We start from the raw sequence: 115,343 nt of genomic DNA, 5'->3' as shown, positions 1-115,343 counted from the left end.
AAGTACGCTGAAGCTTCAACCCATAATCGCCACAAACTGTGAGTCAGAAAAACTTAAAACATCGGTATCGCCAAAGGGTAATATTGTTCCAGTAACCTGCAACTCTGGGGTTGGTGTAGATGTATGATTTGACGAATCGTCGCTGCTACAGTAACATAAGGTTAGTACAAGCACTAGCATAGATAGTGCATTGATTTTTGAGGTTAATTTAATTTGGTTTTTGATTAGTTTGGTTATGGCAACAAGATGTAAATTATTAGTATTTTATTCCTTAAACTTGTAATTTAGATTTAGATTTACCAAATAAAAAAAAATCATTTTTAGCGAGTCATGCTACAAACTCCCATAGATTATTTGAAAGGTGTCGGTCCAAATCGCGCAGATTTACTCAGGACGGAATTAGGCGTTCACACCTACCAAGACTTAATTAATCTATTCCCAAACAGGTATTTGGATCGCACTCAGTATTACAAAATACATCAGTTACAACGAAACAATGCCGAAGTGCAGGTCGTGGGTGAAATTATTAGCCTAAAGGAAGTTGCACAAAAAAGGGGAAAACGCTTGGTTGCCACATTTAGAGATGATACAGGCACTATGGAGATGGTTTGGTTTCGAGGACAAAAATGGATTCGCGAAAGCATCAAGCTCAAAAAGCCTTATGTTATTTTCGGTAAAGTAAATTGGTTCAATGGTGTATTTAGCATGCCACATCCAGATATGGAACTTTTGGAAGAGCACGAAAAGAATATTCGTTCTGCCATGCAACCCATTTATCCTTCAACAGAAAAACTAAGTAATAAAGGAATTACAAATCGTGTGATTACCAAAATCATGCAGCAATTATTCATTGAAACCAAAGGTAGATTTCAAGAATCTTTATCTGAAAACATCCTTTCAGAATTAAAATTACTATCAAAATCTGAAGCTGTATTTAACATCCATTTTCCTAAAAATCAAGAGCTGTTATCACGAGCGCAATTCCGATTAAAATTTGAAGAATTATTCTATATTCAACTGCAATTAATACTAAAAAATTTAATCCATAAATCAAAAATAAAAGGCTTACCTTTTACCCAGGTTGGAACCTATTTCAATACATTTTACAAAAACCATTTACCCTTCGAATTAACCAATGCACAGAAACGGGTTTTAAAAGAAATTAGACACGATTTAGGCAGTAACGCCCAAATGAATCGACTTTTACAAGGCGATGTGGGTTCCGGGAAGACCATAGTCGCATTCATGTCTATGTTAATGGCACTTGACAACGGTTATCAAGCATGTCTAATGGCTCCAACTGAAATTTTGTCAGTCCAACACTATAACGGATTACTTGAACTAGCTAATAAATTGAATATCAGAATTAAACTGCTTACAGGTTCAAGTAACACTTCAGAAAGAAAAGAGATTCATGAATCGCTAGAAAGCGGTGAATTAGACATCCTAATCGGCACACATGCCTTGCTAGAAGACAAGGTTAAATTTAAAAATTTAGGTCTTGCAATAATCGATGAACAACACCGATTTGGAGTTGAACAAAGAAGCAAATTATGGAAGAAAGGTCCTAAGGAAATTCAACAAAAAAACGACGGGGATTTTGAGGAGATAAAACGAGTCATTCCTCCACACATTTTAGTGATGACAGCAACCCCAATTCCAAGAACTTTAGCCATGTCTGTTTATGGTGATTTAGACATTTCCGTTATCGACGAATTACCCCCAGGAAGACAAGCTATAAAAACAGTTCATCGCTATGACAAAAATAGATTAAAAGTATTCGGGTTTATAAGAGATGAAATTAAAAAAGGGCGACAGGTTTATATCGTGTACCCATTAATCCAAGAAAGTGAAAAAATGGATTATAAAGATTTAATGGATGGCTACGAAAGTGTTTCTAGAGACTTTCCTCCTCCTAATTTTCAAATTTCCATTGTTCATGGAAAAATGAAACCTGCGGACAAGGATTACGAAATGCAACGTTTTATTAAAGGTGAAACCAACATCATGGTTGCAACCACTGTTATTGAAGTTGGGGTAAACGTACCGAATGCTTCAGTTATGATTATAGAAAGTGCTGAGCGCTTTGGATTATCACAATTACACCAATTACGAGGACGTGTTGGTCGTGGTGCCGAACAAAGTTATTGCATCCTCATGACCAGCCATAAATTAAGTAGTGACAGTAAAAAACGCATCGAAACCATGACCAGAACAAACGATGGTTTTGAAATTGCTGAGGTAGATTTAAACTTACGCGGTCCTGGCGACCTTATGGGAACCCAACAAAGCGGGGTTTTAAACCTTAAGATTGCCGATTTAATAAAAGATAAGGATATTTTACAATCCGCTAGATACTACGCTAAAAAGGTGCTTAGTAGCGATCCTACTTTAAAAGCTGTAGAAAACAAAACCATTCTTTACACCTACCAACAAGTAAGCAAATACAAGAACATCTGGAATTATATAAGCTAAGAATATATTTCCACTCCATTAAGTTTTCAACTATAAATGTTTTAAATTAGGTTCAATTCAGATATAATAATTGCTATTAATTCCTTATTATTATGTCATCATATTATTCATATAAAATATTTATAAATCGTGAACATCCTAATCAAAAACGGTCTCTTTTTTTCAGGAGATCGAAACACTTCAGCAACCATACAAGATATTTTAATTGATAGCCATGGTAGGATTATGGAAATTGGTTCCATCGCTCCTTCACAATATGATCCTGTAGAAATAATTGACGCTGAAGGCTTGTGGGTTGTTCCTGGGTTTATAGATTCACATACCCATTATGACGCAGAAGTCATTGCTTCCCCAGGACTTAAAGAATCTGCACGACATGGTGTGACTTCCATTGTCCTTGGAAGTTGTTCTGTTTCCTCTGTCTACAATTCTCCAGAAGACACTTCAGACTCTTTTACGCGTGTTGAAGCCATTCCTAGAGAGGTAATGTTACCGTTATTAGAAAAAGAAAAAACATGGACCACGCCAAAAGAATGGAAAGCTTATATTAATAAATTACCCTTAGGGATTAATGTCGCTTCCTTTATTGGCCATTCGGATATTCGAATGAAAGTTATGGGAATAAACAGATCCTTAACCGAAGGAGAATCGGCTTCAAAAGAAGAGGAACACATAATGGCACACATGTTAAACGATGCCTTAGACGAAGGTTTTATAGGCTTATCTACGATGGATAACCCTTGGGATAAAATGGATGGCGACAGGTATTGGTCGCATAAAACACCTTCCTTCTACTCCTCTTGGAAGGAACGAAAAAGTCTTATTGACATTTTACGAAAAAGAGATGCCATTTTACAAGGAGCTCCAAATCTAGTAACGCGCTATAATGCCTTAAACTATATGTTTGCGAGCACTGGAATTTTTAGAAAACCTTTAAAAACCACTATGATTGCCATGATGGATTTAATTGGCGACAGATACATTTATCCCATACTAGCCTTTGCTACAAGATCTATTAATCTATTGGGAAACGCCAATTTTAGAATGCAATCGCCACCTTGTCCATTTACCGTGTACTACGATGGCGTAGATTCGGTGATGTTTGAAGAGTTTCCTAGTGGTGAAGCTCTTAGGCACCTTGCAAAAGAATTAGATACAAGAGATGAGCTTATAAAAAACCAAGAGTTTCGAGATAATTTTAAGAAGGAAATCAAGAATAAATTTGCTCCAAAGGTATGGCATAAGGATTTAAGCAAAACAACCATTATAGCTTGCCCCGATGAAAGTATGATTGGGAAAAACTTCTATCAATTAGCTGAAGAAAAAAGAATGCATCCAGTTGATTTATTTTTAGACACGATTATCCAATACGATAAACAGATAAGATGGACCACGACCATAGCCAACGATAGGCCAAATAAATACAAAAGGCTATATAATTTCCCGTACAACTTAATTAGTTTTTCAGATGCAGGAGCACACTTAAACAATATGGCTTTTTATAATTTCCCTTTAAAAATGATGAAAATAGTTCAGGAATCTATTGAAAAAGGCCAACCCATCATGACCATGGAGCAATGTGTTTGGCGACTTACAAAAGAACAAGGAGACTGGTTTCATATAGATTGCGGGCATCTTGCAGTAGGCAAACTTGCTGACTTAGTCCTTATCAATCCTAAAAATTTTCATAACATTACAGAAGATGTTGAAATTGGCATTATTAAAGAGTTTGGAAATCACGAAAGACTTGTCAACAGGAATAAAGGTGTCGTTTCACGAGTAATGGTTGGAGGCAAAACTATTTTTGAAAATGATGAGTTTGTTGAAGGTTATGGCAGCACTAACAAATATGGACGTTTTTTAGAAAAAATGGTTTAAAGACTATTCTTTCAACAACCCATTAACAAATTCTTCAAACTCACTCGTAAACTCTGTATACTTCTCACCTGTAGCGGGTCCATTAAATCCGGTATGTATTTTACGCACTGCACCGTTTTTATCAATAAAAATAGTTGTTGGATAGCTCAATACCTGATTTAACATTGGGAGTTTTTCTTGCGCAGACACTTTGCTAGAACTACCGTATTGCGCTAATAATATAGGATATTCAATATTCAACCTATCTTTTAATCTTTTTATGTTTGCAAAGGCCTTTTCTTCGGTTTTCGTGTATTCGAAAGCCAGACCGATAATTTCAAAATCTTTGTCTTTGTTATTTTTATAAAACTCAGTAAAATACTTACTCTCATCCAAGCAATTTGGACACCAAGTACCCATAATTTGTACTAATACTACTTTGTTTTTAAACCGTTCGTCTTCCAATGAAACCATTTTTCCACTTTCGTCTGGGAAAGAAAAAGCCAATTTGTCAAAACCCTCCTTTAGAAAGGTTAAATTGTTCGCGTCAGGTAATTCGAAGTCATCGTTACGTTTCGCCACAAAAGGCTCCTTATAATGGTTCCCTGAGTAGAACATCCCTTGCATACTACTATCTGTAAGCGTTGTCATAAACAAATAGGCATGAGCTCCATCGAAAGTGGAAAGTTTTAATTGATTACCATCAACAACTCCTTCCAAATATCTGTAATCGCCAGTCTTCGTTCTAAAAGTTCCTGTTACTTTATTTTCCACCTGCTCAAAAACACCTTTAGCTATATAATTATCAGATTCTGAATCTGGACTAAACATGGTTTCCCAATTTCCTGAGATATTTACTTCTGGTTGTTTGTTCACTTCAAAACGGTTGAGTTTTCCAAAAACAGCTTTAAACGGAACGGTACGATTTAAATCGTCCTTAATATAATTTCCTTCCAAACCTGTTTCAGTCATTTTTGCTGCTATATAGCTTTCAAAAACTGGTGGCTTTATAAAAACAGAGTCCTTTCTATAAATAATCTCATCCACTTCAATCACTTCATCAGCATTAAAAATTTGAAGCCTCTCTTTACTTAAAACTTCAAAAACAAAAGGCATGTCTAAGCTATCGTTTACTTTTAAAAGCGCTTGATAGGTTCCCGGTTTTAAAGTTTTTAATTGTTCTGTTTCAGATTTACAAGAAACCAAAGAAATTAAGATTAGTATTAAGCTTATTTGTCGCATGTGGTTTGGGATGTTTATTAAAACAAAAAAAGCGACCATTTGGTCGCTTCATTTCTATTTATTTTATCTTCGGAGTAAATATGGGAAGCAACTGAGTTGAGACTTCACCAAAACCAATTCTGGTGCCATCTTTTTCGCAGTGTCCACGCATAATAACCGTATCGTAGTCGTTTATAAATTTACGCTCTGTTCCGTCATTTAAAGTAATTGGTTTTTCGCCTCTCCACGTTAACTCCAACATAGAACCGTAAGAATCTGGTGTTGGTCCTGAAATAGTTCCGGACCCCATCATATCACCTGAATTTACCGGACAACCATTAACCGTATGATGCGCCAATTGTTGCGCCATATTCCAATACATATATTTAAAATTAGACTTACTTACAACCGTTTCTTTGGCTGTTTTTGGCTTAATGGCTACTTCTAATTTAATATCGTAACTTTTATCTCCCTTATATTGTAAATAAGGTAATTGTGGCTTTAATGGTTTTGGACCTGCAACGCGGTAAGGTTCCAAAGCATCTAAAGTAACAATCCATGGTGAAATAGACGATGCAAAACTTTTCGCTAAAAATGGACCTAATGGCACATATTCCCATTTTTGGATATCTCTAGCCGACCAGTCGTTAAACAACACCAAACCAAAAATATACTCTTCTGCTTCATCAATAGGAATAGGTTCTCCTAAATCGTTTGCCGCAGTTGTAATAAAAGCCATTTCAAGTTCGAAATCTACTAATCTTGAAGGTCCAAAAACTGGTGTCTCGCTACCTGCAGGCAGGGTTTGACCTTGAGGTCTATGAATAGGAATTCCTGAAGGAATAATAGAGCTACTTCTTCCATGATATCCTACAGGAATATGCAACCAGTTTGGCATTAAGGCATTTTCCGGATCACGAAACATTGTCCCCACGTTAGTAGCATGTTCTATACTTGAGTAAAAATCGGTATAATCTCCAATATGAACCGGTAATTGCATTTCTATTTCGTCTAAGCGAAACAGAACAATTTCCTTATGCTTCAGGTTATTTTTTAATTCATCATTTTCAGCGTCAAAAATATCTGCAATCCTATTTCTTACTAAGCGCCAGGTTTTTCTACCATCTGCGATAAAATCGTTTAAGGTGTCTTGTAAGAAGATATCATCAGTCAAAGGAATTCCCTCAAAATAACCTAATTGATGTAAAGCTCCTAAGTCGATAGCCGTATCCCCAATTCGCGTTCCGATGGTAATAATATCGTCTCGTGTTAGGAATACACCAAAAGGAATGTTCTGTATTGGAAAATCCGAGTTTTTATCTACATGTAACCACGATTTTCTATCTGGATCGTTAGCTGATAATGACATAACCATTGTGTATATTTTTATATTATTAAAAATCTATTCAAACCTACATAACTTTTTATTTTTATACTAATAATAAAGAAAAAATGTAGTTTCTCTCGATTCTCTAAAGAAATCTTAAAAGCGAAGTAAATATATGTTTTTTGATGAATTAAACTAATCTATTTGTTATTTTTGACATGATTTTAACGATAACAAGATTTTCATCAAAACCCATTGGGGATTTATTGAAATAAAAAACTATTAAAATGATGCAACGCGACGAACAAATCTTCGAATTAATCGAAGCTGAAAAACACAGACAACTGGAAGGTCTTGAATTGATTGCTTCCGAGAACTTTGTAAGCAACCAAGTAATGGAAGCTGCTGGCTCTGTTTTAACCAACAAGTATGCCGAAGGGTATCCTGGAAAACGTTATTATGGTGGTTGTGAAGTTGTGGATGAAGTAGAACAACTTGCCATAGACAGAGCAAAAACCTTATTTAATGCTGAGTATGTTAACGTACAACCTCATTCTGGAAGCCAAGCAAATACAGCTGTTTTTGCTGCTTGTTTAAAACCTGGAGATAAAATTCTTGGTTTCGACTTATCTCATGGCGGACATTTAACCCATGGGTCTCCCGTGAATTTTTCAGGAAAATTATACAATCCTGTATTTTACGGTGTTAATAAAGAAACAGGCTTAATTGATTACGATCATGTGGCTGAAATGGCTTTAAAAGAAAAGCCAAAATTAATTATTGCAGGAGCTTCTGCCTACTCGAGAGATATGGATTTCAAACGCTTTAGAGAAATTGCTGATAGCGTGGGTGCTTTGCTAATGGCAGATATTGCTCATCCTGCTGGATTTATTGCTAAAGGTATTTTAAGCGATCCGCTACCTCATTGTCATGTTGTAACTACTACTACCCACAAAACTTTACGTGGTCCAAGAGGAGGAATGATTATGATGGGACAGGATTTTGATAATCCGTTTGGTTTGAAACTTAAAAACGGAAGTTTACGTAAAATGTCATCTTTATTGGATTCTGCCGTATTCCCTGGTAACCAAGGTGGACCATTAGAGCATATTATTGCTGCTAAGGCTATTGCTTTTGGTGAAGCTTTAACGGATGAGTATTTACATTATATGCTGCAAGTGAAAAAGAATGCCGAAGCTATGGCTCAAGCTTTCGTAAAAAGAGATTACCATATTATTTCTGGCGGTACAGACAATCACATGATGTTAATTGACTTAAGAAATAAAAATATTACAGGTAAAGATGCTGAGCAAGCTTTAGTTAAAGCCGATATTACTGTAAACAAAAACATGGTTCCATTTGACGATAAATCGCCGTTTGTAACTTCTGGAATTAGAATTGGAACTCCAGCGATTACAACTAGAGGTTTAAAAGAAAAAGACATGGAGGGCATTGTAGCTTTAATTGACGAAGCGCTTATGAATTATCAAAATGAGGAAAAACTAGAAGCTATTGCCGGAAAGGTTAATGCTATGATGAGTGACTTTCCTTTATTCGCATAAGTTTAAAAACTTCATATAAAATAAAAAACCTGCTAATAAAGCAGGTTTTTTTTATGTTTAATTTTTAGAGTGTTATTAAAATGTAATATGCTGATAAGCTCCAGCATCCGGAGAATTGGTTCTACTTACATTTAAAATATCGTTTGGTACTTGATTGGCATAAACTGGATTTCCTAAACCATTTGCGTTAGACTCCTCACCTATTATCATTTGGTTCTTATCGCTGTCTTTAAAATCAGGATTTTGATTTAAAATATTCCCTTCATACAATGCCGAATCGTTGAAATTGTAGTTAGGGCCAGTAAAATTATTGTTATTATCCTGAAACCTCATCAAGTTGTTTGTAAACTTAAAATTGAAAACCACGCCAGGATCAGCTATTTCATCCAAAATAAACTCTATACTATCGTTTCCATATATAATGCAATTACTAAAATTTGCTTCAGTTAAATCGGCTAAATAGGCTACGTTATCTGCGTCTAACAGAAAATTATTAACCAATAAGGTTGGAAACTGTCTAAAGCTATTTCTCCAATAGTTGGCAAGCGTACTATGAGTTACATTGTATTTCCCTCCAAAAGTAGCAGCGAAACTACTTTGTCCGGAGTTATTAATTACTAAGTTTTCAGCTAAAATTGAAGTTCTTCTTCCTAATATTCCGAAGTTACTAGAATTATAAATTTTTGAATTAGTGATGGTCAATTTGTTGTTTACTTCATTTGGATTTCCTTCACATAAAATACCAACAGCTCCATTTTTAATAGTTGCATAATTGATGTTGTTATTTATACTACCATCAAGCAACCAAATGGTTCCCCATTGTCCTGGAATATCAGAAAACCCAGGTTCTAGTCTGTCACCTTCAAAAATCACTTCATTTTCCAACAAGTCCTGATCGGAACTTAAGGCGCCATTTACCTGTAGACTAGCACCTTCAGCCACTAAAATTCCTGAATTGGCATGAAAATGTACTCGTGCTCCAGCATCAATAGTCAAGGTTTCATTATTTGGAACGGCCGCATAACCGTAAATTACATAAGGTTTTTGATTTGTAAAGTTCAATTCGGTTGGTAACAAATAACGTCCTTGAATATCTGTTTCAATTAGCTCTCCTCCTATATTTATGGTCAAGGTTTCAACAACTCCAGTCGTATTATCTTTATCCGGATAAATAAAAATAGCATCTTTTACCAGGGTTACTAATTCCACAGATTGCAGGTTCGAGCCTGAATCGAATTCTATTTTATCGGTATATAAAAATTCACCATTAGTATTTGGTAAATTATTAATGTCAATCGTAGATTCTATAAAAACGTACATGCTATCTTTTGCCAGAATTTCGACATTTTCGAACACTTTTCCAGGCATGCCATCTACATTTAACCGATAGTTTGAATTTTCTCCTAGAGCCAATTTAAGTGAAGGAATACTAATATCGTTACTGCTTCTATTATATACCTTAAGGTTGTAGGTACTTGATCCTATATTAGTAAATACTGTATCTAAATACACTGTATCCTTTGAAAACTCCAAGTTTCCTGAACTTGGTCCGAAATCCAAATCCTTTCTACAAGAACTGCTAAAAACTAAAATGCTTAAACAAAGAATAAGATAAAAGGTTTGCTTCATTTTTTAATGATCATTTATTAATAGTGCATCACGTACTTGGTAAAAATATAACTTTTGAATTGATGATTTTGTATGAAAACGTGATTTTAGCAAAATATTTTAAAAACCTCATCCGTAATTCTTGCTGGTTTTAAAGTCTTTGAACTTATAAAACACCAAGTTGTTTCAGATTTAGCTAGAAGTTTATTGGTCGTATTATTAATAATTTCAACCACTCGTTTACATGTTACACCTTCAGATTTTGTAATATAGGTTTTCAGTTTAATAGCATCCCCAAATACGGCTGGACGCTTATACTCTATAAAATGAGTTAGCATTACCCAAAAATAGGCGTCTCTTATTTCTTCGGGAGCAAAAGTAACCCAATGTTCTTTAGCAACATCCTGAACCCATTGCACATAACGCACATTATTTACATGGTTTAGGTCGTCTAAATCATCATGTTTAACCGTTAAAAAGCTCTCGTAAGTTTTCAAAATTAATTTTCTATTATTTCTACTTCAAACAGTTTGTCCCAACGTTTACCTGTTATAAAGAAGGTTTTAGTATCTGGATTATAAGCAATTCCATTTAACACATCAAGTTTAGGATGTTGAGTAACTTTTTTTCTTAAAGGTGTAAAATCGATTACCCCTTCAACCGCTCCATTTTTAGGATTTATTATAGCTACGCCATTTTTGTTGTAACGGTTGGCATAAATTTTACCATTAACCCATTCTAGCTCGTTTAACTCAACTACTTTTCCTTTATTGTGATACGCCTGAATAAAACTTACTTCGGTTAAGGTTTCTGGATCAAGAGTCCATATTTTTTCAGTTCCATCCGTTTTATAGAGCATTTTACCATCATTACATATTCCCCAACCTTCTTTACTGTTGCCATATTTAAAACTCCCTGTTCTTTCAAAGGTATTTAGGTCGTAAACCAGTCCCGTTCCGCTTCTCCATGTTAGCTGATAAATTTTATCATTTAAAATGGTTAAACCTTCGCCAAAATACTCATCGATTAAATTGATGTTTTTTAAAACTTCTCCCGTTTTATAATCTACTTTTCTAAGTTTAGATTCTCCATATTGCCCCGTACTTTCATACAATTGGCCATTAAAAAACTCTAAGCCTTGCGTATATGAAGTAATATCGTGTGGGTATTCGTTTATAATTTTATATGAATACACTTTTGGAGTTTGATTGTTTAGAATCGTTATTTTTTGTGAGATAGTTTCAACAGTCCCACCAATATTAAGATTGGCCTCAACCAAATGTTCACCTAACCTAAATTCATTTAAGTCTACCTGATCGGTAACTGGTTTTCCATCAATTTTGAATTCTACAGAAGCAACCTCGTGGTTTTTTGGATTAGAAATCCCCAATTTAAGGGTTTCATTTACGGTTATAGCCTGCCCTTCTGCATTCGTTTTAATAGAAATATCATTTTTTTTCTGTGCAGAATTAGTTCCACATGAGAGCAAAAAACCTCCTAAAAATATGATTATAAGATATTTGAATGTTTTCATGATTACATTATAATTTTGAGCCAAGTTATTTATTAAATTTCAGTTTAAAAAATCCTTGCAATAAAATTAAAAGATTGTATCTTTGCACGAGGCAAGTCCTACACAACTAGCTCCTGTTGAATCCTCCAGGGCGGGAACGCAGCAAAGGTAAATGGTCGTAGCAGTGTGATGTAGGTAACTTGCCTTTTTTTTGTGACTTTCCGTAAGCCTATTTTAAGAAAAGGAATTAAAATAATAAAGATTTGAAAGCTCCGGTTTTCAAATCTTTTTCTTTTTACCGCTACTATTTGCAATTCATTCTTAATTTTACAATTTTAATACACTTTTATCTATATGTCTAAAATTGTTTTGATTACTGGCGGGTCTTCAGGAATAGGAAAATCTGTTGGCGAATTTCTAATCCAAAAGGGATTTATTGTATACGGAACGAGTAGATCTCCGGAAAAATATTCTGACAGTAAATTTCCTATCGTTGCTCTAGACGTTACTAAAAAAGACTCTATTTCAGGTGCTATCTCTTATGTTCTTTCTAAAGAAGGCCATATAGATGTTTTGATTAATAATGCAGGAGTTGGTATTACCGGGCCTATTGAAGAAATTCCGGAATCTGAAATTAAAAACAACTTCGAAACTAACTTATTTGGTCCTATTAACGTCATTAAGGCAGTATTACCTAGCATGCGTTCCCATGGGTCCGGACTAATTATCAATGTTACTTCCATTGCTGGCTATATGGGTTTACCTTATCGAGGAATTTATAGCGCTAGTAAAGGCGCCCTTGAATTAGTTACTGAAGCTTTTAGAATGGAGTTAAAGGACTTCAATATACAGATGACTAATGTAGCCCCAGGAGATTTTGCCACTAATATTGCATCAGGTCGATACCATGCTCCTATTTTAGAGGCTTCACCTTATAAAACGCCCTATGGCAACACCCTAAAGCTCATGGATACGCATGTTGATGAAGGAAAAGACCCATTATTAATGGCTAAGGCAATCTTTAATATAATTAATACGCCTAAGCCTAAGATTCATTATAAAATAGGTGAATTCATGCAAAAGTTTTCTATTGTTCTAAAAAGAATTCTACCTGACAAGACTTACGAGAGGCTTTTATTAAAGCATTATAAGTTATAAAATAAAATTCGAGCAATTAACCTAGTTAAAGAATAAACTAGCTCTTGATTTAGCAACAGATTTTTGCTAAGTAATACGAGGACTAAAACATTATAAATTGTAATTTTGCATAACCGAAGTTTCGGAATAAACACAACGCAATTCTCTTAAAAAAGAATTTAAAAACAATTATTTATGAAATTTTTTATTGATACTGCCAATTTAGACCAAATTAAAGAAGCCCAAGATTTAGGTGTACTTGATGGCGTTACAACAAACCCTTCATTAATGGCAAAAGAAGGTATTACTGGACATGACAACATTTTAAAACACTATGTAGACATTTGTAATATTGTTGATGGAGATGTAAGTGCTGAAGTTATTTCAACAGATTTTGAGGGTATGGTTCGTGAAGGAGAAGCCTTAGCAGAACTACACGAACAGATTGTTGTAAAACTACCTATGATTAAAGACGGCATTAAAGCTTGTAAATATTTTTCTGATAAAGGAATTAAAACGAATGTTACTTTAGTGTTTTCTCCAGGTCAAGCTTTATTAGCTGCAAAGGCAGGTGCAACTTATGTTTCGCCATTTATTGGTAGACTTGATGATATTTCCACTGATGGCTTGAACCTTATTGGCGAAATCAGACACATCTATGATAACTACGGATTTGAAACTGAAATTTTAGCGGCTTCCGTACGCCATACTATGCACATTATAGATTGTGCTAAGTTAGGAGCTGATGTTATGACTGGTCCATTAAGCGCTATTGAAGGCCTTTTAAAACACCCTTTAACAGATATTGGATTAGCTAAGTTTTTAGAAGATTATAAAAAAGGAAACTAACTGTTACCCTTTAAAAAAAACTTAAAGCCCCAATTTTATATTGGGGCTTTTTTTATTGATTTATAATACCTAACAGTTCTTCTTCAAAATTAATAGAGAACATGTTGGCATGGGAATTTTCTATTACTCCTTTTTTATTTAAAATAATTACTTTGTTAATTGGGAAAATGGCCAAGGTTTGCTTTGCCTCTTTTGGATCTTTAAAAAGGTATTCACTAGATGTTTCAAAACGATACCTTTCTAAAGTTTTTTTCCACAAATCCACATTATCATTATTAGCATTTATTCCAATAAACCTAACCTCTGGATACTTTTCCTTTAGCTCGGTTACTTTTTTATGGCATTCTTCTACGTGCATTGCTGTAGCCTGAGACCAAAAGAAAATAACCGTAGGTTTATTATTTTTTACCATCGAGCTTAAGTCCATTTCGTTGTTAAGGACATCAATTACCTCAACACTTGGTAGCGGATTTCCTGGTTTTAAACTTATTAGAGCATTTACAAGGTTACTTACATACTCTTTATGATTCGCATTGCTGCTCTTAGCTAGAAATGACTCTAATATTTTGTTGTAAGTATCCACATCCTTATTATTACTAACAAACTCAATTACCGCACTAATCAACAAGGAGTTTTTAATGTTTTCATTTGTCATTAAACTATCTATTAACTGTAATCTAGTTAAACTATAGTCGGTAGACCTTTTATCGTAAACACTATCATTAGAATGCTTAAAGTGTTCAGATAGTGCTAAGTTTTCAAAGTGATGTTTTAAAAATGAAGAATATGGGAAATAGTCCACTAAGCTCTCATCATTATAATCTATGTTATCTCTATAGCTATAAAAATCTTCATGCAAAGCTTCAAAATTATCTCGCTCGTTTTTAGTATAGTTAATAAACGGATAGATTTCTTTGCTCAAGTAGTAATCGTAATTAATATTAGTTTCAGCCAATTGGTTAAACAACTTCGAGGTTCTTTGTTTCGAAATAAACACACGCAATTTATTTAACTTAAAGTCCTTAATAGAATCTAACTTTTGTTCAAAGGCTTTCGGAGTTAGATGGCTAAACCCCAAAACAATTTTATCCTCTACTTCTCCATCTAAGTATAAATTAATTAAGTAATTGTTCTTCTTTGCTCCATTACCAGTAAAAACCAAGGACTCATCGAACTCCATTGTATTTAGCCTGAGCATAAGGCTATCGTTAGGTTCAAGTAATACCATTTGAATTTCACCGCCATGCGAAAACGTATATAAGCCTGGGTTTAGTTCTTCAATTTTATAATGAAATCTGTTCTTTACATCCAGTGGCACTGTGTCAATAACAGCGTTTCCCTTAAGCAACACGACATAGTTATTGGAAGGATTTATTATTTCACCACCTAGATAGGCTATATCACCTTCGTTCTGCTTGGCATCTTTTTTACAAGACACAAAAGTCAACATAAGAAATAATAAAAAGTAAAGATGCTTCATAACTCTGTTTAAGATAATTAGTTTCATTTGGACCAAAGACAAAAATAAAAGTTGCAAGCTACATCTGCTGTTAATTCACTGTTAAATATTAATAAGATTGCTTTTGTTTTAGGTTGTTGATGCTTTTGACTATTTTTGCAAAAAATTAAATTATACGCTTATTATGTTATCAGTTTCTAATCTATCCGTTCAATTTGGAAAACGTGTTCTTTTCGACGATGTGAATACGACCTTTAATCAAGGAAATTGCTACGGAATTATTGGTGCCAATGGTGCTGGAAAATCTACTTTTTTAAAGATTTTATCAGGAAAACAGGAACCTACATCTGGTCACGTCCATTTGGAGGCTGGAAAACGTATGTCTGTTTTAGAACAAGACCATAATTTATACGACGAACATACTGTTTTAGAAACGGTTTTAATGGGAAACAAGCCCTTATTTAAATTGAAATCGGAAATAGATGCATTATACGCTGATTATACAGACGAAAATGCTGATAAGATTGGTGAATTACAAGTGCAGTTTGAAGAAATGAATGGTTGGAATGCCGATAGCGATGCTGCCGCCATGTTATCTAACTTAGGAATTACAGAAGACTTACACTACACCCTAATGAAAGATGTAGATGGGAAACAAAAAGTACGAGTACTTTTAGCTCAAGCGCTTTTTGGGAACCCTGATGTATTGATTATGGATGAGCCTACCAACGACTTGGATTATGAAACCATTTCGTGGTTAGAAAACTTTTTGGCGAACTACGAAAACTGTGTTATAGTAGTTTCTCACGACAGACACTTTTTAGATGCTGTTTGTACCCACATTTCAGATATTGATTTTGGAAAAATTACCCACTTTTCAGGAAACTATACTTTCTGGTACGAGTCGTCTCAATTAGCTGCAAGACAACACGCACAACAAAATAAAAAGGCTGAAGAAAAGAAAAAGGAATTAGAAGAATTTATTAGACGATTTTCTGCGAACGTTGCAAAAAGTAAACAAGCAACCAGTAGAAAGAAAATGATTGAAAAATTAAATATTGCCGATATAAAGCGTTCTAGTCGTAGATATCCTGCCATTATTTTTGAAAGAGAAAGAGAGGCTGGAGATCAAATTTTAAATATAGAAAACCTATCTGCATCTATTGACGGTGAAATTCTATTTACTAAATTAGATTTGAATTTAGTAAAAGGAGATAAAGTTGTTTTATTTTCTAAAGACTCGAGAGCTACTACAGCCCTATACGAAATCTTAAATGGGAAAATGAAGGCTGATTCTGGAGTTTTCGATTGGGGAATAACCACCTTACAATCGTATTTACCTTTAGATAACAGCGAGTTTTTTGAAAATGATTTAACCCTAGTCGATTGGTTACGCCAATGGGCAAAAACCGAAGAAGAGCGTGAAGAGGTTCATATTCGTGGTTTTTTAGGGAAAATGATTTTTAGTGGTGAAGAAGCATTAAAAAAAGCGAACGTCCTTTCTGGAGGTGAAAAAGTTAGATGTATGCTTAGTAGAATGATGATGGCAAGAGCTAATGTGTTAATGTTAGATGAGCCAACAAACCACTTAGACTTAGAGAGTATTACTACATTTAACAACTCGTTGAAAAACTTTAAAGGAACCGTATTATTTTCAACACACGATCATGAATTTGCGCAAACAGTAGCAAACAGGGTTGTAGAGTTAACTCCAAATGGTGTAATAGATAGATATACTACCTTTGACGAGTATATGCAAGATCCAAAAATAAAAGAGTTACGTAGTAAAATGTATGGCGTAACCGTTTAAAAATTAAGTAAACAGTCGCAATTTACGGGTTAATTCCTAAAAATTGCGACTGTTTTTTTTTAAATATTAAGGCTGCAACTCGGACGTTACGCTTTCTACAATTTGCACTGCAGCGTCGAGTTCTTCCTCATTAACAAATATTTCTTGGTAGCCAGGTACCGAAGCTCCAAAACCTGCAAGTCTTCCTGACTCGGTTTCATCTTTTACAATAGGACTTATCCCTACTGCTTTTAGTTTATCAACTATAAGTTGAACAATAATAAATCCACCTGTATAAATTTTTATAAAACTAGATTCCATAATATATCGGGTTTACGTGTGTTTCTTAAAGATACAAAATAACCCGCTCATTATAGGTTTAGAGAGCCTAAATAGCCTCTATTTAAAAATAACAGGAAATACTCAAATTGTAAAATTATATGAGTATATTTGTTATATTATTAAATTATTTAAATTATTACAATGAGTAAAGGAACAGTAAAGTTTTTCAATGATTCAAAAGGATTTGGATTTATTGTTGAAGACGACACAAACAAAGAGCATTTTGTTCACATTTCTGGGTTAATCGACGAAATTCGTGAAGGTGATGCAGTAGAATTCGATTTACAAGAAGGTAGAAAAGGATTGAACGCAGTAAATGTTAAAGTATTATAATATTTTAGATTTATTGAAAAAAATAAAAGCTCTGTTCATCAGAGCTTTTTTATTTTTAAAAGGTTCCTATAAAACCTATTTGATTTCCTGAAACAGCAAAGTTCCAGTTTATTTGTTTGTTTCTTTTATAAGCATACCCCTCCTGGTTAGACAGAAACTTATCAATGCTATCTACTACAACAATACTAATAACAGTTCCTACAGCTACATCGGTAAGCCAATGTGCACCTTCTAATACTCTTGTTACCGGCGTTATAGATCCTAAAGTATAGGTTCCAATTTTCAACCAAATATTATCAAATTGCTTAGCTATAGCATGCGCCATGGTTACAGATAAAACTGTGTGTCCTGAAGGAAAGGAGTGGTGAAATGATTCACTAGAAAATGGATGAAATTCATTGCTTCCTTCGTTTGCTGTAGGACGTGAACGCCCAATAGCAGTTTTGCTAATTGATTGAATAATCCCTGAGGTAATAGCAGATGAAACAATTAACACACTAGTTTTTCTTACGGCTTCGTTCTTTGTAAACAAGCCATACCCGTAAAGCCCAGTATTAATCACAAAGAAAGCTTGAGGCTTACCAAACCAAAAACCGATATCTCTTCCTATTTGAGGAAAACCTTCTACCTGTTTTGCTGCATAACGATTTACTTCTTCGTCTGCTAATGAAAGGGCAAAAACACCTACTGCTATTGTAGTTAAATTTTTAAAGTCTTTTTTATCCCAATATACTGGACGAGTAAAAGCATGACCAACACCTTGAACAATATTTTTTGTATCATATTTCAATAAATCCCAAGTTGCTGTGCTATCCTTTTCAGAAAAACTTAATTCATTTTGCCCGCAGATAGACAAACTGCAAAGGGCTATAAAAAAATATAATACACGTTTCATACTTAACGTAATTCAGCACCTAGTTCCTTTTCAAAACTAGACTGTAATTTGTTCATAACCTTATCTATTTGCTTATCTGTCAAGGTTTTGTGTTCATCTTGAAACGTAAAACTTACAGCATAGCTCTTTTTTCCTTGAGGTAAGCTATCACCTTGAAATACATCAAATAAATTTACATCTTTAAGAAGATTCTTTTCTGTGTTAATAGCAATTCTATTAATATCTTCAAACAACACTTTATCGTCTAACAATAAAGCAAAATCTCTCTTAATCTCTGGATACTTAGGAATACTACGGTAACTAACTTTATTTGTGTTCTTAACCAATTCAATAACTGTATCCCAATTAAAATCGGCAAACAACACATCTTGAGAAATTCCAAAGTATTTTAAATTAGATTTTTTAACTAATCCAAATTCAACCACTTGCTTCTTCCCTATTGAAAACATTAATCCTTCGCTAAACACATCGCTATTAAAGGGTGACTCTGTAACATTTGATAAACCTAAGCGTTGCAACAAACTAAGTACCACGCCTTTTAAATAGAAAAAATCGGTTGGTTTAGACTCTGTATTCCATCTATCAACATGTTTACTACCTGTTACAAATAAAGATAAATGCTTACTTTCTTCTCTGTTCTCCTTGTAATTGTGGTAGGTTTTTCCAAACTCAAATAGTTTTAATCGGTCTCTTTTTCGGTTGATATTATGACTAACATTTTCCAATCCAGAAAATAAAACTGATTGTCTTAAAACACTTAAATCGTGGCTTAAAGGGTTTATTATTTTTACTTCATACTCTTCCTTTAGTTGCTCACTTAGTTTTGTGTATTCCGGACTTGTTAAAGAGTTTGTTAGGGTTTCATAAAAACCTTGAGCTACTAATTGGTTTCCTATAATATTTTGTAATTTATAGTCTTCAAATCTAGACGTATTTGTAATGGACGCATTTAGTTTTGATGAAGTTACAATATTATTATAACCATATACTCTTATTATTTCCTCTATAATATCAGCTTCGCGAATTACGTCGTTTCTGTAAGCAGGAACGGTTAAACCTAAACCTGTTTCTGTTACGTTATTAATTTTAATATCTAATGAAATTAAAATATTCTTAATTGTGTCTTCAGGCAGATCTTGCCCTATTAACCTTCTAGCATTTTCATAACTTAAGCGTACTTGGAAGTCTTCAATCTTTTTAGGATAAAAATCAGAAATTTCACTTGTTATTACCCCTCCAGCAACCTCTTGTATTAGCAATGCGGCTCTTTTTAGGGCATATTCAGTAATATTTGGATCGATACCTCTTTCAAACCTAAAGGATGCATCTGTGTTTAAGTGATGTCTTTTAGCTGTTTTTCTAACACTTACCGGGTTGAAATAAGCACTTTCTAAAAAGATACTTGTAGTTGAAGAAGTTACTCCTGAATCCATTCCTCCAAAAACTCCGGCAAAACACATTGGGATATCGCCATTGCAAATCATTAAATCTTCTTCATGCAGTTCACGTTCCACACCATCCAAGGTAGTGAATTTTGTTCCTTTTTCTAAGGTCTTAACTTCAATTTTATTCCCAGTTATTTTAGAAGCATCAAAAGCATGCAGAGGTTGCCCTAGCTCGTGCAACACATAATTTGTAATATCTACAATATTGTTTTTTGGTGTAATTCCAATAGCTTTTAGTCTGTTTTGCAACCAAGTAGGTGAATCTTCGACCTTTAATCCTGAAATGGTCAATCCACAATATCTTGGTGCTAACTTTTTGTCTTTAACTTCTACGTCAATTCTATGGGTTCTATTTTCCACATGGAAGGCACTAACAGAGGGCGTAATTAGTTCTAAACATATATCTTTTTGAAGCAAACCAGCTCTTATATCTCTTGCTGTTCCAAAATGGCTCATAGCGTCTGCTCTATTCGGTGTTAGACCAATTTCAAACACATGGTCATTTTCTACTTCAAAAATATCAGCAAGCAGAGTTCCTACCTCTAGCGATTCATCTAAAACCATAATTCCCTCGTGAGATTTTCCAAGGCCAAGTTCATCTTCGGCGCAAATCATACCATAACTTTCCTCACCCCTAATCTTACCTTTTTTTATGGTCCAAGCTTCACCTTCTTCCGTATACAAGGTCGTACCTATAGTAGCCACAGGAACCTTTTGACCAGCTTCTACATTTGGAGCACCACAAACTATTTGCAAGGGTTGATCTAAACCAACATTTACAGTAGTTACTTTTAATCTATCGGCATTTGGATGTTGTACACAAGTTAAAACCTCTCCAACTACTATTCCTTCTAAGCCACCTTTAACTGATTGATATGGACTAAGTCCTTCAACCTCCAAACCTAAGTCTGTTAATAGTTCACTAAGTTCTTCAGGAGACCAAGTAGTTTTAATAAATTGTTTTAACCAATTGTAAGAAATCTTCATGTTTGCTTTTTATTTAAGACGGCAAAGATAAAATATTGCGTTCAGCATTCAAACAATGCGCTTAAAATTGTAGCTAATAAATAGCTTAAAACTAAAAAACAATTAGATTTGTAAAATCAACGCCCTGAAATGTGATGCTTACTTTTAAATATTTTACCGTATTGCATTTACAAAATATCTTTATTTAAGCTGATTTACATGAAAAACATCCTATTTTCCATTTTATTCTTTCTTCTCGCATTAGGTGTTTCAAGCCAAGAAATTTTCACAGAACAAACAAAAGAATTTTTAGACAAAAACGTCTATTTATCTAATATTGAAAAAGAAAAGTTTTATCTCCACACAAACAAAACTATTTATTATTCTGGCGAAAAGATCTGGTTTAAAGCTTATATAGTTGAAGACTCTAATAACAAACCCCATCCAAGTACTAACAATTTATTTGTAAATTTTTATTCCCCTGAAAAAAAATTGATAAGCAGTCAACTTTTTTACACTGAAGCTGGTTTCACTTATGGTGAAATAGATATCAATGCAGAATTGGTTTCAGGAACCTATTATATAGATTTAGACACAAACAAAAACAGGAATTTTAAAAATGGCTCTGTTATTCCTATTCAAATTATAAGCACTTCTAATAAAGAAAACAATGAGAGTAGTGTTTCCATAGCTTCTAACAATCATCCATCTACAGAAAATACGAAAGACCATTATATCATTGATTTTTACCCAGAGAGTCAAACTGTTTTGCAAGATGAGTTAAACAACATAGCCTTCACTATAAAAAATAATGGAGTTCCTGTAAAAGCTTCAGGGAATATAATAGACAATAAAACTGGAGAAACCGTTTCGTTTTTTATGAGCGATATTTATGGGATGGGAAAAATTAGCTTAATGTACAATAGCACATTCACTGCTGTAATGAATATTAATGGCATTGAAAAATCATTCCCGCTTCCATTCTCGAATTCTTTAGGATTTATCATTCAGAAAAAATTACGCTCTAATAATAAAAACACAACTTCTTTCCTTTTAAAAACCAACAATAAAACCTGTTCTCATTTTAAAAACGAGTCTTTAATTTTGGTTTTACATAGAAATGGATTCGCAAAATCAGTTGCTTCAATTGAAATTAAACCAGAGGTCACCAATTATCAAATTAACTTTTTAAATGAGAACTTGTTTTCTGGAATTAACACCTTAACCCTATTTGATAAAAACAACAACCCTATTTCAGAATATTCTTTTTGGAACACTCCTGAAAATATAGAAATAGATGTGATTCCACATGAAACTTCCACGGACTCTATAACTCTTAATTTTAACATGCTTAATAAGTTGGCTGATGCTAATTTAAGCATATCTGTATTACCTGCTGCTGCTATATCTTACAACAACCAGCAAAACATTATAACCGAATTTCAATTAGCCCCCTACTTAAACGATTCGGGATTTAACCTAGCGAACTATTATACTAAAACAAACGGCAACAAACATAGCATGGATTTATTACTCCAAACAGCTATGAAAAAAAATAATATACAAGGAAAAATTAAGTCTGAAAACGATTTAGTTTTCAAAGCAGAACATGGTATAAAAATTAAAGGATCTGTAAATGTTAAAGACAAAGATTTATCTAATCATCAAGTGATGTTGTCATCAACAGAAAACAATATTCTTCTTATAAAACCTTTAAAGGGCCATAAACAATTTGAATTTGATAGTTTGATGTTAGCTCATCCTTCCAAATACAAGTTAGCTCTTTTAAATAATAAAGGTGAAATTGAAAAAGCCAACTTTTACATTTATAAAAGCTTCAACACCTATCGGCCGGATAGCTTACTTACTAAACCCACTCCTATTTACGACAAAGCAAAATTTGAAACAGTTTACAACATAGAAGACGCTTATCTCCCATTATTACTAAATGAAGAGATCTTGGACGAGGTTTTAATCAAATCGAGAATAGCATCGGATAAAGAAATCATGAAATCGAGAATTGAAGAAAAGATAAGGTCTAAAGGATTCTCGAAAATTCATATTCCAGATGAAAGAACTTTTGCTGGTTCAGACCTAGTTTTCTATTTACGATCACTTCCAGGACTAAAAGTTATACAAGATAGTCGTTCTGTCACAATTATGTCATCTAGAGGTCCAGGAGCTGGCTCGCTTAAAAGTGGCGGGCAACAAGATCCATATCTTGTTTATTTAGACGACATTCCCTTAAATGACCATTCCGAATTACTAAACATTCAAATGCACGACATAGCTTCGGTGGCCGTAAATCCTACTGGAGCAGGTTACGGTATCCAAGGTGCAGGTGGTGTAATTCATATTATTTCCAAAACAGCTGAAATAACGAAAGGTACAGGAGAAAATAAAAACCCAAATATACAAGTTAGTGATACAGAGTTTGGATTTAGTTCCCCTACTGAACCCTTTAATAATTCTGACATTTATTACCCTAATCAATCTTCAGAAGAACTATATGGCACTATTGATTGGATTCCTAATTTTTATTTAAACTCCAACACACCTAATTATCTTACCATTAGCACAAAAAAACATCAAAACATCAAATTATTTATTAATGGTATGAATGCCAAGGGACAATTAATTTACAAAAGTGTTACCATTGATGCAGAGTCTAACTAAGTTATAAAACTAACTCTTCTAAATTTAAATTATTAATAGCGCCATGTGAGGCATGAGCAAGCACGACTCCATTTTTAATAATTAATAATTGAGGAGACTCGTGCATGACTTGAAATTTATATCCAGTTTCGTTAGATACGTCTCTATAATTCAATAAATCCAAGAAATACAGATCAACATCTGATTCAGACAAATCATAAGCCTGAGTAAACTGTCTTAAAACCATTTTGCTAATTCCACAGCGTGTCGAGTGTTTAAAAATAGCCTGAGTTTTGGTTTTAGATTTTTCTTCAATATCACCTAATTGAGCAACGCTTGTTAAAGCAATCCATGGCAACACTTTATCTTCCTTTTCTTCAGAAGAACTTCCAAATATTTTATTAAAAATTCCCATAATAAACACAATTTAAATTCCCAAAAACCTGTTGTTAATACTCAGACTAGGGAATAAGATTAATAAATTAGACTAGTGAGTCGAAACTATATTAATTATCTTACAAACTGACTAAATGACTTGAAAACACTAGCCTTAACAGACATTTTGTCTTGCTAATTGAATTGGTAAGGTAATTGAAATATGCTCATCAAAGAAAACAAAATAATCTTGTAAGTCCGTAGGATTTGAAGCTGAAATTATCAGATTTCAAAATAATTCGGATTAACAAATAAAAATAACAAATATGAACTTAAATAATTATACTATAAAATCGCAAGAAGCCATTCAGCAAGCACAACAACTTGCTCAAGGTTATGGCCATCAACAAATAGAAAACGAGCATTTATTTAAAGCTATTTCTGTGGTTGATGAAAACGTTCTACCATTCATCTTAAAAAAACTGAATATCAATATTCCGGTTTTATATCAGGCAGTAGAAAAACAATTAGAAAGTTATCCTAAAGTTTCTGGTGGAGATATTATATTATCTCGTGAAGCAGGAAAAGCACTTAACGAGGCCGCAATAACTGCTAAAAATATGAAAGACGACTATGTGTCGATTGAACATTTAATCTTAGCCATATTCAAGTCCAATAGCAAGGTTGCGCAAATGCTAAAAGATCAAGGAGCTACTGAAAAAGCACTAATTGCTAGTATTAATGAATTACGAAAGGGAGAGAAAGTAACTTCACAAAGTCAAGAAGAAACCTATAATTCCTTAAACAAATACGCTAAAAATCTGAACCAATTAGCAAAAGACGGTAAGTTGGATCCAGTTATTGGTCGCGATGAAGAAATTCGTAGAATCCTACAAATTCTATCTAGACGTACTAAAAACAACCCAATTCTTATTGGAGAACCTGGAACAGGAAAAACAGCTATCGCAGAAGGTTTGGCTCACAGAATTATAGACGGCGATATTCCAGAGAATTTAAAAGACAAGCAAATTTTCGCACTTGATATGGGTGCCTTAATTGCAGGAGCAAAATACAAAGGTGAATTTGAAGAGCGTTTAAAGGCTGTAATAAAAGAAGTTACTGAAAGTGATGGCGATATTGTATTGTTTATAGACGAAATCCATACTTTGGTTGGAGCCGGTGGCGGTCAAGGTGCCATGGATGCTGCTAATATTTTAAAACCAGCTTTAGCAAGAGGTGAACTTAGAGCTATAGGTGCTACAACTTTAGACGAGTATCAAAAGTATTTTGAAAAAGACAAAGCGCTAGAACGACGTTTCCAAAAAGTAGTAGTTAACGAACCGGATACAGAAAGTGCTATCTCTATTTTACGTGGAATAAAAGAAAAATACGAAACCCACCATAAAGTTCGTATAAAAGATGAAGCCATTATTGGAGCTGTAGAATTATCTCAACGCTATATAACCAATCGTTTCCTTCCAGATAAGGCCATCGACTTAATGGACGAAGCTGCTTCTAAATTGCGTATGGAAATCAATTCAAAACCAGAAGAATTAGATGTTTTGGATAGAAAAATCATGCAATTAGAAATTGAAATTGAAGCTATTAAACGAGAAAAGGATGAATCGAAATTAAAAACCTTACGTTCGGATTTAGCAAACTTAAAAGAAGAACGTAACGAGATTAATGCGAAGTGGAAAAGCGAAAAAGAAGTTGTAGATAACATTCAAACTACTAAAGCAAATATAGAGAATTTCAAATTAGAAGCTGAACGTGCAGAGCGTGATGGCGACTATGGAAAAGTTGCAGAAATTCGCTACGGAAAAATTAAAGAAGCACAAGAAACATTAGAAAAACTTCAAAAGGAACTCAAAGAAAATCAATCGGAAACCTCCTTAATTAAAGAAGAAGTTACTTATGAAGACATTGCCGATGTGGTAGCAAAATGGACAGGTATTCCTGTAACCAAGATGATCCAAAGTGAACGCGAGAAATTACTAAAATTAGAAGACGAACTTCACAAACGTGTTGTTGGTCAAGAAGAAGCCATAGTTGCCGTAAGTGACGCTGTAAGACGTTCTAGAGCTGGACTTCAAAACGCTCAAAAACCCATTGGTACCTTTTTATTTTTAGGAACCACCGGTGTTGGTAAAACAGAATTAGCCAAAGCTTTAGCGGAATACTTGTTTGATGACGAAAATGCTATGACTAGAATTGACATGAGTGAATACCAAGAACGTCATGCTGTTAGTAGATTAATTGGTGCACCTCCAGGATATGTTGGTTACGACGAAGGTGGTCAACTTACCGAAGCGGTTAGAAGAAAACCTTATTCTGTGGTATTATTAGATGAGATTGAAAAAGCCCATCCAGACACCTTTAACATCTTGTTACAAGTATTGGACGAAGGTAGATTAACAGATAATAAAGGTCGTGTAGCCGATTTTAAAAACACAATTATAATTATGACATCCAATATAGGAAGTCATATTATTCAAGAGCGTTTTGAGGCTACCAAAGACATTGAATCAGCTATGGAAGCTGCTAAAATTGATGTATTGACCTTATTAAAACAAAGTGTTAGACCTGAGTTTTTAAACAGGATAGACGACACCATCATGTTTACACCTTTAAGTAAAGAAAACATTACCGATATTGTTGGCTTACAGTTAAAAGGATTAACAAAAATGCTGTTGGAACAAAACATTACTTTCGACGCCACCGATGACGCCATCTCCTATTTAGCAGATAAAGGATATCATCCAGAATATGGCGCTAGACCAGTAAAAAGAGTTATTCAGAAAGAGGTTTTAAATGAATTGAGTAAAGAAATTTTAGCAGGAAAAGTAACTACGGATAGTATTATCCTCTTAGATGCTTTCGATGACAAGTTAGTCTTTAGAAATCAAACTAATTTAGTTGCGGAAGAATTTTAAAAGATTTTTTTCATGTAGTTAGTTATCCTACCCTATGGTAGAACAATTAAAAGCAACGTCAACCTAAAAAGGGGCACGTTGCTTTTTTTTTACTTTCCATTATATAAAAATGTACTATCTTGACCTGTCGTTAAAAATCACAACCTTCTAAATCTATGATCCAAGGTTTATAAAACTTTTCACTTTGTTACCTATGAAAAATTACCGAAGTTTACCCTGAGCACTTTTAATTATTAGTTAGCTCCATAATAAATTAAAAATAAGCTCTTAACACCACAATTTTCTGTTTCATAGAGTTAAATAATTCTCCTAGTGAGGAACTCTTAAACTTTTAATATTTTTTTTAATTGCATGATGTAAATACAAGTAGTTAATCGTATTTTTGATGCCACTTAACCTATAAATAATTATATATGTCCCTTTGTAATTACATAGACCACACCCTTTTAAAGTCGTCTGCTACCAAAACCGATATAAAAACTCTATGTGACGAAGCAATACAATACAGATTTTATTCAGTTTGTGTTAATAGTTTTTATGTGACTTTAGCAAAGCATTTGTTAATACGAAGTAATGTTAAAGTGTGTTCCGTGATTGGTTTTCCATTGGGAGCTATGAGTACAGAAGCGAAGGTTTTTGAAGCCATCAAAGCAGTTGAAGATGGGGCTGACGAAATTGACATGGTTATCAATATAGGCATGCTTAGAAGCAAAAATTATGTTGCTGTATATAAGGATATTTGCGATGTAAAATTGGCCATTGGGAACATCCCATTGAAAGTTATTTTAGAAATTAGTGAATTATCTAAAAATGAAATAATTAAAGCTTGTCAAATTTGTTTAGATGCCAAGGCTGACTTTATAAAGACATCAACGGGATTCTCAAAAAGTGGAGCCACCTTGACAGCTGTAAAAATGATTAGAAAAACTGTCAGAAATCAAGCTAAAATAAAAGCTTCTGGAGGCATTAGAGATTATGAAACCGCCTTAAAATATATAGATGCTGGAGCAGATAGAATTGGCACCTCGTCTGGAATTAATATAGTTACCGAAAAAAAGGCTAAGGTAACAGACACCGATTATTAACTTTTAATTATACGTACCTATGAGTGTTCATATTGAAGCAAAACCAGGAGACATTGCTGAAACCATCTTATTACCTGGAGACCCATTAAGAGCTAAATGGATAGCCGAGACCTTTTTAGAAAACCCGGTTTGTTTTAATAGAGTACGAAACATGTTTGGTTATACGGGCACTTATAAAGGTAAACGCGTTTCTGTTATGGGAACAGGCATGGGCATACCTAGTATTACAATTTACGCACACGAGTTAATTACAGAATATGGTGTAAAAAATTTAATTCGAGTTGGAAGTAGTGGATCTTACCAAAAACACGTAAAAATTAGAGATATTGTATTAGCTATGGCTGCATCTTCGAATTCTGGATTAAACGAAATACGTTTTGGAGGAGCCGATTATGCACCCACAGCAGATTTCGGCTTATTCCAAAAAGCTGTTGAGGCGGCAAAAGAGAAAAATATCCCTTTAAAAGCTGGAAATGTATTTACTTCGGATGAGTTTTATGCAGACGATTTTGAATCGTACAAAAAATGGTCGAAATTTGGAGTGCTTTGTGTAGAAATGGAAACAGCTGGCTTGTACACCGTTGCTGCAAAACACAATGTTAAGGCACTTTCTATTTTAACTATTTCAGACTCGTTGGTTACAGGAGAACGAACCACAAGTGAAGAGCGCGAAACCACTTTTAAAGAAATGATAGATATTGCTTTAGAGCTAGCCTAAAATTACTAGCTGATCTAAACAAAAATTAAATCAACTACTAGCTATCAATTAACTGTTACGTTATTTAGTTCAATTTTAGAAAGCAGTTCCAAATTATTATTTTCAAATAAAGAGCCTAATTCCTTCAGAGTTGGCTCTTTGTCTTTTGGCTTAAAATTATTATAATCTACAAATCTAATTCCGTTAATATAGCGTTCATTATAAGCTTCTCTAAACCTATATCCCAAACCATTAGCCTCATGAAATGAGTAGGCCAAATAATCGGTTTTAAAAGTTTCTTTATCTATCCAATATAAAAAAACATCGTCAAAATCTTCACCGCCTCCTTCTTGCTTAAAACTAACCTCTATCTTATAGTAATTTTTATTCTTCAGCATTTCTTCACCCAATAAGGTTTTAATTACAGCAGCATCGTTCAATCCGTAAGGAAGAACTGAAAAATAATGTACAGAATTTACAGAGGCTGAATATTTAGCTGCAATTGAGTCCATAAGTTCTAATGGTTCATTATCAACAAAACGATAAAATCCTTCATTATCTAACACATCTCTTAAAGTGAAAATTGAATCATTAAAATGACGTTCTAAACTAAATTCTCCATGATTTCTAATGGCTTTATAATGTTTATCTCTAAAATCAAATTCAATAGTAGAGGCGTCAAACTTGTTACCTCCAGCAACTTCAATTGCCTTATCAACGATTTCTTGAGCATTTAAAACTGTAGGTTCTGTTTTTTTACAACCCCCAAAAAACAAACTACATAGTACTGGTATAAAAATCAATTGTTTCATAAAATGGAAATTACAAGTATTTTTGTAAAATTACTGATAATATTCAGGAGTTTTCTAAAAGTTCTTTTAAATTATTTACCTTTGACACGTATGCAAAAAAACGTAAACATAAAGAACCGAAAAGCCAGATTCCAATACGACTTATTGGACACCTATACAGCTGGCATTGTTTTATCGGGAACCGAAATAAAATCCATTAGAGAAAGCAAGGCTTCCATTGCCGAAAGTTTCTGTGAATTTAACGAGCATGGTGAATTGTTTGTGGTTAATATGACTATTGAAGAATATATCTACGGAACGTATTACAACCACAAGCCGAAAGCCACTAGAAAGCTTTTATTAAATAAAAGAGAACTTAAAAAACTAGAAAAAGAAGTTAAAAGCACAGGTCTTACTATTATTCCTCTACGTCTATTTATTAACGAAAGAGGCTTGGCTAAACTAAGTATTGCCTTAGCAAAAGGAAAAAAACTTTACGACAAGAGAGAAACCATTAAAGATAGAGAAAACAAGGTGAGGTTGGACCGAATTAAAAAAAGCTATTAATTACAATCTACAATTAAGCTTGAGTTATGAGCTTCTTTATATTTATCGTCTAATTTCTTGATTTTTAAAACACGTATTTACACTTCTTTTTAACCCCATCAAAATATTAAAACAAATGAAAAAGTGGCATTTATTACTTTGTTTGTTCGCCTTTAACCTATGTATAAACGCACAAGAGAGCGCCATAAAATATGGGCATAAGGTAAAAACTTTAGAGACTACCATACAAACACTTTACAATGTAGTTTCTGGTGAAAAAGGAGACATAAGGGATTGGGAGCTTTTTAAATACTTGTTCATGCAAAACGCGAAACTTATTCCTACCAAAAAAAATGAGGAAGGTTATTTTATTACTCGATACATGTCGCCTTCCGATTACATTTCTGTTTCAGAAGCTTGGTTGTTAGACAACGGTTTTTTTGAGAAAGAAATCCACAGAACAGTGGACACCTATGGTAACATAGCCCAGGTTTTCAGCACCTATGAATCTTATCAAAATGAAACAGATTTAGAACCTTTTATGAGAGGTATAAAAAGCATTCAATTGTTTTATGATGGATTTAGATGGTGGATTGTAAATATTTTCTGGACCCAAGAAACCGAAGAAAACAAAATTCCAATTGAATACCTTCCTAGATCCAGGTATTAATTTTTATCCTCTAAAAGAGGCACAAATCTAAATTCTCCAAACTCGTGTTTTTCAAATTCTTTAGGTCCTTTTCTAACAAAGAGTGTCATAACTTGTACATCGTCGCCAACGGGAATTACTAGGCGTCCATCAATGGCTAATTGGCTCAACAAAGGTTTTGGCACAAAAGGAGCACCGGCTGTTACAATAATCCCGTTAAAAGGCGCCTCTTCTTCCAATCCGATATAACCATCACCGAAAATAAGTTTTTTTGCTCTATAACCTAAATTAGGCAGAAATTTACTTGTTTTCTTATACAGTTCCCGTTGTCTTTCAATACTGTAAACAACAGCTCCCAGTTCGCATAAAACAGCCGTTTGATAACCACTTCCAGTTCCAATTTCCAAGATTTTATCTCCTGGTTTAATTTTCAACAATTCGGTTTGAAAAGCTACCGTATAAGGTTGCGAAATAGTTTGGTCTGCTGCAATAGGGAACGCCTTATCTTGATACGCATGATCTAAAAATCCAGAATCCATAAATAAATGTCTTGGAATCCTTCCAATGGCCTCCAACACCTTTTTATCAGTAATTCCCTTACTGTTAATCACTTCAACTAATTGCTGTCTTAATCCCTTATGTTTAAACGTATCTTTCACTGTTCACTTTGTTTTCTAGGCTAAATTAATCCAATAAGCAACAAGTTCAAAGTTTAAACTTTAAAGTTTCGTTTAATTTCTAAAACTAAAATCTTATTTTTGTTGAAAACGTAATAACATGCTAAAAGCGGGAGTTCTGGGTGCTGGACATCTTGGAAAAATTCATTTAAGACTTCTTAACCAATCAGAAAAATATCAACTAGTTGGTTTTTATGATGCTGACGAAGCCAATGCTATAAAAATCGAAGCTGAGTTCGGTTACAAATACTTCAATTCCATCGATGATTTGATTGATGCTGTTGATATGGTAGATATTGTAACCCCTACCCTTTCACATTACGAATGTGCCTTAAAAGCCATATCTAAAGGGAAACATATCTTTATTGAAAAACCAATAACCAACACAGTTGAAGAAGCTGAACATATTAGAGAGTTATTGGCTAAACATAACATTCGTGGTCAAGTAGGACATGTAGAAAGATTCAATCCGGCATATTTAGCGGTAAAAGATCAAATTGTTCACCCGATGTTTATTGAGTGTCATCGTTTGGCAGAATTTAATCCTCGCGGGACAGATGTTCCAGTAGTTTTAGATCTCATGATTCACGATATTGACATTATTTTAAGCGTGGTACAATCTAAGGTAAAACATGTTTCAGCTAGTGGGGTTTCTGTTATTAGCGACACGCCAGATATTGCCAACGCTAGAATAGAATTTGAAAATGGTTGTGTAGCCAATTTAACTGCAAGTAGAATTTCACTAAAAAACATGAGAAAGTCGCGTTTCTTTCAAAAAGACGCTTATATATCGGTGGATTTTCTAGAAAAAAAATGTGAAGTAGTTAAAATGAAAGATGCTCCAAAAGAACCTGGAGATTTTGATATGATTCTTCAAAATGCTGAAGGCATTAAAAAGCAAATATATTTCGACAATCCAGAAGTAGAAAACAACAACGCTATTTTAGACGAGTTGGAATCTTTTGCCGATGCAATTAACAACAACAGATCACCAATTGTAACCCTACATGATGGCACAGAAGCCTTACGTGTGGCAACTATGATTATCGATCAGTTTTAATTGCCTTTCTAGTATTTTACAAAAGCATAAAACATTATAAAATAAAAATTAACCAGATTCCCATAGTCATGGGAATAAAAATAAATTTTCAATGAAAAACGTAGCAGTAATAGGAGCTGGAACCATGGGTAATGGAATTGCTCACACTTTTGCTCAAAGTGGATATAAAGTACAACTTATAGATATTAGCGAAGCTTCTTTAAAACGAGGTATGGATACCATTTCCAAAAACTTGGACAGAATGGTTGCTAAAGAAAAAATTACAGAAGCTGATAAAGCTGAAACCTTGGCAAACATTACTACCTACACGGATATAAAAGAAGGAGTTGGACAAGCAGAATTAGTAGTTGAAGCGGCTACCGAAAACCTAGATTTAAAACTAAAAATCTTTAAACAGTTAGACGAAGTATGTCCTAAGGACACTATTTTAGCTAGTAATACATCATCTATTTCTATTACTCAAATAGCTGCAGCCACTACTAGACCAAGTTTGGTTATTGGAATGCACTTTATGAACCCTGTTCCAATTATGAAATTGGTTGAAATTATCCGTGGCTATAATACCAGCGATGAAGTAACAAAAACCATCATGGAATTATCTAAAAAACTAGGTAAAACTCCAACAGAAGTTAATGACTATCCTGGTTTTGTTGCCAATAGAATTTTAATGCCAATGCTTAACGAAGCTATAGAAACACTTTATAATGGTGTTGCTGGTGTTGAAGAAATTGATACGGTTATGAAACTTGGTATGGCTCATCCAATGGGTCCTTTACAGTTAGCAGATTTTATAGGTTTAGACGTTTGTTTATCTATTTTAAATGTTATGTACGATGGCTTTAAAAACCCTAAATACGCCCCTTGCCCACTTTTAGTAAATATGGTAATGGCTGGTAAATTAGGAGTTAAATCCGGTGAAGGTTTCTACGACTATGCTGAAAGCAGAAAAGCAGAAAAAGTAGCTAAACAATTTTTGAAATAAATTAGTGGTATTTGACAGGTAAACAGTGGTCGGTTAATATATTTTTATTTAATAAAATTTTTAAAATTTATTACTAAACACTGTTAACTGAATACTGTTTACTTCATCTTGAACACTAAATAAAAAATGGCAAAAATACATCCTTTTAAAGCAGTTCGTCCAACAAGAGACAAAGTTAGCTTGGTTGCTGCAAGGCCCTATCAAAGTTATACTAAGGAGCAATTAGAATCTAGATTACGGGACAATCCGTTTTCTTTTTTACAAATTGTAAATCCTGGTTATAGATTTGACAAAGAGGTTTCCGGAGCATCTAGGTATAATTTAGTAAGAAACAGATATTTAGAATTTAAGGAAGATGGCATTTTTAATCAAGACGAAACCCCTTGTTATTACATTTACAAGATTGTAGATAGAGAACAACAAGAGTTTAACGGAATTGTAGCTGCTGTAAGTAATTTGGATTACGAAAACGATGTTGTAAGAAAACACGAAGACACCATTGAATATCGTGAGGAAATTTTTAAAGAGTATCTTAAAACAGTTGGGTTTAATGCAGAACCTGTGCTACTCACCTATCCAGACAATCCAACCATTAAGAGTATTATAAACAAAATTCAGCAAGAACGTGCCGAGTTTGAATTTACAACAACCTATAGAGACACCCATTATTTGTGGAAAGTAGAGAATCTTCAAACCATTGAGTCCCTAAAGAAGGAATTTAATAAGATTCCTACAATTTATATTGCCGATGGTCACCACAGATCCACGTCTTCATATTTGTTATATAAAGATTTAATGGCAGCAAATCCAAATCATAACGGAAATGAACCTTATAACTTTTTTATGAGTTATTTAATTCCAGAATCCGATTTGCAAATCCATTCTTTCAACAGGTTGGTTAAAGATTTAAATGGTTTGTCTAAAGAGGAATTTTTAATTCAGCTAGACACTAATTACAGGATAGAAAACAGAGGAAAAATCCCTTATCAACCAACAAAAAAACATCACTTTAGCATGTATTTAGATGGTGAGTTCTATTCTCTTCATTTACGAAGAACCATTTACCAAATGGAATCATCTTTAGATGGCTTAGACTCTCAAATTCTATATAAAACTATATTAAACCCTGTTTTAGGAATTGAAGATTTAAGGAACGACCAAAGAATTTCATATATTAATGGAAAAAAAGACCTAGTAAGCATTAAAAGTAGTGTGGATAGCGGCGAGTACCAAGTTGGTTTTGTTATGATACCTGTATGTGTAGAAGAAATGAAACAAATTGCAGACGACGGTCTTATCATGCCTCCAAAAAGCACCTATATAGAGCCAAAACTACGTAATGGCGTTACCATTTACGAATATTAAAAGTCATGTATCTTTGTTAAGATTCTTTTTGTTTTTATTCAACAAGAAGCCTTTAACAGAAAACTATTAATTATGTCAATACAAGAAAATCTCCATCACATAAAATCCACATTACCAGAAAACGTTACCCTTGTTGCCGTTTCTAAAACCAAGTCTGTTGGCGAAATTATGGAAGCCTATCATGCTGGTCAGCGCATTTTTGGTGAAAACAAAATTCAGGAAATGGTTGAGAAGTATGAGGAAATGCCAAAAGACATTCATTGGCATATGATTGGCCATGTACAAAGAAACAAGGTGAAATATATGGCCCCATTTGTTAGCATGATTCATGGAGTTGAAAACTTTAGAACTCTAAAGGAAATCAATAAACAGGCTAAGAAAAACGATAGAACTATAGCTTGTTTACTTCAAATAAAAATAGCTACAGAAGACTCTAAATTTGGTATGAGCACTCAGGAAGCTTCAGATATTTTAGCCTCTAGCGAATTTTCAGAATTAAAACATATAAAAGTGGTTGGTGTTATGGGAATGGCCACCTTTACAGACGACCAAGAACAAATTAAAAAAGAATTCAACCAACTAAAATCAAGCTCTAACCAATTGAGAACCACACACCCTGAATTGGAAGTTATTTCTATGGGAATGAGTGGTGATTATCCTTTAGCTATAGCTTGCGGTAGTAATATGGTTCGTGTTGGAAGTAGTATCTTTGGAGATCGAAACTATTAATTTTACTCATAGTCAGAAATCAATCTGTTTTAACCTAACAAAAAACAACATACTATTTACGCAATATTAGACATAGAGACCACTGGTGGTAAGTACAACGAAGAAGGTATTACCGAGATAGCAATTTATAAATTCGACGGACACAAAGTAGTTGATCAATTTATAAGCTTGGTAAATCCTGAAAGGGAAATCCAACCTTTTGTTGTCAATCTAACAGGCATTAACAGCAACATGCTTAAAAATGCCCCAAAGTTCTATGAGGTAGCTAAACGCATCATTGAAATTACGGAAGACTGTATTATTGTGGCTCATAATGCAGATTTTGACTACCGAATTTTAAGAACTGAATTTAAACGATTAGGCTTTCCATATAAACGCAAAACACTTTGTACGGTTTCACTTTCACAAACCCTTATTCCGGACCAACCTTCCTATAGTCTAGGTAAATTAACACGAGCTTTAGGAATTCCTGTAAGCGACCGACATAGAGCGAATGGCGATGCCATAGCAACCGTAAAGCTATTTAAAATGTTATTGGCCAAGGATGTTGAAAAGGTTATTGTTAAGAATGCCATAAAGGTAGAGCCCACTGATAAAATGGAACCAAGTTTAAAACAAATTTTAAACGGACTTCCCCATACAACAGGAGTTTATTATATGCATAACGCCAATGGAGAAATTATATACATTGGAAAAAGTAAAAACATAAAAAACAGAGTTAGCCAACATTTTACAAACACAAACTCCAAGTCGAAAAAAATTCAGTTACAAACAACGGCCGTTACCTACGATCCTACAGGAAACGAATTAGTTGCTCTATTAAAGGAAAGTGAAGAAATTAAACGCAATAAACCTATTTTTAACAGAGCCTTGCGAAGAACCATTTTTACACATGCGCTTTACAGTTTTGTTGATGATGATGGATACCTCCATCTGAAAATTGACAAAGCAGACGGCAGAAGGAAGGCCATTACTACCTTTAGCACCAAAAACAGTGCGAAACAATTTCTATTCAAAGCGGTTGAAGAATTTAATCTTTGCCAGAAGCTTTCAGACTTATATCCTACAAAAAGCAGTTGTTTTAATTATAGTATTAAACAATGTCATGGAGCCTGTATTAAAGAAGAAACAGCCCAAACATATAACCAGCGTGTTAACCAACTTATAGATAAATATAGCTATAAAAACGCGAACATGGTTCTTGTAGATAAAGGTCGAGAAGTTGCTGAACGCAGTGTTATTTTAATTAAAAATGGTGTTTATGTAGGTTATGGCTATGTCAACCTGAATTACCAAATTACCAACGCCCAAGTATTGGAATCGGTAATTACGCCCATGGAAAACAATAGGGACACACAGCATATAATTCAAAATTATTTAAGACGAAATAAAAATCTCAAAATAATCACACTTCCCTCTTAAAAGTTTTATTAACAAATCTTTCACTACATTTGATAAATGGCAGAGAAAAAACCACATGCGAACTGGAAAATAAAAGTTCACGATATTATTTATGAGGCTGAAACACCTGCAGGAAAGCTATTTGATGTCATATTACTTATAGCCATTTTAGCAAGTATCTTGCTAGTCATGTTAGAGAGTGTGGAGTCCTTAGATAACAAATATCATGCGTTTTTTGATATTTCGGAATGGGTTATCACCATCATGTTTTCTATAGAATATATTTTAAGGGTTATTTCAGTAAAAAGACCCCTTAAATATATTACTAGTTTTTATGGTATTATCGATTTACTTTCAACCATACCAAAATACCTCTCTTTAATATTTGTTGGCACACATGCTTTAGTAGCCTTTAGAGCCATTAGATTGCTGCGTGTTTTCAGAATACTAAAACTTGTTAGGTTTTTATCGGCATCCAACCATTTAGCTACAGCCCTAAAAGCTAGTAGAGCAAAAATTTTGGTGTTCGTTCTGGTTATGGTTATTTCCACCATTATTTTAGGCACAGTTATGTACTTGGTTGAAGGAAAAGAAAATGGCTTTGACAATATTCCAAAAAGTGTCTATTGGTGTATTGTTACACTTACCACTGTTGGATTTGGAGATATTACACCACAAACACCTTTAGGTCAGGTTATCGCTTCATTCGTAATGATTATGGGTTATGGTATCATTGCTGTTCCAACAGGAATAGTAACTGCAGAATATACTAAATATGACAAAGACAGTAATACAAATAAAAATCATGAACATAGCGTTTCTCCCATCCCTAAACACCCGAGTCAGATAGATTCTAGCACGCTGTCTTGTCCAAATTGTTTAAATGAAAACCACAAGGATTCTGCAAAATATTGTCACAAATGCGGACATAGTTTAAATACCGAATTATAAAAACACTTAAGTTATTAGCAGCAAAGGCAACCATAAGTATTTAATTTCTATAGTAGGTCCAACAGCTATAGGAAAAACGGCTCTTAGTATTAAATTAGCCCAGTATTTTCATACGGAAATTATTTCAGCAGATTCCCGACAGTTTTATAAAGAAATGTCTATCGGGACAGCTGCTCCTACTCCAGAAGAATTAGCTGCTGCCAAGCATCATTTTATTCACCATAAGTCCATAGAAGACCAATATAATGTAGGTACTTTTGAAAAAGATGCCATTAATCTTTTAGATGATTTATTTCAATCCCACAATATTGTTATTATGGTTGGTGGCTCTGGCTTGTATGTAGATGCTGTAATTCATGGTTTGGATCATTTTCCAGAAGTAGATTCCAAAATTAGAGAAGCTTTAAACAAGCAGTTAGACCTTGAAGGTTTAGAAGTTCTTCAGGAAAAACTAAAATCCTTAGACCCCGACTCGTATAACACTATAGCCATAGACAATCCACAACGCGTTATTCGCGCATTGGAAATTTGCATAGGTTCAGGACAGCCTTATTCTTCATTTCTAAATAAAAACAAAGTAAACAGAGCCTTTAAAGCCATTCATATAGGCTTAACTGCCGATAGGGAAATAATTTACGACAGGATTAACCGCCGAGTAGATAATATGATGCAAGTAGGCTTAATAGATGAAGTTAAAAGACTTTTAGACAAACAAAACCTTAATGCATTAAATACAGTAGGTTATAAGGAACTGTTTAAGTACTTTCATGGTGAATGGGAACTAGATTTTGCCGTTTCTGAAATAAAGAAAAATTCCCGAAGATTTGCTAAAAGACAACTTACTTGGTTTCGAAAAAAGGAAGACCATTTATGGTTTGACTTTGAAACGCCTATAGACACTATTGTGGATGCCATAAAATTAGAAATGGCCAAAAACACGACAAACTAAACCTCCAAAGTCTCATACCTGAAATTATAACATAAAAAAAACCGAAGCAATTAGCTTCGGTTTTTTTTTATTTAATAACTATTGTATTTATTATAGTTTAAATAAGATACCAAATGTAGCGTTACCACCAAATGGATTGTTTACACTTCCAACACCAAAGTTAACATCTGTATTTGTAGAAGATGTTTTACCAGGAGTTCCTGAAACAGTTAATTCGTTTTTAGTAGTTGAAACAGATAATATATCTGTTAATCCAAATGTTAATGCAATTTTTTCAGTAACAAAATAGTTGATTCCTAAATCTAATCCAGCACCGAAAGTGTTTTTTGTTAAAGTACTTCCTGCATTACCTTTGTCTTTAGCAGTTCCATAACCGATTCCAAATTCAGAATATGTTTTAAAACGTTTACCTAATTCCAAGAAGTAGTAACGAGCGAATAAACCTCCGCCAACAGTAGACACATCTTCATTGATTGTGTTTCCTGTTTCTTCTTTGTACTTTCCAAAACCTAATTCAGCACCAACAGCAAATTGATCAGTTAAAAAATAACCAGCTTTAGGACTAATTGTGAAGCTATTTGTTTTAGTTTCAACATTCAATGTATTTTTATCCTTAGAGCTTCTAACACTAACGTTACCTTCAATAAAGATATCACCTTCTCCAAAACCAAAAGTAGTACCCTCTTGTGCATTCACGTTTGCAAAACCGAAAGCTGCAATAGCAGCCATAATTACTATTTTTTTCATAATAAATTTAATTGTTTTATAATTAATCGGATGCAAAAGTAGGTCTTTTCTTTATACTTACCAATAAAACATAAAGAATCTTCACTTTAACAACGCAACTAACTTTATAAACAACAACTTACTTATTAGCCTCTGGAACCCTACTTATTTCAAAAGAAATTCTGGAAAAAAAAAGGACTATCTGAAAATGATAGTCCTTTTTTTTATATAAAAGTTATGGAAATTTAGAAAGAAAATTCAATTCCTACACCAATAGTTGACCAGCTTCCTCCATCTCTACTGATTCCTGTATAAGAAAAATTAGCTCCAATCATATCAGTAAAGCTATAACCAACTCTTGGGCGATAATAAAAACCACCGTCATTATTATCGTTAATTCCAACTGCATAACCTAAGTCTGCTCCCACATAAAATTCTTCTGTCGCATTAAAGCGTGCAGCCCCAGCAACAGGAACAAATTGAACATCATCACCTTTAATACTTGCACCTAAAAAGTCATATGATTTAGCGATTGCATTAGTAAAACCTGTAGCTCCACCAACAGAGAATTGATCTGAAACTGCAACCAAATAAGCCACATCCAATCCAATACTAACAGATGAGTAATCTCCTGAATCACCAATTGGTAAAGCAACATGAGCCCCAGCTTTTAATCCACTTTGAGCATTGATTACCGAAAATCCAAATACCGCAATTGCAGCTGTTAAAAATAATTTTTTCATAATTGTTTAAATTTTAATAGATTAATAGTGAAACCAAACTAAGTAATTTTTTTGAATTTTTAAACTAAATTATCCCTTATTAATCAAAAACAAATACTATTATACACTAAATCAGCATATTATCGTTTTGCATAATAAACAATTTATATCTATTCTATATTTCATAACAAATCAATGACCTTAATAACTAAACATTTTAGTTTATTTTTGTTCAAATGAAATGGGAACACGCTTTAAAAGACTATAAACTTTACCTAAAAATTGAAAGAGGCCTTTCAGACAATTCCATTGCTAGTTATGGCTTGGATGTTGAGAAGTTAATGAAGTTTTTAGAAACCAACAACCTACAAACCTCTCCTTTAACTATTTCTAAAGAGAGTCTACAACCTTTTATTTACGAAACGGCTAAAAAAGTAAATGCCAGAAGTCAATCAAGAATCATTTCTGGGCTTAGAAGCTTCTTTAATTACCTTATTTTTGAGGATTATAGAACTGATAATCCCTTAGAATTAATAGAATCTCCTAAAATTGGGAGGAAACTTCCTGACACCCTTTCATTGGAAGATATTAATCAATTAATTAAGGCCATAGATTTAAGCAAACCTGAAGGAGAGCGAAATCGTGCCATGTTAGAAACTTTATATAGCTGTGGATTGCGTGTTAGCGAGCTAACGAACTTAAAAATTTCAGACTTATTTTTTGAAGAAGGATTTATCAAGGTTACTGGAAAAGGAGACAAACAGCGTTTTGTACCAATTGTAGAATCTGCCCAGAAGTATATCAATATATATAGGAACGACATCCGCGTTCACCAAACCATTCAAAAAGGAAATGAAGACACTTTGTTTTTAAATCGAAGAGGCAAACAACTTACCCGAGCCATGATTTTCACTATCATTAAACAACTTGCCGTAACCATAGATTTAAACAAAAGCATTTCACCACATACTTTTAGACACTCATTTGCCACTCATTTATTGGAAAATGGAGCCGATTTAAGAACCATTCAACTTATGTTGGGCCATGAAAGTATTACAACTACTGAAATTTATATGCATGTAGATAAAAGTCATTTAAAAAATGTGCTTCATAGTTTTCATCCTAGAAAATAAAATTATATTTTTTTTATAAATCATTATTTAGATAGCTGATTATTAACTAAATTAGTGTTACAGCTAAGTTCTTTTATTTTTTTTCTGATTTATTTTAAACTAAAGTAACCATGGTCCACCACAGATGAATTTTGAAAACTCCAATACACCAAACAAATTAAGTACTAACAAACATGATGAAAAGCGCATGTGGCAGTTAGCGGTTGAAATGACCAATGTTGGCGTATGGGAGTTTGACACGTTAAACCAAAAGGTATATTTTTCGAAAGCATCTAAACGCATTATTGGTTTTGAAAACGACCCGACTTTTGGAGATCATATTAACGATTGGAACGATCGGGTACATCCAGACGACAGAGAAAAGTACTTTCAAGATTTTCAAGATTATATAAACGGATTAAAGAACATGTATGTTAACGAACATCGGGTAAAATGCAAGGACGGCAGATATAAGTGGGTTTTAGATAAAGGAAAAATATTAGATAGAGATCCCGACGGTAATCCCATCCGATTTATTGGAACCCATGTTGATATTACCGAGCATATTGAAAGTGAAATAAAACTTACCGACACTCTTAATATAATAACAAAACAAAACAATCAGCTAAAAAACTTCGCTCATATTGTTACCCATAATTTAAAACAGCACGCCGCCAATTTTGAAAGTCTACTGGCTTTTCACGATGAAGCCGAAACAAATCAAGAAAAAAATGAAATAGTAGCCTACCTTAACACTTTATCTACTTCCCTAACAAAAACTATCACCAATTTAACGGAGATTGTTTCTATTCAGAACAACAGAACAGCTAGAATAGAAAAGCTCTATCTTGCAAAAGAAATAGACAACATTTTAGACGTACTAAACGTCGTTATTACTGCTAATAAGGCTGAAATTTTCAATAAAATTAATCGTAATTTATATATTTATTACAATCCATCTTATATAGAAAGCATCATTCAAAACCTATTAACCAATGCTATTAAATACAAGCATCCTGATAGGAATCCGGTAATTACCATAGAAAGTAAGATTGTTGCAGAAACCATTCAAATAAGAATATCAGACAATGGTTTAGGAATCGATTTAGAAAAGTTTGGCGACTCTATTTTTGGTCTGTATAAAACTTTCCACAAAAACCATGACTCCGAAGGTATTGGTTTGTATTTAATAAAAAACCAAATAGAAACTTTTGGTGGCACCATTGAGGTTGAAAGCGAAGTTAATGTGGGTACTTGTTTTATTATAAAATTTCCATACTATAAAAGATTGCCTTCTACTGAAGCCAATCTAGGCTAAAACGACCTAATCTTTCAGTTTAAAATTTAATTTGTTGTTAAAAGGTTTTCTATTTCAGAGTAAACACTATTTTTGTAAATAAACTAATAAGAATGCAGTTTAAACATCCTGAACTTCTTTACGCTTTATTTGCGCTGCTTATACCAATTCTTATTCATTTATTTCAGCTTCGAAAGTTTAAAAAGCAGGCTTTTACCAATGTGGCCTATCTAAAAAAAGTAAAGGCAGAAAGCAGAAAAAGTTCTCAGATTAAAAAGTGGCTTATTTTATGTACCAGAATGCTGTTGTTTGCTGCTATAATTATAGCTTTTGCCCAACCTTATACTTCTAAAACAAACACAAAAAACAGTCAAAAAGAAACAGTTATTTATCTTGACAACTCCTTTAGTATGCAAGCTAAAGGTGAAGCTGGCGAACTTCTTAAAAGAGCCGTACAGGATTTAATTGAAAACCTAGACCACACGGAAAACATTTCGATTTACACAAACAATCACACGTTTAAAAACACAAGCATTCAAGCCATTAAAAATGAATTGCTTCAACTGGATTACACAGCCAACCAGCTTAATTATGATGCTGTTTTATTAAAAGGAAAGAACTTATTTACATCCAACTCAGGAAACTTACAGCAACTGATTTTAATTTCAGATTTTCAAATAAAAGAAACTCTATTTCAACCAACTTTAGATTCTTTAATTAACCTCTACCCTGTTCAATTGAAGCCGGTAAACACCAATAATATTTCGGTAGACAGTTTGTATGTTTCAAATAAAACCCCACAAAACATCGAGCTAACCGCACACGTTTCTAATCAAGGAAATCCCGTTGAAAACATTCCAGTTTCCTTGTTGAATAAAGAAAACTTACTAGCTAAAACAGCTGTTGATATTGACAAAAACTCTGTGGCTAAATTTACTATTAACAACGAAGAAAGCATAAACGGAAGTATTGTTATAGACGATGCGAATTTAACCTTCGACAACACGTTATTCTTTAGTATTAACAAGGCAACTAAAGCAAAAGTACTTGCCATCAATGAAACCGACGATAAGTTTTTAACACGAATTTATACAGAAAATGAATTTCAGTATACTTCAGAAGCTTTAAATAAACTTAATTATAGCGATATTGAAAACCAAAACCTGATTGTTTTAAACGAACTAGAAATCATTCCAAATTCTTTAAGCACCGCCCTAAAAGCTTTTACTGAAAAAGGAGGCTTTTTAGTAGTAATTCCTTCAGAAAATGCGGATTTACAAAGCTACAACCACTTATTATTGAATTTCAACATGGGTTTAAACACCCTAAATACTTCAGAAAAAAGAATTACAGGCATCCAATTTTCACATCCACTTTACAAGGATGTATTCAATAAAGAAGTATCAAATTTTCAATACCCAAAAGTAGACAGTTATTATCCGTTAACAGGTTCTCATATTAGTACTCCGTTGCTTTTTGAAGATGGCAAGGCATTTTTAAGTAAAAACGCCCAAGCTTATGTTTTTTCTGCTTCCTTAAAAACAGAAAATTCTAACTTTAAAAGTTCTCCACTTATAGTTCCTACGCTTTACAATATTGGAAAACAGAGTTTAAAAACTTCAGAATTATATTATGTAATAGGTGAAGAAAATAAAATTGACATTCCTATAAGTTTACAACAGGATGATATTTTAAGCATGACTTTGAATGAAGAAAGCTTGATTCCGCAACAGCAATACTTCAATACTAAAGTTCAAATTACAACCAATGATGTACCAGAAACAGCAGGAACATACAGTATAAGCAACAAATTAGATTTTATAGAAAATATTAGTTTTAATTATAAAAGAGACGAAAGCCAGTTACAATACCAAGATTTTTCTGGTATAAAACACATGAAATTAAGCCATTCCTTACCCGATTTGATTAGTGAATTAAAAAGTGACTCAAAAATTAACGAGCTATGGAAATGGTTTGTTATTTTTGCACTAGGCTTTCTAGCTATTGAACTGCTCATATTAAAATATTTTAAATGAACGCACTCCTAAAATCTGCCACAATTATCGACCCTAAAAGCGATTTTAACAATCAAACGGTTGATATTTTAATTGAAAATGGTGTGATTACCGAAATTTCAAAAACTCTTAAAAACACGAAAAATATCCAGGAAATAGATTTAGATAATCTGCATGTATCCCAAGGTTGGTTTGATAGTAGTGTGAGTTTTGGAGAACCTGGTTATGAAGAACGCGAAACCATAGAAAACGGTTTAAAAACTGCGGCCCTTTCCGGTTTTACATCAGTAGCCTTGAACCCGAATTCAAATCCAGTAATCGATTGCAATTCTGATGTGTCCTTTGTAAAAGCAAAGGCAGAAAAGCATGCTGTAAAACTCTACCCAATTGGCGCTTTAACCAAAGAAAGCAAAGGTGAAGATTTAGCGGAATTATTCGATATGAAAAATGCTGGAGCTATTGCTTTTGGTGATTACGAAAAACCTATCGAAAACCCTAATTTGCTAAAAATAGCTTTACAGTACGCTAGTAATTTTGATGGTTTGATTCTTTCTTTTCCACAAGAAAACAAAATTTCTGGAAAAGGTGTCATGAACGAGCAGCTTACAAGTACTTCCATTGGTTTGAAAGGGAATCCAAATATGGCTGAAGAACTGCAAATTGTTAGAGATTTATTCTTGTTGGAGTATACGGAAGGGAAACTTCATATTCCAACAATTTCCACTGCTAAATCGGTGCAATTAATTCGTGAAGCAAAACAGAAAAATTTAAACGTAAGCTGTAGTGTAGCTATTCACAATCTTATTTTAACAGATGAGAACTTAACGACTTTTAATACAAACTTTAAAGTTCTTCCTCCGTTACGAACCCAAGAAGATATAACTGCTTTAATAGAAGGGTTAAAAGACGGCACTATAGATATGGTTACCAGCGACCACAACCCTATTGATATTGAGCATAAAAAAATAGAATTCGACTTAGCCAAATATGGAACCCTTGGATTAGAATCTGCATTTGGAATTTTAAACAAGCATTTTACTACTAAAAAGGCCGTAGCATATTTAACCAAAGGAAAAGATAGATTTGGTGTGAATTATCAAGCAATTGCCATTGGAAACAAAGCAGATTTAACGTTGTTCAACCCAAATGGTGTTCAAAAATTTACAATAGACGATATAAAATCAACTTCAAAAAATGCCATTTTCCTTGATTATGAAACCAAAGGCAAGGTTTATGGGATAGTTGCTAATAATAAACTTATTTTAAATTAATGAAAAATCAGACCATTCAAGAAGGTAAAACAATGGCTATTATCAGTTATTTAACCTTTATTGGACTTATTATAGCCATTATAATGAATCTTGAAAAAAGAAATAGTTTCACCTATTTTCATGTTAGACAGATGTTGGGGCTAATCATTATGCTACTTTTTTCTAATTTAGTTGAAGAATTTGTCAATAGTTTGTTAGGAAGTAGTTTTTGGGTCATCACCTTTGTATGTTGGCTTTTCGGTTTATTCCATGCTTTTAAAGGCGAGGCAAAACCTATACCTGTTCTTGGAGAAAAATTTCAAGAATGGTTCAAAAATATTAATTAATAAAACACGGGATTTTGAGCTTATCATATATTACTAGACCTTCTACCTTAAAAGAAAATGCGCCACTATTAATTTTATGCCATGGATATGGCAGTGATGAAAACGACTTATTTTCTTTTGCTTCGGAATTACCTGAGGAGTTATTTATTATCTCGCTTAAAGCTCCATATCAACTGCAACCATACGGAAATGCGTGGTATGCCATCAATTTTGATGCTGACCAAAACAAGTGGAGCGATGATGAACAAGCCAAATCATCAAGAGATTTAATAGCTAATTTTATAGATGAAACTTGTACTAAATACCCTGTAAACGAGGACAATGTTACTATTTTAGGGTTTAGTCAGGGAACTATTTTAAGTTATGCTGTAGCTTTAACCTATCCTGAAAAAGTAAAACAAGTTATTGCTTTAAGTGGTTATATTAATCCTGAAATCATCCCACAAAACGTTGCAGAAAAGGATTATTCGCACCTGAGTTTTTATTGCTCTCATGGCAGTGTAGATCAGGTATTACCAGTTGAATGGGCTAGAAAAGCACCAAAATTTTTAGACGCCTTAAACATTGAAAATCAATATTCAGAGTTCCCTGTAGGGCACGGCGTATCGCCGCAGAATTTCTACGAGTTCAAACAATGGTTAATCGAAAGAATTTAATAGGTTATTCGGTTGGATATAAGAACGAATCGATAAGCTTAAAATTAAGCTGTTCATCCTCTGTAATCTCGTAATGAATTAATAATTCACCCCAATATTTCCCATCGGAAAAATTGGCTATAATCCATTTATGGTTTAATAGTCTAATAGAATTAATAAGCATTTTCCCTCCCGCCATAGATGCGTATGGAATTAACGGGTGCTCCTCACCTGGAACTGCGTTCAATTCGTAAATTTCGTCTTTTATGAAAGGAATTAATTCTGACACTTTAAACCCTCGTTCTTCAAAATAAGATAAAGCCGCTTCGGTTTCATCTAGTTTGAATTCAGATAAATTCAAAATTCTATCATGCAAAGCAGATATGGTGTCTTTATATTTTTCCTGGTTTTCGAGTGCTTTTTCATATTTTACATTATAAGCTTCAAAAATGTTTTTAGAATTTACATATTGAAAAACAACAAGTAAAATAGAAAAAACAAAAAGGTACATAAATAGTTTATTCTTCATTATATAGTAATTTGCAAGTTATCGTAAGCCAAAAAAACATTTTTTGGTAAGGTTTGTTGTACATCGTCATGAAAGCCCATAGCATGACTAATATGCGTTAAATAAGCACGTTTGGGATTTACTTTTTCAATAAAATTTAAAGCTTCCTCCAAATTAAAATGAGTAGCATGTGGTTCTTCCCTCAAGGCATTCACCACTAAAACATCTAAGTTTTTTAGTTTTTCAATCTCTTTGTCTTCCACGGTTTTCATATCAGTTAAATAGGCAAACTTATCAAACCTATAACCAAATACCTGTAAGTTATAATGCAATCCATCAATTGGTAGCACTTCTAGATTGGCCAATGAAAAGGCTTCATTTTTAACTTCATTAATTTCAACACTAGGCGCACCCGGATATTTATTTTCGGTTTCAAAAATATAATCAAATCGTCGTGTTAATTCGTTTATCACCCGTTTATGAGCATAAATAGGAATGGCACCTTGCCTAAAAAAAAATGGTCTAATATCATCTAAGCCTGCTGTATGATCGGCATGTTCGTGGGTAAAAAGAATACCGTCTATTTTATTACAAGCAGCCGTTAGCATTTGTTGTCTAAAATCGGGACCACAATCTATTACATAAGAAAAAGAATCCCATTCCACTAGAACAGAAACTCTTAAGCGTTTATCTTTAGAATTTTCACTAAGGCAAACAGGATGCGTACTACCAATTACGGGGATTCCTTGTGATGTTCCTGTGCCCAAAAATGTCACTTTCAAACCTTTTAATTTTAAAACAAAAATAAGGTTATTTTTTTGTTTAACCTGCTAATTAATTATCTTTGTAGTTAAGACTTAATCCAAAAATTTAGAATGGAAATTACCCTAAAAGGAGATAGAGAATTTGATGATGTCCCTTCATTAAAAACAAAAGCTCTTCGTATTAACTTAAACGAACATATTTACGGAACTTTTGCAGAAATTGGCGCAGGACAAGAAACGGTAAGACATTTTTTTAGGGCTGGAGGTGCTTCTGGTACTATAGCTAAGGCTATGTCGGCTTACGACAAGGATTTTAGCGATTCTATTTATGGTGTAGAAAGCGACGGACGTTATGTTACTGAAGCCCGTTTACGCAAAATGCTGAACCACGAAATTAACCTAATTGAAAAACGGTTAACTAGAGACAAACATCCTAATAAGATGTTCTTTTCTTTTGCTAACACTGTAACCACGATAGATTTTGCTAAACAATACAAAGGCCACGGTTGGGTTGGTATTCGATATCAAATAGATACGGATCAAGACTATAATGAAATTATATTGCATCTTAGGTTTAAAGAAAACGATGCTAGATTACAACAAGAAACCTTAGGTATTTTAGGAACTAACCTAATTTATGGCGCGTACTACAAATATAAACAACCTAAAAAGCTACTCCGTTACCTATACGACCATTTAGATAAAGACCAGCTTGAAATTGACACTATAAATTTTTCAGGACCCGTTTTTAAAGACGTGGATAACCGATTAATGAGCTTACAGTTGGTTAAAAATGGGATGACAGATGCCGTTATGTTTGCTCCAGATGGAAACAACGTATTACCGGCAAAAGTTTTATATAAAAAGAATATTTTAGCTCTACGTGGTAGTTTTAGGCCTGTTACCAAGGTAAACATGGATATGTTTCAAAGATCATACGACATGTTTATTAAAGAGAATAAAGTAGAGGAAGATAGAACTCAAGTAATTTTTGAAATTACGCTTTCTAATTTACGTGCAGAAGGCGAAATAGATGAGCAGGATTTTATGGACAGAGCCAAGTTGCTTTGTTCTTTAGGACAGACTGTATTAATTTCAAATTTCCAAGAGTATTACAAGCTAGTAGAATACTTCTCGCAATATACTAAGAGTAGAATGGGTCTTGCTATGGGAGTAAACAATCTGGTAGATGTTTTTGATGAAAAATACTACCGTCATTTAAGTGGAGGTATTTTAGAGGCTTTTGGTAAGTTATTCTTTAAAGATTTAAGAGTTTACTTATATCCGATGTATAGCGAAGATGGTACACTTACCACAAGTGAAAATTTAAAAGTACACCCAAGAATGAAAGAGTTATACAAGTTCTTTAAATACAATGGCAAAGTAATAGACATTACAGATTACGATGAAAACAACTTAACTGTATTTTCTAGAACTGTATTAAAAATGATTACTGAAGGACAAGAAGGATGGGAAGCTATGTTACCTGAAGGTGTTTCGAAGTTAATAAAAGAGAAAAGTTTATTTGGCTGCGAAACTGAAGAAAGTTTTAGGACAGAATCATAAAAAACTAAAAAGGCGATCCAATTAGATCGCCTTTTTTTATTTCAATATCTGATCGGTATGCTCCTTAGTTTTAACTTTAGAAATAACTTCTTCAATAGTTCCTTCCTCATCAATAACGAAAGTGGTTCTGTGTATCCCTTCATATTCCCTTCCCATAAACTTTTTTGGTCCCCAAACACCATAAGCTTCTATCACACTCTTATCTTCATCAGCTAATAAGGGATAAGGAAACTTATATTTATTTCTAAAATTACTTTGTCGTTTAGCGCTATCCGCGCTTACCCCAAGAATTTCATAACCTGCTTTTTGAAATCTTGAATAATTATCGCTTAAATTACAAGCTTCAGCCGTACATCCTGGAGTACTAGCTTTCGGATAAAAAAACAAGACTAGTTTTTTTCCTTTAAAATCACTTAAAGAAATACTGTTTCCATCTTGGTCATTTGCTGTAAAATCTGGCGCTTTATCTCCTGGTTTCAAATTTGTCATAGTATCTTTGTTTTTATTCAATTTCTGTAAAAATACAACTTATGACCAAGCAAGAAAAGGTAGAATTCGTTATAAAAACGTTAAAGGAGCTCTATCCAACAATTCCTGTACCATTAGATCATAAAGATCCCTATACTCTATTAATTGCTGTTTTGCTTTCTGCACAAAGTACCGATGTTCGTGTAAATAAAACCACGCCATTGTTATTTGCAAAAGCAGACAATCCTTACGATATGGTAAAACTAACAGTGGAAGAGATTCGAGAAATCATAAAACCAGTGGGGTTATCACCAATGAAAAGCAAGGGGATTCACGGGCTCTCTAAAATTTTAATTGATAAACACGGTGGTCAAGTTCCTAAAACTTATGAAGAGTTAGAAGAATTACCTGCTGTAGGACATAAAACGGCAGGTGTAGTTCTAGCGCAAGCATTTGGAATTCCTGCGTTTCCTGTGGACACGCACATACACCGATTGATGTATCGTTGGGGATTTACTAATGGAAAAAATGTGGTTCAAACAGAAAAAGATGCCAAACGTTTATTTCCTAAAGAACTTTGGAACGACTTGCATTTGCAAATTATATGGTACGGACGAGAATATTCGCCTGCTAGAGGTTGGGATTTAGATAAGGACATCATTACCAAAACTATTGGAAGAAAAAGTGTTTTAAAAGCGCATCCGCAATATGTTGAGAACAAAAATTAAGGGCTAAATAATTGCATTTGTAAGCCTACACATTTTTAAAATAAACACTAAAAAAAAAGTCCTAACGACTAAATTAGGACTTTTTCAAAGTTTAGTTGAGAAGTGCTTCAAACTTCATCTTATTACAATTTATAACACTTAAAGCCTTTGAATAATCAAGAAGAAATTTAATGGTCTCTTCTTTTGGGTTTAGGTCAAGCTGCGCTTGTTCAGGGTTGTTAGAGTAAAGTTTTGCCATTTAATAAATTTTAATTGGTTTATTTACAATCTAAAACGCAACAGCCTGAGTATTATTGTTTAATTAGTTAAAATTATATTGTGTTTATCAATAATCTTTCTCATATTAATTAAAGCATAACGCATTCTTCCTAAAGCTGTATTGATACTTACCCCTGTTTTATCAGAAATTTCCTTAAAACTCATGTCGTTATACATACGCATCACCAAGACCTCTTTTTGATCGGCTGGAAGCTCTTCAATAAGTCTTCTAACGTCAGATTCCACCTGTGTTTTTATAAGGCTTCGCTCTGCATCTAAGGTATTATCGCTTAAAACTGAAAAAATATTAAAATCTGCCGAGTTACTGAATTTAGGCATTCTATTAGTTCTTCTAAAATGGTCTATAACCAGATTATGAGCAATACGCATTACCCAAGGCAAAAACTTGCCTTCTTCATTATATTTTCCTTTTTTAAGGGTTTTAATTACCTTAATAAATGTGTCTTGGAAAATATCTTCCGTCATATCTCTATCCAAAACCTTGGAATAAATAAAACTATAAATCCGTTGTTTGTGCCTCTTAATTAAAACCTCTAAAGCAGGTTCATCACCTTTAATGTAGTTACTGACTAGCGTTGCGTCTGAGATAAGTTCGTTTTGCATAATTATTACTTTGCACACAAAGTTTCCTTTATGTTTGGGGTTAAATTCTATTTCAAAGTAATTTTATGCTATAGGCTAGATAAGTGATTTTAAGATTAGTAAGTTCCAAATATAACAACATTATCGGTTATATTGCAAATTAATTATCATTATTTATAAAATAATATTCCATAAGATTCTATTTACTTGGATGATTTACTTATGTTATCTTTGTAAAATTATCTCCTATACAATTTATGGCACTAAATATTTCTAAAGTAAACCCGAAAGAAAACATCATAATAAAAGGTGCGAGTTTGCACAATTTAAAACATATTGACGTAGTCATTCCAAGAAATAAGTTAGTTGTTATAACCGGTTTATCCGGCTCTGGAAAATCAAGTTTAGCTTTCGACACCCTATATGCCGAAGGACAACGTCGATATGTAGAAAGCTTATCTAGTTACGCTAGGCAATTCTTAGGAAGACTAAACAAACCTAAAGTTGATTATATTAAAGGAATAGCTCCCGCTATAGCTATAGAGCAAAAGGTAAACTCTACCAATCCACGATCTACCGTTGGAACTTCTACTGAAATTTACGATTATTTAAAATTGTTATTTGCCCGAATTGGAAAAACATATTCTCCAAAATCGGGAAGAGAAGTTAAAAAAGATACAGTATCAGATGTTTTAAATTATATTAAAACTTTTGATGAGGGTGAAAAACTCCTGCTCCTCGCTCCTATTTATCTAGAGCAAGGACGAACAATGGAAGACAAGCTAAAAGTGCTTCAACAACAAGGTTATGCCAGAGTTAAAATTGATAATCAAGTTGTAAGAATTGAAGAAGTAAAAGATGTAGCCCAAATAGATTCTGTTTTTTTAGTGGTAGACCGAATCATCACGAAAAATGAAGAAGACTTCTACAACCGTTTGGCCGATGCCATTCAGACTTCTTTTTTTGAAGGAAAAGGAGAATGTTATATAGAAACCTTAAAAGACAGCAAACAACAATTTTTCAGTAATAAGTTCGAATTAGACGGAATAGACTTTCTTGAACCTAATGTTCATTTATTCAGTTTTAACAATCCTTATGGTGCTTGTCCTAAATGTGAAGGATATGGAGATATTGTTGGAATAGATGAAGATTTAGTAGTTCCAAACACGGCCTTATCTATTTATGAAAACGCCATTTTTGCTTGGCGTGGAGAAAGTATGAGCTGGTATCGAGATCAATTGGTTAATAATTCTCATAAATTTGATTTTCCTATACATAAACCCTATTTTCAATTAAGTGACGAACAAAAACAACTTATTTGGGATGGAAACACCTATTTTGAAGGCTTAAATTCATTTTTTTCAGAGCTAGAAGCTAAGGCCTATAAAATACAAAATCGCGTTATGCTTTCTCGTTACAGAGGAAAGACGAAATGTAAAGCCTGTAAAGGTAAACGATTACGACCAGAAGTTGAATATATTAAAATTGGAGGCGCAACGATTACCGATTTAGTAGACATGCCTTTAAATAAATTATTGGCCTTCTTCAATGAGTTGGAATTAAACGACTACGATACAACTATTGCTAAACGTTTACTTAAGGAAATTAACAACAGATTGATGTTTTTGGATAACGTAGGTTTAAATTACTTAACATTAAACAGAAAATCCAATACCCTTTCTGGTGGAGAAAGTCAGAGAATAAATTTAGCCACTTCCCTTGGAAGTAGTTTAGTTGGTTCTATGTATATTTTAGATGAACCTAGTATTGGACTGCATCCAAAAGACACTGAAAAACTTATTGGAGTCTTAAAGTCTCTCAGGGATTTGGGAAATACAGTTATTGTGGTAGAACACGATGAAGATATCATGAAAGAGGCCGACGAAATTATCGATATAGGTCCTGAAGCTGGAACTCTTGGAGGAGAAGTTGTTGCCACTGGAACGTTTAAAGATATTTTAGCATCAAACTCGCTAACTGCTCAATATTTAAATGGAAAATTAGAAATTAAAGTTCCAGAAAAAAGAAGAACTTCTAAATACCATGTAGATATTTTAGGAGCCCGAGAAAACAATTTAAAAAATATAGATGTTAGCATTCCATTGGGAATGTTGACGGTAATTACGGGAGTTTCAGGAAGTGGAAAAAGTACTTTGGTAAAGAAAATACTCTATCCAGCACTTCAGAAAAAACTTACCGACTTCGGTGATAAGCCAGGTCAGTTTTCAGAATTAAAAGGAAATTTCAGCAATATTAAACTAATTGAGTTTGTAGATCAAAACCCAATCGGCCGATCGTCTCGCTCAAATCCTGTTACTTATATCAAAGCTTACGATGATATTCGTTCTTTATTTGCTAATCAGAAATTAAGTAAAATCAGAAATTATCAGCCTAAGCATTTCTCTTTTAATGTGGATGGAGGACGTTGTGAAACCTGTAAAGGTGAAGGCGAGGTGACTATTGAAATGCAGTTTATGGCCGATGTGCATTTAACGTGTGAAACCTGTAACGGTAAACGTTTTAAAAAGGAAGTTTTAGAAGTTACTTTTCAGGACAAAAGTATTGATGATGTTTTAAACATGACCATTGATGATGCCATTGCCTTTTTTGACAAACATAAAGAAACCAAAATCCAAGGTAAACTACAACCCTTGCAAGATGTTGGTTTAGGTTACGTAACTTTAGGGCAAAGCTCCTCTACTCTTTCTGGTGGTGAAGCACAACGTATTAAATTAGCTTCATTTTTAGGAAAAGGAACGAAAAGTGATAATGCTTTATTTATTTTCGATGAACCAACAACTGGACTACACTTTCATGATATTCAAAAACTTTTAAAATCCTTCAATGCCTTAATTGAAAAAGGTCATTCAATTTTAGTGGTAGAGCATAATTTAGAATTAATTAAATGCGCAGACTACATCTTGGATTTAGGTCCTGAAGGTGGTGAATATGGCGGCTATTTAGTTGCGTCTGGCACTCCAGAGGAACTAGTGAAAAATAAAAAATCTATAACAGGAATTTATTTAAAGGAGAAACTTTAATTGCTTAAAGCACTAATAGTACCAAAAGGTAATAAAACCTGTTATTACAGCCGTAAAGGGTAATACCATTAACAAAAAGGCAAAGGAAACCAAACTACACTTTACAAAACTTAAAAACCATCCTTGTTGGTAAAACCGTTTTATGGCTACATAAAGATATAAGAAGGAAGATAACGTTAATAACCAATCTATCCAATTAGGAACGTTTAGGATAAAGTTTATTCCAATAATGATACTGAATAACATAAATAGAAAGGCAAAAAAGTAAAAAGCAAATACTAAATGATGAGCAAAAGTCCCTCGTTTCCAATAAAATATCTTCAATAATAAAGCGAAAATTGGTAACAATATAAACATAGCCAATGGTATCGTATCATAAAATGCTTTAAGTAAACTTCCTCCATCTCGTTTTTTATAAAACTTCAATATTTGACCGTATAGACGACGTTTAAAGGCACTTGCTTCTTTTTCCAAACCCATAGCTTCATAAATTTCATGATCGGGAGCTCCTATTCCTATTAGGGAGTCGACTTTCTTTTCATCAAAATTAAATGATAAATTATTTGAATCGGTATTAACCTCCCTTTTTAGAATTGAATCGATAACTTTTAATTCTGCATCGTTCACTCCAATTACTTTCTGATTGTTTTTTAGAGGTTTCATTAGCTTGTCTACCTTCAAGGAATCTAGGTGGGACTTATTAGATGTAGAATCTTCTATAAAGGGTTTTTCTAAAGTCTTCTTTAATTCAGAATCCAACTTTTCCGTTTGTGGACGAACCAAGATGGTAAACAAAAAGAAAAACACAACCGATATAAATAAATACATCTGTGCTGGGTGTAGGTAAAGCAGTCGCTTACCTTCAACAAATTTACTTGCTAAATACCCAGGCTTAAAAAGTAGTGGTAGAAAACTCTTAAAAAAACGTGCATCTACTGAAAAGTAATTACTTATGGTGTTGTAAAACAAAACCCCAAGAGTTAGCTCGTCTTTAGACTTTTGACCGCAATAGGGACAAAAGGAAAAGGTTTTATTAAATGCTTGATCGCAATTTTTACAAACAGTTCGATTGGCTGGCATTATTTCATATTATCTTATAAATGTATGAAAAAGAAGCTTTTAATAACTTAAACTGAGACGTCTTTTTTTATTTATATATTAAATACAAGCTTTTTTTATATGCTTTAATTCAAGTTAAAAACAATTATTTGGAAAGTCCGTTCGGCATATAATTTTATTTTTTTCTTCTAAAACCAGATCAACTAAAAACTACTCATTTATAACCAGTTGCATATCAATTGATTACAATACAACTTTTATGTAAAAATAATTTTGGCATGTTGTTTGTTTTACTCTAGACAAGTTTCATCTTAAATCTAACAATTATGAAAAAATTTATGTTTTTAATAGCAGCCATAGTCCTGGGAGGACTATCTGTTAACGCAACAACTACCAACCAACCAGGTCATTTAGACCATACAACAGCAAGGAAAGGTTATGGTAATTCTTTCATTTTTGTTGAAAATGGTATTGAATTTTCGATATTCCCAGATGGACAATTCGATTTTTACATGCCTTCCTATGGACCTAATGTTAATGTGTATGGACCTGGAATAAGCATTAGTTTTAATTCTGGTTATGACTATAATCCATTTTTACAATACGATGAATTTGGAGCCATCATCCAAATAGAACACGTTCCTGTTTACTATGATTATTATGGTCGCGTAAGCCAAATTGGAAATGTATTTATAAACTATAACCATTTTGGGTATGTATCTAGAATTGGAGGACTTTATATACATTACAACTCGCACAGAAGGTATTCATATTACACTGGATATATTAATGCGTTCAACCCGTATTATGTTTACAGACCTTGGCATAATTATTACAGAGTTCCGGCGTATAACCATTGTGTAGTTTACCACAAACCTTATAGAAAATATTATAAACCTGTAAGATATAACTACTACCAGCCTTATACTAACAATTACAGACGTACAACTGCTGTTGCTAGTAGACGCGGGAATACCATTTCAAGAAGAAGTGAATTGGCTACAAGACCAACTCACGCAAACAACACACCTAGACGTGATGTAGGAACTGATAGACCAAGATCAAACAGTCAAATTGCTACACAGCCAACAAGAGGTAATTCAAATACGGTAAGACCTCGTGAAGGTTCTCAGGTAAATTCACCTAGATCCAACAACCAGGTAGCAACGCAACCTAGATCTGAAGCGAATACAGGAAGACCTCGTGGAAATTCAGAAGTAAGTACACCTAGATCAATTAATCAGGCAGATACAAAACCAAGAACTTCTACAAATACTGTAAAACCTAGAAAGAGTTCTATAGAAAACTCTCCTAGAACAAACAAACCAGTTGTATCAAAGCCTAGAACACAAACTAGAGGTAATGCTACAAGACCAGTAGCAAAAAATAATGAACCTAACAGAAAACCAAAACAAGTAAATAGTCGTACATATAGTAAAGAACGTCATAAAGATCAAGTTGCTTCAAATACTAGAGGCAGACGTTAATTAGTTTTTGGTTAGTTAGTTAGTTAGTTAGTTGGAAAATCCTACAAGAAGTTTGCCTCAAAGCAATTTTGTAGGATTTTCCTTTTTTATTTAGATTTTATTCTCAAAACCCTATTTAGTAAAAGAGAAATGTCTTCTGATACATTAAGAAAGTAAACAAAAGAGCCATAACTTAATGAAATCAGCATGCTTTTTAAGCCAATATTAATAATAGGGTGAAATGGAAAATCCCAAAAATAAAATACCCCTAAACTTACTAATAATAGCAAAACAACTTTTACCGTATTAACGGAAAATGGAAGTATACTAAACTTATTATATACAAAGATTATTTTTGAAATATTATAAATTAGGATGGCTATAAAAGTGGCAAATGCTGCTCCATTAATTCCGTATAAAGGAATAAAAACCATATTTAGAATAATGGTTAGTACTGCAAGAAAAACCCCTAAAAACAATACCATTCTGTAATAATCACTATTAAAAAGGATGGCATTATTATTACCAAGTAAACTATCTACTAATTTGGTAAGGCCAATAATAAAAACCACTATTAATCCATCTACATAACTCTCGTTAATTAATTTATAAAGCTCATTGATGTTTAAAATAATCATCAAAAAAATAAAGCCACTAATTATGAATAAGGTCAGCGAACTTTTTTTGTAAAGAATCTCTAAATCCTTTTTGTTTTTTTCGTTCAGAAGTTTTGCTGTCAGCGGATTTACAACCTGGTACATGGATCGATAAGGCACGCCTATTACTGTAGCAATATAAATAGCAACTCCGTAATAAGCTACGTTTTCTATGGCTTCGTAACGATTAATCATGAACTTATCTATTTCTAGAATAACGTTAGCCACGGAGCCAGCAATAATTATTAAGCTCGTATATTTTAAAATAGAACTAAGATTTGGAATTCGTTCAAACTTTAATTTCGGAAAACGCAGGCTAAATGCATAGAGCTTCATAACAAGCATTCGCAGCGCATAAACCCCAACAATGCTATATATTAACTGGTCAACCGTTAAATAATCAGCGTACAATGCCAAAAGTAAAATTGTAGTGCATAATCTATGAAACACCTCTTTCATAAAGTTTCCAAAAACCGTTTGCATCTGCACTTTGGACCAGGCATAAAAAATTTCAAAATAGGCAAAGGTTATAGCAGCTAAATAAATTAACCAAACATAATCGACTACTATCATATTGTCGCCTGCCAACCAAGTACTAATGAATGAAAAGGCGAAATATCCTATCATTCCAAAAGGAATAATTACCAGTAACGGTAAAAACAACATTAAGGTTAAAAAGCTATTTTGACATTGTTTGGTTTTAAATGAAGAATAAAATTTAACAATGGTATTATGAACACCAAAAGCCATAAGCGGCATCATGATATTGGCAGTTGAAAGTAAATAACTTACCAATCCGAAATACTCATCGCTTAAAAAAGATGTGTACAAAAACAACACGTTAATTGCCCCTATTCCAAATCCTAAATAGGTAATAAGTGTATTTTTTATAGATTGATTTACTACTACTCCCATAAAATCAATTTAGATAAAGATTCGGTTAGAGACTTTCTACTATATTTTTGCAATCCAATAGCGTGTGATTTTAAACTCCCTTCTTTATATGCTTTATATAAGTTTAAAAGTACCCTTTTAATCTCATCGTGATTATGATAATTAAAATATGATCCTGTATTTGTTTCTTTAATAATATTTTCAACATCAGAACCTTTAGGACCAATAGCTAAAATAGGTCTGTTGGAAACCAAGTATTCAAATAGCTTTCCAGGAATTATACATTTAGTGTCTTCAGAATCTATTTCAATCAATAATAAAACCTGAGATTTCTTTTGAAACTCCATAGCCTTATTATGTGTTACATAACTATGATTAGTTACATAAGAACTTAAATTATACGATTTCAGGGTTTCAAGTACATCTTCACTTACAGAACCTACAAAATGAAGTTCAAAATCATCAGCGAAACCTGAATAGTCTTCAATAAGCTCTTTTAAAACTTGCCAAAGTACTACAGGGTTACGTTTAGAGAGTAAGGACCCAATGTGTGCTAAAGTAAACTTCTTATCTAAAGATGGGTTGGCAACCGTATTTCTATCATAACCATTTGTAATGACTGAAATAGGCTTTTCTGTTAGGTTAGAAAACTCCTTTTTAGTCACTTCACTTGTTACAATAATTTGATCTGCTGCTTGGAGCACCTGTTTTTCTAAGGTTTCATGTTTTTTCTTTGCAAAATTTGTCAGTTTTAATTGATTATGATACCCGATAGTTGTCCAAGGGTCTCTAAAATCGGATATCCAGTTAACTGCTAACTTTTTCTGTAATTCCAATCCTATTAAATGTAGACTATGAGGAGGTCCTGTTGTTATTATAGTCTTAATGCTATTTTCATTAATATAGTTTTCTAAAAACTTAACAGAAGGTTTTACCCAGTTTATTCTAGCATCTGGAATAAAAAAATTTCCTCTAACAAAAAGCAATAATTTATCAATGAGACTTTGTTGCTTTTCTTTAGGAATTATGCCTTTACTAATAGTTTTAGACTTATTTTTTGATAAAAACCCAGCTAGTTTATAAGGCTCCTTTATAGGTTGCTTTAAAACGGTAAGCTTATCTGAAACCTCTTCAAGCAAAGCTTCGTCCACAATAGGATAACTAGGATTTGAAGGCACATAAACTATAGGTTCTATATTGAAATCTGGTAAATACTTAACAAATTTCAACCAACGCTGCACCCCTGGTCCGCCTGCTGGTGGCCAATAGTAAGCGATTATTAAAACCTTAGTTTTAGTCATTTCCACAAGCGTAAAGTCATAAATGACTAGTCTTTAAATTTCTTGAAGTTATAGAAAATTCCTCCAAAAAGCAATAAAACAAATACTATAGAACTTGCTAATGCAATGTTGCCACCCGTTTTAATAACTTGTGGTTCAAACTTAAATTCTATATCGTGTGTACCAGCAGGGACCTTCATACCTCGTAGCAAATAATTTACACGCGAGTGTGGGCTTAATTTTCCATCTACGTAAGCATTCCAACCATCTTTATAATAAATTTCAGAAAACACTACAAAACCATCAACAGCACTTGACGATTTATACTTAATGTAGTTGGGTTGGTAAGCTTCCACAGTAATAGTAGCTGTAGTATCTATCATGATATCTTCCTTTAAAAAAGAAGCATATTCATTATCAGCTAACATAATAGCCACTCGTTTGGTATCCAAGCTATCCAAAGCTTGTATTTCTTCATTTGCTGATTTTACAAATTGAATATTCTCAACAAACCATGCATTTCCATTAGCGTCAGGATTTGTATAAGGGAAAGGCTTTCCTTCTTCATCTTCAGCAATAATATATTTCGTATTCAACATGTTTAACACATTGATATTGTTTTTTGAAATATAAAAATCGTACAACTCATCGTAACGTTTCAATTTGGCCGCATGATAACCTGATAATGAATTATAAAAATAAGATGCCTTAGCTGGTGCTCTAGAAACCAAATCGAACACTCTAAAATGTCCAGGATCTTGCATAATGGCTTGATCCACTGGAGTAGCTTGATATGGTTTATTCATTCTAATTGAAGGCACAAAAGAATCGTTATTTACATAACGTCTGTCTACCCCTACCAAATCGACAAGGATTAAAACAGCAAAAGCCATAATGACTTTTGTTTCCGATAATTTCTTTATCAAAAATAAATAGATTGCACTAGCCGCTAGTAAGACTAAAACCAATGTTCTTAAGGTGTCTTGCGTGAAAAAGGCTTTTCTATCTGCTATCAATGCCTCCATAAATCGTGGCCCAAAATTCTGACGATAGTAAGCATCACTTCCACCTACAAAACTAAAAAGCGATGATTTAAACAGTAAGAAAACCAAAGCTAAGCCAGCTGTAATAATTACTGTTAATTTTAAAGCTTTTAATTTGTCCTCATCCTTATTATCATTCTTGTTGAAGAGCTTAACAAGTCCTAAAACAGCTAATACAGGAATACATAATTCCAAAACTACCTGTGTAGAACTTACCGCTCTAAACTTGTTGTAAAGTGGCACGTAATCTATAAAAAAGTCGGTTACAAACTTAAATGGCTGACTATCGCCATAAGATAAAATAAGCGACAGTAAACTTCCGCCAACAAGCCACCATTTCAGTCGGCCTTTCACTAAAAACAGTGCAAAAACAAATAAAAAGATCACCACAGCTCCTACATATGCCGGTGCTTCTACTATGGTTTGATTTCCCCAATAGGTTGGCGTTTGCTTAACATATTCTCTTGCTTCCAAAGGCGGCACTCCTTGTTTTAAAAAGAACTGATAGGACTCTGAGTCTTTTCCAACATCCTCATGACTTCCACCACCTAAAAACCTTGGTATGTACAAATTAAAGGTCTCCAGGATACCATAACTGTATTCTGTAATATAGTCTCTATCAAGTCCCGTTGTAATTTCTTTTTTTGCAGAACCGTCTGGATTGATGGTTAATTCACTTTGTCCGCGGGTGCTTTCTTTGGCATATTCTTGAGTAGCCAAAATATTTGTAGCGTTAAGTCCTACAGCTAATATAACTGCTAAAGACAAAACCCCAACAGCTTTAAAGTAATGTGGTAAATCCTGTTTTTTATAAGCATCTACTAAATATGCCATTCCTAGAACTAGTACTAAAAACATTAAATAGTAGGTCATTTGAAAGTGGTTTGCAACCAACTCCAATGCCATGGCTACTGCAGTAAGTAAAAACCCGAATAGGTAACGTTTTCTAAATGTTAGTAAAATACCACTTAAAACTAAGGGCATATAAGCAATAGCATGCGCTTTGCTATTATGTCCTACACCAAGTATAATTATTAGATACGTTGAAAATCCAAAAGCCAGGGCTCCAAGCGCAGCGAGCTTATATTCAACCCTTAAGACTAGCATTAGGACGTAAAAGCCCATGAAATATAGGAAAAGATAATCGGCTGGTCTTGGTAAAAACCTAAGTGTTAAGTCTAATTTTTTAATATAGTTGTTTGGGTAATGTGCTCCTAATTGGTAGGTGGGCATTCCCCCAAAGGCGCTATTTGTCCAATAAGTTTCTTCACCAGTGGCTTCCTTAAAATCTTTTTGCTGTTTGGACATGCCAATATAATGCACAATGTCGCTTTGATAAATAGATTTCCCTTGTAGTACTGGGCTGAAATAGACTAATGAAATTATTACAAATCCTATTAAGACAAGGATATGAGGAAGAATTTTTTTAAATGAAATAGACATGAAAATATGTTATACAATGAAAGCGAAAATTAATCAATTTCTTCGTAATCTACATATTCTCCTACCTTTTTATTTGAAGTTGTTCTTTGAGGCACTTTATCTATGGACACTTCACCTTCTTTATTATTTTCTTGCTTAGGTTGTTGGTATTGCCCAAATTGACTACCAAAACGCTCTTCAGCTTTTTTAGCAACATATTTCATTAATAAAGGCGCAAATAATCTAGATAGAATTTTCATTCCGTAATAGATTAATAGGATGATTAAAATAACCCTTAAAACGCCCGTTATAGATGCATACTGTAGCATAGATATAGTTTTATACAAAAATACAAATCTACATATTTAAAATCTGAAATAAATACTTAAAAAAAATATAAAATCTATATATTTGGTTCCATTTAGTTGGCATGAAGTACATGCTATGTATATTATTGTAATAACTTAAAAAGAAGTTGTTATACTAAAGAAGCTCCATTTAAACACCTTTTCATATGAAGTCTTTAAAAACCTATGTATTCCTTTTTGCTATAATTTTTACTACAAAGGGCTATTCTCAATATACCGAAGTAATAAATTCCAACAGACCTGGAGTTTCTCAAAGTGCTTTTTCTGTTGGTACAAATGTGGTTCAATTTGAAGTTGGCCCTTATCTTTTAAAAGAGAAGCATCAACTTCTAAGTAGAGATGACAAAAGCTATGGGGCTGATTTCGCCTTACGATACGGTTTGTTGTTTCCACAGTTAGAATTGAATTTTGAAGGAACTTATCAATCAACAAAAAGATCATATACCAACACAGTTCCAAATGAAGAAAACTTTAGCAACTTTAAAACTTTAACCTTAGGAGCAAAATATTTGGTTTATGATCCATTTAAAAATGCTCAAGAGGAAAAACCTAATTTATACAGTTGGAAAGCTAACCACAGCTTTAAATGGAAAGATTTAATTCCAGCTGTGGCAGTTTATGTTGGAGCAAATTTTGACACGAAAGACAATCCGTATACCGCTGCAGGTATTGAAGGCTTTAGTCCTAAAGTTATGATTTCTACACAAAACAATTTTAAGGGTGGTTGGGTATTTGTCATGAACTTTATAAAAGATAGAATTGGCACAGACCAATCTGACTTTTCGTTTATATTAACCTTAACAAAATCAATACAAGACCAGTGGGCTGTTTTTGCGGAATCTGAAAATATTAGTAGCGATTTTTACGCAGATAATTTAATTCGTGTAGGAGGAGCATATTTATGGACTAAGAACTTGCAAGTTGATGCAGCAGCAACTTTTAACACAAAGGACACACCTTCTGTTTTCGGTCTTGCTGTTGGCGCTTCCTACCGATTGGACTTCCATGTAGACAAAATGGAAAAGGATGGCACTTCAGCAGAAGAAGAGTTGGAAAGACGAGAAAACAAAGCGCGTGGAGAAGAAAAAAAGAAAAGAAAAAAAGAAACTATAGATTTTGATAACTAAATTGATGTTTTTAGACTAATGATTACACTTAAAGAAGTTAAAAATAAAAAGGAATTAAAACAATTTGTAACCTTTCCTTTTCAATTATATAAAAACTCGAAATACTGGGTACCTCCTATTATTTCTGATGAAATTGCCACCTTGAGTTCTGATAAAAATCCAGCATTTTTACATGCCGATGCACATTTCTTTTTAGCTTATAAAAACGGTGAAATTGTAGGAAGAGTTGCAGCTATTTTAAATTGGACAGAAATTAACACGCAACATGTCAAGAAAATGCGCTTTGGTTGGTTTGATACCATCGATGATATTTCCGTGTCTAAAGCCTTGTTAGATAAGGTTACAGAAATTGGAAAATCAAATAATTTAGATTTTGTTGAAGGTCCGGTTGGTTTTTCCAATTTAGACAAAAATGGCGCCTTGACCTTCGGTTTCGATCATATAGGTACTATGGCAACTTGGTACAACCATCCGTATTATATCACACACTTTGAAGAACTTGGTTATTTACCTGAAAAAGAATACATAGAAAGTAAATTCCCTTTTGGCACCATACCTGTTGACCGTTTTACAAGAGTAAATGAAATAATTACCAAACGTTTCAAATTAAGACCTAGCAAGTTTACTAAAACAAAAGAGATTGTTCCACACATTGATAGCATGTTCGAACTATTCAATAAATCGTATGCCAAGCTATCTACTTTTGTTCCTGTATCCGATGAGCAAAAAGAATATTTTAAAGAAAAATTCATCAATTTCATCAATCCAGAATACATCAAGTTTGTATTTGATGAAAACGACAACATGGTGGCATTTTCTATAGTACTCCCTTCATTTTCGGAGGCTCTTCAAGAAGTAAACGGAAAATTATTCCCCTTTGGATTTTTAAAATTATTGAAAGCCAAAAAGAATAGTAAAACGGTATTATTCTATTTAATTGGAGTAGAACCTCATTATCAAAACAAAGGCGTTACTGCCATTATTTTTAATGAGTTTTATAGCACGTTTAAGAAAAACAAAATTGAAACTTGTATTCGACTACCAGAATTAGTCGATAATTTAGCTTCTCAGCAAATTTGGAAAGATTTTGATTGTGAAATTATTAAACGACGAAAAACCTTTAGAAAAGAATTGAAATAAAAAAATCCGATAGTTTAAACTATCGGATTTTTTAATCATATTAAGAATAAATTTTATTTATCCATGGCTGCTGTTACAGCTGCTGAAAGTCTTTTGTATGTACCATTTACCAATCTTTCTCTAATAGCATCGAAAGCATCTAGGGTTTCTGTTACATCTTCTAACGTATGAGTTGCCGTAGGTATTAATCGTAATAAGATTAATCCTTTAGGAATTACTGGATACACCACTATAGAACAGAAAATTCCATAATTCTCTCTTAAATCTCTTACTAAAGCCATAGCTTCAGGGATACTTCCTTCAAGATAAACTGGTGTTACACAGCTTTGGGTTGTACCAATATCAAAACCTCTTTCTTTTAATCCAGACTGTAAAGCATTGGTGTTTTCCCAAAGTTTATTTTTTAATTCTGGCATGGTTTTAAGCATATCTAAACGCTTTAAAGCACCAACTACTAATTGCATTTGCAAAGATTTCGCAAACATTTGCGAACGCAAGTTGTACTTTAAGTAATCGATTATTTCTTTATCGGCTGCAATAAAAGCTCCAGTACTTGCTAGTGATTTGGCGAAAGTTGCAAAGTAAACATCAATACCATCTTGAACCCCTTGCTCTTCTCCTGCTCCAGCACCCGTTTTACCTAAAGTTCCAAAACCGTGAGCATCGTCTACTAAAAATCTAAAGTTAAATTTCTTTTTAAGTTCAACAATTTCTTTTAAACGTCCTTGTTCACCACGCATTCCAAACACACCTTCAGAAATAACTAAAATACCTCCTCCAGTTTGCTCAGCCATTTTTGTAGCTCTTTCTAAGTTTTTCTCTAAACTTTCAATATCGTTATGCTTATAGGTAAAACGTTTTCCCATATGTAAACGCACACCATCAATGATACATGCATGAGCATCTACATCATAAACAATAATATCATCCTTCCCTACTAAAGCGTCAATAGTTGACACCATTCCTTGATACCCAAAATTCAACAAATAAGCAGCTTCTTTGTTTACGAAAGCAGCTAATTCTTGTTGTAATTTCTCGTGTAAATCAGTATGTCCAGACATCATTCTAGCGCCCATTGGGTAAGCCGATCCATAAGCAGCACCTGCTTCTGCATCTGTTTTCCTAACCTCTGGATGGTTTGCTAAACCTAAATAATCGTTGATGCTCCAAGTAATTACATCTTTTCCTTGAAACTTCATTCTGTTTGAGATTTGACCTTCCAACTTAGGAAATACAAAATAACCTTCAGCTTGAGAAGCCCATTTTCCTAATGGTCCTTTATCTCTGTAAATTTTATCGAATAAGTCTTTCATATAAGCTTTTAATCATAATTTTATAGCGCAAAATTAAAGATTTAAATGCTTAATACATAATCTTTTTTCACCCTATTGTTAACAAAAACATGTTACTAAATTTAGTAACATGCTATTAATTGTATTATTTTATATATTGAATACTTTCAGTAGCTTCTTCGGGTTCGTGAAGGCTATCAAAAAAGCCTTGTTCATTCATCCAAGAATCACTGTAAATTTTACTCATGTATCTAGACCCATGATCTGGAAATACAACAACTATGTTAGAATTTTCGTCAAAGCACTCTTCTTCATTTAGTTGTTTTACGGCCTGCATAGCAGCTCCTGAGGTATAACCAACAAACAAACCTTCTGTTCTTGCTATTTCTCTTGCCGTATGAGCACTTTCCTCATCTGTAACTTTTACAAACTCGTCTATAACATCAAAATCGGTGGCAGTAGGAATTAAGTTTTTCCCTAAACCTTCAATTCTATATGGGTATATTTCTTTTTCATCAAACTCTTTAGTTTCATGATATTTTTTAATAACAGAACCATAAGCATCTACTCCAATAATTTTAATATCAGGATTTTGCTCCTTTAGATATTTTCCAATTCCAGAAATAGTTCCTCCAGTTCCACTACAAGCTACCAAATGCGTAATTTTACCTTCCGTTTGATTCCAGATTTCTGGTCCTGTTGAATGATAATGTGCATCTATATTTAATTGGCTAAAATATTGATTAATATATACCGAGCCTTCATTTTCTTCGTGTAAACGCTTAGCTACTTGGTAATACGATCTTGGATCGTCTGCTTTTACATGTGCAGGGCAAACATAAACTTGTGCACCCATAGATTTTAACATGTCTATTTTATCGGCAGAAGACTTAGAACTAACAGCCAGAATACACTTGTACCCCTTAATAATACTTACCATAGCTATACTAAAGCCTGTATTACCCGAAGTTGTTTCAACAATTGTACTTCCTGGTTTTAAAATCCCCTTTCTTTCTGCTTCCTCTATAATATAAAGAGCAATTCGATCTTTAGAAGAATGTCCTGGATTAAAAGCCTCTACTTTAGCGAAGTAGTTTCCTTTTAATGAAGAAGTTATTTTATTCAGTTTAATTAGTGGCGTATTCCCCACTAATTCTAAAACATTATTAAATACTTTTTTATTTTTTTCCATACATGATATTTTACAGCAACTGAAAAAAATTCAGAAACCTAAAACCTTGCAAAAATACATAATTTTTTTTTACTAACAAGGGATTCCTTCTAAATCCAGTATAAATGCATACTCCAAAGCTACCTCTTTTAAGCTTTCAAAACGTCCGGAAGCCCCACCATGACCTGTATCCATATCGGTATAAAGCAATAGTTTATTTGAGTCTGTTTTATACTCCCTTAGCTTAGCAACCCATTTGGCAGGCTCCCAATATTGCACTTGCGAATCGTGCAAACCGGTAGTTACCAACATATTCGGGTAATCTTGTTTTTTAATATTATCGTATGGTGAATAGGCTTTCATATAGTTATAATATGCCTCGTCATTTGGGTTACCCCATTCATCATACTCGCCCGTAGTTAGTGGAATTGTATCATCTAGCATGGTTGTTAACACATCTACAAATGGTACAATAGCCAAAACGCCTTTATATAATTCCGGATTGAGATTGACCACCACTCCCATTAAAAGTCCTCCTGCCGAACCTCCATAGGCGTATAAATGATCTTTTGAAGTATAATTATTAGCAATTAAATGCTTTGAACAATCTATATAATCGTAGTAGGTATTCATTTTGGACATAAGCTTCCCATTTTCATACCATTCGCGACCTAAATATTCGCCTCCTCTAATATGTGCAATAGCATAAACAAAGCCTCTATCCAATAGACTTAATCTTACCGTTGAAAAATATGGATCTATAGTAGAACCATACGATCCGTATGCATATAAAAGTAGTGGATTACCTGTTTCCTTTTTTAAATCTTTTCTATACACTAAAGAAACTGGTACTTTTTCACCATCGCGAGCACGAACCCATATTCGTTCGGAGGTATAATTTTCTTTCTTAAAGTTTTTATCTAATACTTCCTGTTCTTTTTTAAGATCATGAACTTTTGTCCCAAAATTGTAATCAATAACCGAACTAGGTGTCGTTAATGAATTAAAGGTGTAACGTAAAAAATTACTATTAAAATCCGGATTGTTTCCTATATATGCTGTGTAAGTTTCACTATCAAAAGGAATGTAATAATCTTCGTTCCCGTGCCAACTTATAATTCTAAGTTTATTTAAACCTTGTTCTCTTTCGTTAACAACTAAATAATCCTTAAAAATTTCAATATCTTCTAGTAAGACGTCATTTCTATGTGGCAATAAATCTTTCCAAAATTTACTTTCAGTTTCTGTTTCTTTCGTTTTTTGAAGTTTAAAGTTTGTAGCGCCATCTTTATTGGTTAGGATATAAAAATGGTCTTCATAGTGCTCTATTGAATACTCTAAATTCCTTTCTCTTTCACTAAAAATTTTAAACTCGTTGTTTGGTGTGTCTGAATCTAGAATTCTATATTCTGAAGTTAAAGTACTTGAAGATCCTATTACAATATATTTTCTAGATTTTGTTTTGTAAACGAAGGTATTGAAAGTCTCATCGGTTTCATGATATATTTCTATATCGTCTTTCACACTGGTATGAAGCTTATGTTTAAAAATTTTATACGACCTTAAGGTTACTTTATCCTTTCGTGTATAAAAAAGAGTCAAATTGTCGTTTGCCCAAGTAACACTTCCTGTAGTATTTAAAATTTTCTCAGGATAAATTTCTCCGGTAACTAAGTTTTTTATTTGAATTTTATATTGTCTCCTACTAACGGTATCTGTAGAAAAGGCGGCCAAAGTATTATCTGGACTTATTGCAATGCTTCCTAAGCTGAAATAAGCATGGTTTTTCGCCATTTCATTACAATCAAACAACAACTCTTCTGGAGCGTCTAGTGTTTCCTTTTTTCTAGAATAAATAGGATAATCCTTGCCTTTTTCAAATTTGGTTATATACCAATAACCATTTAGTTTATATGGAACAGATTGATCGTCTTCTTTTATTCTTGACTTCATTTCCTCAAACAACTGCTCTTGAAGCTTTTCAGTATGTTTCATCACACTTTTTGTATAGTCATTTTCGGCATGTAAATAATCTAAAACCTCTTGATCATCTCTGTTATTTAACCAATAATAATTATCCACTCGTGCATCATTATGTGCAACAAGTTTTTCTGGAATTTTCTTAGCTTTTGGTGGGAGTATATTGTTATTCACAAGTGAAATTTTTTACTGAATTTATGCTGTCAAAAATATGAAAATTAAATAGCTTTGCATTCAAATTAATAAATTATAAATTATGTTTGGAGATCTTATGGGAATGATGGGTAAGTTAAAAGAAACCCAGAAAAAAGTTGAAGATACTAAAAAACGCTTGGACACAGTTTTAGTAGATGAAAAAAGCAACGACGATAAATTAAAAATAACCTTAACTGCTAACAGAAAAATTAAATCTATTAGTATAGACGATAGTTTATTACAAGACAAAGAAGAATTAGAAGATTACCTAATATTAACTTTGAACAAAGCCATTGAAAAAGCCACTCAAATTAATGATGCTGAATTAGCGGCTGTAGCAAAAGATGGCATGCCAAATATTCCAGGAATGGATATGTTTAAATAATTTTAAACTATTAGATTTAGCATTATTTTATTACCTAATAAAAAAAAAAGCATCAGATTTACTGATGCTTTTTTTTTTTAAATATTCACCCTTTTTAAAATTGTTAGGAAGGCGTCATGCATATTATCTGTATAATCTAAGTGTGTAACTATACGTAATTTCCCTTGTCCCATACCACTTAACCGAATATGATTGTCCTCTAGGAATTTTAAAAACTTCGATTCGTCTGTTTTTTGATGGAGTTCGAAAATAATGATATTGGTTTCCACCGGTTCCACTTTTTTAACAAAGGACAAACTATTTAAAACCTGACCGATTTCCTTCGCTCTTAGGTGATCTTCAGCTAAACGCTCAATATTATGATCCAAAGCGTACAATCCGGCAGCAGCTAAATATCCAACTTGCCTCATGCCACCGCCTAGAATTTTCCTTATTCTAATGGCATTTTGCATAATTTTTTCATCTCCAATTAAAACAGATCCAATAGGACACCCTAAACCTTTACTTAAACACACAGAAATAGTATCGAAAACCCGCCCGTAATCTTTTGCAACTTCTTCCCTTTCTACTAAGGCATTCCAAATACGCGCACCATCTAAATGGAACCCTAAATTGTGTGAGTTGCAAACAGATTTTATTTTTTTAAGTTCTTGAAAATCCCAACAAGCTCCTCCACCTCTATTCGCTGTATTTTCCACTTCAACCAAAGTTGTTAACGGACTATGATAAAAATCTGGGGGATTAATAGCTTCAACAACCTGTTCTGCAGTAAACATACCCCGAGTTCCTTGAAGTAATTTACAAGAAACCCCACTATTAAAAGATGCTCCTCCACCCTCATAATTATAAATATGTGCATCTTTATCACAAATAACTTGATCACCCGGATTTGTGTGCAATTTTATTGCGGTTTGATTTGCCATAGTTCCGGTTGGAAAAAACAAGGCTTTTGGTTTTCCAAACATGGTGGCTAGACGCTCTTCAAGCTCGTTCACTGTTGGGTCTTCTTTATAAACATCGTCACCAACTTTTGCTTGCAACATCGCTTCCAACATCGCTTTGGTTGGTTTGGTAACTGTGTCGCTTCTTAAATCTATTTTCATTTAGGAAATATTAAGGTATAAAACTATAAAATTAAATCAAGTTAAATTTTATCAGCCAATTTTTAATTTTACTTTTGTGAAAACAATATTTTTAATATGATTACTTCAGATCAAATAAAAGATCTTAATAAGCGTCTAAGTTCGCTTAGACAATATCTTTGACATAGATGCCAAACTTATAGAAATCCAAAACGAAGAAGAACAGACTTTTTCTCCTACTTTCTGGAACGATTCAACGGCTGCTGAGCTTGTTATGAAATCGCTTAGAAACAAAAAAAAATGGGTTGAAGACTACCAAAAGGCAAAATTACTAATAGAAGAACTTGAAATTACCTATGAGTATTATAAAGAAGGGGAATCCAGCCTTGATGAAGTAGAAAAAATCGTAGATTTAGTTACAAATCTTATTGAAGATTTAGAGTTTAAAAATATGCTTTCTGAAGAAGGTGATAGTTTAAGCGCTGTTCTTCAAATTACAGCTGGAGCTGGTGGTACTGAAAGCTGCGATTGGGCAAGTATGCTTATGCGTATGTATTTAATGTATGCAGAACACAGTGGCTTTAAGGTAAAAGAGCTCAACTATCAAGAAGGTGATGTTGCAGGAATAAAAACAGTAACCCTTGAAATTGAAGGCGATTATGCCTTTGGATGGTTAAAAGGAGAAAATGGGGTTCATAGATTGGTGCGAATATCACCTTTTGACAGCAATGCAAAGCGCCATACAAGTTTTGCTTCTGTTTATGTATACCCTTTGGTTGACGACACTATTGAAATTGAGATTAACCCTGCCGATATTGAAATTACCACCGCGAGATCTAGTGGTGCTGGTGGACAGAACGTAAATAAAGTAGAGACGAAGGTTCAACTTTTCCATAAGCCTACGGGAATACAGATTTCTTGTTCAGAAACACGATCGCAACACGATAATAGATCTCGAGCTATGCAAATGTTAAAATCTCAGTTATACGAAATTGAATTAAACAAGCAATTAGCTCAACGAGAAGACATTGAAGCTGACAAAATGAAAATTGAGTGGGGAAGCCAAATAAGAAATTATGTGATGCACCCCTATAAATTAGTTAAAGACGTTCGCTCAGGACATGAAACCGGAAATGTAGACGATGTTATGGATGGACACATAGAACCTTTTTTAAAAGCCTATTTAATGATGATGGGGCAAAAAACAGAAGATAACGAAACCTTATAATTATGATTAAAATATATCACAATCCGCGATGCAGTAAGTCTAGGGCTGGCTTAGAACTTGTAGAAAAGTCTGGTAAAGAGTTCGAAATCATTGAATACTTGAAAAACACGCCTTCAAAGGACGAGTTAAAAGACGTACTGGGTCTTTTAAACATAAAAGCTGAAGATTTAATTAGAAAAAACGAAGCTGATTGGAAAGACAACTTTAAAGACAAAGACTTAACTGAAGATCAACTCATTGAAGCCATGGTTAAGTTTCCAAAACTTATAGAAAGACCTATCGTAATTAATGGAAAAAAAGCTGTAATTGGAAGACCTCCTGAAAACATTTCAGAAATTCTATAATTTGGTAAAAAAAGCTTTGAAACCATCGAATTTCAAAGCTTTTTTATTTAACAAACTTTTAACCAAACGCCACTAAACCATATTCTATTTTTGCAGTCTTATTAAGCAAAAATACAATCATGAATAAATTTTTATTAGCTTCTTTCTTTATTGTTTTATCTATTTTCACTGCCCAAGCGCAAAGAGATGTAACTATAACAGGACAAGTTATTGAACAAAACACAGGCCAACCGTTAGAATATGCTACGGTTGCATTTTTTAGCAAAACCGAAAACAGAATTGTTACTGGTGGAATTACTACTGAAAAAGGTGAATTCAGTATTCCAGTAGCTCCCGGAACGTACGATATCTCAATCGAATTTATTTCGTTCAAAAAACAAATCATTCCAAATCAAACACTTTCGAAATCTAAAAACATTGGTGTTATTCATTTAGAAGCTGATACTGAAGCTTTAGATGAAATAGAAATTATTGCTGAAAAAACTACAGTTCAAATAAAATTAGACAAAAAAATATATAACGTTGGTCAAGACCTTACCGTTCGTGGTGGAACTGTTAGTGATGTCTTAGACAACATCCCATCGGTTTCGGTAGATGTTGAAGGAAACGTTGCTTTAAGAGGTAATGAAAACGTAAAGATTCTTATTAATGGAAAACCTTCAGGTTTAGTAGGGATCAATTCAACCGATGCTTTACGTCAGTTACCAGCAGAGTCTATCGAGCGTGTGGAAGTTATCACATCTCCTTCAGCCAGATACGAAGCCGAAGGAACCGCTGGAATTTTAAATATTATTCTACGTAGAAGTAAATTGCAAGGTTTCAATGGTGCCGTAACTCTTAGCGCAGGACACCCTACTTCTGCAGGTATTTCTGGAAACATAAACTATAGAACAGGTGATGTAAATATTTTTAATACTACAAGCTACGACTATAGAGAAGCTCCAGGAAACTCTTCTTCTTATACTCAATATTTTAATAGAAGATATGATGATAACGGCAACTTAATTATTGATAATCCAGATACTTATTTAGATGAGTCCAATGAATACGACCGTATTAGAAAAGGTTTAAGCACAAACTTTGGAATAGAATGGTATATTACCGAGTCTGCTTCCTTAACCGGTTCTGTAGCTTATAGAAGTGGTGATAACGAAAGCAATACCACAAACACATTAATTCAACTTGACGAGAACAGACAGTTTGTTTCTCAAAACAATCGATTCGATCCTGAACAAGAAGACGATAAAGTATTACAGTACTCATTGAACTTCAATAAAGATTTTGATAAAAGTGGTCATAAATTAACCATGGATTTCCAATATGAAGACAATACGGAAGATGAGTTTTCTAAAGTACTTCTTGAAGGAGTAAATACAGAAAGAGTTGCTACACTTGAAGATCAAAGTCGTATTTTATTACAAGCTGACTATGTTTTACCTATAGGTGAAAGAAGCCAGTTTGAAATTGGATACCGAGGAAACTTCAAAAACCAAGATACAGATTATACAGTTGAACTTCTTGATTTAAACACAAACCAATTTGTTGTTAACGATTCGTTAACCAACTTTATGAATTATCGTGAATTTGTAAATGCTGCGTACACACAATTTGGTAGTAAAATAGGAAGTAAATTTTCATATTTACTTGGTTTAAGATTAGAAAGCACACGTATTACCATAGACCAACCTACTAGTGGAGATTATAGCAAAAACGATTATACAGGCCTATTCCCTACTGTTAACTTAAGCTACGAATTAAACGAACAAGAAAATGTAACCTTAGGATATAGTAGAAGACTAAGACGTCCATGGTCGTTCTTTCTTAACCCATTCCCATCTCGTTCTAGTGTAACTAGCGTGTTTAGAGGTAACCCACAATTAGCTCCTAGTTATTCTGGCTTATTCGATTTAGGTTATTACAAGAAATTTGGTAAAGTATCTTTAAACACTTCGGCGTATTACCAACATGCTACAGATGTGTTTACTATGGTAAGTTTTGATACAGGCGTGCCAGTTTACGTAAACGGTCAAGAATTTACAGTTATTGAACGTACACCAATTAACTTAGCCGAAGAAGACAGATATGGCTTTGAATTTACATTATCATATAACCATTCTCGTAAATGGAATGTGAATACCAATTTTAACATTTTCCAACAATCTGTTATCGGAACAGACCCTAATGGCTTGTCGCTTGATAACAAAAGCTCAAGTTGGTTTGCTAGATTAAATAACAAATACACGTTACCTTTAAATATAGAATGGCAAACAAGCTTGAATTATAGAGGTCCATCAGAGGATGCCCAAAACAAAAGAAAAGGTAGTTTTTCTGCAAACATGGCATTTAGTAAAGATATCCTAAACGATAATGCATCTATAGCTTTAAATGTTAGCGATTTATTTAATACTAGAAAACGTATGATGGAAACTACAACATCTACCTTTTATAGTGATTCTGAATTTCAATGGAGAGAACGAAGCATTAACTTATCGTTTACTTATCGATTCAATCAACAAAAGAAACGTCAGCAAAGAACCGGCAACGGTGGTGGCGATGATATGGATTTTCCTGGATAAGGAACATAAATTAACATCATAATAAAAAGGCTATCTATTTAAGATGGCCTTTTTTCATTTCACCAATCACCAGTAAGTTTTTTTAGGAACAAAAGAAATTAAGAAAGCTATGAGTATTTGGATTTAATAAAAGATTTATTTTTAAGGTTCCTTCCCTATAAAATAACAACAAAAAAAACGTCTAGAAATTGCTTTCTAGACGTTTTTATATATTATAAAAAGTAAAACTAATTAACTATTTAATTCACGTTTTGCTTTCTTTTCTTCTTTCATTTCTTTCATACGTTCCATTAATGCTCCTCCAATCCAATAAGGAATTACAAAAGTCATTAAAAATATCATTAACCAAAAACCAATTGTTAGTATGGTTAAAAATGCTAAAAATCCTAAATACTGGTCAAAATCGAACATAACAAAAATCTTTTTTTAGATAACAAGGCAAATATACATGAAATGGAGTTTTTAAACAATAGCTAGTTTAAGATTTATTAACATTCTTGTTAAGATTTTCCCCTAAAGCTTGTTTTTATATAACAAATCCCATTCTACACTATTAGAAACAAGCTAAATAAGTACAATAATCTTTACTAGGTGGTAGCTATATCTTGTTATTCAGAAATGTAGACGTAAGCAACGGATGCTTTCTTACAAATAACAAGCTAAGTACTAATTAAATTAGGGATAAAATTGTAATTTTGTGATTCATTTAATATTTTACTAATCATGACTTTTAGAATAGAAAAAGATACCATGGGCGAGGTTAAAGTGCCTGCAGATAAACTTTGGGGAGCGCAAACTGAACGCTCAAGAAACAACTTTAAAATTGGAGCTTCGGCATCGATGCCCTTAGAAATAATTTACGGTTTTGCCTATTTAAAAAAGGCAGCAGCTTATACCAATTGTGAATTAGGGGTTCTTTCTGAAGAGAAACGCGATTTAATTGCAAAAGTTTGTGATGAAATCCTTGAAGGAAAACACGACGATCAATTTCCATTGGTTATTTGGCAAACTGGGTCAGGAACCCAAAGTAACATGAACGTAAATGAAGTAATTGCCAATAGAGCACATCAATTAGCAGGGAACGTTATTGGTGAAGGTGAAAAAACCATACAACCTAACGACGATGTAAACAAATCTCAATCGTCCAACGACACCTTCCCGACTGGAATGCACATTGCTGCTTATAAGAAAATTATTGAAACCACGATACCTGGAATTATTCAATTAAGAAATACCCTTCATAATAAATCTATAGAATTTAAAAATGTTGTAAAAATTGGTAGAACTCACTTAATGGATGCTACCCCACTAACTTTAGGGCAAGAGTTTTCAGGATATGTATCGCAATTAGATCACGGATTAAAAGCTTTACAAAATACACTTCCTCATTTAGCTGAACTAGCTTTAGGAGGAACAGCTGTTGGAACAGGTTTAAATACACCAGATGGATATGCAGAACTTGTAGCTGAATACATAGCAAAATTTACAAACCTACCATTTGTTACAGCTGAAAATAAATTTGAAGCCTTAGCAGCTCACGACGCATTTGTTGGAACTCATGGTGCCCTAAAACAACTAGCTGTTTCTTTAAACAAAATAGCAAACGACATTAGAATGATGGCTTCAGGACCACGTTCAGGAATTGGAGAGATTATTATTCCTGCCAACGAACCTGGAAGTTCTATTATGCCTGGAAAAGTAAATCCTACGCAATGTGAAGCTTTAACTATGGTTTGCGCGCAAGTTATGGGGAACGATGTAGCTATAACTGTTGGAGGCACTCAAGGTCATTACGAACTGAATGTATTTAAACCGATGATGGCAGCAAACCTGTTACAATCTGCTCAATTATTAGGAGATGCTTGTACAAGTTTTAACGAGCACTGCGCTGCAGGTATAGAACCAAATCATGAGGTAATTAAACAATTATTAAACAACTCTTTAATGTTGGTGACTGCTTTAAATACTAAAATTGGTTATTATAAAGCTGCTGAAATAGCTAATACAGCTCATAAAAATGGAACTACTTTAAAAGAAGAAGCTATTAATTTAGGTTATGTTTCTGCTGAGGACTACGATGCTTGGGTAAGACCTGAAGATATGGTTGGAAAAATAAAATAGTGTTCAAATAAAATGAAATCAATATATTAGCGATAACTAATCAATTATTAAAAATATGAAACATACACTACTTTTATTTATCACTTTAATTTTCACCTGTACAACCATCAAAGCACAAACCACTTTTACAAAAAGTACCATTGATGCAAATACAAGTGCACGACCATATGCTGTAGCTGCATCCGACCTCACCAATGATGGTAATTTAGATCTAGCCATTGGAACATACAATGGCAGCAAAGTAACTTGGTATAAAAACAATGGTGATGCTACCTTCGCTGCAGGGGTTACTCTTACTGTAACAGGGACAGCTGCATTATCGTATATAGAAAGTATTGCGATTGCTGATTTAAATAAGGATGGTCACAATGATATTATTGCTACAGGATCATACAACGATAGATTAGTATGGTTTGAGAACAATGGTGACGAAACCTTTCAACCTGCTGCCCTCATCGCGAATGGAATTGCAGGAGCTGGTGCTGTAAAAGTTGCAAATATTGACAACGATCCAAATGGTAATTTAGATATCATTGTTACAGCATATACTTCAAACTCTGTGGTTTACTTTTTAGGAAATGGTGATGGTACTTTTGATGCTATGCGCACTTTAGCACAAGAAGCTGCAGGAGCGGGCCCTGGCTCATTTGACATTGCAGATTTTGATGGTGACGGCGATTTAGATGTAGTAGTGGGTTATACTGGAAATGGCGAGGTAAAATTATATGACAACAAGTTTATTCAAGACGGTCTTGATGGCACTGGCAATGTTCCATTTGTTGCTTATACAAATAATGTAGACTCAGGAAACGGCTATCTATGGTCTGTGATTTTTGGAGATATTAATAACGACGGAAATCTTGAGATCATACGATCTGATAACAATCCTGGAACCAATCCTAATATAGCGTGGTTTATTAACGACACTAGTGGAACAGATACATCCTTTACTAAAACAACAATTCCAACAAGCATTAAAAGATCTGCAGCGATTGCAGTGGCAGACATCAACTATGATGGAACCAATGACTTAATTGTAGGAAATGGACGAGCTACAGATTTTGACCTCATTTGGTTCGAAGGAAATGGCTCTGGAAGTTTTGGTAGTGAAATTGTTATGGACGATTCAACTTCATCAATTTTCTCTATGGCCGTAGCTGATTTTAATAATGATGGCGGTTTAGATATTGCAGCAATTAGTCACCTCCAAAATGATCTAGTTCTATTTATAAATGATATGAATACGATTAGTATCGAAGATTTCAAAGAAAACGCTCTTAGCATCTACCCGAACCCAACATCAAACAAAATTCAATTCAAAGGTCTGAATTCAGAATCTGAAACTGTATCTGTTTTTGATGTGTTAGGAAAACAAGTTTTAAGTCAAACGTTGCTTCCTAGTGAAGGTTTAGATGTTTCAATCCTTCAAAAAGGCATGTATATTTTAAAACTAGAGAATTCAAATACGAGTTTTAAATTTTTAAAAGAATAGTTTTATTATAACTAATATATTACCAAAGCGCCATCATTTTATTGATGGCGTTTTTTATTATCAGAAAAAAATCCGGAACTTTGAAAAAAACAAAATACTGTGACATTACTAATAAAAAACATCAAAGAACTCCTTCAAGTTAGGGACACAAATATTTCAATAATAAAAGGGAAAGACATGAAAATACTTCCAAGTATTAAAAATGCATACCTTTTAATTGAGCACGATACCATAATAGATTATGGGTCTATGGATGACCTAGGCGACCTTGAAGCTGACAACATTATAGATGCTTCTGGAAAGATGGTACTGCCTACTTGGTGTGATTCACATACTCATATAGTTTATGCTGGAAATAGAGAACAAGAATTTGTAGATAGAATAAATGGCTTAAGCTATGAAGATATAGCCAACCGTGGCGGTGGTATTCTTAACTCGGCTGAAAAACTACAAAATACTAGTGAAGAAGACCTTTATCAGCAATCTGCCCAACGCCTTAAAAACATAATAAAACTTGGAACTGGAGCTGTAGAAATAAAATCTGGATACGGCTTAACTGTAGATGCAGAACTTAAAATGCTAAGGGTTATTAAAAGACTGAAAAAAGAATTTCCTGTAAAAGTAAGAGCGACACTTTTGGCCGCACACGCTGTTCCAAAGGAGTTTAAAGATAATAAAACAGGTTTTGTAGATTTAATAATAAATAAAATGATTCCTGAGGTTGCCAAGGAAAAGCTAGCAACTTATATTGATGTATTCTGTGAAAAGGGATATTTTGACCTAGAGGATACGGAACGTATTTTAAAAGCAGGAACGGAACATGGCTTAATTCCTAAAATCCATGTCAATCAATTCAATGCCTTTGGAGGTATTGAAGTTGGCGTAAAACACCAAGCTCTTTCTGTGGATCACTTAGAATTGCTAAATCCTGAAGACATAGAAGTATTGAAGGGTAGTAACACCATTCCTGTAGCTTTACCATCTTGTTCTTATTTTTTAAGTATTCCATACACACCTGGACGACAACTAATAGATGCCGGACTTCCATTGGCCTTAGCAACAGATTATAATCCTGGTTCCACTCCAAGTGGAAATATGAACTTTGTTATAAGTACAGCTTGTATTAAAATGAAGTTAACTCCTGAAGAAGCCATTAATGCAGCCACTTTAAATGGTGCTTATGCTATGGGAATAGAAAATATGTACGGAAGTATTACCAAAGGAAAAAAAGCAAACATTATTATTACAAAAGAAGTTCCTAGTTACGGGTTTCTACCCTATGCTTTTGGAGACAATCATTTAGACCAAGTTATTATAAATGGGTTGCCTTACTAAAAAAACTCTTAAATAAAAAACCCGAAAGTTTCAACTTTCGGGTTTTCTGTTTATTAGCTTCAATCGTTTTAGCTAGGTATATTTGCTTTTATTTTAAAGTAAATTCTGTAGTTGATACTAAATCTTTCGCATTAAAAACATTTACTGTATAACGACCTGACTCAAACCCTCCATCATTAGGACTTACAAATTCACAGATATCCAAATTGGCTTTTTCATAATTAAACCTACTAACCAAACTATAATTAAGCGTTTTTTCACCAAACTGAACTTGCTCATTTACACCCAAGGTGTTGTTTTTAGGGTCGATAACTTGAACATATAATTCTTGATCTCCAGCTTGCACCAAATTGTTTTTAGCAACAGTGTAACAGATTCTAATTTTATCTGAACGTCCAGCTCTTTCGGTTGGAACCAACTTACCAGACGACCTTTCAATAACTCCAAATCCTTTTAAACCTACAGTAGATAAAACCGCAGCATTCTCAACAACTTCAGCTAAAGCCGAATTTTGAACCAACAAAGAATCCGTAAACATGGTACGCTCGTCTAAACGAACTCTCGTACTATCAAGTGACGATGCTAACAAAGAGTTTTCTATTTTTAGTCTATCATTTTCAGTTAACAAAGCATTCATTTCTTTTTGAAGAGATAAATATTTTGATTTGTAACTCCATAAACTTTTTACATTAGTTTCTGAAATTTTAAGAGAATCCATTAAACCTTGAATACGTGCTTTTGCTTCAACTAATTTCTGATTTGCAGCTTCATTATCGCCAATAACAATATCGTACTGCTTAGCCATATTGCTAAGGTCCTTCATTACTAACTCTTTTTCGGCTGTTAACTGAGCTTCTGTTTCTTTTTTGTCTTTCAATAAGTCAAAAGAGTAAAAAGCTGCTCCAAGAAATAGCACTAAAGCAATTCCTAATGCTACTTTTAATCCTGTATTATTACTATTTTCCATTTGTGTTTGTGTTTCTTGTTATTAAATTAGTTTTGATTTAGTTTAAATTGTTTAAAAAATGTAATTTTAGCTTCTTAAATAGGTCATCTTATTATGGATAATAATCTTATTATTTTCAACACTAGCAAATTAAAAAAACTTTTAAATAAAAGGCCCGGTGAATCCAAGTTCGGAGAACATATAAAAACACTAAACGACATTTCTAATATATACGAAGAACTTAAAGCTTTAGACGTTGAGTATGTAATTCTCGGACTACCTGAAGATGTAGGGGTTTTCGCTAATTACGGAAACATAGGCACTTCAGATGCTTGGGAAGCCTCCATTAAAGTTTTGTTAAATATACAAAGTAATGTGTTTACTCATGCAGATAAGGTACTTATTTTAGGACATCTTAATTTTGAGAAGGTTTTAGAAAAATTATCAAAACTTGATCAAAATAAAACAAAAGACATCGAGAAGGCTAGAAAATTAGTTTCTAAAATTGATGCTGAAGTATCAAATTGTATTTATCAAATAATAAAAGCAGGTAAAAAACCAATAATCATTGGAGGTGGACACAACAATGCCTATGGAAATATAAAAGGGTCCTCATTAGCTTTAAACACGAGAATAAACGTTGTTAACTTTGATGCTCATTCCGATTTTAGAAAAGAAGAAGGCAGGCATAGTGGAAACGGTTTTAAATATGCTTATTCTGAAGGGTTTTTAAAGAAATATTTCATTTTTGGTCTTCATGAAAATTACACGTCAACAGACATTTTTAAAACTTTAGATGAAAATAAAAATATAGCCTACAACACCTTCGAAGAAATAAGCATTAGAAAAAACCTAAGCTTTCAGGGGGAAATGTCGCGAGCCTTAAAACATATTTCAGAAAACTTCTTTGGAATAGAAATAGATTGTGATGCCATCCAAAACACACCAAGTAGTGCTATGACTCCAAGTGGTTTTTCTGTAAATAAAGCTAGACAGTTTGTTTCCTATTTTGGTCAAGATAAGAACGCCACTTATTTACACATTTGCGAAGCCGCTCCTACTCCACAAACTGAAACTCAGGTTGGAAAATTAATTAGCTATTTAATAACCGATTTTATTAGAGCCAATGCAAATAGAGATCATTCCGTTTAATCCTAGCTATTCAAAAGATTTTTATGCTTTAAATATGGAGTGGCTAAAGCTTCATTTTTCAGTAGAACCCTTTGATGAGGAAGTATTAAATAATCCCAAAAAATATATTATAAACAAAGGTGGTTTTATATTTTTTGTTTTGTTAAACAAACAAGCAGTTGGTACAGTAGCACTCATGCCTATAGTAGACGAAGGGACTTTTGAACTCACTAAAATGGCTGTTTCTCCTGAATATCGTGGATATAAAATAGGGCAAAAACTAATGCAACATTGTTTGGATTTCGCCAAAGAGCAACAGTTTAAAAGACTGGTACTCTATTCTAGCAGAAAATTGGAAAATGCCATATATATTTACAAAAAGTATGGATTTGTTGAAACTCCTTTAGAAGCCAATTGCGCTTACACTAGAAGTGATATTAAAATGGAATATCCTTTATAAAAAAGACGCTTTATAAAAATAAAACGCCCTTTATAACAAATGGATATTATATTTATTTAAGCAACTACACTTAAGCTATCTTTAACTTTATTGTTTGCTGAATTCAGTTCGAATTGATTTGCCGTATTTTTTTCACCTCCAGCTTTTAGTGCTTTGTCGCCAGCAAAAAAGGTTTTGTGTGCATCACCTATATCAGAACCAGCCATCCGTTGGTGCTTTACACAGGAAACTCCTTTACGTATTTCTTGTCTCTGAACTTCCTTAACATAAGCTAACATGCCTTGATCACCAAAATATCCTTCTGTAAGATTATTCATATTTAATGCCGTCGTATGATAGGTAGGCAAAGTAATTAAGTGATGAAAAATTCCAGCATCTCTTGCTCCATCTATTTGGAAGGTTCTAATTTTATCATCAGCCAGCTTACAAAGTTCAGAACCATCATACTTAGCATCCATTAAATTGTTTTTATCATAATTAGACAAATCTTTTCCTAAGGTTAACATTTCGTCATATACTTGATTTCGGAAATTCAATGTCCAATTAAATGACGGTGAATTATTATAAACCAATTTAGCATTTGGTACAACTTCTTTAACTCTATTGACCATATGGGCTATTTGTTTCACATTAGGAGTTGGAGTTTCAATCCATAAAAGATCTGCTCCATGCTGAAGACTAGTAATACAGTCTAATACAACACGATCTATATTGGAACCTTCTTTAAACTTATATAAGCCATTGGCTAATCTAACGGGGCGAACTAACTGCCCATTTCTTTTAAGTAGCACGTCATCTTCTTTGGCTTCATTAACAGTTATTTCTTCTGCTTCAACAAAAGATAAATATTGAGAAGCTAAATCCCCTGGCTCTTGACTAACAGGAAGTTTCTGGGTTAAACCAGCCCCTTCAGAATCGGTTCTTGCAACAATAATCCCATCTTCTACACCTAGTTCCAAAAACGCATATCTAATAGCATTTAATTTAGCTATATAATCTTCATGTGGCACGGTAACTTTACCATCCTGATGTCCACATTGTTTAGCATCTGAAACTTGATTTTCAATCTGAATCGCACAAGCGCCAGCCTCAATCATTTTCTTCGTTAACAAATAAGTAGCTTCTTCATTTCCAAACCCAGCATCTATATCTGCAATTATCGGAACTATATGAGTTTCAAAATTATCTATTTGATTTTGCACATCTTCACCATTTTCTAGCCTCTTAAACAAATCATTTAATTCAATGGCATCAGCTTGACGTAAGAAATCGTAAATTTCTTTTATTAAAGCCGGAACTGCTGTTTTTTCATGCATGGATTGGTCTGGCAATGGTCCGAATTCCGAACGTAATGCTGCTACCATCCAACCTGAAAGATATAAGTATTTTTTAGCCGTAGTTTTGTGATGTTTTTTTACAGCAATCATTTTTTGCTGAGCCACAAAACCATGCCAACAACCTAGTGATTGCGTATAATTTGATGAATCTGCATCGTATTCCGCCATATCTTTCCGCATGATAGCTGCCGTATATTTTGCGATGTCTAAGCCCGTTTTAAAACGGTTTTGGGTAACCATTCTAGCGGCATTTTCAGGATTTATTGCATCCCATGTTTTTCCGTACTTTTCTTTAAGACTTCTTACAGTCTGCAAGGCAGAGCTATAATTTGATTCTGCTAAATTTTTCATACTTTTGTGTTTGGTTATTAAATGTTAATAATGGAATCCTGTTGAGTGTTCGAGCATTCGCAGGATTTTTTTTACAGATATTCGTAAGCTGACTCGGTTAAAAACTCTTCGAATTCGTCGGATATAACCAACTTATCAAATAATTTTATAGCCAGGTGGAATTTGGTTTTTTCAATATTTTGTGGACCAATTTGTGTTAGTATTTTTTCAACTTCATCTTCAAAAATGGATGTATATAACTCTGTGTTAAATTTTCTGCCATCCTCTAAAAGCACTTCATTTTTAAGCCATTGCCAAATTTGTGTTCTTGATATTTCGGCAGTAGCAGCATCTTCCATTAAATTATAAAGAGCAACAGCCCCATAACCACGAAGCCAAGCTTCTAGATAAAGAATAGCTACATTAATATTTTTTCTAATCCCTTCTTCTGTAATTGTTCCAATGGGTAATTCAAGCAAATTTTCTTGAATAACTTGAACATCATCTCTCTTAACGTGTAATTGGTTTTGTGTAGGCATATGTTTATCGAATTCTTGCATGGCTACTTCTATTAAAGCTGGATGTGCTACCCAGGTTCCATCATGACCATTCTTTACTTCTCGTTCCTTATCAACCCTAACTTTTTCTAAAGCTATAATATTTGCATACTCATCATTTTTAATTGGAATTTGCGCCGCCATACCACCAATAGCGTGTATTCCTCTTTTATGGCAACGCTGAATTACTAATTTTGAATAAGCATCCATAAAGGGAGATGACATGGTTACTTGATCTCTATTTGGAACTATGAAATTGGGGTGATTTCTAAATTTCTTGATATATGAAAAAATATAATCCCAACGTCCACAATTTAAACCTACTATATGATCTTTTAACTCGAATATTATTTCATCTAATTGAAAACTAGCTGTAATAGTTTCAACCAAAACAGTTGCTTTAAAAGTTCCACTTGGTATTTTCAAATAGTCTTGGGCAAATTCAAAAACTTGGTTCCACCAACGTGCTTCTAAGTAATGTTCTAATTTTGGAAGATAAAAATATGGCGCTGTACCATTTTTTTGAAGTGTTTTAGTGTTATGAAACACGTACAAACCGAAATCCAATAAACTTCCGGACACTTCACTACTACCAATTAAAATATGTTTATCATTTAAATGCAAACCTCTTGGACGAACCAATAAAACAGCTGTTTTAGCTTTAAGTTGATATTCTTTCATCTTATCCTTGTTCGTAAACGATATCTTTTTTTCAACCGCATCCTTTAAGTTTTGCTGACCATCCATAATGTTTTTCCAGGATGGTGCTGTACTATCCTCAAAATCAGCCATAAATGTTTTTGCTCCAGAATTTAGAGCATTAATAACCATTTTCCTTTCTACGGGACCAGTTATCTCTACTCGTCTATCCAATAAATCTTTTGGAATTGGACCAGTACTCCAATTCGATTCTCTAACATGTTTCGTTTCTGTTGGAAAATCCGGTAAAACACCTTTATCAAAAATACTTTGCTGTTTTTTTCTAGTCTCTAACAATTCTAACCGGCTGTCATTAAATTTATCATGTAAAGCTTTGATAAACTTTAAAGCCTCCTTTGTTAAAATCTCTGGATAAAATTCGGTTACTATACTTGAGAATTGAAGTTTTTCCTGAAGTAATACTGTGTTTTCCATGCTGTTATAATTTTACAGACACAATATTAAAACAAACATTTTTAAAAACCAAGCGAACGTTCGCTAAATTTTTAAATTCGCAAAACAAAAAAATACGTAAAAAACACTATATTTGATTTTATGGAAGAAGAATACATCAAACTTATTTTTGGTTTAAAACTAAAGCAGAAGCGCACTGAGAAGAATTTATCACTCTTTGGTTTATCTAAACTTTCAGGCCTATCAAAATCCTATTTAAACGAAATTGAAAAAGGAAAAAAATATCCAAAACCAGATAAGATAGCTATTTTATCGGAAAAGTTAGATGTTCCATACGACCAGATGGTTTCTTTAAAATTAGATAAAAATCTGGCTCCGATAGGTGAAGTTTTACAGTCTAAAGTACTTAAAGAAATCCCTTTAGAACTGTTTGGAATTAAAGAAAGCAACCTGATAGACATCATATCAAACGCACCTGCCAAAGTAAATGCCTTTATAAGCACCGTTATAAAAATTGCGAAAAACTATAATTTTAGCCGTGAGAATTTTTATTTAGCCTCATTACGCTCATTTCAAGAAGCAAACAATAATTATTTTGATGACATAGAGCAAAGTGCCGTTAGGTTTGCTAAAGCTTATCAAATTGATTTAACCCTTCCAACTTCATCCGCTGAATTAGAAGAAATCCTTATCGAAGAATATGGTTATACCATAAACGAAAAAGAATTAGACAAACACTTAGAATTAGATAATTTACGCTCTGTTTTTATACCAAAAACTAAAACTTTGTTGTTAGCTAGCAAAATGGATGATGCTCAAAAAACATTTATATACGCCAAAGAAATTGCTTATAATTATTTAGATTTTAAAGAACGTCTTTACACCTTTACTTGGATTAAATTTGATAATTTTGATCAGGTTTTAAATAATTTTTATGCTTCCTATTTTGCTGGAGCTCTAATTTTACCAAGAGCTTTAGTTACAGAAAAGCTTAATATATTGTTTAGTAAAGAAACTTTTGACGAGAAATTCTTTTTAAATATTATTACATCTTTTAATGCATCACCGGAATCATTTTATCAGCGCTTAACAAACATTTTACCAAAAGATTTTAATATCCCAAATCTTTTCTTCTTACGATTTACGCATCAATCTGGATCAGAAGAATTTCATCTTAAAAAAGAGTTACACATATCGCTTCAGCATTCACCTCATGCAAACGAAACTAATGAACATTATTGCAGACGGTGGGTATCGTTAAGAGTTTTAAAAGACATAAGCTCGAACAACGAAGAACATATTTTCGATATGCAAATTTCTAATTATCCGAGTGACAACATGAGTTATTTGGTTTTATCTTCTGCATCAAAAGATCCTTTTAGAGAAGGACATTATAGAAGTATTACGGTAGGACTATTAATAGATAAACAATTAAGAAGAAAATTAGCATTTTTAGAGTCTGATAAAATAAAAAGTTTTGATGTAGGGGTTACCTGCGAACGTTGTGCTATTTCTGATTGTGAAGTTAGAAAAGCACCTGCACTCAGGCTCGAACAGGAAGCTAACAGTAGAAAAATTGAATTAGTCGTTGAAGAATTAATTACGAGATTTAGTTAGTTCTATTATAATTACAAACTTTATATCATAAAAAACACAATTTATATGAACAAATCATTTCTAATTTTAACTCTTATTACTTTACTTTCATTTGGATGCAAAGAAAAGAATAAGGAGAACACTATTAATAGTACTCCGAAAACTGAAATAGATAAAACTTTATTAAAAGAAAAAGAGCCTCAACCAGAAATTATAGTCAAACCTATAAATCATGCGAGTTTTATTTTAGAGTATGAAGATATTGTAATTTATGTAGACCCTGTTGGTGGTCCTGAATTATATAAAAACGAAAAAAAACCGAGTGTTGTTTTAATTACCGATATCCATGAAGATCACTTTGATTTAGAAACTTTTGAAGGAATCATGACAGATACAGCTCAGCCTATTACTCCGCCAGATGTAGCTATTAAAATACCAGAGGCTTTACAGTATAATTTATTTGCAGTTAGAAACAATGCAAAAGTAGACTATACTAAAGCAGGTTTAGATGTAGTTGTTTATTCGGTACCTATGTATAATTTACGAGAAGAAGCGCTAGAATTCCACCCAAAAGGTCGCGGTAATGGTTATATAGTTGAACTTGGTGGACAACGCATTTATATCTCAGGTGACACAGAAGATATTCCTGAAATGAGACAATTAACCGATATTGACATAGCTTTTGTATGTATGAATTTACCTTATACCATGACTGTTGAAAGTGCTGCAAGTGCTGTTTTAGACTTTAAGCCTAAAAAAGTATATCCATATCATTACAAAGGAACAGAAGGTTTTAGTGACGTAGAAAAATTTAAAAGTATGGTAACTGAAGGAAACAAGGATATAGAAGTCGTGCAATTAGATTGGTACAAATAGTTATAGTCATTTAGGAACTAGTAGCTTAGTTAAAAAAAAAGCTTATCTTTGAGTAGCTATTAATTAAATCGAGTACCTAAATGTTAGAATTCACCGCCTTCCCAAAGGTCCTAACCATTCCGTTAATGGGACAAACTAGCGTTGTTATAGCCTTGTTTGTTGCTGTTGTTGTTTTCTTGGTATTATTGATTTTAGGATGGAGAAAATCCTATCTATTAGAAAAAGAAAGCCATAAATTGAGCCAGACTTATAACTCTGATTTAGACGAAAACACAAAAACTTATAAAGATTTTACTGAAAGTCACTTATACGAAGACAGTTAATAAATTGGAAATTATATAAATAAAAAAACGCCCGTAATTCGAGGCGTTTTTTTTATTCTTCTATTTAAAAAATTATCTTACTAATTTTCTATATTTAATTCGCTTTGGCATTAAATCTCCGCCAAGACGTTGTTTCTTGTTTTCTTCATAATCACTAAAACTACCTTCAAAGAAGTATACTTCAGAGTTACCTTCAAACGCTAAAATATGCGTACAAATTCTATCTAAAAACCATCTATCATGCGATATTACTACGGCACAACCAGCAAAGTTTTCAAGACCTTCTTCTAAAGCTCTTAAGGTGTTTACATCTAAGTCGTTTGTAGGCTCATCCAATAACAAAACGTTTCCTTCTTCTTTAAGTGTCATGGCAAGATGCAATCTGTTTCTTTCTCCACCTGAAAGCATGCTTACTTTTTTGTTCTGTTCGCTTCCACTAAAGTTAAATCTACTTAAGTAGGCACGAGAATTAACCTGCTTACCTCCCATCATAATCAACTCTTGCTCATCGCTAAAGTTTTGCCAGATAGTTTTATTTGGATCAATATTAGAGTGGGTTTGATCTACGTATGCTATTTTAGCTGTTTCACCTACTTTAAATTCGCCTTTATCTGGGGTTTCTTCACCCATAATCATTCTGAAAATGGTGGTTTTACCAGCTCCGTTAGGACCAATAATTCCAACAATTCCAGCTTGTGGTAAATTAAAATTTAAGTTATCGTATAATAATTTATCGTCATACCCTTTACTTACGCCAACGGCTTCAATAACATTGGTTCCTAAACGAGGTCCGTTTGGAATATAGATTTCCAGTTTTTCGTCTAACTGTTTTTGGTCTTGACTTAATAATTTATCGTAGTTCTTTAAACGTGCCTTTTGTTTGGTTTGTCTTCCTTTAGCACCTTGACGTACCCATTCTAACTCTCGTTCTAAGGTTTTCTGACGCTTAGAAGCAGTTTTTCCTTCTTGAGCCATACGTTTAGACTTTTGATCTAACCAAGAAGAGTAATTTCCTTTCCAAGGAATTCCTTCTCCTCTATCCAGCTCTAAAATCCAACCTGCAACATTATCTAAGAAATACCTATCGTGGGTTACAGCAATAACAGTTCCTTTATATTGAGCTAAATGATGTTCTAACCAATGTACCGACTCAGCATCCAAGTGGTTGGTAGGCTCATCCAGTAATAATACATCTGGCTCTTGTAAAAGCAATCTACATAATGCTACACGACGTTTTTCACCACCAGAAAGTACACTAATCTTTTTATCGCCATCTGGAGTTCTTAATGCATCCATGGCTATTTCTAACTTAGTATCTAGTTCCCATGCATCCGAAGCATCAATTTGATCTTGTAAAACTGCTTGTCTGTTCATTAGCTTTTCCATTTTATCTGGATCGCTATAAACTTCTTCAAGACCAAACATGTCGTTTATTTTATTGTATTCTTCAAGAATAGCAACAGTTTCTGCCGCTCCTTCTTTTACAATTTCCATAACGGTTTTGGTTTCGTCTAATTGTGGTTCTTGTTCTAGATAACCAACGGTATAACCAGGAGAAAATACTACATCTCCTTGATAATTTTTATCAATTCCGGCTATAATTTTTAATAAAGTAGATTTACCAGAACCATTTAGTCCTAGAATTCCAATTTTTGCACCGTAAAAGAAGCTTAAGTAAATATTCTTTAAAACAGGTGTATTTGCGCTCTGATAGGTCTTGGTTAAACCAGACATCGAGAAAATTACTTTTTTATCGTCGCTCATATTAATAGATAATTGTTATTGAGTTAATAAGTTAATTGGTTTGAACTTCCAATTAAAAATTTATTGGTGAATAATTTACACACGACCCTTTAAGGCGTTAAACACCCAAGCCACTGCAAAAAAACCGATTCCAACGGCTGCAAATCCCCAACCTGCAACATCATCGTATCTAAAAGCTCCAAGAGCTATTAATGCCAGACCTACAAAAATCATTACCCACGTAGCCCAAGCTAAAACCGTATTTTTATTCATTGCCATATATCTGTAATTTTATAATTAGTAGAAAGCAAATATCGTGATTTAAAACAATAAAAACACCCCTAGAGGTGTTTTTTGATAATTTGAAAGATTAGTCATTAAATCATCGGAACTTCAAGTAAAAGCAATCCGGATTCATCGTTTGCTTTGATGGTTATAGCATCTGTTTCCGATACACCAATAGCATCCCTACTTTCTAAAATTTCGTTTTCAATAGTTACATTTCCGAATATATTCATAATATAAACACCATGATTTCCACTTTTTAAGGTGTAATCGAAAGTCTGTCCTTTGTCTAAATCAATTCTTGCAACAATAGCATCTTGATGAATTTTTAAACTTCCCTCATGTTGTTCATCTATAGAAGTTACTAAGGTTTGAAGTTTATTTTTCCTATCTGCTTCTGGAAAGGCCTTTTGTTCATAACGTGGTTTTACACTCTGTTTATTAGGAATTATCCAAATTTGAAATAGACTCAAATGAGTATTTTCCGACCCATTTATTTCTGAATGTTCCACACCAGTTCCAGCACTCATAACTTGCACTTCACCTGGCAAAACTTCTTGCCAATCTTGTTGCATGTTGTCACGATGCTTCAAAACACCGCTTAACGGAATGGTAATAATTTCCATATTCTCGTGTGGGTGATTTCCAAACCCCATTTTTGGCGCAATAATATCGTCGTTTAAAACACGTAAAGCCCCAAAATGAATTTTATCATTATCGAAATAGCTTGCAAAACTAAACGAATGATTGGCTTGTAACCATCCATGATTTGCAAAACCTCTACTATCTGCTTTATGTACTATTGTTTTCAAAATCTTAATTTATCTAATAAGTTACTCAATTGAATCACTTCCTCTTCGGTTAAGTTTTTAAGTAAATCTTGCTGATCTGCCTTAGAAATATCTTCAAGTAAATCCAATCCTTGTTTCGTGATTTCTATATGTACTACTCGTCTATCGGTCGAGCAAGGTGTGCGTTCAATAAAATCTTTAGCATACAACTTATCCATTAATCGGGTAAGGTTTGGGGATCTTTCTATCATTCGCTCTTTAATAGTTTGAACCTTTAACGGCTTTCCAGCTCCTTTTAATATTCTTAAAATATTGTACTGTTGTGCTGAAATATTGAATGGTTTAAAAAAAGAGTTTTGATAACTACTTATCCAATTTGAAGTAAACAGAATGTTAATCATTGTTTTTACTTTATTACTTGGAAAGGTAGATTGTATGTCTTTAGAAATATCTCCCATAATTTTAAGTTTAAGCTAACCTTTCGGCGTACTCCTCTTTTTTATTAAATACAGCGGCTGCGTATGAACATGAAGGTGCAGCTTTTAAGTCTTTTGCTTGCATAAATGCAACTGCTTTTTCAATAAGTTTATATCCAATTCCTTGCCCCTTTAAAGAAGGATCTACTTCAGTATGATTTATATCAATTTTGTTAGTATCTAAATACTTATACGTCATTTCAGCTACCTGAACACCATCAATTTCTATATAGAACTTTCCTTCTTTTCCTGTTTCTGTATGTTGTATTTGCAAAGCAAAAACACTTTCTTTAAAACGTTTAACTTCCTCCAGAAGTTTATAGTTTAACTCTTCATTAGTTATTTTTCCCTCTGAGAAATTATCTGCAAAAAATGGTAATGAATATTCTGCTACTATATTTCCGTCATGAAAACGAAACCTATCTTTAGCCATAGCTAAAACAGAAGCTCCACCTCTACCTCCTGGCGATGCAGCCATTAACAACATGGGCTTCTTGTGAAATGTTTTTGAATTAATTCGAGACATCCAATCGAATAAATTCTTAAAAACTGCAGTGTAAGCACCGTTATGTTCGGCTAACGAAAGAATTATTCCATCTGAATTTTTAATTTCTTCAAAAAGCTTTTTAGCATTTTCTGGATGTCCCATTTCAGCTTCTAAGTCGACACCAAATAACGGAACATCAAAATCATTTAAATCTAAAATTTTCACTTCTACGTCTTCTACCAAAGAAGCTGCATAAGTTGCTAATTTTTTATTCATTGATTTCTTACTATTACTACCTGCCAATGCTATAATTTTCTTCATACTATTTTTGTGTTTTTTTGCTATAAATATAAGACACTATTAATAAAACCAACGCCAGTAAAGCCGAAAAATGCTCCCCGTCATTAATCATGAAATGCGCAAAGAATGCCAAAATAAAGGCAAAAAAGAAAGCTGAGTAAGCCCATTCTTTAATGGTATTAAAATTAGGGTTCCAAATTACCGCTAAACCTAATAGTTTAGCCACAGCGTATGGGTAAATAATATAAGTTGGATATCCGAAGCTAACAAACATTTGTGCTACTTCATCATAATTAAAAAAATACATACCTGCTGAGAACAACAACAAAACAGTTAACAGACCGGTGGCTACGTAATAGATAATCTTATTCTTTTTCATAAATATATTTTTATTTCTAGGAGGCAAATTTACAATAAATTATTTTATTTACCTAGGCAACTATTACCATGTAATATTATTTAACAAAATATTCGCTTTTAAACTATGTTCTTCTTTTGTAAATTCGTCCCAAATAAACATTTCTATGGACATTAACTTCAACAAAAACGAAGATCACAATAAACTTTTAGTTTCAGATTTAAAAAAACGTTTTGCCCAAGTAAAATTAGGAGGCGGAAAAAAGAATATTGAAAAACATCATGCCAAAGGTAAAATGACAGCTCGAGAACGAATAGACTACCTTTTAGATGCTAAGAGAGATAGTATAGAAATTGCTGCCTTTGCTGGTGAAGACATGTATGAAGAGCATGGAGGTTGCCCATCTGGTGGTGTGGTAGTTAAAATTGGTTATATACAAGGAAAGCAATGTATGGTTGTTGCAAACGATGCCACCGTTAAAGCTGGAGCATGGTTCCCTATTACTGGAAAGAAAAATTTACGTGCTCAAGAAATAGCTATAGAAAATAGGCTACCTATTATTTATTTGGTGGATTCAGCTGGAGTTTACTTACCAATGCAAGATGAAATTTTTCCAGACAAAGAACATTTTGGACGTATCTTTAGAAACAACGCCATTATGAGTAGTTTAGGAATTACACAAATTGCTGCTGTTATGGGAAGTTGTGTAGCTGGAGGTGCCTATTTACCTATTATGAGCGACGAAGCCATGATAGTAGATAAAACTGGAAGTATCTTTTTAGCAGGAAGTTATTTAGTAAAAGCAGCTATTGGAGAGTCTATTGACAATGAAACTCTTGGAGGTGCAACGACCCATTGCGAAATATCTGGAGTTACCGATTACAAAGCTAAAGATGATAAGGATGCTTTAGATAGAATTAAAAACATAGTGGATAAAATAGGTGATTTTGATAAAGCTGGATTTAACCGAACTGAATCAAAAAAACCAAAAGAAAAACAAGAAGATATTTACGGAATTATCCCTAAATCACGTGCTGACCAATACGATATGTATGAAATTATTAAGCGCTTAGTAGATAACTCTGAATTTGATGAATATAAGGCTGGATATGGAAAAACAATAATTACAGCCTACGCTAGAATTGATGGTTGGGCAGTTGGAATTGTTGCAAACCAAAGAAAACTAGTAAAAACCAAACAAGGCGAAATGCAGTTTGGTGGTGTTATTTATAACGATAGCGCAGATAAAGCCACTAGATTTATTGCTAATTGCAACCAAAAGAAGATTCCATTAGTATTCTTACAAGATGTAACAGGTTTCATGGTAGGTAGTAAAAGCGAACATGGAGGTATTATTAAAGATGGCGCTAAAATGGTAAATGCCGTAAGCAATAGTGTTGTTCCTAAATTCACCATTATTCTTGGAAATAGTTATGGAGCTGGAAATTACGCCATGTGCGGAAAAGCCTACGATCCTAGACTGATAGTAGCTTGGCCAAGTGCCGAATTAGCTGTAATGAGTGGAAATAGTGCTGCAAAAGTGTTACTGCAAATTGAAACAGCTTCATTAAAAAAGAAAGGCGAAGTAATTACCAAAGAAAAAGAAGACGAATTATTCAATAAAATAAAAGACAGATACGACAAACAAGTGTCTCCTTATTATGCAGCATCTAGAATTTGGACAGATGCCATAATAGACCCATTAGAGTCTAGAAAATGGATAAGTATGGGAATTGAAGCAGCTAACCACGCTCCTATTGAGAAAAAATTTAACTTGGGAGTTATTCAGGTTTAAGCTTTCATTATACGACAAAATTTCGTACCTTAATGACTGTACATCAAACACTTCAGTCATGGGAACAATAAAAACATTAAACAAATGGGCTAACGAACATTCCTATTACCCATTAGATGTTTTAAGAATAGCATTGGGCGTTTTTCTATTTATGAAAGGCGTCCATTTTGTGTCTAATACAGAACTCCTAGTGGAATTAATCAAGCCTTTGAATACGTATGCAGGAAGTATGATTTTGGCTCATTATGTAGCTTCTGCACATTTAGTTGGCGGAATTTTGATAACTTTTGGCTTATTGACTAGATGGGCTATAATTGTTCAAATTCCAATTTTAATTGGTGCCATTCTCATCAATTTTATGGGAGAATTTATTGCGCTTAATTTCATACTAGCTAGTTTTACTTTATTAGCATGTGCGTTTTTTGTTTTTTACGGTTCAGGAAAACACTCGGCAGATTACTATTTTAAAATGCAACAGTAATTTTATTTTTTAATGCTAGCTATTGTTTTTAATCGCTGAATTTTACCCGAAGTAGTTTCGTGAAATTTGGGTACGGCATAAACTACTTTTGGTCTTTCGTAAGTATCTAGATAATCAAATACCGAAGTTGGTAACTGATTGTTATCTCCTTCTAAAACAAGAATTAACTTCTCACCTAATTTACTATCTTCTTCTGCAGCTATAAAAAATCGATTAGGAATCTTCCCTTTTAATTTTTCCTCTATTTGTTCTGGATAAAACTTAATCCCTCCAGAATTTATCACATTGTCTATTCTTCCTAACCATTCAAAAGAGGTTTCTGAATGCAATTTAACCACATCATTAGTAATAATTTTATCCTTAGTAAGCTGTGGTGCTTCAATTACCAAACAGTCTCTTTCGTCTTGAGAAATTTTAATGTTTGGAAGCGTTTGGTAATAGGCGTTATTTACCTGATCAGTTTCATAATTATTTAACTTCTTAACAGCAATATGTGTAATAGTTTCTGTCATGCCATAAGTAGCATAAACTTTTGTTGGTAATCCTTGTAATTTCTCAATGAGTTCAGATGACATAGGAGCTCCACCAACAATCAGCTTATTAATATGTGTTAGCTTTTTTAAGTTAAACTGCACTTGCATTGGAACCATAGCTCCAAAACTGTAATGCTTTTTAGAGCTAAAACTTAAGACAGTTCCCGGTTCTACAACATCTAATTGTAACCCTAAAATAATAGCCCGAACTAACATCATTTTTCCTGCAATAAATTCAGTAGGCAAACAATGCAACGCTCTATCGCCAGGTTTTAAACCAAAATAATTTCCTGTTGCTATAGCTGAATAAACCATAGCTTGCTTTTTTATTTTTATAACTTTTGGCTTTCCAGTAGTGCCTGAAGTTTTGGTTTTTATATAATCTTTTGGATCCAACCAATCAGCTAGAAAATCGCCTAAAACCTTTTGAAATGGTTTTCCTTCTTTTATAAAACTATAAGCAACTTCATTTAACTCCTCGCGAGTATAGCTTTTATTATTTAATTTAAATCTGTTGTGTACTTTATCGTAATTAGGAATCATAACTTCTATTCTCGGTTGTTATTTTCTTCCATTACTGATTGTTCAAAAACTGTTTTATTTACCGTGTTTTCAATAAGAGGGGCTTCAACGGTACCAAACAATTTATCTTTCCAATTAGTCCAATTGTATTTTTTAGAAAAAATGAACAACAACAAAGGAAACACTATAAAAACCGGCATGAATATTTCAGTAAAACTTGCTGAAGTAGGTTCAGACATATCCTTTAATACTGAATGGGTTTGAAAAGCAGTCCAATCAGCCGTAACCAATAGGGCTGTAAACAAGTTATTGGCCGCATGAAACCCCAATGCTAACTCCATACCTTCATCCATTAAGGTCATAATTCCTAAAAATAAACCTGTACCTATATAATAGACCATAATTACGTAGCCTAATTTATCTACTTCTGGATTGGCAATGTGCAACATTCCAAAAACAACCGAAGTAGTTAATAATGGAACCCATTTATTCTTTGCTAAAACCCCTATACCTTGCATTAAATAACCTCTAAACAGGTATTCCTCAAAACTGGTTTGCAAGGGAACTAAAACAACAGCAATAACACATAAAATAATGAAAGGCTGCATTTTAAAATTAACTTGATAATCTTCAGGAGTTAAAAAATAATCAAATAGAATAAATCCAGAACTAATAACGCCCCAAAGGATAAAAGCAAACCAAATTCTTTTCCAGTCAATCTTAGGTCTGGCTGTTGTTAAAGACGTAATACTTTGTTGATGAATAAGTTTTACTACCAAAAACAGTCCTACTAATCCAATGGCAAATGATAGTAACATCAAAAACAAGTTTAAATTGGGCTCTAGCATGGTCATCATTTTGGTTTCATCTAAACCAAAAATGCTTTCTCCATCACTCATAGCCTTCATAAACACGGCTACTGTAAATGGAATTTGCCCAATTACAACGGCAATAAAAATTAAAATAGTTCCTACCAAATATCGCCACCAGTCGTGTAACGCATTAAAAGCTTGTGCTATATACATAGATTATAAATTAAAATTCCAGTTTTTATTTTTTTGATATTGCAATGTACCATTTTTTACTTGTAAAGGAGATGCAAAATTATTGGTAAATAAGCTCCCCGTTCCAAGGCCTTGTGGCATCGTGCTTTTCAAGATGTAAGTCCATTGTGCAATAGCATTCAAGCCTACATTACTTTCTAAAGCACTTGTAATCCACCAACCAGCATTCTGATTTTCTGCTAAGTCGATCCACTCCTGACTTCCGGCATAACCACCAACTAAACTAGGTTTTAAAATTATATATTGTGGTTTTATGGTTTGGAGTAAGGTCTTCTTTTTTTCTTTTGAAAAAATGCCAATCAATTCTTCATCTAAAGCAATTGCTAAAGGTGTTTTTTCACACAAATTTGCCATTTCTTCAATTTGACCTTGTTTTATTGGTTGTTCTATAGAATGAATGTCAAACTCTGAAAGTGTTTTTAATTTCTCTAATGCTTCTGATGGAGGAAATGCACCATTGGCATCTACACGCAATTCAATGTCTTTAGAAGTAAATTCTTTTCTTATAGATTTTAAAAGATCCAACTCAGTTTGAAAATCGATAGCTCCAATTTTCATTTTTATACATGAAAAGCCTGCTTGGATTTTATCTTTTATCTGTTCTTTCATGAAGGATTCTGAGCCCATCCAAATCAATCCATTTATAGGAATAGCATCTGCTCCTTGAGTAAATTCTGATGGAAAAATATTAAAACGGTCATCGCTATTAAATGAAGCAAAAGCTGTTTCCAGACCAAATTGAATACTTGGAAACTTATAGAGCTCATCTAATAAAACTTGCAAGCCTAAATGAATATTTAAACAGGTCCATTTTAAAATATCTTCATAATGTGATACATCGTCTGCACTCAAACCTCGGAATAAACCGCACTCTCCCACTCCTATTTTTCCGTCTTTTTCAAGTATTATAAACCAAGTTTCCTTAGTTTTCAAAACACCTCTAGAAGTGCCACTTGCTTGTTTAAAATTTAAAATATATTTCTGATAGTTTGCTTTCATAGTATGTTCAAAAATAGTCAAAATATTTTGTACATTAGATCACCTAATACATTTAATAATCATGCCTGTATTTCCGAATCTTATTCATTTTGCGATTCCGTTTTTTGCAATTTTCATGCTTTTAGAGTTATATATTACGAACAGGCAGAAAATTAACACCTACGAAATCAAGGATTCTTTTACCTCCATTGTTATGGGCTTAGGCAATGTTTTTATAGGATTGGTTAGCAAGGGATTTGTTTTATTAGCATTCTATTTTGTTTACGAAAACTTTAGATTATTTACTATTCCTATTGCTTGGTGGAGTTTTGTTTTAATATTTTTTGCCGACGACATATCTTATTATTGGTTTCATAGAATTTCGCATGAATGCAGGTTATTTTGGGCTTCGCACGTAGTACATCATTCTTCAAAACATTACAATTTAAGTACTGCATTAAGACAAACTTGGTCTGGGAATTTTTATACATTTATATTTTGGTTATGGTTGCCCATCCTTGGGTTTCATCCTGCCATGATTTTATTACAAATGTCTGTTAGCTTACTTTACCAATTTTGGATTCATACCGAAACTATTAAAAAGCTTCCTAAGTGGTTTGAAGCTGTTTTTAACACACCTTCACACCACAGAGTCCATCATGGAAGTAATCCTATTTACTTAGATAGAAATCACGCTGGTATTTTAATTATTTGGGATAAACTTTTTGGCACTTTTCAAGCTGAGTTAGATGAAGAAAAAGTTGTTTATGGTTTGGTAGAAAATATTAACACCTTCAATCCTGTTAAAGTTGCATATTTAGAATGGTATCACATGTTAAAAGATGTATTTACTAGTAAAACTAGCTTATTAAATAAATTAAAATATTTTATAAAATCTCCTGGCTGGAAACATGATGGCACTGGAAAACTAAGTGATGATTTACGTGAAGAATGGCTTAATGCTAATTTAAAGACACTTTCTAAAATAAAAAACCAACAGCCTTCAATTCATACTAAAAACGAAAACACAATAGCATGACGTTTAAAAACAAAGTTGTTTGGATAACTGGTGCTTCCAGTGGAATAGGAAAAGGTTTAGCTACTGAATTAGCTAAACAAGATTGTAAATTAATACTCTCCTCTAGAAGGGTGGAAAAATTACTTGAAGTAAAACATGCCTGCCATAATCCTGATAACATAAAAGTCCTTGCTTTCGATTTGGAACATTATGCCAATATGACAAGTGTAACAGAGGATGCCTTAAAACTTTTTGGTCGAATAGATATATTAATTAATAATGGGGGTATTAGCCAGCGTTCTTTAATAATTGACACAGCTATTTCTGTAGACAAACAATTAATGGATATTGACTATTTAGGAACGGTAGCCTTGAGCAAAGCCTTATTACCTCATTTTATTAAAAACCAAAACGGACATTATGTAACAGTTACGAGTCTTATGGGGAAGTTTTCTTCTCCTTACCGATCTGCTTACTGTGGAGCAAAACATGCCTTACATGGCTTTTTTGATGCCTTGAGATTAGAACACGATAAAGACAACATAAAAGTAACTATGATTTGTCCAGGTTTTATAAACACAAATATTGCAATAAACTCTTTAATTGGAGACGGGTCTAAACAAGATTACCAAGATGAAGCTACTGAAAACGGACTCACAGTATATGAATTTTCAAAACGCATGATAAAAGCAATTGAAAAGGAAAAATTTGAAGCTTATATTGGTAAAAAGGAAGTTTTAGGCGTATACATAAAACGTTTTTTTCCAAAACTTCTGCATAAGCTTGTATTGAAAAGCACTGTTAAATAACTATATATTACTTAGGTAAACCCGTATTACAACTCAATACTCTCTCCTATTTCCAATAGCATCAAATCCTTATTTTTATCGAAGAATTTTCGTTTAGCTTCTTCATGATCTATTTCTATATATCCGAAAGTATCGTAATGATATCCTAAAATTTTATCACATTGAATAAAATCACTAGCTAGAATAGCATCTTCTATTCCCATAGTAAAATTATCTCCAATAGGTAAAACAGCTAAGTCCAATTTAATTTGAAGAGGAATGAGTTTCATATCCATTGTAAGGGCTGTATCTCCGGCTATGTAAATATTTTTTCTTTCGCCTTCAATTACAAATCCACCAGGTTGACCTCCATAGCTTCCATCTGGAAAGGAGGATGTATGAATGGCGTTAACATATTTTACATTTCCAAATTCAAAATCCCAACTACCTCCTAAGTTCATTGGATGTCCTTCCAAACCTTTATTTTGAAAGTAAGTAACAATTTCAAAGTTGGATACAATTACCGCATCTGTTCGTTTTGCAATAACCTCTACATCTAAAATATGATCTTGATGAGCATGAGTCAATAAAATATAATCTGCCTTTAATGCATTTATATCTATATGAGATGCTTTTTCATTAGCCGAAATAAACGGGTCGATTAAAATATGAACATCATTAACTTCAATTCCTAAACTAGCATGTCCGTAAAAAGTGATTTTCATTTCAAGAGGTTTTATTAAGGTTTTTTACGAATGGAAATTACAAAAAAACTCAAACAAATTTCAAAAATTTGCTTGAGTTTTTCCTTCCCTTAATTATGAAGCTATTTTAAATGCTCCATTGTATTGATATTGAGCTATCAACACATCAAAGATAAGACATATTTTGCTGAAAAACAAGCTGTTACACCTGTTTTAAACTTAATAAACCTTATAATAAATGTCCTATTGCCAATAAAACGGACAAGACAAAAGTAGATAAGGCCAATTTTTTTAATTCTGGGTCTAAAAGTTTTGGCACTGTATTTTTCTTAACCATAATTAAATGTTTAATTAATGGTATGTACGCCAAAACAAAAATTAAATTAAAGATGGATGTATAATAAAGAATTCCAAATAAAGCCGATAATACAATAGCAGTACCTACTAAAATATAATGGTATATTTTTCCATTCTCAAAACCCATTTTAACAATAAGCGTGTTTTTATTTGCATTCCTATCGGAAATAACATCACGTAAATTATTTAAATTAAGCACAGCTACACTTAACAAGCCTATAGTGCAAGCAGGAAGAAACACAATATGGTCTATTTGTTTTGAAAATAAAACATATCCACCAATAACACTGACCAATCCAAAAAACACAAATACAAACAAATCACCTAACCCCTTATATCCATATGCATTGCTCCCAACCGTATATTTTACAGCCGCATAAATAGATAATAATCCAATTCCGAAAAACATTATTCCTAAGAGAAAATGCTTTGCTCCGAAAGCTGACAGGATTAATAATAATGCCAATCCAATGGTAATTAGTATATTGATTTTTATAGCGCTAAACATTTTTTCTGGTGTAATTTCACCACTTTGAATAGCACGCTTTGGACCAACTCTTTCATGATTATCAGTGCCTTTTATTCCATCGCCATAATCGTTTGCTAAATTTGATAATATTTGCAAACTGAGCGTGGTTAAAAGAGCAAAAACAAACACCATCCAATCAAAAACTCCATTGTAAGCAGCTAAACTAGCCGCTACAATAATTCCTGAAACAGATAATGGTAAGGTTCTTAACCTAAAGGCAGAAAGCCAGGTTTTAATTTTTATAGACATAAAAAGATTTTAGTCTGGTTTCGATTTAAGGAATCCATTTTTTAGGAAAATTAGGCTTACGTTTTTCTAAAAAGGCATCACGACCTTCCTTGGCTTCGTCCGTCATATATGCCAATCTAGTTGCTTCACCAGCAAAAACCTGTTGACCAACCATACCATCATCTGTTAAATTCATAGCAAATTTCAGCATTTTAATAGATGTTGGTGACTTTGCTAATATTTCCTGAGCCCATTCATAGGCTGTATTTTCTAGTTCTTCATGAGGAATTACAGCATTTACCATTCCCATATCAAAAGCTTCTTGTGCGGAATAATTTCTTCCTAAGAAAAATATTTCACGAGCTTTTTTCTGTCCAACCATTTTCGCTAAGTATGCAGAGCCATATCCACCATCAAAACTTGTAACATCGGCATCTGTTTGTTTAAAAATGGCATGTTCTTTACTAGCTAAAGTTAAATCGCAAACCACATGCAAACTATGTCCACCACCTACTGCCCATCCTGGGACCACGGCAATAACTGCTTTAGGCATAAAACGAATAAGACGTTGTACTTCTAAAATATTCAATCTGTGGTAACCATCTTCACCTACATAACCTTGATGACCTCTAGCCTTTTGATCGCCCCCTGAACAGAAGGAATACACTCCATCTTTAGAGGAAGGCCCCTCGGCTGAAAGTAAAACAACTCCTATGTTTACATCTTCACTTGCGTCATAAAAGGCATCATATAATTCTTTGGTTGTTTTTGGTCTGAAAGCATTTCGAACATCTGGTCTGTTAAATGCAATTCTTGCAACCCCGTTGCATTTCTTGTAGGTAATATCTTCGTATTCTTTGGCTGTTGTCCAGTTTATTTCACTCATGTTTTGTTTTTCTTTTAATATGAAATTTCCCTTTATATCAAATAAATTCCGTCGTCTTTAATTTCAATAAGCTTTTGCTTGTATAAAGATCCAACTGCTTTTTTAAAGCTTTTTTTACTCATTTGAAGTATTTGCTTAATGTCTTCGGGATCCGATTTATCTGTCAACTTTAAATATCCATCATTATCACGAAGTTCCATCATGATAGCATCGGCATTTGGTTCGATATTTCTGTATCCAATCTGCCCTAAAACCACATCGATTTTATTACCAGGTCTGATTTTTTTTACATAACCTTTTAGTCTATCTCCAACACTCAAATCTTGAAAAATGTCGTCGTTAAAAATAAGTCCTAAATGCTTTTTATTGATAATAACATTCATACCAATATCTGAAGGGTGAGAAACAATCAAATCTACTTCCTCAAACTCACTAACAGTTAGTTCTCTATTATCTAAAAACTGATTGGTTTTACTAGATGCTACTAGTCTATTGGTTTTTTCGTCCAGAAAACAGTAAACAAAATACCATCCTCCTTTTTTCATTTTAAAGGCTTGCTCTCCAAACGGGCAAAATAATTCCTTTAACATGCCCCAATCTAAAAATGCGCCATGTTCTGTAACTGCATTGCATCGTAATAAGGCAAAATCGCCTTTCTTTATATATGGTTTGTCTGTTACTGCAACTAATCGTTCTTCGTTATCCAAGTAAACAAACACTTCAATTTTATCCCAAATTTTAAATGATTCTGGAACGTATCTATTTGGTAACAAAACTTCGTTCCCTTCTTCATCTGCCAAATATGCTCCTTGTTCAGATTCTCGAAGTATTTCTAAGGTATTGTATTCTCCTAAATTTATCATGCTGTAAAGGTAATAATATTAGCTATTAGAAATAAAAAAAGCGTTACAATTCTAATACTTGAATTATAACGCTTGAATATAAAAAAATCAGATTATTTGTATACTGATTCCTTTTTAAAGTGTAGGGTTAGTAAATAATAAACCACTGCTCTATATTTATTTCTATTTGATTGTCCGTATTTATCCATAACGGCTTGAATACCTTTATCTAATTCTGGACCGTCTTTTAATCCTAATTTTTTTATTAAAAAATTATTTTTAACCGTAGCTAACTCTGATGGATCTGAGCCAGAAACAGTTGATGCATCAGCGTTATAAATTGATGGTCCACAACCAATAGTGACTTTAGTTAATAAATCCATATTTGGAGTAACACCACATTTTTCTTTTAAATCTGTAGCATACTTTGCAATTAATTCATCTCTTTTTCCCATGTTTTATTTAATTTTTTAGATTAATAATAATTCAACTCTAAATATAAACAATTTTTAAGTATTTAAAACTGAATTCTTATAGATATCCGGTCAAATTTAAGTTTTTCAAGCTGTTTCTCTTAAAAAAGATTTCGTCCTGATAAATCATCACCTATTTGCCCCTTATTTTATAAACTTAAAATAATCTAATAACACTTTGTCATTAACGGTTCGAGGTGTGAATATTTCTAGCAACTTTGGTTCATTAGACTCATCAAAAAAAGTTTTCAAATGGTTTTTTAATTGTTTTTCTGTTGCTGCTGTGGCATAATCTAACTCGTACATTTTACAAAGATGTTTTGCTGAAAGATTATGCGTGGTTTCAAAATATGTTTCGAATTTTTTAGTATCCTTCTCTCCAGGTAGAATTCTAAAAATTCCTCCCCCTTGATTATTTACAAGAATAATTCTGAAATTATTTGGAATATAGTTGTTCCACAATGCATTGCTATCGTAAAAGAAACTTAAATCCCCTGTTATTAAAACCGTTTGTTTTTTACTTGCTTTGGAGCAACCAATGGCTGTACTTGTACTACCGTCTATTCCGCTTGTTCCTCGATTACAATAAACTGGTATATTTTTGTTTAAATTAAAAAGCTGTGAGTATCTAATTGCCGAGCTGTTTCCTAATTGCAGTATTATGTTTTCTGGAAGTTTATTTAGCACCTCATCAAAAACCTTGAAATCGCTAAATGGAATGGTTTCGACATATTCCAAGTGCTTTTCTTCTCTTCGCGTCTTTATTTCGCTCCAAAAAGAACAATAATCGCTTTTAACCGAGTGTGTCAGTCTTGGTAAAAGTGAATTAAAAAACTCGTTTGGAGTGGCTTCTATATGTTTATCTAAACAGAAAAACGTATCGTTTGCCGTTTTTCTATCTATATGCCAATGGTGTTTTGGTTGAAATTTTCGCAGGAAAACTTTAATTTTTTTAGACACAATCAATCCTCCAAATGTTACTAAAACATCAGGTTGTAGCTTTGCAAATTCCTCATCGGTAAGTGGCGCAATAAGCTTATCAATGCTGTTAAAAAACTGCTTATTATGAATATTAGACGTCGTTTCTGTAAATACTACTACACTTCCATCTTTAGCTAATTCTTCTAGAATTTTCTGTTCAATTTGATTGGGTTTATTAGCACCTATCAAAATCATTTTTTTGGCATAGCTATTCCAATCGTCGTAACATTCTTGAATAAAGAAATCGTCAATTTTTTTCTTTTTCTTTTCTATGTCAATAATCTTTGGATTTACTAAAAGACTATCTGTGGTTTCGTAAAGCGGTTCTTCAAAAGGAATATTAATATGAACCGGTCCTTTGGATAAAATAGCCTTATTTATAGCTGTATTAATCTTGGTTTCGTTTTCATCGTCTAGTTCCTGTTTAACACCTAACATACGCTCCAGTTTATTTTCGATAGATCTAATAAGTGCAGGCTCAGATTCTGATGTTTTTCTGGGACCATGTTCATGATTCAAATTCAAATTGGCTGAAAACAAAATATGATTGGCAAACACATCCTTTTGATTGATTGTTTGTCCATCTCCAATTCCTATTAGATACTTCGGTCTATCAGCCGACAAAACCACTAAAGGAATATCGCTATAAAACGCCTCGGAAATAGCCGGATAGTAATTTAACAGGGCACTCCCTGAAGTACAAACAAGGGCTACAGGATCTTCTGTTTGTTGCGCAATTCCCAATGCAAAAAAACCAGCGCTACGCTCATCCACAATACTGTAACAAGTAAAAAAAGGATCGCTAGTAAAACCAATAGTTAGAGGCGCATTTCTACTACCTGGTGAAATTACAATGTGTTGAATATTTTTGGCTTTACACAACTGAATAACAGTTTGAGCCAGAGGATTTTTTGAATATAACATTTTGGAAAATTCTGAATGTAAATGTAACAAATAGCCTAATGATATAAAATTATTGCAGCACCTTTTTCATGACCAAAGCTTTGGCTTGAGTTTCTTTCCATTCGGCTTCTGGGTTGGAGTCTTTTGTAACACCTCCACCCACATATATGAGTGCTTTTTTATCTAAAATTTGCATGCAACGCAGATTTACATATAAGTTTGAAATATTTTTTACAGATGCGTATGCATTGTTTTCTACATTTCTTCTATTGGTATTTCTAGTTGTTTTCTCTTGTAGATTTAATTCTCCTAAAAAGCCTGTGTAAAATTCCCTGTTGTAATTTTCCTTATTTAAAATGAACTGCTTCGAAGCTTCTTTAGGCATACCACAAACAGCAGGTGTTGGATGTAACTTATCGAGTAATTCTTTAAAACTTGAATTCTTAAAGTTTAAAACTCCTGCAATATTGGTTTGTAAATGAAGTAGATTACCAGCTTTAACCGTTTTAACTTCTGATACTTGAATCCTTTCCGTTGTTTCCTCCACACTTTGTAGAATAAAATCTGTTACAAATTGTTGCTCCTCTTTCTCTTTGTTTTGCCAAACTACATTTTCTGTTCCTTCATATTTTTGAGTACCCGCTAAAGCCATAGTTTTAAATCGAGAACCTTCGGTGCTTATTAAGTTTTCAGGTGTGGCGCCCAGCCACAGCCCCACTTTTGGGTGAAACCAGCAATAAACAAATGCTGTAGGGTAATTTTGAAGTAAACTTTTAAAAGTTGCTAAGGGATTTACCTCTTCCAATTCAAAAAGCTCTCGTCTAGACAAAACAACTTTAGCAAATTGTGCGTCTTTTATTGCTTCAATACCGGTTTTTACAAGATCTACATGAAAATTCTTTTGAACATCAGTTTTAGGACAATCAAAATCCATTAGATCTACTTTATTACTAGATTCAAAAGCTTCTCCTAAATTAACAGAGTGGCATGTTAATGAAAGTGAATCTTCAAACGGAATTAAAATAGAATTTCTTGTGGAATCAAATGGCGCCATAACAAATCCCTTTTCAGAATAATCTTCTGTTATGTAAAGTTTATCCGTATTCTGAAGGATTGCTTTTACTTCAACTTCATTTGGTTTCCTGTATACTACAAAGGGTAATTGTTTATTTAAATTTTGGTGAATATTTTGAAAAAATTCTTCAGCAGTCATTATTTCTTTTTTGGAAGTGAAATGGTTGAAAGTCTACAAATTGAAATTAGGTTATCGTTATCGTCTGTAACTCTAATATCTAATAATTGCGTAGTCCTTCCCTTATGTAAAAAAGTAGCTCGGGCATAAACATAGCCTTCAGTAACACTTTTTAAATGGTTTGCTGTAATTTCTAAGCCACGAACAAAGTTATTTTCGGTATCGATAAAAATATGAGAAGCAAAGCTACCAACACTTTCTGCTAAAGCAGCCGTTGCTCCTCCATGTAGAACTCCGTCTGGTTGATAAACTCTAGAATTAACAGGCATTCTAGCTACTAAGAAGTCTTCACCGTAATCTACCATTTCAATATTTAAGGTTTCCATTAAAGTGTTTTTACTAGCAGCATTAGCCTTTGCCAACACACTTTCTTTAGATAATTGCATATAAATAATGTATTTTTAAAATCGAAATGTAAAAGTACAAAATGAATTTAGAAGAAAGAGAAATATCGTATACAAGTACCAACAGTTATTCTACTTTAAACAAACTAACACCTAAAACCCAAAATATATGGTTTGTATGCCATGGCATGGGGTTTTTAAGCCGTTATTTTTTAAGATATTTTACAGGTTTAAATCCCGATGAAAATTACATAATTGCTCCTCAAGCCCAAAGTAAATATTACTTAGCTCCTAAACAGAAACATGTTGGTTCCTGCTGGTTAACAAAAGAAAATACGCTTAAAGAAACAGAAAATGTCATGAGATATTTTGATGCTGTATTTGAAAGGGAAAATTTGCCAAGCGACAAAAATTTAATTGTTTTAGGTTACTCACAAGGAGTAAGTGTAGCTATGCGTTACATAGCAAAAAGAAAACTAGTTTGTTCTCAATTGGTTTTACATTCTGGAGGTATTCCAAAGGAGTTAAACCCAAACGATTTTAGTTTTCTGAATGCAAAAGTGAGTCTGATTTACGGTACAGAAGATGAATTTTTAAATGAAGAACGCATTGTTCAAGAAACAAAAAGAGGGAAAGAACTATTTGGAAACAATTTACACCTGATTCCTTTTGAAGGAAAACATGAAGTCAACGTAAAACTTATCAAAAATTTGGTTTTATAATCCCACACTCTAACGTTTTTTTTCATGGAAATTGTTTTTGAATGATTCCTCGACTTGTAGCAGCTCTATATCGTTCAATAAAAAACAACTATTATTTAAAATCGTTTAAGTTACTCTTAAAGAAAAAACTTCCCTAAAAACAGAACGTTTCTAGAGAAGTTTTAGTTGTTTACTACAATGTGCTTAAGGAAATGGCTTTTATTTTGCTATTTCAATTTCCCATTCTGCACCACTAATATCTATAAGTTTCAATTTATAAGTTTCGTCTTTTGCATATTGAACACCTTTTAAATCGATAGTTAAAATAGCTTTAGCCCCCAAAGGAATAATTAAACTGTGTTTTCCTGGTTTTACCTTAGCCACATAATAGTTATTAATATTATTTAATTCAAACTTTGAAAGATCAGCTCCATTTTTCTCCATAACAATATTTCCATTGCTATCTATTAACTGAATTCCTATTAAGAAAGAGCCATAAACATCAGCGCCTTCTACTCTAAAAACTTCAAACTGTAAGTTGTTATCTTTTATAGATGCATTGCTAAGTTCTATTTTAGGTTTTACAGATTTATTATGAAGAGTTCCATAAACACCTCCATGGAAATACTGATTGGTGTATAAAGTCAAGGCAAAAATCCCTAAAGCTCCTATCAAAACAATTTGTTTTAGGTTTCTTATAGGAAGGATTCCCGAACCAAGGAAAGAGAACCATTTTGTTTCTGTAAATTTAAATTTCCTATCCATAAAAAATTTATCCATGGAATAATAACCGCTTCCGCTTAGAAACAAAGCAAAACCACTAGCTATTCCTAAAACGCCAATTTGCCATTCGTCCAAGCAGGTTGTTCCAATCCAACCAGAACCCAATAAGATTCCCATTGCTAAAAAGAAAACTCCAATACTCATTAAGCGAGTAAACAAACCGAACATAATAAAAAGCCCTACAATCCCTTCAATAATAGTAAAGGCTACCATGTGCCACCATAATGTTTCCGGATTTGAAACCAAATATTCAATAAGTGGCTTAATTCCTAATGCGTTAGGTAAAAAGTGATTAAATTTTTCGCCAATATACCCTGCCTCTTCTGGGTTTAATTTGTTTTCTAAAACTAGTCTTCGCCAAAAGGCTGAAAAATAAGTCCATCCAATAACTAATCTGATAGACAACGTAAAAAGTCCAGTCATGTTAAACGACTGTTTATCTGTAAAATATTTCATTAAAATTGATATTTATATAGGTTGATAATTAAAAATATAGCGGAAAAGGATTAGGCTATATCTAATTTTAACTGACTATATAAAATATATAAGGGAAGACTGCTCTCTGAATAGTTTTTGTAATAGTTTTTTTGAAAGACTACCTGGAAATTTGGTGCTAATAAAACAGTATTATTAGTTTTAGTTGCTAACACATTTAGCTCGAAATCATCTTGAGTCTTAACAGTCTCAATTAGATTAAACTCCAAATTTTCACAAGAGTTATCCTGAAAAACTAATGCTTTTGATTTATTTAAAGGTCGTTGGTAGTCGATATTAAAAACTGTAGCTCCAGACTCCTTTACAGAACAAGGTGCCAAAGCAAACATCACCACTAAAAGTAAAAGTGTGTGTTTTAAAAATTTAATATATGACTTCGAGTTTTTCATCTATCACCGACAAAATTAGCATTTTTAATAATCTGTTGTAAATAAAAACCCTTAACAATTCGTTAAAATCCTTGAAGCTTATAGGACCTGGTTTGTCTTGTTAGTTTTATAAGCTAAATATATCAATTTTGCACTATTTTCCTAATTCCTATAAAAACAAAAATCATTACGGAATAAATAATAAAAAAAGGAATGATGTCATCTTTAAAACCTAAAACTAACAGAGTACTAATAAGTAACAACTGAAAACCAAGGCCAAAAGTTGACACGGCGAACATAAACCAATTAGGAAAGTGTTTCCCTTCTGGAGCATTTCTATCAAGCAAATAAATTAATCTATCAAACCCTCCATAAAGTATTTTATATAATCCAAAAAGGATATTTACATGTTTCTGTTTTTCACCTTTTAAAGCTGTGGGGGTTTTATCCTCAAAAACGCGACTTGTAGTATCTCCGTCATACCTATTTCTTAAAATAGAATAGTAGTAATTATATAGAGTACCTTGTAACTGTACTCCTAAAAATGCACAAATAGCACTTAAAACACTTGAATCTGTAATAAGCCAAAGCGCAATAAAAATAAAAAGATTTAATATGATATCTGAAACAGAATCGAAATATCGTCCGGTATATGAAGGGGTGTTTTTTATTCGTGCTAGCTCACCATCAGCAGCATCTAAAACAGATTTTAAAACCAAAAACAAACTTGCTGCCCAAAATTGATTGTTTAAGATACATATAATTGCAATTGTACCTGAAATTATAAATGAAATAGTAACGTGTATGGGAGTGAGAGAGGTTCCTTTTATAGCATTAGCTATCATTCTACCAGGAATTCTTCCATAATCTGAAAGATCTATAAATTTATGTTCACTTGGTAACTTAGACATTTTATGCTTTGGTTTTTAGTAATTTTAATGTCTTAGTTTCTTGAGCTACTAGCATTAGGTATTATTTATTAAAATGTAAAGATAGTACTTAAAAAATACAGCTTTCACCTTCAAATACCCAAAAGTCAAAAATTAAATCTTGTTTATTTCTGACAAACTAAATCTAATAAAAACTCTAGTTAATTAAATTATCTATAATCCTTCGCGTAGGCAAAATGGCATTGGTATATTCGATACTTGGTCCAGCAACCCATACTGTTTTATAAGTAACTTGGGTAGCAGCTTTAGTTGTAGCATTCATACCTATAGAAAAACGAATCATTTTAACCCATTTTTTAAGTTTTTTATTCTTATTTAAAATAGATTCCAACTTAGATTCTTTTGTTCCAATTTTCTGAACATAAGGTGTGTTGATAACTGTGCACGGCGTTCCTGAAATTCGTTGAGTCATAACAATATCCTTCGCCCCATAATCTACACAGGCTTGTTTGTACTCATTAGTAACGCCTGCTTCAACAGAGGCAATAAACGGACTTCCTACCGAAACTCCTGCTGCTCCATAACTTAACATCTCATCCATATCGGCTTTACGTCCCACACCTCCAGCTGAAATAACAGGAATAGAAATATTTTGAGTTAAAAGTTCTATTAACTCCTTTGGGGAATAGTCTCCTCGATGTCCTCCAGCCTCATTATTTACGGCAATTGCAGCATCAGCGCCTAGTTCTTCAACTTTTTTTGCAAATTTCAAATCCGTAACATCACAAAATACCTTTATACCAACAGCATGTGCTTGATTAATGGTTTCTTCTGGACTCCCTAAAGAAGTAATAATAAAATCGCAGCCTTCTTCACACAAAACACGAAGTTGCTCTTTGTATTTTATATTAGATTTATTCACAATTAAATTAAACCCGAAAGAACCTCCAGCTACTTTTGCCTCTTTCAATTCTTTTATAGCCGCACGTAATTCGTCTAAAGTTCTAAAGTTTAACGCCGGAATACATCCTGCAATACCACCTTTCATGGCTTCAATAACCATAGCTGTATTAGACACTAAAAACATTGGAGCTTGAATAATTGGAAATTTTATGTTTAATAGTTGAGTTAGTTTTGTTTGCATATAACATTTAATTTGATGTCGCTTATATCTAGCCTTACAAATATACAAAAATAGTATGCATGCATAACAAATTTTAGAAGAACATTCTATTCATTTTATTCTTGTTATTATTTTAAAAACTTAAGGGATTCAATTTTCATAAAATTTTCATAAACATTTCTTAATGACACACTTACGAAGCCAATTAAATTGTAATTTTAGTTATAATTTTAAATGATTGAATAAACCAACCTCTATTTCATCAATCTAAATTCGAAATATAAATAGATCATTAAATTATTAAATCAAAGCCATCTTTAAAATTAGAATTTTTATTATTAACCCTTTAAAATTTCTAATATTATGAAAATCCTGTGTATTGGCTTACTATTTTTAGGATTCGCCAACCTAAGTTTTTCCCAAGCAGATAAAGAGGTCGTAGAAGTTCAATTGGCTAGTGTAGTCATCACGGCACCAGCTAATTTATCGAGCCAAAATTATTTGAATGCGGTTTACGACAAAAATGCTCCAGAAGAAGCAAAAATCCTAGAGAACATTGCAGCGAGATTCAAAATTATCGAATCTCCCGTTTATGACAATCAATTTGATGCATACGACGTTATATTTAAAGACGAATCTTCTAACGACGGACGAATACTTGTTACTTACAACAGCGAAGGTCATTTAATAAAATCTTTCGAGAAGTTCCACGATGTTGCCCTTCCTCCTGCTGTTAGAAATGCTGTATACAACGAATATCCTGGCTGGACAATAGCTAGTGACACGTATTTAGTTACTTATCATCACGACAAAGAAACCCAAAAAGCATTTAAGCTAAAAATTGAAAAAGACGGTAAGAAAAAAGTAATTAAAGTGGATTTAAATGGTGATATATCTAAAAACGAATAATCATCACCCTGTTATGAATGACAATTAAATATATTTATTAAAACGCAAACTCCCGAAAATTATCGGGAGTTTGTGTTTTATTGTTTTAAAAGAACTTCAAGTTAAGTGTATGATCTAATTTCCTTTTATAAGGTTTTTCTTGGCACTTTTGTTTTATTTTCAGACAGTGAATAAATAGTCCAAGCCATAATCACTGCATTTTTAATAACATCTTCCTCAGGAACATATTCCAATAAATCCATTTGTGTGTGATGGGTTACGGAGTAATAATCTAAAGGATCTTGAATAAATTGAAATGCGGGAATGTTGTAATGGTCAAAAGTTTCATGATCGGTTGACAAAGTGTTCTCTATGGTTAAAACGCCTTCCGTAATATCTGAAATAGCTGAAAACACCTTTTTAAACACAGGTTTTGCCAAAGCATTATTTTGAAGATACATGCCTCTTATAGCTCCAGCCCCATTATCTAAATTTAAATAGGCAGATATTTTGGTTGATTCTGTATTTGGGTTTTCATTTAAGCTGCCATAATGCTTTTCAGCAAAAGCGGCTGAGCCTAAAAAGGCCTGCTCCTCGCCTCCCCAAAGACCAATTTTTATAGTTCTTTTAGGTTTGTATCCTATGTTTTTAAGAATTCTTAATGCCTCAACCAAAACAATAGAATTAGCTCCATTATCGGTAGCTCCAGTACCAGAATGCCAGGAATCAAAATGGGCACCAAGTAAAATGGTTTCAGATTTTAATTTCTTGTCGGTTCCTGTTAATTCTGCAATCACATTTACGTTATTTTCTGGTTTTGAATAAAAGGAAGTTTCTAGATTCAATCGGATTTTCGGAATCACATTTAAATCAATCATTCTAGCTAATCTGCCAAAATGTTCTGGCATGATAGTAAAGTATGGTAGAGGCTTTAATTGCCCATTTTTATAAAAGTATGTACCATCTGGGTGTAAAACACCTAAATACATAGGTCGGGAAATTAAAACTGCCAACACCCCTTCTTCTTCTAAAAACCTTAGCAGACCTTCTTCCCTAACATCACTTGTTTCCCAAGATTTAAATAATTCTGGTAATGGAGTTTGTTTTACTTTAGCCGAATCTTGTTTTGCCATTTTATTTAAATCCTTTTCGTTGTACCTTTTAAAAAGAGTATCGTTTAAGGATTTTTTAGAAGGAATAGATCCCAATAAAATAATTTTCCCTTGAAGTTTTCCTGAATACTCAAGCTTCAAAGAGTCTAAGTATTTATATTTTTTAATATGAACTAGTTCGCCAGTCACAATTCCATCTGTACTTTTTGACATAGCTAATGGATAAGCAGAAATTTGCATATAGTTAGGTGAAACCATTTCCATGTGAAAACTTTCCATACTCCAACCACGACAATCGTTACAATAAGATTCAAAGTGCACATTTTGCAATCCTAAAGATGTCATTTTATCCGACATCCAAGTTGCGGCAGCTAAATACTCATTTGAGCCTGTTAAACGTTGCCCATAAACGTCTGACAATTCACTTAACATGGACATGGCTTGAGAGTTTTCAAAACCTTCGGTTTTAATTTTTTCAAGCATCACATCGCTACTTACAGATTGCGAAGAACTACTAAATAAGACACCTATAAAAAGTAGGTAAAATAGAGAGAGATTTAATTTCATGATTAAATATTAAATAATTAATTTTCGAAAGTAAGGAAGAAAAGAGATTTTTCTATGGGTTTAAGGGAAATAATTACTCATAAAAAAACGCAACCAAATTAATGATTGCGTTTTTTTAATAGTTTCCTGACCTCCAGTTTTTCAACTGAAAAATGCTAGGATTTTTTTATTTCACTTCTTCGAAATCTACGTCCTCAACGTCGCTTTCTTGGTTAGCATTAGCTCCAGCATTTGCGTCTGGTCCAGCATCTGCTCCACCTTGTTGTGATTCAGCTTGAGCTTTGTACATTTCTTCGCTAGCTACTTT

Annotated in this window: 104 protein-coding genes and 1 other RNA gene; 51 read left to right on the top strand and 54 right to left on the bottom strand. The window is 33.3% G+C overall.

Going from position 1 to position 115,343, the window contains the following annotated elements; translation table 11 throughout:
• Positions 1–330 precede the first annotated feature (330 nt).
• Positions 331–2,475 carry an ATP-dependent DNA helicase RecG gene (gene recG, locus VKY41_RS10355; RefSeq protein ID WP_500814377.1) on the top strand — a complete coding sequence of 715 codons (2,145 nt, stop codon included), beginning with the start codon at positions 331–333 and terminating at the stop codon, positions 2,473–2,475.
• A 129-nt stretch (positions 2,476–2,604) separates the two neighbouring features.
• Positions 2,605–4,353: an N-acyl-D-amino-acid deacylase family protein gene (locus VKY41_RS10350; RefSeq protein ID WP_500814376.1), complete on the top strand. Its 1,749-nt coding sequence runs from the start codon at positions 2,605–2,607 to the stop codon at positions 4,351–4,353.
• Positions 4,354–4,356: 3 nt separating this feature from the next.
• Here the strand turns inward: VKY41_RS10350 and VKY41_RS10345 are convergent, their stop codons facing one another.
• Together VKY41_RS10345 and fahA are read right to left on the bottom strand one after the other, a co-directional pair.
• Positions 4,357–5,574, bottom strand: a complete 1,218-nt coding sequence (locus VKY41_RS10345) for a peroxiredoxin family protein (protein WP_500814375.1) — start codon at positions 5,572–5,574, stop codon at positions 4,357–4,359.
• A 58-nt stretch (positions 5,575–5,632) separates the two neighbouring features.
• Positions 5,633–6,922, bottom strand: coding sequence for a fumarylacetoacetase (gene fahA, locus VKY41_RS10340; protein ID WP_500814374.1), 1,290 nt, complete (start codon positions 6,920–6,922; stop codon positions 5,633–5,635).
• Positions 6,923–7,170: 248 nt separating this feature from the next.
• On the opposite strand from fahA, the gene glyA reads away from it, so the two are divergent.
• The gene (gene glyA / locus VKY41_RS10335) at positions 7,171–8,442 is read left to right on the top strand and encodes a serine hydroxymethyltransferase (RefSeq protein ID WP_500814382.1); all 1,272 of its coding nucleotides are present in this window, start codon (positions 7,171–7,173) and stop codon (positions 8,440–8,442) included.
• A 75-nt stretch (positions 8,443–8,517) separates the two neighbouring features.
• Here the strand turns inward: glyA and VKY41_RS10330 are convergent, their stop codons facing one another.
• From VKY41_RS10330 to VKY41_RS10320, 3 genes are all read right to left on the bottom strand, one after another.
• Entirely contained in the window at positions 8,518–10,071 is a 1,554-nt protein-coding gene (locus VKY41_RS10330; protein WP_500814373.1) for a hypothetical protein, read from the bottom strand.
• 86 nt (positions 10,072–10,157) lie between these two features.
• The gene (locus VKY41_RS10325) at positions 10,158–10,547 is read right to left on the bottom strand and encodes an acyl-CoA thioesterase (RefSeq protein WP_500814372.1); all 390 of its coding nucleotides are present in this window, start codon (positions 10,545–10,547) and stop codon (positions 10,158–10,160) included.
• Between the two features lie 2 nt (positions 10,548–10,549).
• Positions 10,550–11,584: a glutaminyl-peptide cyclotransferase gene (locus tag VKY41_RS10320; protein ID WP_500814371.1), complete on the bottom strand. Its 1,035-nt coding sequence runs from the start codon at positions 11,582–11,584 to the stop codon at positions 10,550–10,552.
• Between the two features lie 89 nt (positions 11,585–11,673).
• Between VKY41_RS10320 and ffs the strand changes: the two genes are divergently transcribed.
• From ffs to fsa, 3 genes are all read left to right on the top strand, one after another.
• Positions 11,674–11,772, top strand: an RNA gene (gene ffs, locus VKY41_RS10315) — signal recognition particle sRNA small type.
• Between the two features lie 145 nt (positions 11,773–11,917).
• The gene (locus VKY41_RS10310) at positions 11,918–12,721 is read left to right on the top strand and encodes an SDR family oxidoreductase (RefSeq protein WP_500814370.1); all 804 of its coding nucleotides are present in this window, start codon (positions 11,918–11,920) and stop codon (positions 12,719–12,721) included.
• A 174-nt stretch (positions 12,722–12,895) separates the two neighbouring features.
• Complete coding sequence (gene fsa / locus VKY41_RS10305; RefSeq protein ID WP_500814369.1) at positions 12,896–13,549, top strand: fructose-6-phosphate aldolase; 654 nt, start codon at positions 12,896–12,898, stop codon at positions 13,547–13,549.
• Positions 13,550–13,601: 52 nt separating this feature from the next.
• On the opposite strand, the gene VKY41_RS10300 is transcribed toward fsa, so the two are convergent.
• Entirely contained in the window at positions 13,602–15,029 is a 1,428-nt protein-coding gene (locus VKY41_RS10300) for a TlpA family protein disulfide reductase (RefSeq protein WP_500814368.1), read from the bottom strand.
• A gap of 163 nt (positions 15,030–15,192) precedes the next feature.
• Here VKY41_RS10300 and VKY41_RS10295 point away from each other — a divergent pair, with 163 nt between their 5' ends.
• Entirely contained in the window at positions 15,193–16,818 is a 1,626-nt protein-coding gene (locus tag VKY41_RS10295; RefSeq protein WP_500814367.1) for an ABC-F family ATP-binding cassette domain-containing protein, read from the top strand.
• A gap of 66 nt (positions 16,819–16,884) precedes the next feature.
• On the opposite strand, the gene VKY41_RS10290 is transcribed toward VKY41_RS10295, so the two are convergent.
• Positions 16,885–17,118 carry a putative signal transducing protein gene (locus VKY41_RS10290; protein ID WP_500814366.1) on the bottom strand — a complete coding sequence of 78 codons (234 nt, stop codon included), beginning with the start codon at positions 17,116–17,118 and terminating at the stop codon, positions 16,885–16,887.
• Positions 17,119–17,280: 162 nt separating this feature from the next.
• Here VKY41_RS10290 and VKY41_RS10285 point away from each other — a divergent pair, with 162 nt between their 5' ends.
• Positions 17,281–17,472, top strand: coding sequence for a cold-shock protein (locus VKY41_RS10285; RefSeq protein WP_324311552.1), 192 nt, complete (start codon positions 17,281–17,283; stop codon positions 17,470–17,472).
• 55 nt (positions 17,473–17,527) lie between these two features.
• On the opposite strand, the gene VKY41_RS10280 is transcribed toward VKY41_RS10285, so the two are convergent.
• Both VKY41_RS10280 and pheT read right to left on the bottom strand, forming a co-directional pair.
• Positions 17,528–18,367, bottom strand: coding sequence for a phosphatase PAP2 family protein (locus VKY41_RS10280; protein WP_500814365.1), 840 nt, complete (start codon positions 18,365–18,367; stop codon positions 17,528–17,530).
• Between the two features lie 2 nt (positions 18,368–18,369).
• Positions 18,370–20,799, bottom strand: a complete 2,430-nt coding sequence (gene pheT / locus VKY41_RS10275) for a phenylalanine--tRNA ligase subunit beta (RefSeq protein WP_500814364.1) — start codon at positions 20,797–20,799, stop codon at positions 18,370–18,372.
• A gap of 198 nt (positions 20,800–20,997) precedes the next feature.
• On the opposite strand from pheT, the gene VKY41_RS10270 reads away from it, so the two are divergent.
• A complete protein-coding gene (locus VKY41_RS10270) occupies positions 20,998–23,454 on the top strand; it encodes a hypothetical protein (protein ID WP_500814363.1) in 2,457 nt (818 codons plus the stop codon).
• A 1-nt stretch (position 23,455) separates the two neighbouring features.
• Here VKY41_RS10270 and ytxJ read toward each other — a convergent pair whose 3' ends face one another.
• Complete coding sequence (ytxJ, locus tag VKY41_RS10265; RefSeq protein ID WP_500814362.1) at positions 23,456–23,848, bottom strand: bacillithiol system redox-active protein YtxJ; 393 nt, start codon at positions 23,846–23,848, stop codon at positions 23,456–23,458.
• Positions 23,849–24,134: 286 nt separating this feature from the next.
• On the opposite strand from ytxJ, the gene clpB reads away from it, so the two are divergent.
• The 3 genes from clpB (at position 24,135) to deoD (ending at position 28,547) form a co-directional block, all read left to right on the top strand.
• Positions 24,135–26,744, top strand: a complete 2,610-nt coding sequence (clpB, locus tag VKY41_RS10260; RefSeq protein WP_500814361.1) for an ATP-dependent chaperone ClpB — start codon at positions 24,135–24,137, stop codon at positions 26,742–26,744.
• 413 nt (positions 26,745–27,157) lie between these two features.
• A complete protein-coding gene (deoC, locus tag VKY41_RS10255) occupies positions 27,158–27,829 on the top strand; it encodes a deoxyribose-phosphate aldolase (RefSeq protein ID WP_500814360.1) in 672 nt (223 codons plus the stop codon).
• A gap of 19 nt (positions 27,830–27,848) precedes the next feature.
• Positions 27,849–28,547, top strand: a complete 699-nt coding sequence (deoD, locus tag VKY41_RS10250; protein WP_500814359.1) for a purine-nucleoside phosphorylase — start codon at positions 27,849–27,851, stop codon at positions 28,545–28,547.
• A gap of 44 nt (positions 28,548–28,591) precedes the next feature.
• Here the strand turns inward: deoD and VKY41_RS10245 are convergent, their stop codons facing one another.
• Positions 28,592–29,338, bottom strand: a complete 747-nt coding sequence (locus VKY41_RS10245) for a DUF6503 family protein (protein ID WP_500814358.1) — start codon at positions 29,336–29,338, stop codon at positions 28,592–28,594.
• 90 nt (positions 29,339–29,428) lie between these two features.
• Between VKY41_RS10245 and smpB the strand changes: the two genes are divergently transcribed.
• Positions 29,429–29,884 carry an SsrA-binding protein SmpB gene (gene smpB, locus VKY41_RS10240; protein WP_500814357.1) on the top strand — a complete coding sequence of 152 codons (456 nt, stop codon included), beginning with the start codon at positions 29,429–29,431 and terminating at the stop codon, positions 29,882–29,884.
• 115 nt (positions 29,885–29,999) lie between these two features.
• Positions 30,000–30,533, top strand: a complete 534-nt coding sequence (locus VKY41_RS10235) for a hypothetical protein (protein WP_500814356.1) — start codon at positions 30,000–30,002, stop codon at positions 30,531–30,533.
• Here the strand turns inward: VKY41_RS10235 and VKY41_RS10230 are convergent.
• Complete coding sequence (locus VKY41_RS10230) at positions 30,530–31,171, bottom strand: protein-L-isoaspartate(D-aspartate) O-methyltransferase (RefSeq protein WP_500814355.1); 642 nt, start codon at positions 31,169–31,171, stop codon at positions 30,530–30,532. The genes VKY41_RS10235 and VKY41_RS10230 overlap by 4 nt on opposite strands.
• A 118-nt stretch (positions 31,172–31,289) precedes the next feature.
• Here VKY41_RS10230 and VKY41_RS10225 point away from each other — a divergent pair, with 118 nt between their 5' ends.
• From VKY41_RS10225 to miaA, 7 genes are all read left to right on the top strand, one after another.
• Positions 31,290–32,249, top strand: coding sequence for a Gfo/Idh/MocA family protein (locus VKY41_RS10225; RefSeq protein WP_500814354.1), 960 nt, complete (start codon positions 31,290–31,292; stop codon positions 32,247–32,249).
• A gap of 91 nt (positions 32,250–32,340) precedes the next feature.
• Positions 32,341–33,231, top strand: coding sequence for a 3-hydroxyacyl-CoA dehydrogenase family protein (locus VKY41_RS10220; protein ID WP_500814353.1), 891 nt, complete (start codon positions 32,341–32,343; stop codon positions 33,229–33,231).
• 126 nt (positions 33,232–33,357) lie between these two features.
• A complete protein-coding gene (locus VKY41_RS10215; RefSeq protein WP_500814352.1) occupies positions 33,358–34,596 on the top strand; it encodes a DUF1015 domain-containing protein in 1,239 nt (412 codons plus the stop codon).
• Between the two features lie 72 nt (positions 34,597–34,668).
• Positions 34,669–35,325 (top strand): YggS family pyridoxal phosphate-dependent enzyme, encoded by a 657-nt coding sequence (locus tag VKY41_RS10210; RefSeq protein ID WP_500814351.1) that lies wholly within the window; start codon positions 34,669–34,671, stop codon positions 35,323–35,325.
• Between the two features lie 54 nt (positions 35,326–35,379).
• On the top strand, positions 35,380–36,747 hold the full coding sequence (locus VKY41_RS10205; protein ID WP_500814381.1) for an exonuclease domain-containing protein: 1,368 nt from the start codon (positions 35,380–35,382) through the stop codon (positions 36,745–36,747).
• A 36-nt stretch (positions 36,748–36,783) separates the two neighbouring features.
• The gene (locus tag VKY41_RS10200) at positions 36,784–37,677 is read left to right on the top strand and encodes an ion transporter (protein ID WP_500814350.1); all 894 of its coding nucleotides are present in this window, start codon (positions 36,784–36,786) and stop codon (positions 37,675–37,677) included.
• Positions 37,678–37,690: 13 nt separating this feature from the next.
• On the top strand, positions 37,691–38,626 hold the full coding sequence (gene miaA, locus VKY41_RS10195) for a tRNA (adenosine(37)-N6)-dimethylallyltransferase MiaA (protein WP_500814380.1): 936 nt from the start codon (positions 37,691–37,693) through the stop codon (positions 38,624–38,626).
• Between the two features lie 90 nt (positions 38,627–38,716).
• On the opposite strand, the gene VKY41_RS10190 is transcribed toward miaA, so the two are convergent.
• Together VKY41_RS10190 and VKY41_RS10185 are read right to left on the bottom strand one after the other, a co-directional pair.
• Complete coding sequence (locus VKY41_RS10190) at positions 38,717–39,373, bottom strand: DUF6850 family outer membrane beta-barrel protein (protein ID WP_500814349.1); 657 nt, start codon at positions 39,371–39,373, stop codon at positions 38,717–38,719.
• A gap of 224 nt (positions 39,374–39,597) precedes the next feature.
• Positions 39,598–40,095, bottom strand: a complete 498-nt coding sequence (locus tag VKY41_RS10185; RefSeq protein ID WP_500814348.1) for a hypothetical protein — start codon at positions 40,093–40,095, stop codon at positions 39,598–39,600.
• A 215-nt stretch (positions 40,096–40,310) separates the two neighbouring features.
• On the opposite strand from VKY41_RS10185, the gene xerD reads away from it, so the two are divergent.
• The 6 genes from xerD (at position 40,311) to VKY41_RS10155 (ending at position 46,751) form a co-directional block, all read left to right on the top strand.
• Positions 40,311–41,207 (top strand): site-specific tyrosine recombinase XerD, encoded by an 897-nt coding sequence (xerD, locus tag VKY41_RS10180; protein ID WP_500814347.1) that lies wholly within the window; start codon positions 40,311–40,313, stop codon positions 41,205–41,207.
• A gap of 124 nt (positions 41,208–41,331) precedes the next feature.
• Complete coding sequence (locus tag VKY41_RS10175; protein ID WP_500814346.1) at positions 41,332–42,504, top strand: sensor histidine kinase; 1,173 nt, start codon at positions 41,332–41,334, stop codon at positions 42,502–42,504.
• Between the two features lie 92 nt (positions 42,505–42,596).
• Entirely contained in the window at positions 42,597–44,519 is a 1,923-nt protein-coding gene (locus tag VKY41_RS10170) for a BatA domain-containing protein (protein WP_500814345.1), read from the top strand.
• Positions 44,516–45,769, top strand: coding sequence for a dihydroorotase (locus VKY41_RS10165; protein WP_500814344.1), 1,254 nt, complete (start codon positions 44,516–44,518; stop codon positions 45,767–45,769). Before VKY41_RS10170 ends, VKY41_RS10165 begins: the two co-directional genes overlap by 4 nt.
• Positions 45,769–46,095 carry a DUF4870 domain-containing protein gene (locus tag VKY41_RS10160; protein ID WP_500814343.1) on the top strand — a complete coding sequence of 109 codons (327 nt, stop codon included), beginning with the start codon at positions 45,769–45,771 and terminating at the stop codon, positions 46,093–46,095. The genes VKY41_RS10165 and VKY41_RS10160 overlap by 1 nt, the downstream gene beginning before the upstream one ends.
• A 14-nt stretch (positions 46,096–46,109) precedes the next feature.
• A complete protein-coding gene (locus VKY41_RS10155) occupies positions 46,110–46,751 on the top strand; it encodes an alpha/beta hydrolase (protein ID WP_500814342.1) in 642 nt (213 codons plus the stop codon).
• A 4-nt stretch (positions 46,752–46,755) separates the two neighbouring features.
• Here VKY41_RS10155 and VKY41_RS10150 read toward each other — a convergent pair whose 3' ends face one another.
• On the bottom strand, positions 46,756–47,259 hold the full coding sequence (locus VKY41_RS10150) for a hydrolase (protein WP_500814341.1): 504 nt from the start codon (positions 47,257–47,259) through the stop codon (positions 46,756–46,758).
• Positions 47,259–48,020: an MBL fold metallo-hydrolase gene (locus VKY41_RS10145; RefSeq protein WP_500814340.1), complete on the bottom strand. Its 762-nt coding sequence runs from the start codon at positions 48,018–48,020 to the stop codon at positions 47,259–47,261. Before VKY41_RS10145 ends, VKY41_RS10150 begins: the two co-directional genes overlap by 1 nt.
• 93 nt (positions 48,021–48,113) lie before the next feature.
• Here VKY41_RS10145 and VKY41_RS10140 point away from each other — a divergent pair, with 93 nt between their 5' ends.
• Positions 48,114–49,568, top strand: coding sequence for a TonB-dependent receptor (locus VKY41_RS10140; protein WP_500814339.1), 1,455 nt, complete (start codon positions 48,114–48,116; stop codon positions 49,566–49,568).
• A 36-nt stretch (positions 49,569–49,604) separates the two neighbouring features.
• On the opposite strand, the gene bcp is transcribed toward VKY41_RS10140, so the two are convergent.
• Positions 49,605–50,057: a thioredoxin-dependent thiol peroxidase gene (bcp, locus tag VKY41_RS10135; RefSeq protein ID WP_500814338.1), complete on the bottom strand. Its 453-nt coding sequence runs from the start codon at positions 50,055–50,057 to the stop codon at positions 49,605–49,607.
• A gap of 41 nt (positions 50,058–50,098) precedes the next feature.
• On the opposite strand from bcp, the gene VKY41_RS10130 reads away from it, so the two are divergent.
• Positions 50,099–50,764, top strand: a complete 666-nt coding sequence (locus VKY41_RS10130; protein ID WP_500814337.1) for an endonuclease III domain-containing protein — start codon at positions 50,099–50,101, stop codon at positions 50,762–50,764.
• Positions 50,765–50,855: 91 nt separating this feature from the next.
• Here the strand turns inward: VKY41_RS10130 and VKY41_RS10125 are convergent, their stop codons facing one another.
• The gene (locus VKY41_RS10125) at positions 50,856–51,002 is read right to left on the bottom strand and encodes a hypothetical protein (protein WP_500814336.1); all 147 of its coding nucleotides are present in this window, start codon (positions 51,000–51,002) and stop codon (positions 50,856–50,858) included.
• A gap of 59 nt (positions 51,003–51,061) precedes the next feature.
• Positions 51,062–51,646, bottom strand: a complete 585-nt coding sequence (locus VKY41_RS10120) for a sigma-70 family RNA polymerase sigma factor (protein ID WP_500814335.1) — start codon at positions 51,644–51,646, stop codon at positions 51,062–51,064.
• Positions 51,647–51,882: 236 nt separating this feature from the next.
• Here VKY41_RS10120 and uvrA point away from each other — a divergent pair, with 236 nt between their 5' ends.
• Entirely contained in the window at positions 51,883–54,666 is a 2,784-nt protein-coding gene (gene uvrA, locus VKY41_RS10115; protein WP_500814334.1) for an excinuclease ABC subunit UvrA, read from the top strand.
• 12 nt (positions 54,667–54,678) lie between these two features.
• On the opposite strand, the gene VKY41_RS10110 is transcribed toward uvrA, so the two are convergent.
• The gene (locus VKY41_RS10110; protein ID WP_500814333.1) at positions 54,679–55,746 is read right to left on the bottom strand and encodes a DUF3667 domain-containing protein; all 1,068 of its coding nucleotides are present in this window, start codon (positions 55,744–55,746) and stop codon (positions 54,679–54,681) included.
• 305 nt (positions 55,747–56,051) lie between these two features.
• On the opposite strand from VKY41_RS10110, the gene VKY41_RS10105 reads away from it, so the two are divergent.
• Positions 56,052–57,212: a hypothetical protein gene (locus VKY41_RS10105; protein WP_500814332.1), complete on the top strand. Its 1,161-nt coding sequence runs from the start codon at positions 56,052–56,054 to the stop codon at positions 57,210–57,212.
• A gap of 86 nt (positions 57,213–57,298) precedes the next feature.
• On the opposite strand, the gene VKY41_RS10100 is transcribed toward VKY41_RS10105, so the two are convergent.
• Genes VKY41_RS10100 through VKY41_RS10085 form a run of 4 tightly spaced genes read right to left on the bottom strand, consistent with a single transcriptional unit; the run spans position 57,299 to position 62,815 of the window.
• A complete protein-coding gene (locus VKY41_RS10100) occupies positions 57,299–58,762 on the bottom strand; it encodes a lipopolysaccharide biosynthesis protein (RefSeq protein ID WP_500814331.1) in 1,464 nt (487 codons plus the stop codon).
• Complete coding sequence (locus VKY41_RS10095) at positions 58,753–60,042, bottom strand: glycosyltransferase family 4 protein (RefSeq protein WP_500814330.1); 1,290 nt, start codon at positions 60,040–60,042, stop codon at positions 58,753–58,755. The genes VKY41_RS10100 and VKY41_RS10095 overlap by 10 nt, the downstream gene beginning before the upstream one ends.
• A 26-nt stretch (positions 60,043–60,068) precedes the next feature.
• Positions 60,069–62,507 carry a YfhO family protein gene (locus VKY41_RS10090; protein ID WP_500814329.1) on the bottom strand — a complete coding sequence of 813 codons (2,439 nt, stop codon included), beginning with the start codon at positions 62,505–62,507 and terminating at the stop codon, positions 60,069–60,071.
• A 29-nt stretch (positions 62,508–62,536) separates the two neighbouring features.
• The gene (locus tag VKY41_RS10085) at positions 62,537–62,815 is read right to left on the bottom strand and encodes a DUF4834 family protein (RefSeq protein WP_500814328.1); all 279 of its coding nucleotides are present in this window, start codon (positions 62,813–62,815) and stop codon (positions 62,537–62,539) included.
• Between the two features lie 185 nt (positions 62,816–63,000).
• Between VKY41_RS10085 and VKY41_RS10080 the strand changes: the two genes are divergently transcribed.
• Together VKY41_RS10080 and VKY41_RS10075 are read left to right on the top strand one after the other, a co-directional pair.
• Positions 63,001–63,981 carry a transporter gene (locus tag VKY41_RS10080; RefSeq protein WP_500814327.1) on the top strand — a complete coding sequence of 327 codons (981 nt, stop codon included), beginning with the start codon at positions 63,001–63,003 and terminating at the stop codon, positions 63,979–63,981.
• 18 nt (positions 63,982–63,999) lie between these two features.
• Positions 64,000–65,121 (top strand): GTP cyclohydrolase, encoded by a 1,122-nt coding sequence (locus tag VKY41_RS10075; RefSeq protein WP_500814326.1) that lies wholly within the window; start codon positions 64,000–64,002, stop codon positions 65,119–65,121.
• Between the two features lie 53 nt (positions 65,122–65,174).
• On the opposite strand, the gene capB is transcribed toward VKY41_RS10075, so the two are convergent.
• The 3 genes from capB to VKY41_RS10060 form a co-directional block, all read right to left on the bottom strand.
• Positions 65,175–66,434: a cysteate-C-fatty acyltransferase gene (gene capB, locus VKY41_RS10070; protein ID WP_500814325.1), complete on the bottom strand. Its 1,260-nt coding sequence runs from the start codon at positions 66,432–66,434 to the stop codon at positions 65,175–65,177.
• Positions 66,435–66,558: 124 nt separating this feature from the next.
• Complete coding sequence (capA, locus tag VKY41_RS10065; RefSeq protein ID WP_500814324.1) at positions 66,559–67,605, bottom strand: cysteate synthase; 1,047 nt, start codon at positions 67,603–67,605, stop codon at positions 66,559–66,561.
• 72 nt (positions 67,606–67,677) lie between these two features.
• Complete coding sequence (locus VKY41_RS10060) at positions 67,678–69,738, bottom strand: S9 family peptidase (protein ID WP_500814323.1); 2,061 nt, start codon at positions 69,736–69,738, stop codon at positions 67,678–67,680.
• Positions 69,739–69,820: 82 nt separating this feature from the next.
• Between VKY41_RS10060 and VKY41_RS10055 the strand changes: the two genes are divergently transcribed.
• Complete coding sequence (locus tag VKY41_RS10055) at positions 69,821–70,144, top strand: YbaB/EbfC family nucleoid-associated protein (protein WP_500814322.1); 324 nt, start codon at positions 69,821–69,823, stop codon at positions 70,142–70,144.
• Between the two features lie 77 nt (positions 70,145–70,221).
• Here the strand turns inward: VKY41_RS10055 and VKY41_RS10050 are convergent, their stop codons facing one another.
• The gene (locus VKY41_RS10050) at positions 70,222–71,247 is read right to left on the bottom strand and encodes a threonine aldolase family protein (RefSeq protein ID WP_500814321.1); all 1,026 of its coding nucleotides are present in this window, start codon (positions 71,245–71,247) and stop codon (positions 70,222–70,224) included.
• A 96-nt stretch (positions 71,248–71,343) separates the two neighbouring features.
• Between VKY41_RS10050 and prfB the strand changes: the two genes are divergently transcribed.
• From prfB to VKY41_RS10035, 3 genes are all read left to right on the top strand, one after another.
• Positions 71,344–72,454, top strand: a protein-coding gene (gene prfB, locus VKY41_RS10045) for a peptide chain release factor 2 (protein WP_500814320.1) whose coding sequence is annotated in 2 segments (ribosomal slippage) — positions 71,344–71,406 and positions 71,408–72,454 — 1,110 coding nt in all. Because the reading frame shifts where the segments join, the coding sequence is not laid out codon by codon here.
• Positions 72,455–72,456: 2 nt separating this feature from the next.
• Positions 72,457–72,798, top strand: a complete 342-nt coding sequence (arsC, locus tag VKY41_RS10040) for an arsenate reductase (glutaredoxin) (protein ID WP_500814319.1) — start codon at positions 72,457–72,459, stop codon at positions 72,796–72,798.
• Positions 72,799–72,917: 119 nt separating this feature from the next.
• A complete protein-coding gene (locus VKY41_RS10035) occupies positions 72,918–75,374 on the top strand; it encodes a TonB-dependent receptor (protein WP_500814318.1) in 2,457 nt (818 codons plus the stop codon).
• Between the two features lie 231 nt (positions 75,375–75,605).
• On the opposite strand, the gene VKY41_RS10030 is transcribed toward VKY41_RS10035, so the two are convergent.
• Entirely contained in the window at positions 75,606–75,785 is a 180-nt protein-coding gene (locus VKY41_RS10030; RefSeq protein ID WP_500814317.1) for a hypothetical protein, read from the bottom strand.
• A gap of 312 nt (positions 75,786–76,097) precedes the next feature.
• Here VKY41_RS10030 and fumC point away from each other — a divergent pair, with 312 nt between their 5' ends.
• From fumC to hutI, 3 genes are all read left to right on the top strand, one after another.
• Positions 76,098–77,495 (top strand): class II fumarate hydratase, encoded by a 1,398-nt coding sequence (fumC, locus tag VKY41_RS10025; protein WP_500814316.1) that lies wholly within the window; start codon positions 76,098–76,100, stop codon positions 77,493–77,495.
• A 55-nt stretch (positions 77,496–77,550) separates the two neighbouring features.
• Positions 77,551–78,987, top strand: a complete 1,437-nt coding sequence (locus VKY41_RS10020; RefSeq protein WP_500814315.1) for a T9SS type A sorting domain-containing protein — start codon at positions 77,551–77,553, stop codon at positions 78,985–78,987.
• A 99-nt stretch (positions 78,988–79,086) separates the two neighbouring features.
• A complete protein-coding gene (gene hutI, locus VKY41_RS10015) occupies positions 79,087–80,322 on the top strand; it encodes an imidazolonepropionase (RefSeq protein ID WP_500814314.1) in 1,236 nt (411 codons plus the stop codon).
• Positions 80,323–80,410: 88 nt separating this feature from the next.
• Here the strand turns inward: hutI and VKY41_RS10010 are convergent, their stop codons facing one another.
• The gene (locus VKY41_RS10010) at positions 80,411–81,289 is read right to left on the bottom strand and encodes a DUF8428 domain-containing protein (protein ID WP_500814313.1); all 879 of its coding nucleotides are present in this window, start codon (positions 81,287–81,289) and stop codon (positions 80,411–80,413) included.
• Positions 81,290–81,382: 93 nt separating this feature from the next.
• Between VKY41_RS10010 and VKY41_RS10005 the strand changes: the two genes are divergently transcribed.
• Together VKY41_RS10005 and VKY41_RS10000 are read left to right on the top strand one after the other, a co-directional pair.
• Positions 81,383–82,420 carry a formimidoylglutamase gene (locus tag VKY41_RS10005; protein WP_500814312.1) on the top strand — a complete coding sequence of 346 codons (1,038 nt, stop codon included), beginning with the start codon at positions 81,383–81,385 and terminating at the stop codon, positions 82,418–82,420.
• Positions 82,395–82,859: a GNAT family N-acetyltransferase gene (locus VKY41_RS10000; protein WP_500814311.1), complete on the top strand. Its 465-nt coding sequence runs from the start codon at positions 82,395–82,397 to the stop codon at positions 82,857–82,859. The genes VKY41_RS10005 and VKY41_RS10000 overlap by 26 nt, the downstream gene beginning before the upstream one ends.
• A gap of 56 nt (positions 82,860–82,915) precedes the next feature.
• On the opposite strand, the gene VKY41_RS09995 is transcribed toward VKY41_RS10000, so the two are convergent.
• Complete coding sequence (locus VKY41_RS09995) at positions 82,916–84,547, bottom strand: isocitrate lyase (protein WP_500814310.1); 1,632 nt, start codon at positions 84,545–84,547, stop codon at positions 82,916–82,918.
• Positions 84,548–84,618: 71 nt separating this feature from the next.
• Positions 84,619–86,217 (bottom strand): malate synthase A, encoded by a 1,599-nt coding sequence (aceB, locus tag VKY41_RS09990; RefSeq protein WP_500814309.1) that lies wholly within the window; start codon positions 86,215–86,217, stop codon positions 84,619–84,621.
• A 120-nt stretch (positions 86,218–86,337) separates the two neighbouring features.
• On the opposite strand from aceB, the gene VKY41_RS09985 reads away from it, so the two are divergent.
• The 3 genes from VKY41_RS09985 (at position 86,338) to VKY41_RS09975 (ending at position 88,991) form a co-directional block, all read left to right on the top strand.
• Entirely contained in the window at positions 86,338–87,813 is a 1,476-nt protein-coding gene (locus VKY41_RS09985) for a helix-turn-helix domain-containing protein (RefSeq protein ID WP_500814308.1), read from the top strand.
• A gap of 45 nt (positions 87,814–87,858) precedes the next feature.
• Complete coding sequence (locus VKY41_RS09980) at positions 87,859–88,668, top strand: MBL fold metallo-hydrolase (RefSeq protein WP_500814307.1); 810 nt, start codon at positions 87,859–87,861, stop codon at positions 88,666–88,668.
• A gap of 80 nt (positions 88,669–88,748) precedes the next feature.
• Positions 88,749–88,991, top strand: a complete 243-nt coding sequence (locus tag VKY41_RS09975; RefSeq protein ID WP_500814306.1) for a hypothetical protein — start codon at positions 88,749–88,751, stop codon at positions 88,989–88,991.
• Between the two features lie 72 nt (positions 88,992–89,063).
• Here VKY41_RS09975 and ettA read toward each other — a convergent pair whose 3' ends face one another.
• The 6 genes from ettA to VKY41_RS09945 all read right to left on the bottom strand — a co-directional run bounded on the left by ettA (position 89,064) and on the right by VKY41_RS09945 (position 93,452).
• On the bottom strand, positions 89,064–90,755 hold the full coding sequence (gene ettA, locus VKY41_RS09970; protein ID WP_500814305.1) for an energy-dependent translational throttle protein EttA: 1,692 nt from the start codon (positions 90,753–90,755) through the stop codon (positions 89,064–89,066).
• Positions 90,756–90,830: 75 nt separating this feature from the next.
• A complete protein-coding gene (locus tag VKY41_RS09965; RefSeq protein WP_500814304.1) occupies positions 90,831–91,013 on the bottom strand; it encodes a CAL67264 family membrane protein in 183 nt (60 codons plus the stop codon).
• A gap of 98 nt (positions 91,014–91,111) precedes the next feature.
• The gene (locus VKY41_RS09960; RefSeq protein WP_500814303.1) at positions 91,112–91,831 is read right to left on the bottom strand and encodes a pirin family protein; all 720 of its coding nucleotides are present in this window, start codon (positions 91,829–91,831) and stop codon (positions 91,112–91,114) included.
• Entirely contained in the window at positions 91,828–92,268 is a 441-nt protein-coding gene (locus tag VKY41_RS09955) for a MarR family winged helix-turn-helix transcriptional regulator (RefSeq protein WP_500814302.1), read from the bottom strand. The genes VKY41_RS09960 and VKY41_RS09955 overlap by 4 nt, the downstream gene beginning before the upstream one ends.
• Before the next feature lie 10 nt (positions 92,269–92,278).
• Complete coding sequence (locus VKY41_RS09950) at positions 92,279–93,094, bottom strand: GNAT family N-acetyltransferase (RefSeq protein ID WP_500814301.1); 816 nt, start codon at positions 93,092–93,094, stop codon at positions 92,279–92,281.
• 1 nt (position 93,095) lies between these two features.
• Positions 93,096–93,452, bottom strand: coding sequence for a DoxX family protein (locus VKY41_RS09945; protein ID WP_500814300.1), 357 nt, complete (start codon positions 93,450–93,452; stop codon positions 93,096–93,098).
• 145 nt (positions 93,453–93,597) lie between these two features.
• On the opposite strand from VKY41_RS09945, the gene VKY41_RS09940 reads away from it, so the two are divergent.
• Complete coding sequence (locus tag VKY41_RS09940; RefSeq protein ID WP_500814299.1) at positions 93,598–95,226, top strand: acyl-CoA carboxylase subunit beta; 1,629 nt, start codon at positions 93,598–93,600, stop codon at positions 95,224–95,226.
• 58 nt (positions 95,227–95,284) lie between these two features.
• On the top strand, positions 95,285–95,707 hold the full coding sequence (locus tag VKY41_RS09935) for a DoxX family protein (protein WP_500814298.1): 423 nt from the start codon (positions 95,285–95,287) through the stop codon (positions 95,705–95,707).
• Between the two features lie 2 nt (positions 95,708–95,709).
• Here the strand turns inward: VKY41_RS09935 and VKY41_RS09930 are convergent, their stop codons facing one another.
• From VKY41_RS09930 to VKY41_RS09920, 3 genes are read right to left on the bottom strand one after another with little or no spacing between them, the layout of a single operon-like run.
• Positions 95,710–96,783 carry an AMP-binding protein gene (locus VKY41_RS09930; RefSeq protein WP_500814297.1) on the bottom strand — a complete coding sequence of 358 codons (1,074 nt, stop codon included), beginning with the start codon at positions 96,781–96,783 and terminating at the stop codon, positions 95,710–95,712.
• A gap of 5 nt (positions 96,784–96,788) precedes the next feature.
• Positions 96,789–97,787: a CPBP family intramembrane glutamic endopeptidase gene (locus VKY41_RS09925; protein WP_500814296.1), complete on the bottom strand. Its 999-nt coding sequence runs from the start codon at positions 97,785–97,787 to the stop codon at positions 96,789–96,791.
• A gap of 3 nt (positions 97,788–97,790) precedes the next feature.
• A complete protein-coding gene (locus VKY41_RS09920; protein WP_500814295.1) occupies positions 97,791–98,825 on the bottom strand; it encodes an o-succinylbenzoate synthase in 1,035 nt (344 codons plus the stop codon).
• A gap of 61 nt (positions 98,826–98,886) precedes the next feature.
• Here VKY41_RS09920 and VKY41_RS09915 point away from each other — a divergent pair, with 61 nt between their 5' ends.
• A complete protein-coding gene (locus VKY41_RS09915) occupies positions 98,887–99,843 on the top strand; it encodes a sterol desaturase family protein (RefSeq protein ID WP_500814294.1) in 957 nt (318 codons plus the stop codon).
• Positions 99,840–100,631: an SDR family oxidoreductase gene (locus tag VKY41_RS09910; protein ID WP_500814293.1), complete on the top strand. Its 792-nt coding sequence runs from the start codon at positions 99,840–99,842 to the stop codon at positions 100,629–100,631. Before VKY41_RS09915 ends, VKY41_RS09910 begins: the two co-directional genes overlap by 4 nt.
• A gap of 26 nt (positions 100,632–100,657) precedes the next feature.
• Here the strand turns inward: VKY41_RS09910 and VKY41_RS09905 are convergent, their stop codons facing one another.
• From VKY41_RS09905 to VKY41_RS09870, 8 genes are all read right to left on the bottom strand, one after another.
• Positions 100,658–101,335, bottom strand: a complete 678-nt coding sequence (locus tag VKY41_RS09905; RefSeq protein WP_500814292.1) for a metal-dependent hydrolase — start codon at positions 101,333–101,335, stop codon at positions 100,658–100,660.
• A 208-nt stretch (positions 101,336–101,543) separates the two neighbouring features.
• Entirely contained in the window at positions 101,544–102,449 is a 906-nt protein-coding gene (gene menA / locus VKY41_RS09900) for a 1,4-dihydroxy-2-naphthoate octaprenyltransferase (protein ID WP_500814291.1), read from the bottom strand.
• Positions 102,450–102,474: 25 nt separating this feature from the next.
• Entirely contained in the window at positions 102,475–103,314 is an 840-nt protein-coding gene (locus tag VKY41_RS09895) for a 1,4-dihydroxy-2-naphthoyl-CoA synthase (protein WP_500814290.1), read from the bottom strand.
• Positions 103,315–103,346: 32 nt separating this feature from the next.
• Positions 103,347–104,177: a CvfB family protein gene (locus VKY41_RS09890; protein ID WP_500814289.1), complete on the bottom strand. Its 831-nt coding sequence runs from the start codon at positions 104,175–104,177 to the stop codon at positions 103,347–103,349.
• A gap of 92 nt (positions 104,178–104,269) precedes the next feature.
• Positions 104,270–104,611: a DUF2853 family protein gene (locus VKY41_RS09885; protein ID WP_500814288.1), complete on the bottom strand. Its 342-nt coding sequence runs from the start codon at positions 104,609–104,611 to the stop codon at positions 104,270–104,272.
• Between the two features lie 162 nt (positions 104,612–104,773).
• Positions 104,774–106,534 carry a 2-succinyl-5-enolpyruvyl-6-hydroxy-3-cyclohexene-1-carboxylic-acid synthase gene (gene menD / locus VKY41_RS09880; protein WP_500814287.1) on the bottom strand — a complete coding sequence of 587 codons (1,761 nt, stop codon included), beginning with the start codon at positions 106,532–106,534 and terminating at the stop codon, positions 104,774–104,776.
• A 49-nt stretch (positions 106,535–106,583) separates the two neighbouring features.
• On the bottom strand, positions 106,584–107,726 hold the full coding sequence (locus tag VKY41_RS09875) for a chorismate-binding protein (protein ID WP_500814286.1): 1,143 nt from the start codon (positions 107,724–107,726) through the stop codon (positions 106,584–106,586).
• Complete coding sequence (locus VKY41_RS09870; RefSeq protein ID WP_500814285.1) at positions 107,726–108,151, bottom strand: PaaI family thioesterase; 426 nt, start codon at positions 108,149–108,151, stop codon at positions 107,726–107,728. The genes VKY41_RS09875 and VKY41_RS09870 overlap by 1 nt, the downstream gene beginning before the upstream one ends.
• Positions 108,152–108,192: 41 nt before the next feature.
• On the opposite strand from VKY41_RS09870, the gene VKY41_RS09865 reads away from it, so the two are divergent.
• Entirely contained in the window at positions 108,193–108,831 is a 639-nt protein-coding gene (locus VKY41_RS09865) for an alpha/beta hydrolase (protein ID WP_500814284.1), read from the top strand.
• A gap of 198 nt (positions 108,832–109,029) precedes the next feature.
• Here VKY41_RS09865 and VKY41_RS09860 read toward each other — a convergent pair whose 3' ends face one another.
• The 4 genes from VKY41_RS09860 to VKY41_RS09845 form a co-directional block, all read right to left on the bottom strand.
• Positions 109,030–110,049 carry a TQO small subunit DoxD gene (locus tag VKY41_RS09860; protein ID WP_500814283.1) on the bottom strand — a complete coding sequence of 340 codons (1,020 nt, stop codon included), beginning with the start codon at positions 110,047–110,049 and terminating at the stop codon, positions 109,030–109,032.
• Between the two features lie 50 nt (positions 110,050–110,099).
• Positions 110,100–110,477 carry a hypothetical protein gene (locus VKY41_RS09855; protein WP_500814282.1) on the bottom strand — a complete coding sequence of 126 codons (378 nt, stop codon included), beginning with the start codon at positions 110,475–110,477 and terminating at the stop codon, positions 110,100–110,102.
• A 122-nt stretch (positions 110,478–110,599) separates the two neighbouring features.
• Positions 110,600–111,367, bottom strand: a complete 768-nt coding sequence (locus tag VKY41_RS09850) for a CDP-alcohol phosphatidyltransferase family protein (protein WP_500814281.1) — start codon at positions 111,365–111,367, stop codon at positions 110,600–110,602.
• 175 nt (positions 111,368–111,542) lie between these two features.
• The gene (locus VKY41_RS09845) at positions 111,543–112,490 is read right to left on the bottom strand and encodes an NAD(P)H-dependent flavin oxidoreductase (RefSeq protein ID WP_500814280.1); all 948 of its coding nucleotides are present in this window, start codon (positions 112,488–112,490) and stop codon (positions 111,543–111,545) included.
• Positions 112,491–112,832: 342 nt separating this feature from the next.
• Here VKY41_RS09845 and VKY41_RS09840 point away from each other — a divergent pair, with 342 nt between their 5' ends.
• The gene (locus VKY41_RS09840) at positions 112,833–113,378 is read left to right on the top strand and encodes a hypothetical protein (protein WP_500814279.1); all 546 of its coding nucleotides are present in this window, start codon (positions 112,833–112,835) and stop codon (positions 113,376–113,378) included.
• Positions 113,379–113,503: 125 nt separating this feature from the next.
• Here the strand turns inward: VKY41_RS09840 and VKY41_RS09835 are convergent, their stop codons facing one another.
• A complete protein-coding gene (locus tag VKY41_RS09835; RefSeq protein WP_500814278.1) occupies positions 113,504–115,036 on the bottom strand; it encodes a M20/M25/M40 family metallo-hydrolase in 1,533 nt (510 codons plus the stop codon).
• Positions 115,037–115,343 lie beyond the last annotated feature (307 nt).

The sequence above is a fragment of the Xanthomarina sp. genome (assembly GCF_035306605.1).
GTDB lineage: Bacteria > Bacteroidota > Bacteroidia > Flavobacteriales > Flavobacteriaceae > Xanthomarina.
The sequence above is the reverse complement of the archived record's forward strand: the minus strand, read 5'-3'. Positions and strand labels throughout refer to the sequence as shown.

Excerpts from the sequence above, each read along its gene's own strand:
- VKY41_RS10080 (WP_500814327.1), top strand. The coding sequence starts at position 63,001 with ATGAAGTCTTTAAAAACCTATGTATTCCTTTTTGCTATAATTTTTACT.
- VKY41_RS10125 (WP_500814336.1), bottom strand. The coding sequence starts at position 51,002 with ATGGCAAAACTTTACTCTAACAACCCTGAACAAGCGCAGCTTGACCTA.
- VKY41_RS10235 (WP_500814356.1), top strand. The coding sequence starts at position 30,000 with ATGAAAAAGTGGCATTTATTACTTTGTTTGTTCGCCTTTAACCTATGT.
- VKY41_RS10000 (WP_500814311.1), top strand. The coding sequence starts at position 82,395 with ATGCAAATAGAGATCATTCCGTTTAATCCTAGCTATTCAAAAGATTTT.
- pheT (WP_500814364.1), bottom strand. The coding sequence starts at position 20,799 with ATGAAGATTTCTTACAATTGGTTAAAACAATTTATTAAAACTACTTGG.
- VKY41_RS09870 (WP_500814285.1), bottom strand. The coding sequence starts at position 108,151 with ATGCAATTATCTAAAGAAAGTGTGTTGGCAAAGGCTAATGCTGCTAGT.
- VKY41_RS10075 (WP_500814326.1), top strand. The coding sequence starts at position 64,000 with ATGATTACACTTAAAGAAGTTAAAAATAAAAAGGAATTAAAACAATTT.
- VKY41_RS09935 (WP_500814298.1), top strand. The coding sequence starts at position 95,285 with ATGGGAACAATAAAAACATTAAACAAATGGGCTAACGAACATTCCTAT.
- VKY41_RS09845 (WP_500814280.1), bottom strand. The coding sequence starts at position 112,490 with ATGCAAACAAAACTAACTCAACTATTAAACATAAAATTTCCAATTATT.
- VKY41_RS10100 (WP_500814331.1), bottom strand. The coding sequence starts at position 58,762 with ATGGGAGTAGTAGTAAATCAATCTATAAAAAATACACTTATTACCTAT.
- VKY41_RS09905 (WP_500814292.1), bottom strand. The coding sequence starts at position 101,335 with ATGAAAATCACTTTTTACGGACATGCTAGTTTAGGAATTGAAGTTAAT.
- VKY41_RS10310 (WP_500814370.1), top strand. The coding sequence starts at position 11,918 with ATGTCTAAAATTGTTTTGATTACTGGCGGGTCTTCAGGAATAGGAAAA.
- menA (WP_500814291.1), bottom strand. The coding sequence starts at position 102,449 with ATGTCTATAAAAATTAAAACCTGGCTTTCTGCCTTTAGGTTAAGAACC.
- VKY41_RS09875 (WP_500814286.1), bottom strand. The coding sequence starts at position 107,726 with ATGACTGCTGAAGAATTTTTTCAAAATATTCACCAAAATTTAAATAAA.
- VKY41_RS10090 (WP_500814329.1), bottom strand. The coding sequence starts at position 62,507 with ATGTCTATTTCATTTAAAAAAATTCTTCCTCATATCCTTGTCTTAATA.
- VKY41_RS09890 (WP_500814289.1), bottom strand. The coding sequence starts at position 104,177 with ATGATAAATTTAGGAGAATACAATACCTTAGAAATACTTCGAGAATCT.
- VKY41_RS09850 (WP_500814281.1), bottom strand. The coding sequence starts at position 111,367 with ATGTCTAAGTTACCAAGTGAACATAAATTTATAGATCTTTCAGATTAT.
- VKY41_RS09865 (WP_500814284.1), top strand. The coding sequence starts at position 108,193 with ATGAATTTAGAAGAAAGAGAAATATCGTATACAAGTACCAACAGTTAT.
- VKY41_RS10160 (WP_500814343.1), top strand. The coding sequence starts at position 45,769 with ATGAAAAATCAGACCATTCAAGAAGGTAAAACAATGGCTATTATCAGT.
- VKY41_RS10245 (WP_500814358.1), bottom strand. The coding sequence starts at position 29,338 with ATGAAACAATTGATTTTTATACCAGTACTATGTAGTTTGTTTTTTGGG.
- VKY41_RS09885 (WP_500814288.1), bottom strand. The coding sequence starts at position 104,611 with ATGGGAAAAAGAGATGAATTAATTGCAAAGTATGCTACAGATTTAAAA.
- VKY41_RS10110 (WP_500814333.1), bottom strand. The coding sequence starts at position 55,746 with ATGCCAGCCAATCGAACTGTTTGTAAAAATTGCGATCAAGCATTTAAT.
- bcp (WP_500814338.1), bottom strand. The coding sequence starts at position 50,057 with ATGACAAATTTGAAACCAGGAGATAAAGCGCCAGATTTTACAGCAAAT.
- VKY41_RS09895 (WP_500814290.1), bottom strand. The coding sequence starts at position 103,314 with ATGAGTGAAATAAACTGGACAACAGCCAAAGAATACGAAGATATTACC.
- VKY41_RS10270 (WP_500814363.1), top strand. The coding sequence starts at position 20,998 with ATGAAAAACATCCTATTTTCCATTTTATTCTTTCTTCTCGCATTAGGT.
- VKY41_RS10285 (WP_324311552.1), top strand. The coding sequence starts at position 17,281 with ATGAGTAAAGGAACAGTAAAGTTTTTCAATGATTCAAAAGGATTTGGA.
- VKY41_RS10225 (WP_500814354.1), top strand. The coding sequence starts at position 31,290 with ATGCTAAAAGCGGGAGTTCTGGGTGCTGGACATCTTGGAAAAATTCAT.
- deoC (WP_500814360.1), top strand. The coding sequence starts at position 27,158 with ATGTCCCTTTGTAATTACATAGACCACACCCTTTTAAAGTCGTCTGCT.
- VKY41_RS10140 (WP_500814339.1), top strand. The coding sequence starts at position 48,114 with ATGGAAATTACCCTAAAAGGAGATAGAGAATTTGATGATGTCCCTTCA.
- VKY41_RS09925 (WP_500814296.1), bottom strand. The coding sequence starts at position 97,787 with ATGTATATAGCACAAGCTTTTAATGCGTTACACGACTGGTGGCGATAT.
- VKY41_RS09975 (WP_500814306.1), top strand. The coding sequence starts at position 88,749 with ATGTTAGAATTCACCGCCTTCCCAAAGGTCCTAACCATTCCGTTAATG.
- VKY41_RS09955 (WP_500814302.1), bottom strand. The coding sequence starts at position 92,268 with ATGGGAGATATTTCTAAAGACATACAATCTACCTTTCCAAGTAATAAA.
- VKY41_RS09860 (WP_500814283.1), bottom strand. The coding sequence starts at position 110,049 with ATGAAATATTTTACAGATAAACAGTCGTTTAACATGACTGGACTTTTT.
- capA (WP_500814324.1), bottom strand. The coding sequence starts at position 67,605 with ATGGAAAAAAATAAAAAAGTATTTAATAATGTTTTAGAATTAGTGGGG.
- VKY41_RS10280 (WP_500814365.1), bottom strand. The coding sequence starts at position 18,367 with ATGAAACGTGTATTATATTTTTTTATAGCCCTTTGCAGTTTGTCTATC.
- capB (WP_500814325.1), bottom strand. The coding sequence starts at position 66,434 with ATGAAAGACTTATTCGATAAAATTTACAGAGATAAAGGACCATTAGGA.
- menD (WP_500814287.1), bottom strand. The coding sequence starts at position 106,534 with ATGTTATATTCAAAAAATCCTCTGGCTCAAACTGTTATTCAGTTGTGT.
- VKY41_RS10190 (WP_500814349.1), bottom strand. The coding sequence starts at position 39,373 with ATGAAAAAAATAGTAATTATGGCTGCTATTGCAGCTTTCGGTTTTGCA.
- ettA (WP_500814305.1), bottom strand. The coding sequence starts at position 90,755 with ATGAGCGACGATAAAAAAGTAATTTTCTCGATGTCTGGTTTAACCAAG.
- VKY41_RS10300 (WP_500814368.1), bottom strand. The coding sequence starts at position 15,029 with ATGAAGCATCTTTACTTTTTATTATTTCTTATGTTGACTTTTGTGTCT.
- VKY41_RS09855 (WP_500814282.1), bottom strand. The coding sequence starts at position 110,477 with ATGAAAAACTCGAAGTCATATATTAAATTTTTAAAACACACACTTTTA.
- fahA (WP_500814374.1), bottom strand. The coding sequence starts at position 6,922 with ATGTCATTATCAGCTAACGATCCAGATAGAAAATCGTGGTTACATGTA.
- VKY41_RS10200 (WP_500814350.1), top strand. The coding sequence starts at position 36,784 with ATGGCAGAGAAAAAACCACATGCGAACTGGAAAATAAAAGTTCACGAT.
- VKY41_RS09840 (WP_500814279.1), top strand. The coding sequence starts at position 112,833 with ATGAAAATCCTGTGTATTGGCTTACTATTTTTAGGATTCGCCAACCTA.
- VKY41_RS10330 (WP_500814373.1), bottom strand. The coding sequence starts at position 10,071 with ATGAAGCAAACCTTTTATCTTATTCTTTGTTTAAGCATTTTAGTTTTT.
- VKY41_RS09940 (WP_500814299.1), top strand. The coding sequence starts at position 93,598 with ATGGACATTAACTTCAACAAAAACGAAGATCACAATAAACTTTTAGTT.
- VKY41_RS10010 (WP_500814313.1), bottom strand. The coding sequence starts at position 81,289 with ATGGAAAATAGTAATAATACAGGATTAAAAGTAGCATTAGGAATTGCT.
- recG (WP_500814377.1), top strand. The coding sequence starts at position 331 with ATGCTACAAACTCCCATAGATTATTTGAAAGGTGTCGGTCCAAATCGC.
- VKY41_RS10020 (WP_500814315.1), top strand. The coding sequence starts at position 77,551 with ATGAAACATACACTACTTTTATTTATCACTTTAATTTTCACCTGTACA.
- ytxJ (WP_500814362.1), bottom strand. The coding sequence starts at position 23,848 with ATGGGAATTTTTAATAAAATATTTGGAAGTTCTTCTGAAGAAAAGGAA.
- VKY41_RS09985 (WP_500814308.1), top strand. The coding sequence starts at position 86,338 with ATGGAAGAAGAATACATCAAACTTATTTTTGGTTTAAAACTAAAGCAG.
- VKY41_RS10050 (WP_500814321.1), bottom strand. The coding sequence starts at position 71,247 with ATGAAAATAGATTTAAGAAGCGACACAGTTACCAAACCAACCAAAGCG.
- VKY41_RS10185 (WP_500814348.1), bottom strand. The coding sequence starts at position 40,095 with ATGAAAAAATTATTTTTAACAGCTGCAATTGCGGTATTTGGATTTTCG.
- VKY41_RS10105 (WP_500814332.1), top strand. The coding sequence starts at position 56,052 with ATGAAAAAATTTATGTTTTTAATAGCAGCCATAGTCCTGGGAGGACTA.
- VKY41_RS09945 (WP_500814300.1), bottom strand. The coding sequence starts at position 93,452 with ATGAAAAAGAATAAGATTATCTATTACGTAGCCACCGGTCTGTTAACT.
- xerD (WP_500814347.1), top strand. The coding sequence starts at position 40,311 with ATGAAATGGGAACACGCTTTAAAAGACTATAAACTTTACCTAAAAATT.
- deoD (WP_500814359.1), top strand. The coding sequence starts at position 27,849 with ATGAGTGTTCATATTGAAGCAAAACCAGGAGACATTGCTGAAACCATC.
- VKY41_RS10170 (WP_500814345.1), top strand. The coding sequence starts at position 42,597 with ATGCAGTTTAAACATCCTGAACTTCTTTACGCTTTATTTGCGCTGCTT.
- VKY41_RS10055 (WP_500814322.1), top strand. The coding sequence starts at position 69,821 with ATGTTTGGAGATCTTATGGGAATGATGGGTAAGTTAAAAGAAACCCAG.
- VKY41_RS10030 (WP_500814317.1), bottom strand. The coding sequence starts at position 75,785 with ATGTTCGATTTTGACCAGTATTTAGGATTTTTAGCATTTTTAACCATA.
- VKY41_RS10005 (WP_500814312.1), top strand. The coding sequence starts at position 81,383 with ATGGATAATAATCTTATTATTTTCAACACTAGCAAATTAAAAAAACTT.
- VKY41_RS10320 (WP_500814371.1), bottom strand. The coding sequence starts at position 11,584 with ATGAAAACATTCAAATATCTTATAATCATATTTTTAGGAGGTTTTTTG.
- VKY41_RS10215 (WP_500814352.1), top strand. The coding sequence starts at position 33,358 with ATGGCAAAAATACATCCTTTTAAAGCAGTTCGTCCAACAAGAGACAAA.
- VKY41_RS09920 (WP_500814295.1), bottom strand. The coding sequence starts at position 98,825 with ATGAAAGCAAACTATCAGAAATATATTTTAAATTTTAAACAAGCAAGT.
- arsC (WP_500814319.1), top strand. The coding sequence starts at position 72,457 with ATGATTAAAATATATCACAATCCGCGATGCAGTAAGTCTAGGGCTGGC.
- VKY41_RS10220 (WP_500814353.1), top strand. The coding sequence starts at position 32,341 with ATGAAAAACGTAGCAGTAATAGGAGCTGGAACCATGGGTAATGGAATT.
- VKY41_RS09915 (WP_500814294.1), top strand. The coding sequence starts at position 98,887 with ATGCCTGTATTTCCGAATCTTATTCATTTTGCGATTCCGTTTTTTGCA.
- VKY41_RS10295 (WP_500814367.1), top strand. The coding sequence starts at position 15,193 with ATGTTATCAGTTTCTAATCTATCCGTTCAATTTGGAAAACGTGTTCTT.
- VKY41_RS09995 (WP_500814310.1), bottom strand. The coding sequence starts at position 84,547 with ATGAAAAATTTAGCAGAATCAAATTATAGCTCTGCCTTGCAGACTGTA.
- VKY41_RS10095 (WP_500814330.1), bottom strand. The coding sequence starts at position 60,042 with ATGACTAAAACTAAGGTTTTAATAATCGCTTACTATTGGCCACCAGCA.
- glyA (WP_500814382.1), top strand. The coding sequence starts at position 7,171 with ATGCAACGCGACGAACAAATCTTCGAATTAATCGAAGCTGAAAAACAC.
- VKY41_RS09980 (WP_500814307.1), top strand. The coding sequence starts at position 87,859 with ATGAACAAATCATTTCTAATTTTAACTCTTATTACTTTACTTTCATTT.
- VKY41_RS10290 (WP_500814366.1), bottom strand. The coding sequence starts at position 17,118 with ATGGAATCTAGTTTTATAAAAATTTATACAGGTGGATTTATTATTGTT.
- VKY41_RS10345 (WP_500814375.1), bottom strand. The coding sequence starts at position 5,574 with ATGCGACAAATAAGCTTAATACTAATCTTAATTTCTTTGGTTTCTTGT.
- VKY41_RS10165 (WP_500814344.1), top strand. The coding sequence starts at position 44,516 with ATGAACGCACTCCTAAAATCTGCCACAATTATCGACCCTAAAAGCGAT.
- VKY41_RS09930 (WP_500814297.1), bottom strand. The coding sequence starts at position 96,783 with ATGATTCCTAATTACGATAAAGTACACAACAGATTTAAATTAAATAAT.
- fsa (WP_500814369.1), top strand. The coding sequence starts at position 12,896 with ATGAAATTTTTTATTGATACTGCCAATTTAGACCAAATTAAAGAAGCC.
- VKY41_RS10175 (WP_500814346.1), top strand. The coding sequence starts at position 41,332 with ATGAATTTTGAAAACTCCAATACACCAAACAAATTAAGTACTAACAAA.
- VKY41_RS10085 (WP_500814328.1), bottom strand. The coding sequence starts at position 62,815 with ATGCTACAGTATGCATCTATAACGGGCGTTTTAAGGGTTATTTTAATC.
- VKY41_RS10035 (WP_500814318.1), top strand. The coding sequence starts at position 72,918 with ATGAATAAATTTTTATTAGCTTCTTTCTTTATTGTTTTATCTATTTTC.
- smpB (WP_500814357.1), top strand. The coding sequence starts at position 29,429 with ATGCAAAAAAACGTAAACATAAAGAACCGAAAAGCCAGATTCCAATAC.
- VKY41_RS10150 (WP_500814341.1), bottom strand. The coding sequence starts at position 47,259 with ATGAAGAATAAACTATTTATGTACCTTTTTGTTTTTTCTATTTTACTT.
- VKY41_RS09950 (WP_500814301.1), bottom strand. The coding sequence starts at position 93,094 with ATGAAGAAAATTATAGCATTGGCAGGTAGTAATAGTAAGAAATCAATG.
- VKY41_RS10130 (WP_500814337.1), top strand. The coding sequence starts at position 50,099 with ATGACCAAGCAAGAAAAGGTAGAATTCGTTATAAAAACGTTAAAGGAG.
- VKY41_RS10210 (WP_500814351.1), top strand. The coding sequence starts at position 34,669 with ATGTCAATACAAGAAAATCTCCATCACATAAAATCCACATTACCAGAA.
- VKY41_RS09835 (WP_500814278.1), bottom strand. The coding sequence starts at position 115,036 with ATGAAATTAAATCTCTCTCTATTTTACCTACTTTTTATAGGTGTCTTA.
- fumC (WP_500814316.1), top strand. The coding sequence starts at position 76,098 with ATGACTTTTAGAATAGAAAAAGATACCATGGGCGAGGTTAAAGTGCCT.
- uvrA (WP_500814334.1), top strand. The coding sequence starts at position 51,883 with ATGGCACTAAATATTTCTAAAGTAAACCCGAAAGAAAACATCATAATA.
- aceB (WP_500814309.1), bottom strand. The coding sequence starts at position 86,217 with ATGGAAAACACAGTATTACTTCAGGAAAAACTTCAATTCTCAAGTATA.
- VKY41_RS09910 (WP_500814293.1), top strand. The coding sequence starts at position 99,840 with ATGACGTTTAAAAACAAAGTTGTTTGGATAACTGGTGCTTCCAGTGGA.
- clpB (WP_500814361.1), top strand. The coding sequence starts at position 24,135 with ATGAACTTAAATAATTATACTATAAAATCGCAAGAAGCCATTCAGCAA.
- VKY41_RS09965 (WP_500814304.1), bottom strand. The coding sequence starts at position 91,013 with ATGGCAATGAATAAAAATACGGTTTTAGCTTGGGCTACGTGGGTAATG.
- VKY41_RS10120 (WP_500814335.1), bottom strand. The coding sequence starts at position 51,646 with ATGCAAAACGAACTTATCTCAGACGCAACGCTAGTCAGTAACTACATT.